The sequence below is a fragment of the Arthrobacter halodurans genome, from assembly GCF_041877255.1.
Lineage (GTDB): Bacteria > Actinomycetota > Actinomycetes > Actinomycetales > Micrococcaceae > Arthrobacter_N > Arthrobacter_N halodurans.
In genome coordinates this window covers 1-110632 of record NZ_JBHDLJ010000005.1, presented here as the reverse complement: position 1 = coordinate 110632, position 110632 = coordinate 1, and the positions used below count along the sequence as shown (strand labels likewise).

General features: G+C 71.1%; 115 protein-coding genes and 4 riboswitches (1 of these 119 cut by a window edge). Of the genes, 56 read left to right on the top strand and 59 right to left on the bottom strand.

What is annotated here, in order from left to right:
• Positions 1-990 carry the 3' portion of a thiamine pyrophosphate-binding protein gene (locus ACETWP_RS08215; RefSeq protein ID WP_373971745.1) on the top strand. Its footprint begins 705 nt before the window's first position, so 990 of the gene's 1695 nt are visible here — the last part of the coding sequence; its start codon lies beyond the left edge, outside the window; it ends in the stop codon at positions 988-990.
• A gap of 222 nt (positions 991-1212) precedes the next feature.
• A complete protein-coding gene (locus ACETWP_RS08210) occupies positions 1213-2328 on the top strand; it encodes an FUSC family protein (RefSeq protein ID WP_373971744.1) in 1116 nt (371 codons plus the stop codon).
• Between the two features lie 158 nt (positions 2329-2486).
• Here the strand turns inward: ACETWP_RS08210 and ACETWP_RS08205 are convergent, their stop codons facing one another.
• Both ACETWP_RS08205 and ACETWP_RS08200 read right to left on the bottom strand, forming a co-directional pair.
• Complete coding sequence (locus ACETWP_RS08205) at positions 2487-2669, bottom strand: hypothetical protein (protein WP_373971743.1); 183 nt, start codon at positions 2667-2669, stop codon at positions 2487-2489.
• A gap of 178 nt (positions 2670-2847) precedes the next feature.
• Entirely contained in the window at positions 2848-3966 is a 1119-nt protein-coding gene (locus ACETWP_RS08200) for a hypothetical protein (protein ID WP_373971742.1), read from the bottom strand.
• Between the two features lie 514 nt (positions 3967-4480).
• Here ACETWP_RS08200 and glnT point away from each other — a divergent pair.
• The 9 genes from glnT (at position 4481) to ACETWP_RS08155 (ending at position 14026) form a co-directional block, all read left to right on the top strand.
• Positions 4481-5908, top strand: a complete 1428-nt coding sequence (gene glnT, locus ACETWP_RS08195) for a type III glutamate--ammonia ligase (RefSeq protein ID WP_373971741.1) — start codon at positions 4481-4483, stop codon at positions 5906-5908.
• Between the two features lie 59 nt (positions 5909-5967).
• Positions 5968-6876, top strand: a complete 909-nt coding sequence (locus ACETWP_RS08190; protein WP_373971740.1) for a class II glutamine amidotransferase domain-containing protein — start codon at positions 5968-5970, stop codon at positions 6874-6876.
• A gap of 81 nt (positions 6877-6957) precedes the next feature.
• The gene (locus tag ACETWP_RS08185; protein ID WP_373971739.1) at positions 6958-7677 is read left to right on the top strand and encodes a GltB/FmdC/FwdC-like GXGXG domain-containing protein; all 720 of its coding nucleotides are present in this window, start codon (positions 6958-6960) and stop codon (positions 7675-7677) included.
• Between the two features lie 49 nt (positions 7678-7726).
• Positions 7727-9094 carry an FMN-binding glutamate synthase family protein gene (locus ACETWP_RS08180; RefSeq protein WP_373971738.1) on the top strand — a complete coding sequence of 456 codons (1368 nt, stop codon included), beginning with the start codon at positions 7727-7729 and terminating at the stop codon, positions 9092-9094.
• A 2-nt stretch (positions 9095-9096) separates the two neighbouring features.
• On the top strand, positions 9097-10248 hold the full coding sequence (locus tag ACETWP_RS08175) for an FAD-dependent oxidoreductase (RefSeq protein ID WP_373971737.1): 1152 nt from the start codon (positions 9097-9099) through the stop codon (positions 10246-10248).
• Positions 10245-11510: an allantoate amidohydrolase gene (locus tag ACETWP_RS08170; RefSeq protein ID WP_373971736.1), complete on the top strand. Its 1266-nt coding sequence runs from the start codon at positions 10245-10247 to the stop codon at positions 11508-11510. Before ACETWP_RS08175 ends, ACETWP_RS08170 begins: the two co-directional genes overlap by 4 nt.
• A gap of 48 nt (positions 11511-11558) precedes the next feature.
• On the top strand, positions 11559-12212 hold the full coding sequence (locus ACETWP_RS08165; RefSeq protein ID WP_373971735.1) for a helix-turn-helix domain-containing protein: 654 nt from the start codon (positions 11559-11561) through the stop codon (positions 12210-12212).
• Between the two features lie 159 nt (positions 12213-12371).
• A complete protein-coding gene (locus tag ACETWP_RS08160; protein ID WP_373971734.1) occupies positions 12372-13691 on the top strand; it encodes an ammonium transporter in 1320 nt (439 codons plus the stop codon).
• A complete protein-coding gene (locus ACETWP_RS08155; RefSeq protein ID WP_373971733.1) occupies positions 13688-14026 on the top strand; it encodes a P-II family nitrogen regulator in 339 nt (112 codons plus the stop codon). Before ACETWP_RS08160 ends, ACETWP_RS08155 begins: the two co-directional genes overlap by 4 nt.
• 53 nt (positions 14027-14079) lie before the next feature.
• Here ACETWP_RS08155 and ACETWP_RS08150 read toward each other — a convergent pair whose 3' ends face one another.
• Genes ACETWP_RS08150 through ACETWP_RS08115 form a run of 8 tightly spaced genes read right to left on the bottom strand, consistent with a single transcriptional unit; the run spans position 14080 to position 19689 of the window.
• Positions 14080-15147, bottom strand: coding sequence for an LLM class flavin-dependent oxidoreductase (locus ACETWP_RS08150; protein WP_373971732.1), 1068 nt, complete (start codon positions 15145-15147; stop codon positions 14080-14082).
• On the bottom strand, positions 15147-15404 hold the full coding sequence (locus ACETWP_RS08145; RefSeq protein WP_373971731.1) for a tautomerase family protein: 258 nt from the start codon (positions 15402-15404) through the stop codon (positions 15147-15149). The genes ACETWP_RS08150 and ACETWP_RS08145 overlap by 1 nt, the downstream gene beginning before the upstream one ends.
• A 10-nt stretch (positions 15405-15414) precedes the next feature.
• Positions 15415-16896: an aldehyde dehydrogenase gene (locus ACETWP_RS08140; RefSeq protein WP_373971730.1), complete on the bottom strand. Its 1482-nt coding sequence runs from the start codon at positions 16894-16896 to the stop codon at positions 15415-15417.
• Entirely contained in the window at positions 16889-17641 is a 753-nt protein-coding gene (locus tag ACETWP_RS08135) for an alpha/beta fold hydrolase (RefSeq protein ID WP_373971729.1), read from the bottom strand. Before ACETWP_RS08135 ends, ACETWP_RS08140 begins: the two co-directional genes overlap by 8 nt.
• 2 nt (positions 17642-17643) lie before the next feature.
• Positions 17644-18195, bottom strand: a complete 552-nt coding sequence (locus ACETWP_RS08130; RefSeq protein WP_373971728.1) for an amino acid synthesis family protein — start codon at positions 18193-18195, stop codon at positions 17644-17646.
• Entirely contained in the window at positions 18192-18803 is a 612-nt protein-coding gene (locus ACETWP_RS08125; protein ID WP_373971727.1) for an amino acid synthesis family protein, read from the bottom strand. Before ACETWP_RS08125 ends, ACETWP_RS08130 begins: the two co-directional genes overlap by 4 nt.
• Positions 18800-18964 (bottom strand): hypothetical protein, encoded by a 165-nt coding sequence (locus ACETWP_RS08120; protein WP_373971726.1) that lies wholly within the window; start codon positions 18962-18964, stop codon positions 18800-18802. The genes ACETWP_RS08125 and ACETWP_RS08120 overlap by 4 nt, the downstream gene beginning before the upstream one ends.
• 41 nt (positions 18965-19005) lie before the next feature.
• Positions 19006-19689 carry a GntR family transcriptional regulator gene (locus tag ACETWP_RS08115; RefSeq protein ID WP_373971725.1) on the bottom strand — a complete coding sequence of 228 codons (684 nt, stop codon included), beginning with the start codon at positions 19687-19689 and terminating at the stop codon, positions 19006-19008.
• Positions 19690-19842: 153 nt separating this feature from the next.
• Between ACETWP_RS08115 and ACETWP_RS08110 the strand changes: the two genes are divergently transcribed.
• The 5 genes from ACETWP_RS08110 to ACETWP_RS08090 all read left to right on the top strand — a co-directional run bounded on the left by ACETWP_RS08110 (position 19843) and on the right by ACETWP_RS08090 (position 24615).
• On the top strand, positions 19843-20784 hold the full coding sequence (locus tag ACETWP_RS08110; RefSeq protein WP_373971724.1) for a flavin reductase: 942 nt from the start codon (positions 19843-19845) through the stop codon (positions 20782-20784).
• Positions 20785-20831: 47 nt separating this feature from the next.
• Positions 20832-22448 (top strand): BCCT family transporter, encoded by a 1617-nt coding sequence (locus tag ACETWP_RS08105; protein ID WP_373971723.1) that lies wholly within the window; start codon positions 20832-20834, stop codon positions 22446-22448.
• A 614-nt stretch (positions 22449-23062) separates the two neighbouring features.
• Complete coding sequence (locus ACETWP_RS08100; protein WP_373971722.1) at positions 23063-23314, top strand: hypothetical protein; 252 nt, start codon at positions 23063-23065, stop codon at positions 23312-23314.
• 205 nt (positions 23315-23519) lie between these two features.
• A complete protein-coding gene (locus ACETWP_RS08095; protein ID WP_373971721.1) occupies positions 23520-24263 on the top strand; it encodes an ANTAR domain-containing protein in 744 nt (247 codons plus the stop codon).
• A 124-nt stretch (positions 24264-24387) separates the two neighbouring features.
• Positions 24388-24615, top strand: a complete 228-nt coding sequence (locus tag ACETWP_RS08090) for a DUF2630 family protein (RefSeq protein ID WP_373971720.1) — start codon at positions 24388-24390, stop codon at positions 24613-24615.
• Between the two features lie 57 nt (positions 24616-24672).
• On the opposite strand, the gene ACETWP_RS08085 is transcribed toward ACETWP_RS08090, so the two are convergent.
• From ACETWP_RS08085 to ACETWP_RS08060, 6 genes are all read right to left on the bottom strand, one after another.
• Positions 24673-25728 carry a sulfite exporter TauE/SafE family protein gene (locus ACETWP_RS08085; RefSeq protein ID WP_373971719.1) on the bottom strand — a complete coding sequence of 352 codons (1056 nt, stop codon included), beginning with the start codon at positions 25726-25728 and terminating at the stop codon, positions 24673-24675.
• The gene (locus ACETWP_RS08080; protein ID WP_373971718.1) at positions 25725-26102 is read right to left on the bottom strand and encodes a PadR family transcriptional regulator; all 378 of its coding nucleotides are present in this window, start codon (positions 26100-26102) and stop codon (positions 25725-25727) included. Before ACETWP_RS08080 ends, ACETWP_RS08085 begins: the two co-directional genes overlap by 4 nt.
• 123 nt (positions 26103-26225) lie before the next feature.
• A complete protein-coding gene (locus ACETWP_RS08075; protein WP_373971717.1) occupies positions 26226-26765 on the bottom strand; it encodes a DUF2231 domain-containing protein in 540 nt (179 codons plus the stop codon).
• A gap of 176 nt (positions 26766-26941) precedes the next feature.
• Complete coding sequence (locus ACETWP_RS08070) at positions 26942-28111, bottom strand: YihY/virulence factor BrkB family protein (RefSeq protein WP_373971716.1); 1170 nt, start codon at positions 28109-28111, stop codon at positions 26942-26944.
• A gap of 112 nt (positions 28112-28223) precedes the next feature.
• Positions 28224-28922, bottom strand: coding sequence for a TetR/AcrR family transcriptional regulator (locus tag ACETWP_RS08065; RefSeq protein ID WP_373971715.1), 699 nt, complete (start codon positions 28920-28922; stop codon positions 28224-28226).
• On the bottom strand, positions 28915-30375 hold the full coding sequence (locus ACETWP_RS08060) for a DUF1990 family protein (protein ID WP_373971714.1): 1461 nt from the start codon (positions 30373-30375) through the stop codon (positions 28915-28917). The genes ACETWP_RS08065 and ACETWP_RS08060 overlap by 8 nt, the downstream gene beginning before the upstream one ends.
• A gap of 91 nt (positions 30376-30466) precedes the next feature.
• Between ACETWP_RS08060 and ACETWP_RS08055 the strand changes: the two genes are divergently transcribed.
• Positions 30467-31525: a hypothetical protein gene (locus ACETWP_RS08055; protein ID WP_373971713.1), complete on the top strand. Its 1059-nt coding sequence runs from the start codon at positions 30467-30469 to the stop codon at positions 31523-31525.
• On the opposite strand, the gene ACETWP_RS08050 is transcribed toward ACETWP_RS08055, so the two are convergent.
• Together ACETWP_RS08050 and ACETWP_RS08045 are read right to left on the bottom strand one after the other, a co-directional pair.
• Positions 31522-31857, bottom strand: coding sequence for a putative quinol monooxygenase (locus ACETWP_RS08050; protein WP_373971712.1), 336 nt, complete (start codon positions 31855-31857; stop codon positions 31522-31524). The two genes, ACETWP_RS08055 and ACETWP_RS08050, sit on opposite strands and share 4 nt — an antisense overlap.
• Before the next feature lie 23 nt (positions 31858-31880).
• Positions 31881-32273, bottom strand: coding sequence for an MmcQ/YjbR family DNA-binding protein (locus tag ACETWP_RS08045; RefSeq protein ID WP_373971711.1), 393 nt, complete (start codon positions 32271-32273; stop codon positions 31881-31883).
• A 23-nt stretch (positions 32274-32296) separates the two neighbouring features.
• Between ACETWP_RS08045 and ACETWP_RS08040 the strand changes: the two genes are divergently transcribed.
• Entirely contained in the window at positions 32297-33100 is an 804-nt protein-coding gene (locus tag ACETWP_RS08040) for a DUF1206 domain-containing protein (protein ID WP_373971710.1), read from the top strand.
• 4 nt (positions 33101-33104) lie between these two features.
• Here the strand turns inward: ACETWP_RS08040 and ACETWP_RS08035 are convergent, their stop codons facing one another.
• The 8 genes from ACETWP_RS08035 to ACETWP_RS08000 all read right to left on the bottom strand — a co-directional run bounded on the left by ACETWP_RS08035 (position 33105) and on the right by ACETWP_RS08000 (position 41645).
• Entirely contained in the window at positions 33105-33515 is a 411-nt protein-coding gene (locus tag ACETWP_RS08035; protein WP_373971854.1) for a CoA-binding protein, read from the bottom strand.
• 190 nt (positions 33516-33705) lie between these two features.
• Positions 33706-34578: a MetQ/NlpA family ABC transporter substrate-binding protein gene (locus ACETWP_RS08030; RefSeq protein WP_373971709.1), complete on the bottom strand. Its 873-nt coding sequence runs from the start codon at positions 34576-34578 to the stop codon at positions 33706-33708.
• Positions 34579-34643: 65 nt separating this feature from the next.
• Positions 34644-35996, bottom strand: a complete 1353-nt coding sequence (locus ACETWP_RS08025) for an acyl-CoA dehydrogenase family protein (protein ID WP_373971708.1) — start codon at positions 35994-35996, stop codon at positions 34644-34646.
• A 92-nt stretch (positions 35997-36088) separates the two neighbouring features.
• Positions 36089-37003, bottom strand: a complete 915-nt coding sequence (locus ACETWP_RS08020; RefSeq protein ID WP_373971707.1) for a MetQ/NlpA family ABC transporter substrate-binding protein — start codon at positions 37001-37003, stop codon at positions 36089-36091.
• Positions 37000-38433: an NtaA/DmoA family FMN-dependent monooxygenase gene (locus ACETWP_RS08015; RefSeq protein ID WP_373971706.1), complete on the bottom strand. Its 1434-nt coding sequence runs from the start codon at positions 38431-38433 to the stop codon at positions 37000-37002. The genes ACETWP_RS08020 and ACETWP_RS08015 overlap by 4 nt, the downstream gene beginning before the upstream one ends.
• A 57-nt stretch (positions 38434-38490) precedes the next feature.
• Entirely contained in the window at positions 38491-39195 is a 705-nt protein-coding gene (locus ACETWP_RS08010) for a methionine ABC transporter permease (RefSeq protein ID WP_373971705.1), read from the bottom strand.
• The gene (locus ACETWP_RS08005) at positions 39188-39979 is read right to left on the bottom strand and encodes a methionine ABC transporter ATP-binding protein (protein ID WP_373971704.1); all 792 of its coding nucleotides are present in this window, start codon (positions 39977-39979) and stop codon (positions 39188-39190) included. The genes ACETWP_RS08010 and ACETWP_RS08005 overlap by 8 nt, the downstream gene beginning before the upstream one ends.
• A gap of 110 nt (positions 39980-40089) precedes the next feature.
• Positions 40090-40178: riboswitch (SAM riboswitch) on the bottom strand.
• Positions 40179-40274: 96 nt separating this feature from the next.
• Positions 40275-41645 carry an acyl-CoA dehydrogenase family protein gene (locus ACETWP_RS08000; protein WP_373971703.1) on the bottom strand — a complete coding sequence of 457 codons (1371 nt, stop codon included), beginning with the start codon at positions 41643-41645 and terminating at the stop codon, positions 40275-40277.
• A gap of 6 nt (positions 41646-41651) precedes the next feature.
• Positions 41652-41748, bottom strand: a riboswitch (SAM riboswitch).
• A 193-nt stretch (positions 41749-41941) separates the two neighbouring features.
• Here ACETWP_RS08000 and ACETWP_RS07995 point away from each other — a divergent pair.
• From ACETWP_RS07995 to acs, 15 genes are all read left to right on the top strand, one after another.
• On the top strand, positions 41942-42562 hold the full coding sequence (locus ACETWP_RS07995) for an AmiS/UreI family transporter (RefSeq protein ID WP_373971702.1): 621 nt from the start codon (positions 41942-41944) through the stop codon (positions 42560-42562).
• A 28-nt stretch (positions 42563-42590) separates the two neighbouring features.
• Positions 42591-42878: an FmdB family zinc ribbon protein gene (locus tag ACETWP_RS07990; protein ID WP_373971701.1), complete on the top strand. Its 288-nt coding sequence runs from the start codon at positions 42591-42593 to the stop codon at positions 42876-42878.
• Between the two features lie 52 nt (positions 42879-42930).
• Positions 42931-44187, top strand: a complete 1257-nt coding sequence (gene fmdA / locus ACETWP_RS07985; protein WP_373971700.1) for a formamidase — start codon at positions 42931-42933, stop codon at positions 44185-44187.
• A gap of 509 nt (positions 44188-44696) precedes the next feature.
• A complete protein-coding gene (gene sbnA / locus ACETWP_RS07980) occupies positions 44697-45770 on the top strand; it encodes a 2,3-diaminopropionate biosynthesis protein SbnA (protein WP_373971699.1) in 1074 nt (357 codons plus the stop codon).
• 98 nt (positions 45771-45868) lie between these two features.
• Positions 45869-49174 carry a Pls/PosA family non-ribosomal peptide synthetase gene (locus ACETWP_RS07975; RefSeq protein ID WP_373971698.1) on the top strand — a complete coding sequence of 1102 codons (3306 nt, stop codon included), beginning with the start codon at positions 45869-45871 and terminating at the stop codon, positions 49172-49174.
• 22 nt (positions 49175-49196) lie between these two features.
• Entirely contained in the window at positions 49197-51791 is a 2595-nt protein-coding gene (locus tag ACETWP_RS07970; protein WP_373971697.1) for a non-ribosomal peptide synthetase, read from the top strand.
• 16 nt (positions 51792-51807) lie between these two features.
• The gene (locus ACETWP_RS07965; RefSeq protein ID WP_373971696.1) at positions 51808-52815 is read left to right on the top strand and encodes a TauD/TfdA family dioxygenase; all 1008 of its coding nucleotides are present in this window, start codon (positions 51808-51810) and stop codon (positions 52813-52815) included.
• Complete coding sequence (sbnB, locus tag ACETWP_RS07960; RefSeq protein WP_373971695.1) at positions 52812-53876, top strand: 2,3-diaminopropionate biosynthesis protein SbnB; 1065 nt, start codon at positions 52812-52814, stop codon at positions 53874-53876. Before ACETWP_RS07965 ends, sbnB begins: the two co-directional genes overlap by 4 nt.
• Positions 53877-53915: 39 nt before the next feature.
• The gene (locus ACETWP_RS07955) at positions 53916-55079 is read left to right on the top strand and encodes a threonine synthase (protein ID WP_373971694.1); all 1164 of its coding nucleotides are present in this window, start codon (positions 53916-53918) and stop codon (positions 55077-55079) included.
• A 219-nt stretch (positions 55080-55298) separates the two neighbouring features.
• The gene (locus ACETWP_RS07950) at positions 55299-55427 is read left to right on the top strand and encodes a hypothetical protein (protein WP_373971693.1); all 129 of its coding nucleotides are present in this window, start codon (positions 55299-55301) and stop codon (positions 55425-55427) included.
• 34 nt (positions 55428-55461) lie between these two features.
• Positions 55462-56742, top strand: a complete 1281-nt coding sequence (locus tag ACETWP_RS07945; RefSeq protein WP_373971692.1) for a LuxE/PaaK family acyltransferase — start codon at positions 55462-55464, stop codon at positions 56740-56742.
• Positions 56743-56984: 242 nt separating this feature from the next.
• Positions 56985-57075, top strand: a riboswitch (SAM riboswitch).
• A gap of 5 nt (positions 57076-57080) precedes the next feature.
• A complete protein-coding gene (locus ACETWP_RS07940; RefSeq protein WP_373971691.1) occupies positions 57081-57947 on the top strand; it encodes an ABC transporter ATP-binding protein in 867 nt (288 codons plus the stop codon).
• 113 nt (positions 57948-58060) lie between these two features.
• Complete coding sequence (locus ACETWP_RS07935) at positions 58061-59110, top strand: aliphatic sulfonate ABC transporter substrate-binding protein (protein ID WP_373971690.1); 1050 nt, start codon at positions 58061-58063, stop codon at positions 59108-59110.
• Positions 59110-59949 carry an ABC transporter permease gene (locus tag ACETWP_RS07930; protein WP_373971689.1) on the top strand — a complete coding sequence of 280 codons (840 nt, stop codon included), beginning with the start codon at positions 59110-59112 and terminating at the stop codon, positions 59947-59949. The genes ACETWP_RS07935 and ACETWP_RS07930 overlap by 1 nt, the downstream gene beginning before the upstream one ends.
• Positions 59946-61913: an acetate--CoA ligase gene (gene acs, locus ACETWP_RS07925; RefSeq protein WP_373971688.1), complete on the top strand. Its 1968-nt coding sequence runs from the start codon at positions 59946-59948 to the stop codon at positions 61911-61913. The genes ACETWP_RS07930 and acs overlap by 4 nt, the downstream gene beginning before the upstream one ends.
• 1 nt (position 61914) lies before the next feature.
• Here the strand turns inward: acs and ACETWP_RS07920 are convergent, their stop codons facing one another.
• Positions 61915-62172, bottom strand: a complete 258-nt coding sequence (locus ACETWP_RS07920) for a hypothetical protein (protein WP_373971687.1) — start codon at positions 62170-62172, stop codon at positions 61915-61917.
• 118 nt (positions 62173-62290) lie between these two features.
• Entirely contained in the window at positions 62291-62611 is a 321-nt protein-coding gene (locus ACETWP_RS07915) for a GYD domain-containing protein (RefSeq protein WP_373971686.1), read from the bottom strand.
• A 216-nt stretch (positions 62612-62827) separates the two neighbouring features.
• Between ACETWP_RS07915 and ACETWP_RS07910 the strand changes: the two genes are divergently transcribed.
• The 4 genes from ACETWP_RS07910 (at position 62828) to ACETWP_RS07895 (ending at position 65263) form a co-directional block, all read left to right on the top strand.
• Complete coding sequence (locus tag ACETWP_RS07910; RefSeq protein WP_373971685.1) at positions 62828-63226, top strand: hypothetical protein; 399 nt, start codon at positions 62828-62830, stop codon at positions 63224-63226.
• Between the two features lie 119 nt (positions 63227-63345).
• Positions 63346-63936 carry a rhodanese-like domain-containing protein gene (locus ACETWP_RS07905; RefSeq protein WP_373971684.1) on the top strand — a complete coding sequence of 197 codons (591 nt, stop codon included), beginning with the start codon at positions 63346-63348 and terminating at the stop codon, positions 63934-63936.
• Between the two features lie 89 nt (positions 63937-64025).
• Complete coding sequence (locus tag ACETWP_RS07900) at positions 64026-64322, top strand: rhodanese-like domain-containing protein (RefSeq protein WP_373971683.1); 297 nt, start codon at positions 64026-64028, stop codon at positions 64320-64322.
• 62 nt (positions 64323-64384) lie between these two features.
• Positions 64385-65263: a sulfite exporter TauE/SafE family protein gene (locus ACETWP_RS07895; protein ID WP_373971682.1), complete on the top strand. Its 879-nt coding sequence runs from the start codon at positions 64385-64387 to the stop codon at positions 65261-65263.
• 47 nt (positions 65264-65310) lie between these two features.
• Here the strand turns inward: ACETWP_RS07895 and ACETWP_RS07890 are convergent, their stop codons facing one another.
• The 5 genes from ACETWP_RS07890 to ACETWP_RS07870 form a co-directional block, all read right to left on the bottom strand.
• Positions 65311-65931, bottom strand: coding sequence for an Asp23/Gls24 family envelope stress response protein (locus ACETWP_RS07890; protein WP_373971681.1), 621 nt, complete (start codon positions 65929-65931; stop codon positions 65311-65313).
• An 81-nt stretch (positions 65932-66012) separates the two neighbouring features.
• Positions 66013-66582, bottom strand: a complete 570-nt coding sequence (locus tag ACETWP_RS07885; RefSeq protein ID WP_373971680.1) for a DUF6286 domain-containing protein — start codon at positions 66580-66582, stop codon at positions 66013-66015.
• Complete coding sequence (locus ACETWP_RS07880) at positions 66579-67013, bottom strand: Asp23/Gls24 family envelope stress response protein (protein WP_373971679.1); 435 nt, start codon at positions 67011-67013, stop codon at positions 66579-66581. The genes ACETWP_RS07885 and ACETWP_RS07880 overlap by 4 nt, the downstream gene beginning before the upstream one ends.
• On the bottom strand, positions 67010-67192 hold the full coding sequence (locus tag ACETWP_RS07875; RefSeq protein ID WP_373971678.1) for a hypothetical protein: 183 nt from the start codon (positions 67190-67192) through the stop codon (positions 67010-67012). The genes ACETWP_RS07880 and ACETWP_RS07875 overlap by 4 nt, the downstream gene beginning before the upstream one ends.
• Positions 67193-67284: 92 nt before the next feature.
• Positions 67285-67806 carry an Asp23/Gls24 family envelope stress response protein gene (locus tag ACETWP_RS07870; protein WP_373971677.1) on the bottom strand — a complete coding sequence of 174 codons (522 nt, stop codon included), beginning with the start codon at positions 67804-67806 and terminating at the stop codon, positions 67285-67287.
• Positions 67807-68144: 338 nt separating this feature from the next.
• Between ACETWP_RS07870 and ACETWP_RS07865 the strand changes: the two genes are divergently transcribed.
• Genes ACETWP_RS07865 through ACETWP_RS07855 form a run of 3 tightly spaced genes read left to right on the top strand, consistent with a single transcriptional unit; the run spans position 68145 to position 69791 of the window.
• Positions 68145-68777, top strand: coding sequence for an RNA polymerase sigma factor (locus ACETWP_RS07865; protein WP_373971676.1), 633 nt, complete (start codon positions 68145-68147; stop codon positions 68775-68777).
• Entirely contained in the window at positions 68768-69379 is a 612-nt protein-coding gene (locus ACETWP_RS07860; RefSeq protein ID WP_373971675.1) for an Asp23/Gls24 family envelope stress response protein, read from the top strand. Before ACETWP_RS07865 ends, ACETWP_RS07860 begins: the two co-directional genes overlap by 10 nt.
• Positions 69369-69791, top strand: a complete 423-nt coding sequence (locus tag ACETWP_RS07855) for a hypothetical protein (protein ID WP_373971674.1) — start codon at positions 69369-69371, stop codon at positions 69789-69791. Before ACETWP_RS07860 ends, ACETWP_RS07855 begins: the two co-directional genes overlap by 11 nt.
• A 26-nt stretch (positions 69792-69817) precedes the next feature.
• Here the strand turns inward: ACETWP_RS07855 and ACETWP_RS07850 are convergent, their stop codons facing one another.
• Positions 69818-70564 carry a response regulator transcription factor gene (locus ACETWP_RS07850; protein WP_373971853.1) on the bottom strand — a complete coding sequence of 249 codons (747 nt, stop codon included), beginning with the start codon at positions 70562-70564 and terminating at the stop codon, positions 69818-69820.
• Positions 70565-70732: 168 nt separating this feature from the next.
• On the opposite strand from ACETWP_RS07850, the gene ACETWP_RS07845 reads away from it, so the two are divergent.
• Positions 70733-72295, top strand: a complete 1563-nt coding sequence (locus ACETWP_RS07845; protein WP_373971673.1) for a sensor histidine kinase — start codon at positions 70733-70735, stop codon at positions 72293-72295.
• Positions 72296-72395: 100 nt separating this feature from the next.
• Positions 72396-72689, top strand: coding sequence for a hypothetical protein (locus ACETWP_RS07840; protein ID WP_373971672.1), 294 nt, complete (start codon positions 72396-72398; stop codon positions 72687-72689).
• Between the two features lie 30 nt (positions 72690-72719).
• On the opposite strand, the gene ACETWP_RS07835 is transcribed toward ACETWP_RS07840, so the two are convergent.
• From ACETWP_RS07835 to ACETWP_RS07795, 9 genes are all read right to left on the bottom strand, one after another.
• Complete coding sequence (locus tag ACETWP_RS07835) at positions 72720-72905, bottom strand: hypothetical protein (protein WP_373971671.1); 186 nt, start codon at positions 72903-72905, stop codon at positions 72720-72722.
• 139 nt (positions 72906-73044) lie between these two features.
• Positions 73045-74508, bottom strand: a complete 1464-nt coding sequence (locus tag ACETWP_RS07830; protein ID WP_373971670.1) for a protein adenylyltransferase SelO — start codon at positions 74506-74508, stop codon at positions 73045-73047.
• 66 nt (positions 74509-74574) lie between these two features.
• Entirely contained in the window at positions 74575-76176 is a 1602-nt protein-coding gene (locus ACETWP_RS07825; RefSeq protein ID WP_373971669.1) for an MFS transporter, read from the bottom strand.
• Positions 76177-76552: 376 nt separating this feature from the next.
• Positions 76553-76891, bottom strand: a complete 339-nt coding sequence (locus ACETWP_RS07820; RefSeq protein ID WP_373971668.1) for a hypothetical protein — start codon at positions 76889-76891, stop codon at positions 76553-76555.
• A gap of 76 nt (positions 76892-76967) precedes the next feature.
• Entirely contained in the window at positions 76968-77693 is a 726-nt protein-coding gene (locus tag ACETWP_RS07815) for an SDR family NAD(P)-dependent oxidoreductase (protein WP_373971667.1), read from the bottom strand.
• Positions 77694-77710: 17 nt separating this feature from the next.
• The gene (locus tag ACETWP_RS07810; protein WP_373971666.1) at positions 77711-78478 is read right to left on the bottom strand and encodes an SDR family NAD(P)-dependent oxidoreductase; all 768 of its coding nucleotides are present in this window, start codon (positions 78476-78478) and stop codon (positions 77711-77713) included.
• A complete protein-coding gene (locus ACETWP_RS07805; protein ID WP_373971665.1) occupies positions 78468-79853 on the bottom strand; it encodes an MFS transporter in 1386 nt (461 codons plus the stop codon). The genes ACETWP_RS07810 and ACETWP_RS07805 overlap by 11 nt, the downstream gene beginning before the upstream one ends.
• Positions 79853-80740 carry a polysaccharide deacetylase family protein gene (locus ACETWP_RS07800; protein WP_373971664.1) on the bottom strand — a complete coding sequence of 296 codons (888 nt, stop codon included), beginning with the start codon at positions 80738-80740 and terminating at the stop codon, positions 79853-79855. Before ACETWP_RS07800 ends, ACETWP_RS07805 begins: the two co-directional genes overlap by 1 nt.
• Positions 80741-80751: 11 nt before the next feature.
• Positions 80752-81804, bottom strand: coding sequence for an asparaginase (locus tag ACETWP_RS07795; RefSeq protein ID WP_373971663.1), 1053 nt, complete (start codon positions 81802-81804; stop codon positions 80752-80754).
• 285 nt (positions 81805-82089) lie between these two features.
• Between ACETWP_RS07795 and ACETWP_RS07790 the strand changes: the two genes are divergently transcribed.
• The 3 genes from ACETWP_RS07790 to ACETWP_RS07780 all read left to right on the top strand — a co-directional run bounded on the left by ACETWP_RS07790 (position 82090) and on the right by ACETWP_RS07780 (position 84753).
• The gene (locus tag ACETWP_RS07790) at positions 82090-83085 is read left to right on the top strand and encodes a LacI family DNA-binding transcriptional regulator (RefSeq protein ID WP_373971662.1); all 996 of its coding nucleotides are present in this window, start codon (positions 82090-82092) and stop codon (positions 83083-83085) included.
• Between the two features lie 73 nt (positions 83086-83158).
• Positions 83159-84148, top strand: a complete 990-nt coding sequence (locus ACETWP_RS07785) for a hypothetical protein (RefSeq protein WP_373971661.1) — start codon at positions 83159-83161, stop codon at positions 84146-84148.
• Between the two features lie 119 nt (positions 84149-84267).
• A complete protein-coding gene (locus ACETWP_RS07780; protein WP_373971660.1) occupies positions 84268-84753 on the top strand; it encodes a LapA family protein in 486 nt (161 codons plus the stop codon).
• A gap of 31 nt (positions 84754-84784) precedes the next feature.
• Here the strand turns inward: ACETWP_RS07780 and ACETWP_RS07775 are convergent, their stop codons facing one another.
• Complete coding sequence (locus tag ACETWP_RS07775; protein WP_373971659.1) at positions 84785-85348, bottom strand: histidine phosphatase family protein; 564 nt, start codon at positions 85346-85348, stop codon at positions 84785-84787.
• 110 nt (positions 85349-85458) lie between these two features.
• Positions 85459-85551: riboswitch (SAM riboswitch) on the top strand.
• Positions 85552-85621: 70 nt separating this feature from the next.
• Between ACETWP_RS07775 and sfnG the strand changes: the two genes are divergently transcribed.
• Genes sfnG through ACETWP_RS07760 form a run of 3 tightly spaced genes read left to right on the top strand, consistent with a single transcriptional unit; the run spans position 85622 to position 88724 of the window.
• Positions 85622-86821, top strand: a complete 1200-nt coding sequence (gene sfnG, locus ACETWP_RS07770; RefSeq protein WP_373971658.1) for a dimethylsulfone monooxygenase SfnG — start codon at positions 85622-85624, stop codon at positions 86819-86821.
• On the top strand, positions 86818-88212 hold the full coding sequence (locus tag ACETWP_RS07765; protein ID WP_373971657.1) for an O-acetylhomoserine aminocarboxypropyltransferase/cysteine synthase family protein: 1395 nt from the start codon (positions 86818-86820) through the stop codon (positions 88210-88212). The genes sfnG and ACETWP_RS07765 overlap by 4 nt, the downstream gene beginning before the upstream one ends.
• On the top strand, positions 88209-88724 hold the full coding sequence (locus ACETWP_RS07760) for a CoA-binding protein (RefSeq protein ID WP_373971656.1): 516 nt from the start codon (positions 88209-88211) through the stop codon (positions 88722-88724). Before ACETWP_RS07765 ends, ACETWP_RS07760 begins: the two co-directional genes overlap by 4 nt.
• A 9-nt stretch (positions 88725-88733) precedes the next feature.
• Here the strand turns inward: ACETWP_RS07760 and ACETWP_RS07755 are convergent, their stop codons facing one another.
• Positions 88734-89363, bottom strand: coding sequence for a helix-turn-helix domain-containing protein (locus ACETWP_RS07755; RefSeq protein WP_373971655.1), 630 nt, complete (start codon positions 89361-89363; stop codon positions 88734-88736).
• Positions 89364-89488: 125 nt separating this feature from the next.
• Between ACETWP_RS07755 and ACETWP_RS07750 the strand changes: the two genes are divergently transcribed.
• The gene (locus ACETWP_RS07750; RefSeq protein ID WP_373971654.1) at positions 89489-90883 is read left to right on the top strand and encodes an MFS transporter; all 1395 of its coding nucleotides are present in this window, start codon (positions 89489-89491) and stop codon (positions 90881-90883) included.
• Here ACETWP_RS07750 and ACETWP_RS07745 read toward each other — a convergent pair.
• The 4 genes from ACETWP_RS07745 to ACETWP_RS07730 are packed head-to-tail and all read right to left on the bottom strand — an operon-like array spanning position 90880 to position 94115.
• Complete coding sequence (locus tag ACETWP_RS07745) at positions 90880-92145, bottom strand: MFS transporter (protein WP_373971653.1); 1266 nt, start codon at positions 92143-92145, stop codon at positions 90880-90882. The genes ACETWP_RS07750 and ACETWP_RS07745 overlap by 4 nt on opposite strands.
• Positions 92142-92705: a TetR/AcrR family transcriptional regulator gene (locus ACETWP_RS07740; protein ID WP_373971652.1), complete on the bottom strand. Its 564-nt coding sequence runs from the start codon at positions 92703-92705 to the stop codon at positions 92142-92144. Before ACETWP_RS07740 ends, ACETWP_RS07745 begins: the two co-directional genes overlap by 4 nt.
• Positions 92702-93280 (bottom strand): sugar O-acetyltransferase, encoded by a 579-nt coding sequence (locus ACETWP_RS07735; RefSeq protein WP_373971651.1) that lies wholly within the window; start codon positions 93278-93280, stop codon positions 92702-92704. The genes ACETWP_RS07740 and ACETWP_RS07735 overlap by 4 nt, the downstream gene beginning before the upstream one ends.
• Before the next feature lie 49 nt (positions 93281-93329).
• Positions 93330-94115 carry a carbon-nitrogen hydrolase family protein gene (locus ACETWP_RS07730; RefSeq protein ID WP_373971650.1) on the bottom strand — a complete coding sequence of 262 codons (786 nt, stop codon included), beginning with the start codon at positions 94113-94115 and terminating at the stop codon, positions 93330-93332.
• A 72-nt stretch (positions 94116-94187) separates the two neighbouring features.
• Between ACETWP_RS07730 and ACETWP_RS07725 the strand changes: the two genes are divergently transcribed.
• Positions 94188-95819, top strand: coding sequence for an FAD-dependent monooxygenase (locus tag ACETWP_RS07725; protein ID WP_373971649.1), 1632 nt, complete (start codon positions 94188-94190; stop codon positions 95817-95819).
• On the opposite strand, the gene ACETWP_RS07720 is transcribed toward ACETWP_RS07725, so the two are convergent.
• Together ACETWP_RS07720 and ACETWP_RS07715 are read right to left on the bottom strand one after the other, a co-directional pair.
• Positions 95816-98323: an excinuclease ABC subunit UvrA gene (locus ACETWP_RS07720; protein WP_373971648.1), complete on the bottom strand. Its 2508-nt coding sequence runs from the start codon at positions 98321-98323 to the stop codon at positions 95816-95818. The genes ACETWP_RS07725 and ACETWP_RS07720 overlap by 4 nt on opposite strands.
• Before the next feature lie 26 nt (positions 98324-98349).
• Positions 98350-99639 (bottom strand): adenylosuccinate synthase, encoded by a 1290-nt coding sequence (locus ACETWP_RS07715; RefSeq protein ID WP_373971647.1) that lies wholly within the window; start codon positions 99637-99639, stop codon positions 98350-98352.
• A 172-nt stretch (positions 99640-99811) separates the two neighbouring features.
• Here ACETWP_RS07715 and ACETWP_RS07710 point away from each other — a divergent pair, with 172 nt between their 5' ends.
• Positions 99812-100405, top strand: coding sequence for a TetR family transcriptional regulator (locus ACETWP_RS07710; protein ID WP_373971646.1), 594 nt, complete (start codon positions 99812-99814; stop codon positions 100403-100405).
• Here ACETWP_RS07710 and ACETWP_RS07705 read toward each other — a convergent pair.
• Both ACETWP_RS07705 and ACETWP_RS07700 read right to left on the bottom strand, forming a co-directional pair.
• Positions 100377-100805: an SRPBCC family protein gene (locus tag ACETWP_RS07705; protein WP_373971645.1), complete on the bottom strand. Its 429-nt coding sequence runs from the start codon at positions 100803-100805 to the stop codon at positions 100377-100379. The two genes, ACETWP_RS07710 and ACETWP_RS07705, sit on opposite strands and share 29 nt — an antisense overlap.
• Positions 100806-100837: 32 nt before the next feature.
• A complete protein-coding gene (locus ACETWP_RS07700) occupies positions 100838-101461 on the bottom strand; it encodes a thymidine kinase (protein WP_373971644.1) in 624 nt (207 codons plus the stop codon).
• Between the two features lie 110 nt (positions 101462-101571).
• Between ACETWP_RS07700 and ACETWP_RS07695 the strand changes: the two genes are divergently transcribed.
• Positions 101572-102228: a hypothetical protein gene (locus ACETWP_RS07695; protein WP_373971643.1), complete on the top strand. Its 657-nt coding sequence runs from the start codon at positions 101572-101574 to the stop codon at positions 102226-102228.
• Here the strand turns inward: ACETWP_RS07695 and ACETWP_RS07690 are convergent.
• Together ACETWP_RS07690 and fbaA are read right to left on the bottom strand one after the other, a co-directional pair.
• Positions 102225-102653: a DUF3151 domain-containing protein gene (locus ACETWP_RS07690; protein WP_373971642.1), complete on the bottom strand. Its 429-nt coding sequence runs from the start codon at positions 102651-102653 to the stop codon at positions 102225-102227. The two genes, ACETWP_RS07695 and ACETWP_RS07690, sit on opposite strands and share 4 nt — an antisense overlap.
• 5 nt (positions 102654-102658) lie before the next feature.
• Positions 102659-103681 (bottom strand): class II fructose-bisphosphate aldolase, encoded by a 1023-nt coding sequence (fbaA, locus tag ACETWP_RS07685; protein ID WP_373971641.1) that lies wholly within the window; start codon positions 103679-103681, stop codon positions 102659-102661.
• Positions 103682-103962: 281 nt separating this feature from the next.
• Between fbaA and ACETWP_RS07680 the strand changes: the two genes are divergently transcribed.
• A complete protein-coding gene (locus tag ACETWP_RS07680; RefSeq protein WP_373971640.1) occupies positions 103963-105156 on the top strand; it encodes a TerC family protein in 1194 nt (397 codons plus the stop codon).
• A 7-nt stretch (positions 105157-105163) separates the two neighbouring features.
• On the opposite strand, the gene ACETWP_RS07675 is transcribed toward ACETWP_RS07680, so the two are convergent.
• Entirely contained in the window at positions 105164-105850 is a 687-nt protein-coding gene (locus ACETWP_RS07675) for a TrmH family RNA methyltransferase (protein ID WP_373971639.1), read from the bottom strand.
• A 57-nt stretch (positions 105851-105907) separates the two neighbouring features.
• On the opposite strand from ACETWP_RS07675, the gene ACETWP_RS07670 reads away from it, so the two are divergent.
• The 3 genes from ACETWP_RS07670 to ACETWP_RS07660 are packed head-to-tail and all read left to right on the top strand — an operon-like array spanning position 105908 to position 108538.
• Positions 105908-106948, top strand: coding sequence for a magnesium and cobalt transport protein CorA (locus tag ACETWP_RS07670; RefSeq protein ID WP_373971638.1), 1041 nt, complete (start codon positions 105908-105910; stop codon positions 106946-106948).
• Complete coding sequence (locus ACETWP_RS07665) at positions 106939-107706, top strand: tyrosine-protein phosphatase (RefSeq protein WP_373971637.1); 768 nt, start codon at positions 106939-106941, stop codon at positions 107704-107706. The genes ACETWP_RS07670 and ACETWP_RS07665 overlap by 10 nt, the downstream gene beginning before the upstream one ends.
• A 40-nt stretch (positions 107707-107746) precedes the next feature.
• Positions 107747-108538, top strand: a complete 792-nt coding sequence (locus tag ACETWP_RS07660; RefSeq protein WP_373971636.1) for an HAD-IIA family hydrolase — start codon at positions 107747-107749, stop codon at positions 108536-108538.
• On the opposite strand, the gene ACETWP_RS07655 is transcribed toward ACETWP_RS07660, so the two are convergent.
• From ACETWP_RS07655 to ACETWP_RS07645, 3 genes are all read right to left on the bottom strand, one after another.
• On the bottom strand, positions 108521-109840 hold the full coding sequence (locus tag ACETWP_RS07655; protein WP_373971635.1) for an MFS transporter: 1320 nt from the start codon (positions 109838-109840) through the stop codon (positions 108521-108523). The genes ACETWP_RS07660 and ACETWP_RS07655 overlap by 18 nt on opposite strands.
• The gene (pyrE, locus tag ACETWP_RS07650; protein ID WP_373971634.1) at positions 109830-110396 is read right to left on the bottom strand and encodes an orotate phosphoribosyltransferase; all 567 of its coding nucleotides are present in this window, start codon (positions 110394-110396) and stop codon (positions 109830-109832) included. The genes ACETWP_RS07655 and pyrE overlap by 11 nt, the downstream gene beginning before the upstream one ends.
• Positions 110397-110406: 10 nt before the next feature.
• Positions 110407-110632, bottom strand: a 226-nt coding sequence (locus tag ACETWP_RS07645) for a hypothetical protein (protein ID WP_373971633.1), incomplete at its 5' end; no start/stop codon positions are given.

Below are 110632 nucleotides of genomic sequence, written 5' to 3'. Positions count from 1 at the left end.
CTCGGCGCGATGTTCATGACCTCGGTCATGGCGGCGAACCTCTTCGACAGCGAATGGGACCTCGGCGTCGCCGGCGGATTCACCCGGACGCACCGTCTGGAACCCGCCCGGACCGCCGACGTCGTCCTCGTCGCCGGCGCCAGCCTCAACGCGTTCCAGACGCGCTACGGGACCCTGTTCTCCCCCGGCACGCGCATCATCCGGATCGACAACGAACCGGCGACCGAGCACCCGCTGGTCACCGACTACATCCGCGCCGACCTGCCCGCGTTCCTGGCCGAACTGCTGGAGAAGGTCCCCGGAGCCGACTCCGCGGACACGTGGCGCGCGCGGGTGCCCGAGGTCGCCGGACCCGACTTCCGGTCCGCGGCGCCGAACGAGGATCCCGCCGAGTTCGGCGCCGACGGACGCCTGAACCCGCGCGCCGTCGTCTCCGTCCTGGACCGCATCCTGCCGCGCGAGCGCTCCGTGGTCATGGACGGCGGGCACTTCATCGGCTGGGCGCCGATGTACCTGTCCGTCCCCGACCCGCGCGCCATGGTGCTGGTCGGCACGGCGTTCCAGTCGATCGGGCTCGGCTTCGGCTCGGCCGCCGGGGTCTCCGCGGCCCGGCCGGACCGCACCACCGTGCTGTTCTCCGGCGACGGCGGGGGGCTCATGGGCCTGGCCGATTTCGAGACGTTCCTGCGCGCCACGCGGCGCGGCGTCGTCGTCGTGCTGAACGACTCCGCGTACGGCGCCGAGCTGCACCAGTACGCGTCCAAGGGCCTCCACGACCAGGCCATGCTCATCGACGAGGTCGACTTCTCCGCCATCGGGCGCGCGCTCGGGGCCGACGGCGCCAAGGCCACGTCCCTGGCGGACCTCGCCGTGCTCGAAGACTGGCTCGCAACTCACGACGACGGCGTGTTCGTCCTCGACGTCGCCATCTCGCAGAAGATCGTCGCGGAATTCATGTCCGCGTCCCTGGATGCCGGCAAGCGCCTCTGACCGCCCGGGCGGGCAGCCGGTTCCCACGCCGCGCACAGGCTCCGCACAGGCCCGCCCCGTAGGTTGGAAACACCTCTCAAGGTGCGAGTGATGAAGAAGGCCCCGGTCCCCCGACCGGGGCCTTCGCCGTGTGCGGGGCGCACGGGAACCCTGCGGTAGGGCGCGGCGCCGGAACAGACCCGCGGGTGTGTTCCGCGCGCCGCCCCTGTGATGATGGGAACCATGGCAAAGCTACGAACCGTCCGGGGCCTCCCGCGCCGCGTCGCCGCCGCGGCCGGGTCGGCCGTGGCCGCGCCCCGCGTCCTGCTCGCGGTCAAGGCCGCCCTGGCGGCGGCGCTGGCCTACCTCCTCGCCCCCCTCATGCCCGGAGTCACCGACGAATACCCCTACTATGCTCCGCTGGGCGCCCTGATCAGCATGTATCCCACCCTGATGGGCTCCGCGCGGGCCGGACTGCAGACCCTTTCCGGTTTGGCCATCGGGATCTTCCTGGCCTGGCTGGTGACGATGCTGGGCGTCCCCCCGCTGCCCGGGGTCGCCCTCGTCGTCCTGGCCGGGGTCCTCGTCGCCGGGCACCGCTGGCTCGGCGCCGGAAGGGACTACGTCCCCATGGCCGCCATGTTCGTGCTCGTCATCGGCGGGCCCGACGCCGACGCGTTCTCTCTCGGATACATCACGCAGATGGGGTTGGGCGTCGCCGTCGGCCTGGCCGTCAACCTGCTGGTCTTCCCGCCCCTGCGGCTGGGGGCGGCAGCCGTGGAGCTCGCGGACCTGCGCAAGACCCTTTCCCGGCAGCTGGACGACATCGGCCAGGCCCTGACGGAGGACTGGCCGCCGGCGCACGAGGACTGGGCCAGCCGGACCGCGCCGCTGGAGGAGGCCGCCGCCTCGGTGCGCCTGGCCGTGGTCGACGCGGACCGCAGCAGCCGGGGCAACCCGCGCACCCGGTTCCACCGCCACGACCTCCCGGCCGACTACGCCGACCTCCGCACCCTGGAAAGCATCACGTTCCAGGTTCGCGACCTCGGCGAGGAACTCACCGCCGCCGTCTGGGGAACGCCTTTCCCGGTGAGCCTTCCGCCGGCGCTCCGCCCGCCGCTGAGCCGGGCCATGCACCGCGTCGCCCGTCTGCTCGCCGCCTGGGAACCGGGGAAGGACCCCGCGGCCGACCTCGCCGACGCCGATGCCGCGCTGCGGGACCTCCTCGAGGCGATGGACCGCGAACTCCTGCAGGGCGCCGCGGCACTGGTCCCCGCGGCGTCCGTGGCTATGTCCCTGCAACGCATCGTCGACGGGATCCGGCTGCGGACCGGATGGGACCCGGCGGACACGCCCTGACCGCCGGGCGGGACGTCAAACCCACCGTCCGATCGGCCTCCCGCACCGCAACGGCACCGGTCGCAGCCCCGCGATCATTCGGCGTTCCGGCGTCGATATCCGAAATTCCAAGATCTTCTTGCGGCGTTGCCGACGCGGGCCCCGGGCCAGCCTCGGTGCTAGTCCTCCCGCTCGTTTTCCTTGCCGCACTCCTGGCACTTCCACCACAGCGGTGTCCTGCCGGTCTCGTGCCCGTCCCTCTGCGCATGGACTTCCCACATGACGGTGTGCAGACGCTCCTGCCGGCAGGCTTCCCCGCTGCAGTAGTACTTCCGCTCCCCCGTGACTTCCCGCACCTCCATGGCCGGCCCCTTTCCCGTCGATGGCCGCCAGCCTGCCACAGTCTCCGCGCAAGGGGAACGCCTCGGCCGCGTGCCGGATCCGGATCCGCGGCCGCCGAAGGGCACGACATGGGCATGGCGACGAAACAGCGCCGCGCGGGAGCCTCCGCCGCGGCCTGCGGGGACCGGTTGCCAGGCCTCAGCGGGCGCCGGGGTCCGGCAGCCAGCTACGGACGACCCCGCCGTAGTTGCCGGGCTCCGGCTGCTCGATCACCCGCTCGCGCACCCCCAGCACCGCGGTCCAGGCCTTGTGGATCAGGTCGTAGTCGTCGACGTCCTCGTCCGTCTGGCCCGGCTCGCGGTACGCCATCCAGCGATCGCCGCCCGAGTGGAAGACATCGAGCATGTAGCGGGTCCCGTCGCGGACCTGGAGATCGTTCTCGGCCGTGCAGCCGTATTGGCGGAGGGAGTCCACGAACTCGGCCACCAGGTCGAGTTCCCCCATCTCCAGGACGGCGTAGAAGTTCTCACGGTGGAAGTCGTACACGTTGGGTGCGTCCTCAACGTAGATCGGGAACCGGTGGTTGCCGGTGGGGATGTAGGCGATGTGCGTAGCCAGGTACGCCGTCTCGATGAACTCGTCGTCGTCGGCTCCGTCGGGGAACTGCGCGGCCCCCGGAAGCGGATACTCCCGGAAGAAGCGCCACAGCTCGGCCGGGAATTCGCGGGCTTCCGAGGGCAGCTCCATCCCGGGGACAACCTGAGCCTCAATGAGCAGGAGGCCCCAGATCATCAGGTCGAAGGCGTCCTCCAGAGAGGCCTCGCCGGCGGCGAACAGGGGTTCGTAGTCGATTTCCATGGCCTCCGAAAGCGACCGGCACTGGGCGAAGGCGGAGTTGGCGAAGTCGACCATGTGTCCCACACGATGGTCGTTCTCCTGGTACTGGTTGTGCGCGTAGAGCGCCAGCGGCAGGACGGAGCCGTAGTCGGCGCACCGGGCCTCCCCGGGATCCCTGTCCTGATACGGCTGGATCAGGATCGTCAGGTTGTTCCGCGCGGCGTCGCGTGCCAACTCGTCCACCGCGGCGGTGTTGGCGCTTCCGTACGTGACCTCGATCAGGGAGGCGACGGAGTCTTCCCAGAGGTCCGCGACCGCGGCGGGGCGACGCCCATAGAGCTCGGCCATTTCCTCGACGCCCTTCCGGACGGTGAAGGCCGCCTCCTCGGATTCACTCGCGGTCCAAGGCCCGGTGGCCAGTCCTTCTTGCACCTGCCCGGCGGGTCGCCAGCTCTCGGGCATCTCGTCCGCGGCCAGCACGCAGGGCGATTCCTGGGGGGGCCGAGCACGACGCCAGCAGCAGAAGGGACGCGAGTAGCCCACAGACCCGTCGCGCGGAGCGGCACACCAGCCGGTCCATCCTGGCGGGCCGGCCAGCGTCCGGCGCTGGACCGGGGGCGCGGGCTGCTGGGCCCGCACAGGCGCGGGCAGTCCTCGAGGTGTACACGCCTCCCAAGGTGCACGCGCCGTTGTTATCGCCGCGTTATCGCCCCCGTGGGTGCGGCCGACAACTCCGGTCGGCGACGCCCGGCGCGACGGCGGTCCGCCACCGTCCCCGCGGTGGAGCGCGTCCGAAGCCCCCGCGCGGACCGCCGGCACGCCCTCCTCGGGGAGGCCGGGCGCCAACGCCGAGGTCCGATCCGCCGCACCGGGGCGACGCACAGGCGCTCGTAACACCGTATTTACGTCCGGGCACTCTCCATGCAACACGCAAATGGGTAACTATATTCAACGAAGTTTCCTCACAGGTAACCCCGATCGATTGGACAGAGTCATGACAGCCATCGCCGACGAGCAGACCCGGGCCCTCGCCCAGCACATGTTCGACGCCTCCCCGGACACCGCGGACGGCGCGGCGCGGCCGGCCTCCAGCGCCGAGGAACGCGCAACCGCGCTGACCGAACTCTCCGGCCGGCACGGAACGAAGTTCATCCTGGCCACGTTCGTGGACCTGAACGGAAAGCCCTGCGCCAAGCTGGTGCCGGTGGAGGCCATCGCCGAGCTCGCCGACGGGGCACTCGGCTTCGCCGGCTACGCCGCGGGACTGATCGGGCAGAAGCCCCAGGACGGCGACCTCTGCGCCGTGCCGGACGTCTCCTCCTTCACACCCCTGGGGTTCATCAAGCCGGGCCTGGCCATGGTCCACTGCGATCCCCACGTCGGCGGCGAGCCCTGGGCCTACGCCCCCCGCGTCATCCTCAAGAACGCGCTCGCCCGGCTCGCCGCGGCCGGCATGACGGCGAAGGTGGGCGCGGAGGTCGAGTACTTCCTCGTCGCGAAGGACGACGCCGGCGCGCTCAGCACCGCGGACGCCCGCGACGACTCGCCCCACCCCTGCTACGACGCCCGCGGCGTGACCCGCATGTACGAGCACCTGACCCACGTCTCGGAGGCCATGAACTCCCTCGGCTGGGGCAACTACGCCAACGACCACGAGGACGGCGCCGGCCAGTTCGAGCAGAACTTCAACTACGACGAGGCCCTCGTCACGGCCGACCGCGTGGTCACCCTGCGCTACATCCTCAACGTGCTGGCCGAGCAACGGGGCATGACCGCCACCTTCATGCCCAAACCCTTCACGGACCGCACCGGCAACGGCCTGCACTTCCACCTCTCGCTGTGGGGCGCCGGGGACACCCCGCTGTTCCCCGACGAGTCCGACCCCCGCGAGCTCGGGATCTCCCGGGACGCATACTCCTTCATCGCCGGCATCCTGGAACACGCCCCCGCGCTGCAGGCCTTCCTCGCCCCGACCGTCAACTCATACAAGCGCACGGGCGCCACCACCACCGAGTCCGGTGCCACGTGGTCCACCAACCGCGCCTCCTACGGCGGCAACGACCGCACCCACATGATCCGGGTGCCGGACGCCAACCGCCTGGAACTGCGATCCGGCGACGGCGCCGCCAACCCGTACCTGGCCATCGCGGCCACCATCGCCGCCGGCCTCGACGGGATCGAGAAGGCCATGGACCCCGGAACGCCCTGCGGTCCGGGCGAGCGCAAACCGCACGCGCACGCGCTGCCCGCCACCCTGCTGCACGCCGTCGAGGCGCTGCGCAGCGACGACGTGATGCTCGCCGCCCTCAGCGGCGACGCGGCGATCGGCCGCTACTTCGCCGACGCGAAGGAACAGGAGTTCATCGCCTGGCACGGGCAGGTCAGCGACTGGGAGATCACCCACTACCTGACGGCCGTCTAGCGCCACCCGTCCCCACCCCCAGAGACCACCACCGCTCGAAAGACAAGGAACCAATCGACATGTGCGGAATCGCCGCCCTCCAGGTCCGCAACACCGCGTTGCGCCCCCAGATGGGCTCCCTGCTCACGGGGATGCTCTGCCAGATCATCGAACGCGGCCCGGACTCCGCCGGCATGGCCGTGTACAACAACCCGGACCTCGTCGCCGAGGGCTTCGCCACCCTGAGCCTGTTGGGCATCGACCTCGGCATCTCAGCCCGCGATCTCGAGCGCGTCCTCGGCTCCTCGCTGCCCGTCGGCGGCGGGACCAAGGTGCGCGAGCTCGGCGACACCACGCTGCTGAGCGCCGAGGTCGACGCCGAGACGCTCGCCGGCGCCGTCGGCGCCAGCTACCCGGGCGTCGTCGTCGCGGGCCGCGGCGAGCACGTCACGGTGATGAAGAGCGTCGGCAACCCGAAGGACGTGGCCGAGCGCCACGGGCTGGCGGGCATGTCCGGCACCCAGGGGCTGAGCCACACCCGGATGGCCACCGAGTCCGCCGTCACCGCGTCCGGCTCGCACCCGTTCGCCGTCGCCGACGACCTGTGCCTGGTGCACAACGGCTCGTTCTCCAACCACGCGTCCGTCCGCCGCGAACTGCAGCGCCTGGGCGTCGCGTTCGATTCTGAGAACGACACCGAGGTCGGCGCCCGCTACGTCGCCCACCGCCTGTCCGCCGGCGACGACCTCGAGACCGCACTGACCAATCTGGGCAAGGTGCTCGACGGCTTCTACACCCTGGTGGTCACCACCGCGGACTCGATGGCGGTCGTCCGCGACCCGATCGCCTGCAAGCCGGCCATCATCGCCGAGACCGAGGACTACGTGGCGATCGCCAGCGAGTTCCGCGCCCTGGCGCACCTCCCCGGCATCGAGTCCGCCCGGATTTTCGAACCAGAGCCCGGCCGCGTCTACACCTGGAACCTCTAGCCGCCGGGAAGCCCGGCACCGCGCCGTTCGGCCCGAACCCGCCGGCACCTCCACATCCGCACCACAGCAAAGGGAACACCCATGACCATCATCGACCTCGTGGAGGCCGCGACCCCCGCGGCCGGCACCTCCTCCTTCGACCTGGACGCCGACACCGTCCGCGACCTGAACCGGACGCTGCACCGGGCTGCCGACGGCGAGCGCTTCACCGTGGGCAACCCGGGAGGACGCCACTCGATCGGCGCCGGCATCAGCGCCGAGCTCGCGCTCGACGTCGAGGGGCACGTCGGCTACTACGCCGCCGGCATGAACCAGGGCGGGACCGTCACCATCCGCGGCAACGCCGGGGTCGGCGTTGCCGAGAACATGATGTCCGGGACCGTCCGGGTCGCCGGGGACGCCTCGCAGTCGGCCGGGGCCACGGCCCACGGCGGACTGCTGGTCATCGAGGGCAACGCCGCGGCCCGCTGCGGCATCTCCCTGAAGGGGGCGGACATCGTCGTCGGCGGGAACATCGGCCACATGTCGGCCTTCATGGCCCAGGCCGGGCGCATGGTGGTCTGCGGCGACGCCGGAGAGGCCCTGGGCGACTCCATCTACGAGACGCGGATCTACGTCAAGGGCACGGTCGCCTCGCTCGGCGCCGACTGCGTCGCCAAGGAGATGCGCGACGAGCACCGCGCCGAGCTCGCCGAACTGCTGGCCGCCGCCGGGCTCGAGCACAACCCCGCGGACTTCACCCGCTACGGCTCCGCCCGCACGCTCTACCACTTCAACGTCGACAACTCGAGCGCCTACTAGCGCCCGCCCTTCCGCCCTCGACCACCTCCGCGCCCACCAGGAGCCCACCATGACCCTCACCGCCTCCACCTCCATCTCCGGCACCGCGCCGTCCCCCGCCGAACTCGGACTGCGCGAGTCCGCGACCTTCGACCGCGCCACGATCTCCGACATCCGCCGCGCCGCCGAAACCGGCATCTACGACATCCGCGGCTGGGGCGCCAAGCGCGCGCTCCCCCACTTCGACGACCTCCTCTTCCTCGGCGCCTCGATGTCCCGGTACCCGCTGGAGGGCTACCGGGAGAAGTGCGGCACCGACGTCGTCCTCGGCGACCGCTACGCGTCCCGGCCGCTGCGCCTGGACATCCCCGTCACCATCGCCGGCATGAGCTTCGGCGCCCTGTCCGCCAACGCCAAGGAGGCGCTGGGCCGCGGGGCCTCGGCGGCGGGCACCTCGACCACCACGGGCGACGGCGGCATGACGCCGGAGGAGCGCGGCCAGTCCCGGAACCTGGTGTACCAGTACCTCCCCTCCCGCTACGGCATGAACCCGGACGACCTGCGCAAGGCGGACGCCATTGAGATCGTCCTGGGACAGGGCGCCAAGCCGGGCGGCGGCGGCATGCTGCTGGGCCAGAAGATCACCGAGCGAGTCGCCGGCATGCGCACCCTGCCCGTGGGCATCGACCAGCGCTCCGCCTCGCGCCACCCCGACTGGACCGGACCGGACGACCTCGAGATCAAGATCGCCGAACTGCGGGAGATCACAGACTGGGAGAAGCCGATCTACGTGAAGATCGGCGCCTCGCGCCCCTACTACGACACGGCGCTGGCCGTGAAGGCGGGTGCCGACGTCGTGGTCTTGGACGGCATGCAGGGCGGAACCGCCGCCACGCAACAGGTGTTCATCGAGCACGTGGGCATCCCGACGCTCGCGGCGATCCCGCAGGCCGTGCAGGCACTCCAGGAGCTCGGAATGCACCGCAAGGTCCAGCTGATCGTCTCCGGCGGCATCCGCAACGGCGCCGACGTCGCCAAGGCCATGGCCCTGGGCGCGGACGCGGTCGCCATCGGCACCGCCGCGCTGATCGCCCTGGGCGACAACGACCCGGCCTACGCCGACGAGTACGCCAAGCTCGGCTCCGCCGCCGGCTTCTACGACGACTTCCAGGACGGCAGGGACCCGGCGGGCATCTCCACGCAGGACCCGGAGCTCTCGGCCCGGCTGGACCCGGTCGCCGCCGGACGGCGGTTGGCCAACTACCTGCGCGTGCTGACGATGGAGGCCCAGACCATCGCCCGCGCCTGCGGCAAGGCCCACCTGCACCACCTGGAGCCCGAGGACCTGGTGGCGCTGACCGTCGAGTCCTCGGCCATGGCCCGCGTGCCGCTCGCGGGCACCCAGTGGATCCCCGGCGCCGGCGGAACGGGATACTGACCGTGGCCACGACCGACACCTTCGACTACGCGGTGGTCGGGGCGGGGCTCGCCGGCGCCGCCACGGCCTGGAGGCTCGCGCAGCGCGGGCACCACGTGGCCATCGTGGAACGCGATGAACCGGCCAACGACGCCGGCAGTTCCCACGGTTCCGCCCGCATCTTCCGCTATGTCTACGAGGACCCGTTCTACACGCGCATGGTCCAGGACTCGTTCGCCGGATGGCGCGAGTTGGAGGCCGCGCACGGCGGACCGCTGGTCACCCCCACGGGGTGCCTGGACCACGGGGAGGTCCGCGGGCCGCGGCGGCTCGCCACCGTCCTGGACCGGGCCGGCCTGTCCCACGAGTTGCTCTCACCCGACGAGGCGGCCGGGCGCTGGCCGCAGTTCACCTTCACCACGGAGGTTCTGTGGCACCCCGGTGCCGGGGTCATCGACGCCCAGGAGTCGGTGCACGCGATGGTGGCGGCCGCCGTCGGGCACTCGGCCACGCTCCTGACGGGCTGGCCCGTGGCGTCGGTCGCGAAGTCCGGCGCCGGGTACACGTTGACCAGCTCCGATGGGCGCTCGATCGCGGCCCGCGGCGTGGTGGTCGCGGCCGGCGGCTGGCTACCGGGCCTGCTCGGCGGGCTGGATCTGCCGGACGGCTTTCTGGCATCGCTGCCGCGGTTCGAAGTCAGGCAGGAGACGGCGTTCCACTTCCCCTACCGCGAAGAGCCCGCGGCAGACGCGGGCTGGCCCACCTTCATCCACAAGGCCCACTGGATCCAGGTCTACGGGCTTGCCGGTGGCCGGGACGCCGGCCACCGGGGCCAGAAGGTCGCGGAGTACAACGGCGGCCGCGTGCTGCCGGACGCCTCGGCGCAGGACGGCCTGATCGACCCCGCCCACCGCGCACGGATGGTCGGCTACGTGCGGCGCCACCTGCCCGGACTGGTTCCCGAGCCGTACGCCGAGACCACCTGCCTGTTCACCAACACCCCGAACGACGACTTCGTGATCGACCGCGCGGACGGCATCACCGTCCTCTCCCCGTGCTCCGGGCACGGCGCCAAGTTCGCGCCGCTGCTGGGCGAGCTGGCCGCAGGCCTGGCCAGCGGCGCGGGCACCGTGCCGGATCGCTTCCGGACCTCGCTGAAGGTGGCCGCGCGATGACCACGACGGCGGAGCACTCCGCATCCGCGGCCGGGGCGCCGCCGGCGACCGTGGCCGGGCTGATGGCCGGGATCGCGGGCACGGGCACCGACCCCGCGCGCGGCGGCTACACCCGCCCGGTGTTCTCCACCGCCGAACAGGACCTGCGGGCGTGGTTCACGGAACAGTCGGAACTCCGTGGGCTCGCCGTGGAGACGGACGCGAACGGCATCGTCTGGGCGTGGTGGGACGTCCCCGGCGCCAGCGGGCCGCGGGCGCGGGACAACGCCGTCGTCACCGGCAGCCATCTGGACTCCGTGCCCGGTGGAGGGGCCTTCGACGGTCCGCTCGGCGTCGCCTCGGCCCTGGTGGCCATCGACATCCTGCGCGCCCGTGGGCACGCGCCCGTCCGGCCGCTGGCCATCGCGGTGTTCCCCGAGGAGGAGGGCTCCCGCTTTGGGGTGGCCTGCCTCGGCTCCCGGCTGCTGGCCGGAGCCATCGACCCCGACCGGGCGCGCCGCTTGCGGGACCCGGACGGCAACACGTTCGCCGACGTGTCGGCCGCCCACGGACTGGACCCGAACCGGCTGGGTCCGGATACCGCGGCCCTCGCGCGCATCGGCCAGTTCGTCGAGCTCCACGTCGAACAGGGCCGCGGGCTGATCGACCTGAATCGGCCGGTGGCCCTCGGCTCCTCCATCCTGGGCCACGGCCGTTGGCGACTCCGCCTGACCGGGCAGGGAAACCACGCCGGAACCACGCTGACCGAGGACCGCCGGGATCCGATGGTCGCCGCCGCCGCCTGCATCTCGGCGGTCCGCGCGGTGGCGTTGCGGCGCCGGAACGTGCGCGCCACCGTGGGCCGCATCGTGCCGGTGCCGGGGGGCACCAACGTGATCGCCTCCGCCGTCGACCTCTGGATCGACGTTCGTCACCCAGACGACGCGGTGACCGCCGCCGCCGTGGCGGACATCGGCCACGAGGCCCGGATGGCCGCGGCAGGCGAGGGGTGCGGCATGGAACTGATCGAGGAATCGCTCAGTCCCACCACGCACTTCGACACCGGGCTGCGGGACGCGCTGGCGGCGTTGCTGCCCGGGGCCCCGGTGCTGGACACCGGCGCCGGGCACGACGCCGGCGTGCTGGCCGCGCGTGTGCCGACGGCGATGCTGTTCGTCCGGAACCCCACGGGCGTCTCGCATTCGCCGGAGGAGCATGTGGAGGACGACGACGCCGAAGCCGGGGCCCTGGCGCTGGCGGACGTGCTCGCGGGACTCGGTTAGGCGCGCATGGGCGGGGTTCGCGACGACCGATCCGCCTATGATGGGCCCATGCCCACCCCGCCGCCCCCCACCGCGCCCCCGGCGCCCGCCGCCACCCCGGACGATGCGCCGGGACCGGACGGTCCGGCGGGTGCCGCCGCCGCGGGCTCGCTGGAGCGGGTGATCGCCGTGCAGGTCAAGAACCACCGCCTGTCCCAGGGCATGTCCGCCGCCGAGCTGGCCGTCCGCACGGGACTGTCGAAGGCCATGGTCTCCAAGATCGAGTCCGCGTCCACGTCCTCGTCGCTGACCACGCTGCAGCGGCTGGCCGACGGCCTGGACCTGCCGGTGACGGCGCTCTTCCAGGGTGCGGACACCGAACGCGAGGCCGCATTCACCAAGGCCGGCCAGGGCAGCGTGACGGTGCGCAGCGGCACCCGGCACGGGCACGAGTACCGTCTCCTGGGCGACCTCAAGCGCCACGCGACGCCGATCGAGCCGACCCTGGTCACCCTGACCAGCGCATCCGACGTCTTCCCGCAGTTCCAGCATCCCGGCACCGAGTTCATCTACATGCTGGAAGGGCGCATGGTCTACGGGCACGGCTCCTACGAGTACGAGCTGGCCCCGGGCGACTCGTTGGTCTTCGAGGGCGAGGGACCGCACGGCCCGCTTCGCCTCATCGAGTTGCCGATCCGTTTCCTCGCGGTCACCGCGCACTAGCGAACCGGCCGCCGGCCCATTCTCGGCCGCGGGCCGGTGGCTGGGTTAAACAACGAGTTTACGGTGCCGAAACCCGCGGTAGTTCATTCCCAGTGAAACTGGTTTCACGCCAGGCAATCGACGTGTCCGGCGTCCGCCCGTTCACGAGGAGACCAGACCATGCCACCAGCCGACCTCGCGTGGATGTTCGCAGCATTCGCGCTCGTCCTCCTGATGTTCCCGGGCATCGCCCTCTTCTACGGGGGCATGCTCAACGGACGCAACGTCCTGAACATGTTCATGATGGTCATGGGTTCCATGGCCGTCACCACGGTTGTCTACGTCCTGTTCGTCCACGGCATCGTCACCGGCAACTCGGTCGGCGGCGCCGGCATCATCGGCAATCCCGTGGAATTCCTCGGCTTCGAGTCCTTCACCGCCGACGACGGCTCCGACGGCGCCTACTGGGGCGCCTTCTTCATCCTCTTCGCGGCCATCAGCATCGCGATCGTCGCCTCGGGCGCCGCGGGCCGCATGAAGTTCGGCTCCTGGCTGGTCTTCTCCGGCCTGTGGATCGCACTGGTCTACGGGCCGCTCGGCCACTGGGTGTTCACGTTCTCCGACGAGGAGTCCGGGTACGTCGGCGGCTGGATGCGCAACGTCCTGGGCCTGCACGACTACGCGGGCGGGACCGCGGTGCACATGAACGCCGGCGCCTCGGCGCTCGCGCTCGCCCTGGTCCTGGGTCGCCGCCGCAACACCACCAACCGCCCGCACAACCTGCCCCTGGTGCTGCTGGGGGCCGGCCTGCTGTTCGTCGGCTGGATCGGCTTCAACGGCGGCACCGCGGCGGGAGCGAACTTCCTGGCCGGGTACGTCATCCTGACCACCCTGCTCGCGGCGATGTCCGGCATCCTCGGCTTCCTGCTGGTGGAGCGCTACCGCGACGGCCAGCCCACCACCCTGGGCATGGCCACGGGCCTGATCGCGGGCCTCGTGGGCATCACCCCGGCGGCCGACGCCGTCACGCCCGTCGGCGCCCTGCTGGTCGGCTTCGTGTCCGCGGCCGCCGTCGCCTGGGCCATCACCTGGAAGAAGCGGCACAAGATCGACGACTCGCTGGACGCCTTCGCCGTGCACGGCATCGGCGGCATCGCCGGAGCGCTGTTCGTGGTCCTGTTCGGCGCCGCGGCCGCGCCCGCCGGCGTCGCCGGGATCTTCTTCGGCGGCGACGCGAACCTCCTGTGGCGCGAGACCGTGGCCATCGTGGCCACGCTGGCCTACTCCTTCGGGGCCACCTACGCGATCGCCTGGACCATGAACAAAATCAGTCCCCTCCGGGTCCCCAACGAGGTGGAGGACACCGGTCTGGACCAGGGCCTGCACGCCGAGTCCGCCTACGAGATCGGCGCCGAACTGGGCCGCCCCTCCCATTCCGGCAAGTTCGTCGCCACCCGTCCCGCCCCCAACCACACCGCGAAGGAAGTGCCGAACCAGTGAAACTCGTGACCGCCATCATCCAGCCCGCCAAGGTCGACGACGTCAAGGACGCCCTCAGCTCCGCCGGTTTCCGCGGCATGACCATCACCCGGGTCGAGGGCCACGGCCAGCAGGCCGGCCGCAGCGAGTTCTACCGCGGGTCCGAGGTCCGCGTGGACTTCGTCTCCAAGGTCCGCGTCGAGGTGATCGTTCCGGACGAGGAGGCCGACACCGCGATCGACGCGCTCGTCGCGGCGGCCCGCACCGGCAACATCGGGGACGGCAAGGTCTGGGCCTCCGACGTCAGCCACCTGGTGCGCGTCCGGACCGGGGAACGCGGCCCCGACGCCGTCTAGCCCCGGCGGAAACGGCCCCCGGACACCACGTGCGGGGGCCGTTTCCGCGGACATCACCGTGCCGTTGTCGCGGGCTGCTCCTGGAAGGCCGGAACGACATGCTCGATGAAGAGTTCGAGGGAGCGCTTCTTCTCCTCATGGGTCAAGCCGTTGTCGGACCAGAGGCTGAACTCGCTGACGCCGAGTGCCTCATAGTGGCGCAGGCGGTCGATGATTTCGGCAGGCGTTCCGATCATCGCGGTCTTGTGGAGCGACTCCGGCGCGAACTCGGGCCGCCCCTCGAACTTCTCGACCGGGCTGGGCTCGAGGAAGCCGTTCCGCGGCGTGCTCTTGTTGCCGAACCAGGCATCGAACGTCCTGTAGAACTTCTGGATGCTCTCCGCCGGGCGGCGCCATCCCTCGGGTTCGTCCGCGGGGTGGACGTGAGTGTGGCGGAGCACCATGAGGTCCGGCCGGGGGACGCCGGGGTTGTTCGCAACCGCCGTGTCGAATTTGCGCCCGAGGTCCTCGACCTCCTCGTCGCCCTTCATGAGCGGCGTCACCATCACGTTGCAGCCGTTGGCGACGGCGAACTCGTGCGAGGAGATGTCGCGGGCGGCGATCCACAGGGGCGGGGCCGGCTTCTGGACGGGCTTGGGGACGCTGGTCGAGGTGGGGAACTGCCAGACTTCGCCGTCGTGCGCGTAGTCGCCCTCCCAGAGCGCGCGGACCGCCGGGACCATCTCGCGCAGGTGCTTGCCGCCGTCGACCGCGGGCAGGCCGCCCAGGAGGCGGTCGAACTCGAATTGGTAGGCGCCGCGCGCCAGCCCCACCTCCGCCCGGCCGTTGCTGATGACGTCCAGGAGCGCGGTCTCGCCGGCCACGCGGAGCGGGTTCCAGAAGGGGGCGATGATCGTTCCGGCGCCCAGGCGGATGGTCGACGTTCGCGCCGCCAGGTACGCGAGCTGGGGCATGGGGCTGGGGGAGATGGTGTACTCCATCGAGTGGTGTTCGCCGATCCAGACGGTGCTGAAGCCTCCCGCCTCCGCGATGAGTGCCAGCTCCGTCAGGTTCTCGAAGCATTCTCGATGGGAGACGCTCTCGTCCCAGCGCTCCATGTGGACAAAGAGGGAAAAGCGCATTAGTGGCTCCTAGGTTCTGTGGTGGTCGTGACCGACGCTTCGTGGGTGGACGCGGACGCCCGGGCCGCGGCCTGGCGTTCGGCGATGGTCTGGTCCGCCTTGGACCAGTGGGTGGCCGGCACCTCGCGGATGATGACCGTGGTGTTCTCCGGGACCGCGCCGACGGTGTCCTCGGCGGCGCGGTGGATGGCGGAGACGAGTGCCCGCAGCTGCTCGGGGCTGCGGCCCTCGGCGATGGAGATGTCGATGAGTGGCACGGCGCCGTCCTTAGCTTCGCATGATGAAGGGGTCGGCAACCGGCCCTTCGTCGGTGTTGATCCACACGCTCTTGAGGCGCGTGTACTCGTACATGGATTCGATGCCGTGCTCGATGCCGACGCCGCTGCTCTTGAAACCCTGGCGCGGGGACATCGGGGACATGGCGCGGTAGGTGTTGACCCAGACGGTGCCCGCCTCCAGCCGCCGGGCCATGCGGTGGGCGCGGGCGAGGTTCTGCGTCCACACACCGGCGGCGAGGCCGTACTGCGTGTCGTTGGCGAGCGAGAGGACCTCGTCCTCCGTCTCGAAGGGCATGACGGCGGCGACGGGCCCGAAGATCTCCTCGCGGGTGACCCGCATCTGGTTGTTGACGTCGGTCAGCACGGTGGGCGCGTAGAAGTAGCCGGGGAGATCGACATCGGGGCGGCGGCCGCCCGTGAGCACGGTGGCGCCCTCGGAGACGCCGAGTTCGACGTACGAGTCGACCTTCTGCCGCTGCGCGTCGAACGCCAGCGGGCCGAGTTCCGTGGCCTCGAGCATCGGGTCGCCGATGACGATGCCGCGCGCCCGGTTGGCGACCTTTTCCAGCAGCTCGTCGTAGACGGAGCGGTGGGCGAAGACGCGGCTGCCGGCGATGCAGGTCTGTCCGGCTGCGGCGAAGATGCCCGCGATGACGCCCATGGCGGCGTTGTCCACGTTGGCGTCCTCGAAGACGATGTTCGGGCTCTTGCCGCCGAGTTCCAGGGTGCACCCGATGAAGCGTGCCGCCGCCGAGGACGCGATGGACGCGCCCGTGGCGGTGGATCCGGTGAAGGAGATCTTGGCCAGGCGCGGGTGGTCGACCAGGGGCGCTCCGGCTTCGGCGCCGTAGCCCGTGACGACGTTGACGACGCCGTCGGGGAACCCGGCTTCGGAGGCGAGTTCGGCCACGCGCAGGATGGTGCGGGAGGTGTATTCGGAGGGTTTGATCACCAGCGTGTTGCCGGCGGCGAGCGCCGGGGCGAGCTTGGAGGTCGTCAGCGTGAGGGGGCTGTTCCACGGGGTGATGGCCCCGACGACGCCGAGGGGCTCGCGCTGGGTGTAGTTGAGGATCTGGACGGAACTGGTGGGGATCTGGCTGCCCTGGATCTTGTCGGCGAGTCCGGCGTAGTAGTAGAGGTACTCCGGCAGGGTGGCCAGCTGGCCGCGCATCTCGCGCAGGAGCTTGCCGTTGTCCTGCGTCTCCATGACGGCCAGTTCCTCGGCGTGCTCCCCCACCAGCTCCGCGAGGCGGCGCAGCAGGTGTCCGCGTTTGGTGGGCGAGAGGTCGCGCCACAGGGGGTTCTCGAAGGCCTCGCCGGCGGCGGCGACGGCGGCATCGACGTCGTCCCGGGTCCCGCGGGCGGCCTCGTAGAGGACCTCCAGCGTGGCCGGGTTGGTGCTCTCGAAGTACGCGCCGCCGATCGGGGCTGCGGGGCGTCCGTTGATGTAGTGCTCGTAGCGCTCAGTCATGGCTTTCTCGGCTCGATTCCTCGATGAAGCGGTGGATGATCAGGGCGAGCTCCCGGGGTTGTTCCACGGGCAGCATGTGGCGTGCGCCGGGGACGACGACGGTTCTGCCGCGCGGGATGGCTTGCCCGAGCCGGCGCGACATCTCCGGGGTGGACCCCGGATCGAGTTCGCCGGTGACGGCCAGGGACGGCAGCGCGATCTTGCCGAGCTCGGGGCCGATCTCCGCGTCGGCGGTGGCGAAGACCTCGTAGGCGTGCAGGTAGGACTCCTGGGAGTTGGCCAGCAGGGTGGCCCTGGTTCCGGACACCGTCGTGGCGTCGACACCCGATCCTGCCGGGTACCAGCGCACGACGGATGCCTCGACGCTTCCCGCGAAGTCGCTGCGTGCGTTGTCCAGCCTGTTCCGCACGGACGCGGCCTCTTGCGGAGTGCGCGCGCAGACGGAACTGACACTGGTCAGGGAGGCGACAAGATCGGGCCGGTGCCGGGCGAGGTGCTGGGCCACGAGGGCTCCGAGCGAGAAGCCCACCAGGTGCGCCCGGCCCGGCAGGCGTTCGGCGACGTCCGCCGCGAGCCCGGCCAGGGTCGCCGGGCCGGTCAGCGGAGGCTGCCCGCCGTGCCCGGGCAGGTCCAGAGCGAGCGCGGGGCGGTCGGTGAGCCCTGCGATCTCCGCCCGCAGGGGCTCCCACATGGTGTGGTCCAGCCCCACGCCGTGGAGCAGGACGATCGGCAGGGGCTGGACCATGCTCACTGCTCGGTGCTCAGCGGGGCCAGGCGCTGCTGGGGGCGCCCCTGTGCCGCGGCTGCGAGCGCGATGACGATCTCGCCCGGATGCGGGGCGTCGGCGAGCCGGACCTCTATGCTCTGGTGGTGCGACCGGATGGTGGCGTCGGTGATGTGCTTGAGCGGGATGTCGAAGACGATCCCGGCGGGACCACGCTTCTCCACGGCCGGGAGCAGGGTGGTGGCGTAGGCGGCCTTGCGGAAGTGATCGCCGAACTTCAGGGTGTGGATCAGCGCCGAACCGTGCTCGATCTCCCCCTCCAGCCCCACGATGGCCGCCTTGCCGTAGGCTTCGACGGTCCCACCCAGCGCCTCGACCACGCGGGGGGCGAGGAGCTCGCCGATGCGGGACGCGGTCTCCTCGATGCCGGGGTTCAGGTCCTCGACGAACCCCTGCCCGTGCCAGGGGTTGGGAATGACGGCCGCGACGACGGCGACGCGGGCCACGGGCTCGACCGGGCGGCCTCCCTCGGTCAGGGTTTCTTCGACGATGGTGTAGATCTTGCGCGGGTTCATGCGGTTGCTCCTTCGAGGACGGCGGACGTCACGGCTGGGTCGGTGCTGCGGTCACCGATCCGCGGGTGCGGACGCGGCCCGGTGGACGCGGCCGCTGCGACGACGATCTCGTCGGCACGGGGTCCGTCGCCGACGCGGATGGTGATGGTTTGGTAGTGGCTACGGGTGGAGGCGGCGTTCTTGTGCCACATCGGGATGACGATCGGCTGGCCGGCGTCGGCGCGGTCGTCGGCGAAGCAGAGGATCGAGGTGCCGTCGAGGAATTCCCGGACCAGGTTGCCGAAGTACGGGGTGTGGATGAGTGCCGCTCCGTGCTCGATTTCGCCGGCGGTGCCGACGATCGCGGCCTTGCCGAAGGCCTCGACGCGGTCCGCGCCGCCGAGGCGTTCCGTGAGGCGGCTGCTCAGCTCGCGGGCGAGCTGGGGCGCGATCCGCTCGGATGCGCGGCCGAGGTCGGTCGACGGATCCGTTGCCGCCCAGGGGTTGGGCAGCACGGCTGCGACTGCGGCCCGTACGGACGGCGTGGCCGGCTCCTGCCCGTTCTCCAGGAAGGTCTCCTCCTGGTAGTAGACGATTTTGCGGATCCCGGGCGTGCTGGAGACGGTCATGCCCCACTCACCAGATGCGTCGTGCCGGTGCCGTTCGCCGCGGTCTTCTCCGGGAAGGGACGCAGGCCGCGCAACCCGTGCCCGCGGGCGTCCTGCAGTTGCCGGTTGTGGTGGGCGCGGTCTCCGGCGGCGTCGGGGCCGTGGAGGATCGAGAAGCGCATGGCGTGTTCCTTTCGTGTCGGCATGGGGCCGGCCGTGGTGTCTACGGGTGAGGGGCGTCGGTGGCGGTCCGGGAGTCGGCGAGGACTTCCCGGGCGGAGGCGTAGACGTGGTTGCGCATGGCCGCCTCGGCCCCGAAGTGGTCCTTGGCCTTGATCATGTCCAGGACGGCACGGTGCTCGCCGGTGGAGGTCTTGATGCGGCCGGGGTGCTCCGCGGTGCGCAGCACGAGCCGGTGGTACGCCAGCTGGTTCATCAACCGGTCGTACTGCTCGATCAGCTTTCGGTTGTCCGCGCCGGTGATGATGGTGCGGTGGAACTCGTTGACCAGTTCCGCGTAGCGGGCGGCGTCCTGGTCCAGCGACGCCTGGTCGGAAGCCTCGACGTTGCGCTCGAGCACGCGGAGCTCCGGGACGTCACCGCGGCGGGCCAGGAGGCCGGCGGCCAGTCCCTCGAGCCCCTCCTTGAGCTGGAAGAGTTCGACGATTTCCCGGCGGGTGGGTTCGCGGACGAACGTCCCGACCTTGGGGCGGATCTCCACCAGGCCCTCGTGCTGCAGCTGCTTGAGCGTTTCCCGGATGGGGGTGCGGCTGACGTCGAACTGTTGCGCGAGGACCGCCTCCGAGAGCGGGCTCCCCGGCGGGAACTCCCCGCCGAGAACCAGGCGCCGCACCCGGTCCAGCAGGGTGGCTTCGCCGGAGTCGTCGACCTGGTCAACCTCTTGCATCGTCTGTTGCATGCAACAAACGGTAGATGCCACTCCACGAGACGTCAAGGAGTAGGTCATTTTTTCCCCGAAAACACCGCGATACATAGAATTTACCTGAGATACGCCTCAGGGGATTGACGCGATGATGTGATCGGGATTACGTTCATTGCCATGCAACAAGAACTCAAATCAACCCTCACCACCGTCTGGCGCCAGGCATGGGACCTCGGCGACGTCGACGCCCTGCAGACCGTGGTCACTCCCGACTACGTCCGCGTGAGCCGGGCCAGCGGCAAGGCGTCCACCCTCGAGCAGCTCCAGGCGGACATCCTCGCGGTCCGCGCCGGCTTCCCGGACCTGACCACGACCATCGACGCCATCGTGACCGAAGGAAGCTCCGCCGCGATCTTCTGGACCACCAGCGGCACGCACACCGAGCCCTTCCTCGGCGTCCCCCCGACGCACCAGAAGGTGCAAACCAGGGGATGCAACCACGTGACCCTGGTGGACGGGCGCATCGACCGCGAGGAGGTCACCTGGGACGGTTCCGAACTGCTCGACAGCCTCGGGGTGCGCCACCTCCGCGACGCGCGGAAGCCCGACGACGTCGTCCTCGACGACCTCTCGGGGGATCCGGACCCCGACGTCATGAAGACGTTCAACCGGCAGTTCATCACCGGCGTCACCGTGGTGACGACCCAGGAGAACGGCGTGCCGAAGGGCCTGGCCGTCAATTCCTACGCCTCGGTGTCCCTGGACCCGGCGTTGGTGATGGTCTGCATCCAGAAGACGTCCTCCACCTACCCGGCGCTGCACGCGGCGACCCACCTGGGGATCAACATCCTGGGCACGGAGCAGCGGTCAACCGTCGCAACGTTCGCGTCCAAGTCCACGGACAAGTTCGCCGACGTCGACTGGCACGCGGGCCCGCACGGAAGCCCCCTCATCGACGGATCACCGGCGTCGCTCGAGGCGGAGATCCGCGAACGCTTCCAGGCAACGACCCACACCGTGTTCATCTGCCGCGTCCGCCACGCGGAAGTCACCGAGGCAAGCCCCATCGTCTACAAGGCCGGCCGCTTCTACGACAGCGACGACCTCACCCAACTTTGAGCCGCAGGGCCCGCGGGCCCTCCGATCGAGCAAAAAAGGAGAAACCCGTGGTGCAACAACTCGACCCCTCGGCCCTGCCCCGGACCCGGACACCGCGCCGGACAACGGACGGGAAGCCGGGAGCGGTCTTCCTGCTCTCCGTCGGATTCATCACCGTCTTCGTAATCTGGGCCGCGGCGTCCCCCGAGAACCTCGGATCCGTCATGACGTCCAGCATGAACTGGGTGGCGGCTTCGGTCGGCTGGAGCTACCTCGCGGTCCCGCTGCTGTGCATCGGGCTGCTCCTGTACATGGCCTTCAGCCGCTACGGAACCATCCGGCTCGGCTCCAGCACCAGCAGGCCGGAGCACAGCACCTGGGCCTGGCTGGCCATGATCCTCTCCGCCGTGATGGGCATCGGACTCATCAGCTACGGCGTGGCCGAACCCATATCCCACTTCATGGCACCGCCCCATGCCCTCGCCGACCCCGAGACCATGGACGCGGCCGTCCGGGCCATGCAGTTCAGCTTCTTCCATTGGGGACCACACGCGTGGGCCATCTTCGGGGTCTTCGGACTGGCCATCGGCTACTCCACCCACCGCAAGGGGCGCCCCGGCCTGGTCTCGCCCATGCTCCGGCCCGTCCTGGGCAAACTCGTCGATGGATGGTTCGGCAAGGCGATCGACATCTTCGCCATCATCGCCACCCTCTTCGGCACCACGACCTCCTTGGGCCTGGGCGCTTCGCAGATCGCCGAGGGACTTAACCGGATCCTGGGACTCCCCACAACCCTGCCCATCCAGATCGGCATCATTGCCATCATCACCGTCCTGTTCACGCTCTCCGCGCTCTCGGGCGTCAACCGCGGCATCAAGTACATCAGCCAGGTCACGATGGGACTCTCCGTTGCCCTCGCGATCTACGTCCTCATCGCGGGCCCCACCAACTTCGTCACCAACCTGTTCTTCCGTTCCGTCGGGCAGTACTCCAGCGACTTCTTTGCCACGAGCCTGTACACGCCCTCCACGGCCGACGACCTGCAGTGGATGCAGTGGTGGACCTACTTCATGATGGCCTGGTGGCTCAGTTGGGGTGCATTCGTCGGCGTCTTCCTCGCGAAGATCTCGAAGGGCCGCACGGTTCGGCAGTTCGTCGCAGGCGTCCTCGGCGTGCCCAGCTTCGTGTTCTTCGCCTGGTTCACGATTTTCGGCGGAACCGCCATCAAGATGGACATGGACGGCGCCGGGATCGGCGAAGCCACGACGGAGAACATCAATTCAGCGTTCTTCTCCATGCTCGAGCAGCTCCCCGTGCCCGAACTCACCGCCGTCGTCACGGTCGTCCTCGTGGCCTTGTTCTTCATCTCCGGCGCCGATGCGAACACCTTTGTCCTCAGCATGCTCTCCTCCAAGGGCAGCCTGAGCCCGACCAAGCCGGTCCTCACGTTGTGGGGCGTCCTCACCGGCGCGTGCGCCGTCCTGCTCCTGGTGGTGGGGGGCCTCACGGCCCTGCAGCAGGCCGCGATGCTCTCCGCACTCCCCTTCACGATCATCGTCGGCCTGCTCGGGGTCTCCCTGATCCTGGAGACCCGTGCGGACCCCGAGTTCCAACTCCACCGGGCCGTGCGACTCGGCGAACTCCGTTCGGGAGGACTAGGCACGGAGGACCCCCCGGTCCGATAGGGCAGCGGGTCGACGCCTTTGCCGCAACCTGCGGGATCGCCCTTGTCCGGATGCCGGGCAGGGGCGGTCCCGCGTTCGAGGACGCGTTTCACGGACAGGCTGTGGCACTACCCGGAGGAAGCGGGCCGGCACACGCACCGCCTAGGCCGATGCCCCTGCCCGGGTCCCCGCCCGGTGGGCCACAGCAAAGGGGGTTCCCCGCGTGGCTAGCGCGCGCTACGCTAAAACCGGTCGAGCCCAGGCCTTCCACCAGACGCGTGCGAGGAGCGCTCCATGGCCCACCGACTCCACCTGCTGCTCCGCGTCGATCCCCACGGGTCCGGCAGTGAACTCCTCGTCCGCGGCTGCCTCACCCCGACGGGGTGCGCGGTCTCCTCCCGGTCATGCTGCGCGGCCTGCGTCTCGCCGGGGACCATCGGCTGCTCATCGACCTCACCCGGGCCCGACACATCGAGCCCGACGCGTCGGCGCTCCTGCATGGAATCGCCCCCAACCTCGGGGCCGACGGACCATCCAGGACCGGCGGCGCCGCCCTTCGCGCCTCCCCGCCCCGACGGAGCGCCATCCGGCCGTCTGGGCACGGAGCATCCCTTCCACGCAAGGAGAACCGCACCATGTCCTCGCCCCACACCGTGACCGTCACCGCCACCAGCCCGCACCCCAGGGACTGGGGCCGCGCCCTCGCCGAGGCGGTCACACAACTCTCTGGCCTCCATGGAGGCACCGAAGACGAGGCGGCCAGCGCGCTCTTCGACCGCGGCGTCCATCTGAGCGTGCGCGAATCCGGAACCGAGGTCGAAGTCACGGTCACCCTCGGCCCGGCGTCCGCCGCCGGTGACACGTCCTCGGACACGCCGGTCGCCTGAACCCAACGTTCGGCCCGGCCCCGGCCGCCGCTGCCGGCCGTCCGGGACCGCGCCGGTCCGACGCCGGACGCGTCACCGCGGGCGCGATGGGTCGGCTCCCATCTGGTGAGCCGGGCCGCCCGGGCGTTTAATGGTGGGAAAGAACGCGCCCGCCCCGTGGCCACACCCCGCGGCCCGCCGGCCATGACGCGGCAAGGAACCCGTCATGACCGAAATCGCCGACGCCCGCCCCGACACTCCGGTCGCGGCGGCCCTGCAGGACCTCGTCCTCGCCAGCGCCGACGTCGACGGGTTCCTGCACCAGCTCGCCGCCCACGCCGCCGAGACCCTCTCCACCGGCCCCGCGACCGTGCACTGCGGCGCCACGCTGCTGCGGGACAAGAAAATGGCCACAGTCGCCAGCAGCGACCGCCAGGCGCTCGAGCTGGACGAGCTCCAATACGACCACGGCGACGGCCCCTGCCTCAGCGCCGCCCGCACCGGCACCCTGGTCTCGGTGCCCGACGTGCGCCTCGAGCGGCGCTGGCGCCCCTACCTCGACGCCATCGCCCCACGCGGCATCGGATCCATCCTCGGCGTGCCGCTGGACCTCGGCGACCACGCGTCCGGGGCCCTGAACTTCTACGCCACCGCCCCGCACGCCTTCGGGGAGCAGACCCTCGCCGACGCCCAGGGCTACGCCCGGCAAGCCGCCGCGTCGCTGCTCCTGGCCGTGCGGATCGGCCGGCTCGCCGACAGCCGGGACCACCTCAAGACCGCCCTGGCCTCGCGCACCCCGATCGACCTGGCCACCGGCATCCTCATGGCCCAGAACCGGTGCGGCCAGAAGGAGGCGTTCGAGATGCTCCGCGCGGCGTCCTCCCACCGCAACACCAAGATCCGGGACCTCGCCGAGCACATCGTCCGGTCCGTCGGCGGCGAACCGTCCGAGGCGTACTTCAAGGACTAACGACGCCGCCGCCACAGCGCCGACCGGCCGCCATGCCCCGTGGCCCCTCCCCCGGCGGCGCGTACGGGGATAGCATGATGCTGGAACTGGAAAAGCAAATCGGTCTTACCAAGGAGCGAAAGCAATGGACAACCCCGACCCCGACGCCCTCGACGTGGTCGCGGACTTGGTCAGCGAAGAACAGTGGCTCGGCAGCCAGGCCGCCCGCGACGCCACCACGGCCGCACCTGCGGAGGACGCTCACCGAGAAGACCGTCTGCAGAACGTGGAACAGGAACTGGACCGGTGTTCGGACCTGCTGCTTCCCCGCCGCGACGGACGAACCGTCGGGGGCACGGACGGCAGGGGCTAGACGCCGGAAAAGCCGCGACGCCGGGACCCGTCGCAGCGTGCTCCGCGCGACCCGGGGCTACGGCCGGACGGCCCGCGCGCTGCGCGTCCTCGAGCGCGACACGTGCCCCCGCCAGGCCCCGGCGGCCAGCGCGGCGAACACGAGCAGGGCGGCGCCCCGCCACACAACTCCCCACACGTCCTCGGACTCGATCGCGGAGGAGGCGACGTTGAAGCCCCAAAACGCGGCCATGACGGTGTAGAACCACGCGGTGCCGAGCCCACGCCCGCGCTCGGGTTCGGAGGAGCCGTCGAGGAGTTCGAGGGCATACACCTCCGGCGGGCCGAACTCGTCCTGCGGATGAGACGCTCCGCTGTCCCGCCAGTGGCCCCTCGCGTCGGCGACGTGGCGCCGCACGCTCTCCCGCGGCAGGTAGTAGCGGCCGCGGAGCAGACCGCCGAGATGTCCGAACCATGCGTCCGGAGACAGCGTCCGGGAGGCGTCCCCGACGGGAACGGGCCGCGGTTTCCGCCGTGCGCCGAGGACCACGAGAGCGATCGACAACAGCAGCAGTGCCACGACGGGGAACTCGAACAACGGGTCTCGGCCCTTGAGCAACACCGCTCCCGTGGAGGCGGCGGCGATTCCCGCCACGGAACCGACCCACCATTGCCATCCCCGTCGCAGCCGTCCGGCCCTGCGCTCAAGCATCCCCCAGTGGGCCCCGATCCACGCCGCCAGGACCCCGCTGAACAGCACCGCGTGGGCGGGACCCACCTCGGCGGTCCATCCCGAGCCGAAGAAGAGCATGACGCTCAGGATCCCGAGGGACGATCCCGCGGTGAGCAGGAGGAGCATCCACCGGTCCCGGGGCGTGCCGCCCTCCAGGTCGACGCCGGCGCGCTCCTCGACGGGGACGCGGTCACGGGCGACTTCGCGGGCGTAGGCGTCCGCGTCGCCGAAGAGCTCGGCGGCCGCGCGCTCCGTCTCGCGGCAGGCCTCCCGCGCCTCGCCGACCGCTTCGGCGGCGACCGCCGCCGGCACGGAGTGCGTCATGGTCAGGCTGAACAGCAACCTGTCGCCCCAGTCCCGGTCCTTCGGACTCGGCCAGGTATCGGACCTCCGAAGCGTCATGGCGTTTCCCCTTCCGCGGCCGGTGCGGAAGCGGCCGGTGCCGGTGGGGCATCGAGGAGCCCCCCGACCGAACGACTGAAGGGGCCCCAACCGTCGCGGAGGGCCTCGAGGTGGTCGCGGCCCCGCGCGGTGACGGTGAAGACCTTCCGGCCCGGCCCGCCCTCGCCCTCACGCCACTCGGCGGTCACGGCCCCGTCCCGCTCGAGCCGATTCAGCACGGGGTACAGCGCGCCGCCCTTGATGGGGCCGATCCCGGCCGACTGCAGCCGCTGCACCACCGCGTAGCCGTGCGCGCTGCCGCCGGCCAGCACCGCGAGGGCGCACGTGCCCAACAACCCGCGCAGCCACTCGGCGGTGAGGTCCATGTCGTCCATACACTAACCATCACATGAACTACTCTGATCAGCAACTAGTGAATCCGTTCCTGCCCGCTCTTGCTACCGCGCCCCATGGTCTCGATCGGTCTCGCGGATCGCGCCCCGCCGGGCGAAGGGCCCTCAGACGGGCGGCGGGCCCCGGCGCGCGGTTCCGTGGCTGAGAGCCAGGTGCCCACCCAGGAATCCCGCTCCCGCCGCGACCGCGTTCCCCGCGAGGGCGAGGCCCGTGCCGAGGGCGTGGCGGCCGCACTGCCGGGCGATCAGCGAGCCGAGGAAAAGGAAGACCGCGGTGTCGGTGCCCAGCGCGTGCACCGCCCCGATCCGACGCTCGGCGCCCTTCGTCTCCGCCCAGTCGCCGGCGCCCGCAAAGGCCGTCGGGACGGCCGCCCCGAGCCCCACCGCGACGAGGAGCGTGGCGCCCCGGCGGGACTGGGGCCCTCCCGCCAGATCGAGGATGGAAGCGCCGACCCAGGCCCCGAGCGTCAGGTCGGTGAGCGGGGGATGCACGGAGTGTCCCAGGACCGCGGTGTGGAACGGGCTGCGCCGGGCCCATTCGAGTACCGGCCTGTAGACGAGCTCCTGGGCGGCAGCCACCCGCTCCGAGACGGGGCTCTCGCCCACGGCCCGGGCCAGCCGCTGCGGCCATGGAAGAGTGTTCACGCCGTCAGGGTACGACGGGGCGGGGCAACTGCATAGGCCTCGCGGTGTTGCACCGGCCCGATGGACAAGGAGGCGTCCGAAACCACGGGCCGGTGCAATTTACCACTCGCACCTTGAGAGGTGTTTCCACCCTAGGTTCCGTTTCTGGGTGGATCCTGTGTGCCGCCGGGAACGGGTCAGCTGCGCCCGCGCTCGCCGGCCTCGGGGGCAGTGCCGGCCTCGCGTCGCCCGCGGTCCGCGGCGCCGTCGCCGTCCTCCGTGTCCGCGGCCTCTTCGCGCAGCTCGCGGCCCCGGTCGATGTCCTGCCGCCGCTTCTCGAGCTTCTTCTCGCTCGCCGCGGTGTCCCTGGGCGGCAACTGGATGGAGTCCTCCGCCTCGATGCCGCCCTGCAGCTGGCGCCCGCGCTCCAGCTCGGCGTCGAACTCGGCGCCGAAGAGCAGGGAGAGATTGGCGATCCAAATCCAGAGCAGCAGGACGATCACGCCGCCGATCGCGCCGTAGGTCTTGTTGTAGTTCCCGAAGTTGGAGACGTAGAAGAAGAACCCGAGCGAGGCAAGGGCCAGCACCAGCAGGGCGATGAGCGAGCCGATGCTCATCCACTTGAACTTGGGCTGCTTCACGTTCGGGGTGGCGTAATACAGGACCGCGATCAGCAGGACCGCGAACGCCACCAGAAGCGGCCACTTGGCGATGTTCCAGATGGCGACGGCAGCCTCGCCGAGCCCGACGACGTCGCCGATGGTCCGTGCCAGCGGGCCGGAGACCACCAGCAGGATGCCCATGACCACGGTCAGCAGGAGCATGACCAGCGTGGTCAACAGCATCACGGGACGCAACTTCCAGAAGGGGCGGCCCTCGTCGATCTCGTAGATCCGGTTCATGGCCCGGCCGAACGCTCCCACGTAGCCCGAGGCCGACCAGATGGCGCCGGCGAGGCCGGCGATCAGCGCGAGCCCCGCGGCGGGCGCCGACGTCAGTTGCTCGATGGGCTGCCGGAGGGTCTCGACCACCGAGGGGTCGGCGACGCCCTCGATCACGGAGAGGAGCGTCTGCGTGGTCTGCTCGGCCTGTCCCACGACGCCGAGAAGCGACACCAGCGCCAGCAGGGCCGGGAAGATCGAGAGGACGCCGTAGTAGGTGAGCGCGGCCGCGAGGTCGGTGCACTCGTCGCGGGAAAATTCCCGGAGGGTGCGCTTGAGGGCGTAGCCCCACGCCGGCTTCCCCACGTCCGTGGGGCTGTCCGGTTTCCTGTCGTCCTCCGCCGCGGGGGCTCGGGCGGCCTTGGCCGCGCTGTCGTCGCGGGCGGCGGACGCGCCGTCCCCTGCCGATCGGGATATGCCTGGCATGGAGCCCTCCAGTATTTTTTCGCTGCCGCGCCGGGGAGCCCCGGTACGCATTTACACCGTAAGCGGATCACAATGGCGCGGCGGACGCAAGGCCGGGCGCGTCCCGGCGGACTCAGAGCAGCGTGGCCAGCCGCTCCAGGAGGTTCTCCAGCGACTCCTCGAACTCCTGCGCCGAGCGGTCCTCCGAGAGCTGCTCCTGCAGGCGTTCGACGTGCGGGTATTCGCTGAGGTCGGTGGAGGTTTCCGACGAGGGTTCGGACGTGGACACCGGGCTGATCTCCGCACCCATGGCCTCGACCTCGAGGAGCAGGTGGCCCAGCAGGAAGCTGCTGAAGGCGCGGTACGCCGCGACGGCTGCCTCGTCCCCGAAGCCGGAGCCCTTGAGGGCCGCCAGGAAGGAGTCGATCCAGCGCAGGCTGCGCAGCGGTGGGCGGATCCACGGGGCCTCGGGCGGCCTCGTCGCCACCAGGGGGAAGACCAGCGGATGCGCCAGCGCGATGCGGCGGAGCCCGTGCGCCAGCCGGACCAGATAGTCCTGCCAGCCGTCGGTCGGCACGCGGTGCACGTCCGGGTCGTCGGAGAGCTCGTCCAGCACCACCTCGACGATGCCGTCGAGCAGGTCCTCCCGCGAGGGGACGTAGCGGTAGAGGGACATCGCCTCCACGCCCAGCTGCGCCCCGAGCTGCCGCATGGACAGCTGGCGCAGGCCGTGTTCGTCGATGAAGGCCGCGCCGGCATCCAGGATCATGCGTCGCTCCAGGCGTCTCCTGCCCTGGGGCCGGGTCTCGACCGCGGATTCGGAATCACTCACGAGATGCTCCTTCCGTCGTGGCTGGGCTTCCAGCGTACGCCCGCGCGGCCCGCAGGTATCCCCGGGTGACGATCCGCTGGCAGGCCGAGGCCACGGGATTCCCCAGCCGGTAGAGCCAGGACGACGGGCGGCTGAACGCGAACAGCTCGAAGTAGACCCCGCCGTCGGGCTCCAGGACCGCCAGGAAGGACTCCTCGCCCGACTCCGGATGGCCCGGCAGCGTGCCGTACCCGAACCCCGCGCGTCCGGGCTCCTCGACGCACCAGACCACGCGGCACGGCGCCGGCAGGCGCAGCGGCCCCGCTCCGAAACCGCTCACCACGCGGCTTCCCGGCCTCGCGCGTTCGGTGTCCGCCCGGACCCGCAGACCCGCGCCGCGGTGCAGGTCCCATTCCATGATGGCGTCCGACAGGCGGCGGAAGGCCTCGGGTCCCTCCCCCACGCGGATCCGCTCCCGGGCCACGCGGTAGCCGGCGGGCGCCTGGTGCGTCAGCGTCAGGCCGTGCTCCGGGTAGGTCAGGTCGGCGGGCCGGCCGAGCCGCGCGAGGCGGCGGCGCGCCGCCTGCTCGCTGGGACTGTGCCGCTCGAGGGCCGCACCCACGACGCGCAGCGCCACGCGTCCGCCCAGCCGTGTGGGCAGCGGAATGCTGGCGCCGCGGGGCAGCGGGATCCCGGACTTGCGCAGCCCGAGCAGCGCCCGCTGGCGGTCCGAGAGGGTGTCCACGACCGCGGCGAAGAGGAGGCGGTAGCCGGGCATCAGCATCGGGTCCAGGGGCGGTTCCCGCAGGAACCGGACCACCTCCTCCACCCGCGGCCCGCCCGCGAGCAGCCCCGCGTCCTCATACTCCTGGAGACGGCTGCGCAGCTCGGCGTCGCTGCGCGGCGGGTTCGGCACGCCCATCAGCTCGCCGGCGACCGCCCACTCGCGCACGTAGGCGTCTGCGCCACCCACGGCGGACGGCACCGGCCCGCGGAAATGCTCGTAGCTGCGCAGGAACGCGTCCGTGAACGCGATGTGCACCCATTCCGCGAGGGACGGGTCGTTCGCCGAGTAGCGGCGGTCGGCGCCCCGGCCGTCGACGTAGGTTCCGGTCACCGGCGCGTGGCGTCGGCGGACGTGCTCGCAGGCGGCCCGCGCCGCGGCGGTGTCCCCGTAGGTCACGGTGAAGATCCAGCGGATCGTGCCCGCCAGGCGGGCCAGCGGATCGGCCCGGTAGTCGGAGTGCTCGGCGACGCCGGCGAGCGCCCCGGGGTGCAGCGCCTGCAACAGCAGGGCGCGGATGCCGGCGGCGATGGGGGTCATGCCCCCGTTGACGGTCCACACCGCCGAGCCGGGGACGAAGAATCCCCCGTCGTCGCCGCGCTCGAGCTCCGTCTCCCACGCCGGCACGCCCTCGGCCTGACCAGCGAAGGTCAGGCGCAGGCGGTTTCGCAGCGGCCCCAGGACATCCATGGCACGAGCCTATCCGGTCGCGCCCGGCCCGCACTGTTGCGATCCGGCATCGAAGCGCCGCCGGGCGCATCGCCCTCGCTACTCTGGTGGCATGAGAAGCGACGGAAACGGGTGTGGCGCGGCCCGCGGAACGACGGCGGTGCGCGCGGGCCGCGCGCTGGCGGCCTGCCTGGCGGTGGGTCTCGCCCTGTCCGGCTGCGGCGTGGCCCGGGACGTCTTCCCCAAGGCGTTCCCCAGCGAGGCCGCGCCGGCGTCCGCCTCCCCCTCCGTCCGGGCCACCGCGGCACCCGCCGACGAGTGGAAGACCGCCACCACCCGCGCGGGCGACGTGTCGCTGAAGATCCGCGCGGAGTGGACCATGGAGCCCGTCCCGGCCTCGGAGGGGACGTCGAGCACCGGCATCACCGCCTACCGCGTGCTCAACGCCGACGGCACGGAGCTCGCGACCCTGCAGCAGAACCCCGGGGACGCGACGTCGCAGGCCCTGCCCGGGTCGACGTTCACGCCCCTCGACTCCGTGCCGGCCCCGGGGGTGCCGCTCCTCGTGGATTCCGCCAAGGCGCGGATCGTGTTCGACCTGACCACCCACCCGAACGCCGAGTCCGAGGCCGTCTATGGCCTGACCGCCGGCGTCCCGGTGACCGCGAAGACCGCGCCCGGCGGCGCGGTGCCGCTGGGCGGAGGCATCCAGGGTTCGCCCAAGCTCGCGGGTCCGCTGCTCTTCCAGGGCGTCCTGGCGCTGGACCCCGACGCACGCCGCCCCACCCAGCAGGACGCGGCGCTGGCGGCGGCGAAGGAGTACGTCTACACCCAGGAGTACGCGGACCTCCTGGCCATGTTCCGCTCGCTGGACTACCACCCGGACCGGGCCACCGGCGCCAACTGCGACGGCGCCACGTTCAGCTACAAGACCATCAACATCGACTGCGACACCGTGCTGGAGATCTACCACACCGCGCGGATCGCGGAGCTCTACGACGAGCGCCGCGGCGCCACGGTCCGCGTGCTCGGCGACTACCTGTGCACGCTCAAGGACCTCGGCGCGACCGACCTCGACAACCAGCGGCGCGGCGAGGGGATCGACGGCGTCTGCAAGCGCGACGGCGGCTACGGCTCCTTCACGGCCCGCTGGAAGACCGCGCCGGGCTAGGCAGAGGGCTGGTCGTCGATCCGCAGTTCGCCCATCCGCTCCCAACCCTCGCCGTCGACCTGGCGGCTGACGATCCGCGGCGTCTCGGCGAGGGCCGGGCGCATGGCCTCCAGCCCGGCAGCGAAGTGCTCGCTGGTGACGTGGGCCTCCGCGGCGCCGTCCCGGAACGCCTCCACCAGCACGAACTCGGCCGGATCCTCGACGCTGCGCGACCACTCGAACCAGAGGTTGCCCTTCTCGGCCCGGGTCGCCAGCGTGAACGGGCCCACCAGGTCCAGGAACCTCTCGGTGTACTCGGGCGTGGTCTTGAACTTCACGACGATGAAAATCATGTCCCCAGCCTACCGAGCCCCGGTCAGCGCGCCATCCCGCGCCAGCCGAGGGCCTCGCGGTCGGCGCGCGGCAGGCGCTCCACCACCAGGTCGTAGGAGTCCTCGATGAGGTCGCGGATCGTGGACTCGTCCAAGGCCCCGGAGCAGTCGACCGTGTTCCAGTGCCGCTTGCTCATGTGGTACCCCGGTGTGATCTCCGGGTGGGCCGCGCGCAGCCGCGCCGCCAGCTCCGGCTCGCACTTCAGGTTCACCCGTGCCGACCCCTCCGCGGGGCCCTCCCAGAGCAGGGCGAAGAGGCGCGCGGGGCCGTCGGCGCGGCCGCGCACCCTGAAGACGGCGGTGTCCGCCCCGAAGGGGAAATCCTCGAAGGTTCCGGGCAGCGACAGGCACGCCTCGCGGGCATCGTGATACTTCACGCGGTGAATCCTATGCTTAGCGCATGAGCAAATCCGAAGAGGCCGCGGACGCGGTCCAGAACGCCACCAACAGCCCCTGGTTCGAACGGGTCGCCCGGTTCGGCTACGTCGGCAACGCCGTCCTGCACGGACTCATCGGTGGCATCGCGATCAGCATGGCGTTCGGCGGATCCGGCGAGGCCGACCAGGGCGGCGCGCTGGACACCCTGGCCCGGCAGCCGCTCGGGGGCGCCCTGTTGTGGGTGTGCTTCGTCGGCTGCATCGTCCTCGGCATCTGGAGCATCTCCCAAGCCGTGTTCGAGGGGACCGACAAGGCGACGCGCCGGCTCAAGGACGCCGGCACCGGCGTCGTCTTCCTGGCCATCGGCGCCACGTTCGGCACCTACGCCATGGGCGGCCGGGAGGATTCCGGGGAGAAGACCAGCGGCATCAGCGCGGAGCTCATGTCCAACCCTGTCGGCAACTTCGCGCTGCTGGCCGCGGGCGCCGGGCTCATCGGCATGGCGGCCTACTACGTCTACAAGGGCGTCAGCCAGCGCTTCAAGCGGGACCTGTCCGTGCCCGGGGACCCGCGCCAGGCCAAGATCATCACCGTCACGGGTGTCGTCGGCTACGTCGCCAAGGGCCTGGTGCTCGCGGCCCTCGGGCTGCTGTTCATCGTGGCGACCCTCCAACACGACCCCGAGGACTCGACCGGCATCGACGGCGCGCTCCGGGCCGTCCGCGACCAGCCCTTCGGCGTCCCGGCCCTCGCGGCGATCGGGATCGGGCTGATCGCCTACGGCGTCTACCTGCTGTTCCGGGCGCGCTACGACAAGATGGACTAGCCGGCTACACCAGGTGGGCGGCCTCGATCATGGGGCACGCGTCCATGACGACGTCGAGGCCCGCTGCCTTGGCGCGCGCGGCGGCGGCCTCGTCGACGACGCCGACCTGCAGCCAGACGGCGCGCGCGCCGATCTCGATGGCCTGGTCGACCACCGCGCCCACCTTGCGCGAGTTCACGAAGCAGTCGACGACGTCGACGCCGCCCGGGATGTCCGCGAGGCGCGTGTAGCCGCGCTCCCCGTGGACGTCGTCGCCCTTGAGCGACACCGGGACGATCGTCATCCCCAGCTCGTCGCGGATGAAGCGGGACACGCCCACGGCCGCGCGCCGCGGATTGTTGGACAGCCCCACCACGGCCCAGCGCGCCGGCGTCGTGAGCAGGCGCCGGATCAGCTCGCGGTCGTTCACGTGCAGGGCGGACAGCTCCGGCTCGGCGAGCCGCGGCTCCTCCAGCGTCGGTTCGGCGATCGTCGGTTCGGCGATGGAAGGCTCGGGGCGGGACGGCTCGGGGCGGGGCGGTGGCAGCTCGGTCATGCCCCCACGCTACCCCGCGCACCGGCCGCTCTTCGGGGGACGGCCGCTCTTCGGGAGACGTCCGCGCCGGCTACGCGCTCCACTCCTTGAGGTCCGCCGCGGGATCGCGGTCCCACGGGGTCGGCAGCACCCCGCCGAGGTACCCGGCGAACCATTCCTTGACCTCGTCCGAATGGTAGGCGGCCTCGAGCGCCCTACCCTTCTCCGTCTCCGCGAAGCCGGGCTTCGCGGCCACGACGCAGACGTACGGCAGCGAGTCGGCGTCTTCCTCGAACGCCAGGGCGTCGTCCGGAGTCAGCCCGATCTCGGCACCGAGCCGCACGAACAGGAAACCGGCGTCGACGTCCGGGAGCGTCTTGGAGAGGGACTGCTGGTCCACCTCGACGAACTCGAACCCGCGGGGGTTGTCGACGATGTCCTTCTGCGACAGGTGGATCACGCTCTTGTCGCCGGCCAGCTCCAGCAGACCGGCCTTGGCCAGCAGCGCCAGCGCGCGGCCGTTGTTGGACGGGTCCACCGGCAGCGCGATCTTCGCGCCGTCCGGGAGGTCCTCCAGGGACGCGTGGCGGTTGGAGTAGATGCCGCCCGGGGAGCCGTACTCGTAGAACGCGGCCTCGAGGTCCAGGTCGTTGTCCTGGATGAACTGCTGCAGGTACGCGCCGTGCTGGAAGTAGTTCGCGTCGAACTCGCCGTTGGCCACCGCGATGTTGGGCTGGACGATGTCCGTGACGTACTTCGCCTCCACCGTCCACCCCTGGCCCTCGAGGATCCTCTGGGCGATCTTGGTGGGCTCCTGGTACGGCGCGGACTCGGTGACGATCAGCCGGATGGTCTTGTCGTCCGCGGCGCCGGCGGAACCGACCAGCCCGCAGCCGGTGAGGGCTCCGAGCCCGGCGAGGGCGCCGAGGCCGAGGGCCCCGTTGAGGAAGGTGCGGCGTTCCATGGTGTTTCTCCTGTGCTCGGGTTTCGGTGGGGCGGATGCGGCGGAGCGGGCTCCGTGAGACCGGCTCAGGGACCGGCCGGGGCCGCGGTCGGGGCCGCGCCCCCGGGGGACGTCGCGGGGGCCTCGCCGATGGCGTTGAGGCCCTCGGGAAGCGTCCCGTTGACGAAATAGTCGCCGACGGAGCGGGCGCGGAAGGCGATCGGGTTGTGGGTCGCGACCGTCTGGGCGTTGCGCCAGTGCCGGTCCAGTCCCTTGGCGCTCGAGGTGGCGGAGGCCCCGACGGTTTCGAAGAGCTGCTGGGCCGCGCCCAGGGCCAGCTCGGGGACGATCACCTGGGCCTGCTCGACCTCGAGCTCGGCGAGATGGGCCTCCGGCGGCGCCTCGCCGGGCCGGTCCGGCGAGGCGGCCAGCGCGCGGTCCAGGCTGCGCGCGGCGGCCAGCACGGTCGCCTCGGCGGCGTAGGCCTTCGACGCGATGCGCCCGACGAGCTGCTGGATCAGCGGGTCCTCGCGGAACGGCAGGCCGCTGCCGGTGTTGAAGGTGCGCGTGCGGGTGGCCACGGTGGCCGCGGCGTCGTCCCGGGCCGCCCGGGCGATCCCCGCGAGCACGGCGAGGAGGACGAGCTGGAAGAAGGCGGCCTCGTGGACGGCCTCCGCCGTGCCGGAGACCCGGTCGAAGACGTCGGCGTCCTCGACCCGGACGCCGCTGAAGGTCGCGGTTCCGGTGCCGGTCAGCCGCTGCCCGAAGCCGTCCCAGTCGTCGGAGACCCCCACGCCGTCCGCCGCGGTCGGCACCACGACGAACACGCGTCCCGCCTCGCCGGGGACGGCGGCGCTGACCCGCGTGTGCGTGGCGAAGATGGTGCCGGTGGCGTAGTACTTCGCCCCGTCGAGCACCCAGCCGTCCGCGTCGCGGGACAGCGTGGTGTTCAGCGTACCCAGCGCGTTTCCGCCGCGTTCGGTGGAGGCGTTGCCCACGGTCTGCCCGGAGAGGATGCGGGCGTACCAGTCGCGGCGGACGCCGTCGGCCTGCCACCGCAAGGACTCGCAGAAGCCGAAGTGGGAGCGGTACAGGTGCGCGACGTTGGAGTCCGCCGCGGCCAGGTCGATCAGGAGCCGGGCGAACGTCTCCACGCTCGCGCCCGCTCCCCCGTGCTCCGCGGGGACGCGCAGCGCGCCGAACCCGGCGTCGTCGAGCCGCGCCACCGCCTCGAAGGGGAGCTGCCGGTGGAGGTCGCGCTCCAGCGCCCCCTCGGCGATCCCGGCGAAGACCGGCGCGAAGCGGCGGTGGAGTTCCGCATAGCCGGCCGGGCCGGCGCGGTGGATGTCGTGGCTCGCGCCGGATGCTTCCGTCCGGTTGGATCCGCGTCCCGCGGCGGATTCGCGCGTCGGGCGTGCTGCGTGCGTGGCGTGGGTCATTGGTTCCTGTCCCCTGGGGTGTCGCGTCGGGATGAAGTCTCGGGAGGTCGTGTCGGGGGCGTGCCGGGGCGGGCGTGGGCGCCCCGGGCGGGCTACTCCCCGCCGGCCCACTTCGGAAGGTCCTCCGCGGGCGTGCTGTCCCACGGGGTCGTCAGGGCGCCCCCGATGTAGCCCTCGAACCACTCCCTGACCTCGTCGGACTGGAGCGCCGACCGCAGGGCCTCGCCCTTCTCGCTGTCCTTGAAGCCGGGCTTGCCGGACACGACGACGCGGTACGGCAACTGCTCGTCGTCTTCCTCGAACAGCAGTGCCTGCTCGGTGGTGAGCCCGAGCTCCCCGGCGAGCCGGGTGAAAAGGAATCCCGCGTCGACGTCGGGCAGCGTCGTGGCGAGCGACTGCTGGTCGACCTCGACGAACGTGTAGCCGTGCGGGTTGTCGAGGATGTCCTTTTGGGAAATGTGGGTGACCGGCTTGCCCTCGGCGACCTCGAGCTTGCCCGCGCGGTCCAGCAGCTTCAGCGCGCGGCCGTTGTTCGCCGGGTCCACCGGCAGCGCGATCTTCGCCCCGTCCGGCAGGTCGTCGATGTCGTCGTGGGTGGCCGAGTAGATGCCGGCCGGGGAGCCGTAGACGTAGAAGGAGGCCTCGTTGTCCAGGTTGTTGTCCTCGTTGAACTGCTTGAGGTAGGCGACGTGCTGGAAGAAGCTCGCGTCGAATTCGCCGTTGGCCACGGCGATATTGGGCTGGACGATGTCCGTCACGAACTTCGTCTCCAGCGTCCAGCCGTCCTCGGCCAGGGACTCCGCGGCGATACGCAGGGGCTCCTGGAAGGGGGCCGACTCGGTGGCGATGAGCGTGATGGTCTTGTCCCCGCCCGCCTCGGCGCCGGCGGAACCGCCGACGAGGCCGCAGCCCGCGAGCTGCGTGGCTGCCAGGGCGGCGGCCGCGACGGCGGCGAGGCGGGCCGTGCCGGATCGGCGCGCGGCGGATCGGGGGGCGGTGGTCTTCATCGGGTGGCTCCTGTGGCGAGTGGCGCGGCCTGGTCTGCCGCGGCGGAAAGGTGGGTGAACGCCCCGCGGTGGCGGGCGGCGGGATGGGTGGGTTCAAGCAGCGGGCCCCGGCCGAAGACCTTCTCGCGGAGGGTCCCGGGCGCGTACTCGGTCTGGGCGAGGCCGCGGCGCCGCAGTTCCGGCACGACGCCCTCGATGAAGTCGGTGTAGGACCCAGGGAGGATCTGGTTGATGATGTTGATCCCGTCCACCCCCGCGTCCTGCCAGCGCTCCAGCTCGTCGACGATGCGCTCCGGCGTGCCGGCGACCTGCATCGACTCGGCCCGGTAGCGGGCCAGGTCGGCGATGGTCGGGTTGCCGCCGGGCACCGAGGCCCGGGCAGCCTCGAGCACGCCCCGCCCGCCCTCCGTCTCGACGTCGCCCAGCGGGGTGTCCAGCGGGATCCCGCCCAGGTCGATCCCGAGTCCGCCGCCGATGTGGGCGACGAGCGCGTCGAGGTCCAGGTACTCGTTGTACTCGTCCCGCTTGCGGCGCACCTCGTCCTCGGTTCCGCCGACCACGAAGGACAGGCCGGCGAAGACGGTCACGTCGCCCGCCGCCCGCCCGGCCCGCACCGCGGCGGCGCGCACGGCGGCCGCCTTGCCCGCGGCGTGGGCGGGGTTGGGCGCGAAGAGGAACGTCGCCTCCGCGTTGGCCGCCGCGAAGCGGCTTCCCCGCGGCGAGCTGCCGGCCTGGAACAGGAACGGGGTGCGCTGCGGGCTCGGCGCCACCAGGTGCGGGCCGTCGATCGAGTAGCGCGCGCCGCGGTGGTTGATCTTGTTGACCCGCGCGGGGTCGGCGTGGATCCCGCGCTCCTTGTCGGCCAGCACCGCGCCGTCGTCCCACGATCCCTCCCACAGCTTGTACGCCGCGTCGACGTACTCGTCGGCCCAGTCGTACCGGTCGGCATGGGCCGTGAGCCCGTCGGCCCCGAAGTTGCGGTGGGCGTTGTCCAGGACGCTGGTGACGATGTTCCACGCCACCCGGCCGCCGGAGAGGTGGTCCAGCGTCGACAACTGCCGGGCGAGCTGGAACGGGTCGGACTGGATGACCGAGCTGGTCAGCGCCAACCCGATGTCGCTGGTCACGGCGGCCAGGGCGGAGGCGAGCACCAGGGGGTCGTTGGCCGGCACCTGCAGGCCCCGGCGGACGTGGGAGGCCCAGCCTCCGTCGTGGTCGCCGTAGAGCCCCACGACGTCGGCGAAGAACAGGGCGTCGAACTTGGCGTCCTCGAGCTGGCGGGCCAGGTCGGTCCACAGCGACAGTTCGTTGAAGCGGTGCTGCTGCGCCTCGGGATGGCGCCACTGGCCACCCAGGATGTGGCTGGGGGTGTTCATCAGGAACGCGCTGAGCAGCAGGCGCGGACGCCCGGAGGATCCGGTGGAAGGCATGGTTCTCCTAGGGAGGGGTGGGGTGGGGGCGCGGGACGGCGGGATGTGGACCGCGGGTCAGTGGCGCTTGTCGAGCGTCCGGGCCAGGCGGGTCCCGCCGATCTGGACGGCCTGGACCAGGACAATCATCAGGACGATCGCGAAGAACATCACGGCGGTCTCGTACCGGTAGTAGCCGTACCGGATCGCGAAGTCACCGATTCCGCCGCCGCCAACCAGTCCGGCCATGGCCGAGTAGCTGATGAAGCTCACGGTCATGATGGTGATGGAGCCGATGAGCGCCGGCTTCGCCTCGACCAGCAGCACGTCGCGCACGATCTGCCCACGCGTGGCGCCCATGGCGCGGGCGGCCTCGACGACCCCCGAGCCGAGCTGCGTGAGGTTCTGCTCGACGAAACGGGCGAAGTAGGGGATCGCGTTGATGGTCAACGGGACGATCACCGCGGCCGTGCCGATGGTGGTGCCGACGATGAAGCGGGTGACCGGGATGATCGCGATCAGCAGGATCAGGAACGGGAACGAGCGCATGGTGTTCACCAGCGAGTCGACCACCCGGTGCAGGCGCGGCCGCGGCTTGAGTCCGTGCGGGGACATCGAATAGAGCCAGATGCCCAGCGGCGTCCCGGCGAGCACGGCCAGCGGGATCGCGACGATCAGCATGGCGAACGTCTGCCCCATGGCCAGCACGATCTCCGGCCAGAGCTCGGCGACGCGGTTCAGGTCCAGCGCGGTGGTGTTGGCGGGAAGGATCGGGCTAGGCATGGGAGAGCTCCTTCGTGGCGCGCGCCGCGCGGTCCAGCGTGATGTCGTCGGAGATCAGGTAGCGGCCGATCTCCGTCGCGGGGCGGAATCCGGGCCGGTCGAGCTCGGCGAGGTCGAAGCGCTCCACGAGCCGCCCCTCCTCGAGGATCGCGACGTTGTCCGCGATGGCCTTCACGACGTTCATCTCGTGGGTCACGATCACGGTGGTGATGCCCAGCTGGGCGTTGATGTCGGAGATGTACTGGAGCACGGAGGCGGTGGTGCGGGGGTCCACCGCGGACGTCGGCTCGTCGCACAGCAGCACCTTGGGCTCGGTGGCCAGCGCGCGGGCGATCGCCACGCGCTGCTTCTGGCCGCCGGAGAGGCGGGCCGGGTAGGAATCGGCCTTGTCCGCGATGTCCACGATCGCCAGGGCCTCCTTGGCCCGACGCCGGCGCTCCTTCTTCTCGACGCCGGCGAACTTCAGGCTCAGCTCGACGTTCTGCTGCGCCGTGCGGTTGTTCAGCAGGTTGAAGTGCTGGAAGATCATGCCGATCTGGTGCCGGGCGCGGCGCAGCTCCTCGTCCCCCAGCGCGGTGAGGTCGGTCCCGTCGACCGACACCCGCCCGGAGGTGGGCCGCTCCAGCAGGTTGATGTTGCGCAACAGCGTGGACTTGCCCGCCCCGGAAAAGCCGATGATCCCCTGGATGGATCCCCGTGGGATCTCCAGGGACACGTGGTCCACGGCCGTGAAGTCGGTCCCGGCGGTCGTGAAGACCGTCGAGACGTCCCGGATGCTGATCATGTCATGCTCCTCAGGTCGTCCCGAGAAGAGAATCCGCCGCGCGGCGGCCGGGCGGCGCGTGCCCCGGGCAGGGGTGCGCGTCCGAGCGGACCGAACGTGGTGGAAAGAATTCTCCATCGGTCCTGGCATGAGCACCGGCCCCGAAGGGTGGTTGCTGCGGCGTCAATGAGCCAGGTCTCTCGGCCGCTCTGGATGGTGTGCGACGGCGGAGCGTGCCCCGCCGTCGATTCCATGGAATCGCACTTTCTTCGATCCACCAACTCGTCACGCCATGCCGACGAAATATTTCGTCGTCTTACGGCGTATTCTTCGCCGTTCGGGGCGTCCTCGGGTGGCGGTGGTCCGGCGGCACGACGTCGCCGACGGCGTCGAACGGCAGCGGCGCGTTGCCGTTGACCTCGTAGTCCCCGACGATCCGCGCCTTGTAGATCGCCGGGTTGTGGGTGGCCACGGTCCGCGCATTGCGCCAGTGGCGGTCCAGGTTGCAGGCCCGCGCGGTCGACGACGCGCCGAGACCGTCGAAGAGCCGCGAGGCCGCCGCCAGCACGAGCGGCTGGATCGCGGTCTGCGCCCGGTTCGCGGCGAGCTCGCAGACCGCGTACCGCTCCGCGGCGCTGAGTCCCGCCCCGGTCCCGCACACCGACTCCAGCTCGGCCACGGCCGCGAGCACCACCGCGTCGACCGCGAACGCGCTCGCCGAGATCTCCCCGACGATCTGCAGGACCTGCGGGTCGTCGGCCACGGGCACGCCGGTTCCGGTGCTGAAGGACCTCGTGCGGGCCTGCACGGCGGCGCGGGCGTCGCCGAGCACGGCCCGGCAGATCCCCGCCTGCACCGCGAGCAGGACCAGCTGGAACACGGCGGACTCCGGGTGCGCCGCAAGGTCGGCGGGCCGCAGCACGGTGTCCACGGGGACCGCGGCGAACGACGTCGATCCCGTGCCCGTGAGCTGCTGCCCGAAGCCGTCCCAGTCGTCGAAGATGCGGACCCCGGAATGCTGCGTGGACACGACGGCGATGTCCCGGCCGGGCCGCCCCGGCCGGGCCGCGGCAACCGCCACCCAGTCGGCGAAGATCGTCCCGGTGCAGTAGTACTTCTCCCCCGTGAGCCTCCAGCCGCCGTCGTGCTCCTCGAGGACGGTGTTCAGCGTGCCGAGCGCGTTGCCCCCGCGTTCGGTGTAGGCGTTGCCGACCAGCTGTCCGGCGGCGAAACGCGCGAACCAGCGCCCGCGCAGCGCCGCGTCCCCGTGCGCCAGGATCGACTCCACGAAGCCGACGTGCGAGCGCAGCAGGTGGGCGACCTGCGAGTCGGCCTCCGCGAGCTCGATCAGCAGGCGGAAGGTGTCGGCGAGGGTGGCGCCGTGGCCGCCGTCGGACACGGGGACGCGCAGGGCGCCGAAGCGCTCCTTGTTGAGCCAGCCGACCTGCTCGAAGGGCAGCACCCGGTCGGCGTCGCGCGCCGCCGCCCCCTCGGCGATGCGCGCGAACACCGGCCGGAAGACGGCGGCCAGCTCGTCGTAGCGGCCGTCCGGGGGAACCCCCGGGGTCAGCTTGATCAGGTGCCGCGCGGGGGTCGGTGGCGGCAGCTCGTCCAGGGCGACGGCCACGCGGGCGTCGAAGCCGGGGTCGGCGGGCGGCGGAGCGTGCGGGGAAACGGGCGGAACCATGGGATCACTCCATCGGTCCTGGCGTGAGCACCTTCCTCCCGCGGACGGGAAGGGGTTGCTGCGGCGTCGTCGAGCCAGATCTCTCAGCCGCTCTGGATGGTTGGTGAGTCCTTTGTACAGGGCCAGCGGCGCCAGCGGCAAATGCGTCGCCGGACCGGTTGGCGTTTGCCGGCAACAACCGTTGACCTTCCCGGGGGCCGGGGCTAGCTTGTCAAATACCGGTGAAGCATTCCGGATCCGTCGCGAGATCCGGCCCACAACCCGTAACCCAACGACGCGTTTCGGAGGGCATTCACTTGAGTAACGTCGGTCTTCTGTACGTCGGCGCCGTCCTGTTCATCAACGGCCTGATGCTGATTGGCAAGGTGCCCGGCAAGTCCGCGGCCATCATCAATTTCTTCGTCGGTGCCATGCAGGTCGTGTTCCCGACCATCATCATCGCCCAGTCGAACGGCGACCCCGCCGTCATCCTCGGGGCTTCCGGACTCTACCTGTTCGGCTTCACCTACCTGTACGTCGCGCTGAACCAGACCTTCGGGCTTCCCGGCGAGGGCCTGGGCTGGTTCTCCCTGTTCGTCGCGTTCTGCGCCGTCGGCTACGGGATCCTGAACTTCACGCAAGCCAACGACCCCGTGTTCGGGGTCATCTGGTGGATTTGGGCCGTCCTGTGGTTCCTCTTCTTCCTCTTGCTGGGCCTCGGCAAGGACTCGCTGACCCTGTTCACCGGGTGGTTCACCATCATCGTGGCCCACCTCACGGCAACGATCCCCGCGCTCCTGCTGTTGTCGGGGTCCTTCGAGGCCACCACCACCAACGCCATCTGGATGGCCGCGGGCGGCTTCCTCGCGCTGGCGGCCGCCTGGTTCCTGGGCAAGCGCACCGCGGTGTCCCGGGCTTCCGCCACCGCGCCGGCCTAGTCGTCCCCACCACCGCGAGGAGATCCGCATGCCACTGTACGAGTTCCGCTGCCCGGAAGGCACGACGTTCGAGGCCTCTTTCCCCATGGGCCAGGCGCCCGCGGAGCTGGCGTGCGCGCAATGCGGCGAGCCGGCGGGCCGCCGGATCTCGGCGCCCCGCCTGTCCGTCGCCGGGAGCGCCGCCTTCGGGCTGATCGACTCCACGCTCCGCAGCGCCCACGAGCCGGAGGTCGTCACGGGCCTGCCCGGCCGAAGCCGCCGCCCCGCCACCCGCTATACGACACATCCGCTCCACCAGAAGCTTCCGCGGGACTGACCGCGGAACCGAAGGAAACCAGTTTCACGAGATCGCCGAGGAGACAAGCACCATGCCTGACGTCATTTTCCCGCTCGATTCCAGCAAGAAGTTCGAGGACCAAGAGAAGGTCGGACACAACCGGTGGCACCCGGAGATCCCCCCGGTCGCCACCGTCAAGCCGGGGGACACCTTCCGGGTGGACTGCCGCGAGTGGTTCGACGGCGCGATCGTCAACGACGACTCCGCCGACGACGTGCTCAACGCCCCGCTGTTGACCGTGCACAAGCTCAGCGGCCCGTTCGCCGTCGAGGGCGCCAAGCCGGGCGACCTCCTGGTCGTGGACATCCTCGATGTCGGGCCCATCCCGCAGGAGGACAAGGGCGCGCTGGCCGGCCAAGGCTGGGGCTACACCGGCATCTTCTCGAGGAACAACGGCGGCGGCTTCCTGGTGGACCAGTTCCCCGACGCGTACAAGGCCATCTGGGACTTCACGGGACAGGTCGCGACGTCGCGGCACGTCCCCGAGGTCTCCTTCGAGGGCCTGATCCACCCCGGGCTGATGGGCACGGCGCCGTCGGCCGAGCTCCTCGCGAGGTGGAACAAGCGCGAGGGCGCCCTCATCGCCACCGACCCGAACCGCGTCCCGCCGCTGGCGCTGCCGCCCGAGGGGGAACACGCCGTCCTCGGCCACCTCCCCCGGGACCAATGGGAGCGGGTGGGTGGCGAGGCCGCGCGCACGGCCCCGCCACGCGAGAACGGCGGAAACCAGGACATCAAGAACTTCTCGAAGGGCACGCGGGTGTTCTATCCGGTGTTCGTCGACGGGGCCAACCTCTCCATGGGTGACCTGCACTTCTCCCAAGGCGACGGCGAGATCACATTCTGCGGCGCCATCGAGATGGGCGGGTTCCTGGACCTGCGCGTGGACCTCATCAAGGGCGGCATGGAGACCTACGGGGTCAGCGAGAACGCGATCTTCATGCCCGGTCGCGTGGATCCCCGGTTCAGCGAGTGGCTGGCGTTCTCGGGAACGTCGGTGACCCTCGATGGCGAGCAGAAGTACCTGGACTCCCACCTGTCCTACCAGCGGGCCTGCCTGCACGCCATCGACTACCTCACCAAGTTCGGCTACAGCCCGGAACAGGCCTACCTGCTGCTCGGCGCCGCGCCGATCGAGGGTCGGCTCTCGGGCGTCGTGGACATCCCGAACTCCTGCTCCACCGTCTATCTCCCCACGGCGATGTTCCACTTCGACGTCCGGCCGTCGTCCGCGGGGCCCCACCAGGTCGATCCGGGGATTGGAGCGCCGCGTTCGGCCAACGCCTAGATCATGTCTCCCATCGGTTCGACGGTCACCCTGAAACCCTGTGCGGCCGGCAGGGGCGCTGATCCCGGTCCGGCGCGGAATGCGCCGGACCGGGGAGGCGCCGATGGTGGCCTCGTCGCGACAGGTGGCAGGGGCCTTGCCGCTGACCGCTGGGGAGACACGTTCCAGACAAGCACCGGACACGTGGGGGGAGGCTGGCCGCCTGATCGCGCGCGAAGGGCCACACGTCCCGCATCGCGCGCCCGAGGCGGCGAGCCTGCACCCGGTCTCCGCGAGAAAGGCCGCCGGAGGCGGTGCGTGGGCACGGGCGGCCCGCGTACGACATGGACAGTACGAGGCCTACGGCGGTTGAGGTACTCCCTAAATACCGTAGCTGGAGGATTCCTTGTGATGTCTTCGCGTCCATCCTTGAGTGACACAAGGCAAGGCCGGTTAGTGGCACGGATCCGAACAGCCGTCCCCGGGCGGCCCCCATGGTCCGAGCCCATGGCAAGAGAATGAGGAAAAGCATGACCATCATCAGAAATCCGCACCTGTTCAACGAGCCGAGCCTGTTTGCCGACCTGGAGGGCGTGCTGGGCCTCCGCCTCTACCTGAAGATCGAAGGGGTCAACTTCGCCGGCTCGATCAAGCTCAAGCCCGCCAGGGAGATGGTCGAGCGGGCCGAGCGCGAAGGGATGATCGGTCCCGGCACCGTGCTCGTGGAGTCCTCCTCGGGGAACCTCGGCGTCGCACTCAGCATGATCGCCGCCAGCAAGGGTTACCAATTCGTCTGCGTGATCGATCCGCGCTGCAACCCCGCGACCCGGCAGCTCATGGAGTCTCTCGGGGCGCAGGTGGACCTGGTCACCGAGCCGGATCCCGTCGACGGATTCCTCGGCGCCCGGCTCAACCACGTCCGGGAACTGTGCGAGTCCGACGAACGGTACGTCTGGCTCAACCAGTACACCAATCCCGGCAACTGGGGAGCGCACTACCGCTGGACCGCGCCCGAGATCGCCGCCCAGTTCCCCGACCTCGAGGTGCTGTTCGTGGGAGCGGGGACGACGGGCACCCTGATGGGTTGCGCGCGGTATTTCCGTGAGCACCGGCCTGGCGTCCGGATCGTGGCGGTCGACGCCGCCGGCTCGGTCACCTTCGGCGGTCAGCCGGCCACCCGTCTCATCCCAGGGCTCGGCATGAGCGTGCGCCCGCCCCAGCTCGACGAGTCCTTCATCGACGACGTGGTGGTCGTCGAGGAGCTGGACACGGTGCGCACCTGCCACCGCCTGGCCGGGAGCGGGTTCCTGTTCGGCGGCTCCACCGGGACCGTGGTCCACGGCGCCATGACCTGGCTCGCGGACCACCACGCTCAGGACGTCACCGCGGTGGCCATCTCTCCCGACCTGGGCCGCCCGTACCTGGACACCATCTACCAGCCCGACTGGGTGCTCGACCACTTCGGGGCCGACGCGCTCGCCGGTGCCGACTCGACGGCTGCTCCCAGTCCACGGTCCGACTCCGTGCCGGTGCCCCGGCAGCCGGCAGCCACTCCGGGGAACGCTTCCGTGGCCGCGTCGGCACCCAGGAGTTTCTCGCAGTGAAGAAGCTCCTCGACACCCTGCCGACGTCTTCAGTCCCCGCGATTTCCACGGGGCGCGTTCATCCCACCACACCGGCAAGCGGGGCGGCCGGCACGGACATGCCACTTGAGCGTCGGCTGGCGGATCTTCTCGCCTCCGTGGTGAAGAAGGACAACGTCCCCGCGGACGCCAATTTCTTCAAGGACCTGGGCGCGGACTCGCTGGTGATGGCGCAGTTCTGCGCCCGGGTGCGCAAGCAGCCCGGTCTGCCGACCATCTCGATCAAGGACGTCTACCAGCACCCGACGATCACGGCGCTGGCCGGGGCCCTGGCACCGGCGGAGCCGGTGTCGGTGCAGGTCCGGCTGGCCGAGGTGCTGTCCGGTGTGCTGGGCGGTGGTCCGGTGCCGGTGGACGCCAACTTCTTCGACGACCTGGGCGCGGATTCGCTGGTGATGGCACAGTTCTGCGCCCGGGTGCGCAAGCAGCCCGGTCTGCCGACCATCTCGATCAAGGACGTCTACCAGCACCCGACGATCACGACCTTGGCCGGGGCCCTGGCACCGGCGGAGCCGGTGTCGGTGCAGGTCCGGCTGGCCGAGGTGCTGTCCGGTGTGCTGGGCGGTGGTCCGGTGCCGGTGGACGCCAACTTCTTCGACGACCTGGGCGCGGATTCGCTGGTGATGGCACAGTTCTGCGCCCGGGTGCGCAAGCAGCCCGGTCTGCCGACCATCTCGATCAAGGACGTCTACCAACACCCGACGATCACGACCTTGGCCGGGGCCCTGGCGCCGCCGGAGCCGGTCTCGGTGCAGGCGTCGGTGCAGGTCCGGCTTGCCGAGGTGCTGTCCGGTGTGCTGGGCGGTGGGCCGGTGCCGGTGGACGCCAACTTCTTCGACGACCTCGGCGCGGACTCGCTGGTGATGGCGCAGTTCTGCGCCCGGGTGCGCAAGCAGCCCGATCTGCCGGCCGTGTCGATCAAGGACGTCTACCAGCACCCGACGATCACGACCTTGGCCGGGGCCCTGGCGCCGCCCGAGCCGGCGCCGAGCCGTGCTGTGGCTGCCGACACGCACACCGCACCCGCGGCAGGACCGGGAACGCCATCCGCGCTCGCACCCACGGCGTCCTCTACGAGGGGGGCGCGCGGCGGGCGCCACCGGCTTCCCCCGGCCGGAGGATCAGCGGCCACCCCGGTCGAGTACGTGGTGTGCGGCGCGCTGCAAGTGCTCATCTTCCTTGCCTACACCTATCTGTTCGCAGTGATCTTCGAGAGGGGCCTGCAGTGGATCTGGGCCGGCGGGAACTTGCTCGATGACTACGTGAGGAGTGTCGGCTTCGGTGCCGTGACCTTCGTGGCCATGTGCACATTTCCCATCCTGGTTAAGTGGGTTCTCATCGGCCGCTGGAGGCCTCAGGAAATCCGCATCTGGAGCCTGGGCTACGTGCGGTTCTGGTTCGTCAAGACGGTCGTGTCAGCCAACCCGCTGGTCCTCTTTGCCGGCTCACCGCTGTACCTGCTCTACCTGCGGGCCCTGGGAGCCAAGGTCGGGAGGGGCGCGGTCGTCTTCACCCGGAGCATGCCCGTCTGCACCGACATGCTCACCATCGGCGAGCACACCGTCATCGACAAGGACACTTTCCTCAGCGGCTACCGCGCCATCAACGGCGTGATCCAGACGGGTCCGGTGTCCATCGGCAAGAACGTCTTCATCGGCGAGAAAGCGGTGCTCGACATCGGCACCTCACTGGGTGACGGTGCCCAGCTGGGCCACGCCTCCGCACTGCACGCCGGTCAGGCCGTGCCCGCCGGCGAGCATTGGCACGGGTCCCCGGGGCAGCGGACGGAGTCGGACTACCGTGCCGTCGCCTCGGCCGACTGCGGTACCTGGAGAAGGACCAGATACGGCGTTCTCCAACTGGCGCTCCTCCTGGGCGTGACGCTCCCGGTGGCGGTCGGCGGGATGGCCATGCTCCTCGTCGAGGTGCCTTGGCTGGCGGACCTGCTCACGTCACCGGAGCCATCCTTCACGAGTGCGCCGTTCTACGGCTTCGTGCTGGTGACCTCCGTCCTCCTCTTCTTCGGGGGCATCCTCCTCGGCCTCCTTCTCGTCATGACCGTCCCTCGCCTGCTCAACCTCGCCATCACACCGGACCGGGTCTATCCGCTGTACGGTTTCCGCTTCGCGTGCCATCGGACGATCGAGGGAATGACGAATCGGCGATTGTTCCACGACATCTTCGGTGACAGCTCCTACATCGTCCACTACCTGCAGCGCCTCGGGTACAAGCTCGCACCTGTCGTGCAGACCGGGTCGAATTTCGGCACCGAAATCAAGCACGACAACCCGTACCTCAACTCCGTCGGCACCGGAACGGTGGTCGCCAGCGGGATCTCGATCGTCAATGCGAACTATTCCAGCACCTCGTTCAGCGTCTCGCGCACGTCGATCGCGGCCAATAGCTTTTTCGGGAACGAGATCCTGTACCCTCCGCAGGCCAAGACGGGCGAAGGCTGCCTCATCGCCACGAAGGCGCTGGTGCCCATCGACGGACCGGTCCGCGAGGGGGTGGGACTACTCGGATCCCCCGCCTTCGAAATCCCCCGCACGGTCCAGCGGGACAGCGAATTCATCCTCATGGCCCACGACGAGGCGCTCCCCCGTCGTCTCGCCGCCAAGAACAAGCACAACCTCGTCACCATCGGGTTGTTCTTGCTGACACGATGGTTCCAGGCTTTCGTGACCACCCTGCTCGCGTTCTTGGCGGTGGACCTCTACGCAACGTTCGGAGAGGCATCGCTCATGCTGCTCACGGTCCCCTCCCTCCTGTTCCGCGTGTTCTACGGTGCGCTGATTGAGCGTGCCTCCACGGGGTTCAAACCCCTCAAGCCGAAGCACTGCTCCATCTACGACATCGACTTCTGGCGGACCGAGCGCTTCTACAAGCTCGAAGCGGAGGTGAGTCCGCTCTTCAATGGCACCCCCTTCAAGGGCGCGATCCTGCGGCTGTTGGGTGTGCGGGTCGGCAAGCGGCTCTTCGACGACGGCGCCCAGATCGCCGAGAAGAACCTCGTGACCCTCGGCGACGACGTCGCGCTCAACGCCGGGGCGTGGGTTCAGTGCCATTCCCAAGAGGACTACGCCTTCAAGTCCGACGCCATCACGATCGGTTCCGGCTGCACCGTCGGAGTGTCCGCGATGATCCTCTACAGCGCGAGGATGGGTGACGGCGCCGTGCTCGCCCCCGACTCCTTCCTCATGAAGGGCGAGGAGATCCCCGCCGACGAGCGGTGGGGAGGCAATCCCGCCGAAGCCCTGACCCACTCGACGTCCGGCTGGCAGCCGCGGGGACATGTCGCTGCCTCATGGGCCAACGCGCCAGTGCCGGAAAACGACGCCGCATATGCGGTCGCGACCGACTGATCCAGGAGAGCAAGAAATGAACATGCTGACTGACGCAGACCGCGACTTCTGGCGGGGCATGCTCGCCGGAGGCGGGCTGACGGCGATCCCACGGTGGACCCTGGACCCCCGTCCAGGCCTCGCCGAACACCTGGAGAACATCCCCGACGACACGGTGAGGACGTTGCGCCGGCTGGCCGACGGCTTGGGGACGTCCTTCGACGCGGTTCTGCTGACCGCCCACGCCAAGGTGCTCGCCGTGTTGGCCGGCGAGCGGGAGGTCGTGACCGGGTATGCCGCAACGGGTGGCCGCGAACCGCTGCCGTTCCGGCTGACGACCGAGCCGGCCTCCTGGCGCGCGCTCCTGGTGTCCGCGGGCCGTCTGGAGCGGGACCTGCGGTGGCACCTGGTGAACGCAGAGCACGAGATTCCCGTCGAGGGAATCCGGCGAGAGCTGGGCTTGAGCGGACCGGTCTTCGAGACCGTGCTCGACCCGTGGGATACCGCGGGAGATCCGGCCGAGAACACGATCCTGCAGCTGGCGGTGTCGTACGACGCGAGCGGAGCCAGCTTGCGGCTGCGGTATCGCACCGACGCGCTCGACGCTCCCGCCGCCGCCCGCATCGCCGGATACCACGTGACCGCATTGAAGGCGATCGCCGCGGACCCCGACGCCGAGCATGCCCGCATGTGCCTGCTCGCCCCCGAAGAGCTGCGCCTCCAGCTGGAGGGGCTCGCGGGCCCCAGACGTGACCTGCCGGACCTCCGCGTACACGAGGTGTTCGAGCAGCGGGCGGCGTCCGATCCGGAAGCGGTCGCTGCCATTCACGGCGACATGCGCCTGACCTACCGCGAGCTGAACGCCCGGGCGAATCGGCTGGGCCGAGCCCTGCTGGCCCGGGGACCCGACCGCGAAGCCGTCGTCACCGTGGTGATGGAGCGCAACCTGGACTGGATGGCGACCGTGCTGGCCATCTGGAAGGCCGGCCTGGCCTACCTGCCGCTCGAGCCGCACTTCCCGCCCGGGCGCATGGCCACGGCGATCTCGCGGGCGGAATCGCCCCTGGTCGTCACCGAACGCGCCAGTACCGCCACGCTCGACCAGGCACTGGCCATCCTGCCCGGCGTGGAGGAGCTCTTCGTCGACGACCTCGCCGCCGAGGACCACCCCGACGGGAACCTCGGCGTGGACGTCGCCCCGGACCAGCTCGCCTACCTGCTGTTCACGTCCGGCTCCACCGGGCAGCCGAAGGGCGTGATGTGCGAACACGCCGGGATGCTCAACCACATTCTCGCCAAGATCGACGACCTCGGCGTGCGCGAGGGCGAAGTGATCCCCCAGACCGGTCCACAGTGCTTCGACATCTCGGTGTGGCAGCTGGTGGCCGCCCTGCTGGTCGGTGGGCGCACCCTGTTCGTCGACCAGGACGCGATTCTCGACGTCGAGCGGTTCGTCGACACGATCGTGGACGGGCGAGCCGGGGTGATCCAGGTCGTGCCGTCATACCTCGACGTGATCGTGTCGTACCTCGAACAACACCCACGGGAGCTGCCGGACCTGCACTGCGTGTGCCCCACCGGCGACTTCCTGAAGAAGGAGCTCGTCCAGCGCTGGTTCGCGCTCCACCCCGACGTCCCCGTGGTCAACACCTATGGGCTCACCGAGACGTCGGACGACGCCGTGCACGAGATCATGGACCGGCCTCCGGCCGGTCCACGGGTGCCCCTCGGCCGGCCGATCAACAACACCCACGTCGATGTCGTCGACGAGTTCGGCAACCCGGTCCCGCTCGGCGCACCGGGATTGATCGTGTTCTCCGGCGTGTGCGTGGGCCGTGGGTACGTCAACGACGCAGAGCGAACCGCCGCGATGTTCGGAGCCGATCCACACCGTGACGGCGAGCGCATCTGCCGGACCGGTGACTACGGGCGGTGGCAACCGGACGGGAAGCTCGACTTCCTGGGACGGCGCGACAACCAGGTGAAGATCCGGGGCTTCCGCATCGAGATCGGCGAGATCGAGAATGCCCTGTTGCGATTGCCGGGCGTGCGCGACGGCGCCGTCGTCGTCGGCGAGGGCACCGACCAGTCCAAATTCCTCGTGGCGTTCTACTCCGGCAACCGCCCGCTCGATGTCGACGAGATCCGCCGCCAGATGGCATCGCGGGTTCCGGACTACATGGTCCCGTCGGCGTACCGATGGCAGGAGAGTCTGCCTCTGACCGGCAACGGGAAGATCGACCGGACGACCTTGAGCCGCATGGCGCAGGAGGTCGCGCCGGAGACCGACACCCCCACGGAGCCGCTCACGGCCGCCGAGCGGCGGCTTGCCGAGGCATGGGCAGCGGTCCTCGGCATACCGGCGGATCGGATCAGCGGGCAGGACTCCTTCTTCGGACTGGGCGGCACCTCCCTCTCCGCGGTGAAGCTCGTTGTCCTGCTCCAGCGCGCGGTGTCGCTCAAGGACGTCATGCGGACGCCGGTCCTGGCGGACCTGGCGACCCTGCTCGACGCGTCGTCCCACGGAGGCGGCGCCACCCCGCCCGCGCCGCAGCCGGCAGCAACCGCCATGGAGCCCGTCTCCCACCCCCGGACACCGGTCAGGGAACCGGTTGACCACTCCACCCGCTACCTGTGACACGAAAGGACTCCTGATGTCGTCGTCTTCAGCCAGTATCCAGCTCGACGTGGAACGCCAACCCGGCCGGCCGCCGATGCTCACCATCGCGGAAGGCCACGACCCCAGAGAGTGGGCCGAACAGCACCGTGACGCCCTGCGGGCGGCGGTAGCCGAGCATGGCGCCGTCCTGGTCCGTGGGCTCGGCCTCCACGATGCGGCCGAGGTGGCCGCCGTCTTCCGCCGGCTGGTTCCGGGCGGGCTCATGCCAGACCGGGAGGCCTTCGCCACCCGGCAGCGCTACTCCGACGGCGTGTACTCGTCGGTCAAGTGGCCCGCGAACCAGCCCATGTGCATGCATCACGAGCTCAGCTACGCGCTCGAGTTCCCCGGCCTGATGCTGTTCGCCTGCCTCGAGGCGCCCAGCGCCGGCGGGGTGACCGGCGTGGCGGACGCCCGCGCCGTGCTGGACGCCCTCCCCGCGGACATCCTCCAGAGGTTCGAGGACGAGGGGTGGCTGCTCACCCGCAGCTACAACGAGGACATCGGAGCCACCTACGAGGAGGCGTTCGGGGTCGCCGACCGCGCTGCCGTCGAGAGCTACTGCCAAGCCCACGCGATCGAGTTCGAATGGCAGGCCGACGGGGAGCTCCGCACCCGGCAACGGCGCCCTGCCGTGGTTCGGCACCCGGTGACCGGCCAACGCTGCTGGTTCAACCAGATCGCGTTCCTGAACGAGTGGACGATCGCCCCCGAGGTGCGGGAGTACCTGGTGGACGTCTACGGTCCCGACGGGCTGCCGTTCAACACGCGCTTCGGCAACGGCGAGCCGATCGGTGAGGACATCATCGCCCGGTTGAACGAGGTCTACGAGCTCCACACCCTGAGAACGCCGTGGGAAGCCGGGGACCTCATGCTGGTCGACAACGTGCGCATGGCCCATAGCCGTGAGGCGTACGAGGGGCCTCGGGAGATACTCGTCGGCATGGCCGAGCCGCGCTGTGTGTTCGATCTCGCTACCCACCCCCAGGACGGTGCCTCATGACGGATTCCGCCAATTCCCCGGTCGCCGCCTCCGAGCCGAAGACCGTTCCTCCGTTCGCGGTCGTTCCCGGGGCCCAGGTGCAGCAGGTGCTTGAGGGTCGGGAGAAGCAGGTCGTCGAGCTGGTCGAGCAGACCTACCGGGTGCACGGAGCCGGTGACTCGGTGAACCCCCCGTCCTACTTCCTGCGCTTCCCGGACCGACCCGCCTCGCGCATCATCGCCCTGCCCGCCTCGGTCGGAGGAGACGTGGGAGTCGACGGCATCAAGTGGGTCTCCAGCTTTCCGGACAACGTGGCGTCGGGGATACCCCGGGCCTCCGCGGTGCTGATACTCAACGACCGGGCGACCGGGTACCCCTTCGCCTGCATGGAGGGCTCCGTCATCAGCGCCTCCAGGACGGCAGCCTCTGCCGCCTCGGCCGCGGACTGGCTCAGCCGAGGACGGGGACGTCCGCGGCGCATCGGGTTCTTCGGTGTGGGCCTCATCGCACGGTACATCCACGCCTTCCTCGACGCGACCGGCTGGTCCTTCGACGAGATCGGGGTGTACGACTCCTGGAGCGAGAACGCGGAGGGATTCAAGGGCTATCTCGAACGCAGCGGCACCGCCGCGAACGTGACCGTGCACGATAGCCCCGAGCAGCTGATCCGGAGCAGCGACCTCGTCGTGTTCGCCACCGTCGCCGCCCAGCCGCACGTGCACGACGTGACGTGGTTCGCGCACAACCCGCTGGTGTTGCACGTGTCGCTGCGCGATCTGGCCCCGGAGATCCTGTTGGCGTCCACCAACATCCTGGACGACGTCGACCACTGTCTGAAGGCCGGAACGTCTGCCCACCTCGTGGAGCAGATGGTCGGTCACCGGGACTTCGTCGACGGTACCCTGGCCGACGTCATGGCAGGCAAGGTCTCGCTGCCGGACGACCGCCCGGTGGTGTTCTCGCCGTTCGGCCTGGGCGTGCTCGACCTGGCGGTGGGCAAGTACGTCTACGACGAAGTCGCCCGCAGCGGCCAGCTCCGGGTGGTCGAGGACTTCTTCTCGGAGTTGAAGCGGTATGGCTGACGCGGCGCGCACTGGCACACGGGAGGAGGTGCACTCGACATGGGCAGGGTGACCGGCTCGGTACGCACCGCCGGGTGCGAGTGGCTGGAGTACGACTATGGTCCCGGCCTGGTCCCGGAGGAGGGGCCGGGAACGTTCACGATGTGGCGATACCGCTCCCTCCTGCCCTTGTCCGAGGGGCCGGTGCGCTACCCCTTGCCCATCGGTGGCACGCCGCTTCTGTCGGTCCCCGCCCTGAGGGGCGCGTTGGGGACCCCGTCCCTCTGGGTCAAGGACGAGACCCGCGGCCCGACGGCGTCGAACAAGGACCGGGCCACGGCGTTGGTGATCGAGGACGGGCTGCGGCGCGGTCTGGACACCATCACGACGGCCTCGACGGGCAACGCCGCCGTAGCGACGGCGTTCGGGGCGGCCGCTGCCGGGATGCGCGCCGTCATCTTCGTGTCGGTCGACTGTCAGGAGGACAAGCTCGCGCTCATGACCCAAGCCGGGGCATGGGTGTTCCAGGTTCCTGATGGCTATGCGGCCGCCGTCGACCTGTCGCGCGCGGCGGTCGAGGAGTTCGGCTGGGTGGATCGGAACACCGGCGTGAACCCCCTGACGACCGAGGCCAAGAAGACCGTCGCGCTGGAGGTTTGGGAGCAGCTTGGCCGCCGGATGCCGGACGTGATGGTCGCCCCCGTGGGTGACGGGCCCACCCTCGTGGCGCTCGAGAAGGGCTTCGCCGAGCTGGTGGCCTGTGGCGTTGCCGACCGTAAGCCCCGCCTGGTCGGTGTGCAGGCCCAGGCGTGCCAACCGCTGGTGCACGCCTGGCTGGGGACCACCCCGGGACCCGACGAACTGGACGCGGCGTCGACGGTCGCCGATGGGATCGCCGTGCTGCGGCCGGCCATCGGCGACGCCGTGCTCCAAGCCGTGCGTTCCGGTGACGGCGCCATGGTGGCGGTGAGCGACACGGAACTCATGGAGGCCGTCGGTTTGCTGGCCTCGACGGCCGGCGTCGGCGCGGAGCCAGCCGGCGCCGCGTCCGTGGCGGGCTTGCGGAGCGCCCTGCGCCAGGGCCTGGTGGACCCCGAGGAGACGACCGTCGTGCTCGTCACCGGGCGCGAGATCAAGGCGGCCGGCTCCCCAACCCTGGGCAGGGTGTCCGTGGCCGACCGGCTGGATGACGTGCGGCAGGCACTCGGGATGGTTCACCCATGACGGGGGCCCGCATGGTCGAGCCGCCCGAGCGGCGCCCGGGCGGATCCACGCGGCCCGCGTACGGCATGAACAGTACGGGGCCTACGGCGGCGTCGGTACTCCGAAAATACCGCAGGGGAAGGACTCTTTCCGGTGTCTTCGCATCCATCCTTGAGTGACACAAGGCAAAGCCGGATCCCTTGGGGGGAGCCGGACGACGAGGAAGAAGAGGTCAAGGAGATGAGGAGCAGTCCCATCCCGGCAGGCCGCCCGACCACCCACTGCTACGCCGAGGGCGCGCGGGTGCTGCCTGCCCGGTCCAACCACTTCGTGCCCGTTGGGGCGACCACCGAGGAAGCCGAGGCGTAACGCGATGCTCTCATTGGCGCAGATGCTGGGAGACGTGTCCACGGCACACGTTCAGTCCCCGGACGACTGGGCGCGGTCGGTCACCAACGCCCTGCGGGATGCCGCGATCCATCACCAGGCCGAAAACGGCTTCTACCGGGCCCAGTGCGACGCGTTGGGGGTCGATCCCGCCGCGATCAACGACATCGGCGACCTTCAGGACCTACCCCTGTTGCCGGTCCGCCTGTTCAAGCGTCCCGATGCCCACATCCTGCTCACCTGCTCCCTGGCCGACGTCGAAATCGAGTCACGCTCGACCGGAACCGGCGGCGTCCCGTCGATCGCCCGCCGCAACCGGGAGACCGTGACCCGCGCGCTGATAGGACTGACCGGGACCTACCGGGAGTTCTTCCACCTGTCCCGCGGTGCGGGCCTTTTCCTGAGCCCGCCGACCGATGGAACCTCCGAGATAGGCATGATCAAGGACTTCAACATCCTGAACGGCGTCTTCGACCACCACGCGGACCTGGTGGACGACGAGTCGTATGACCCCAAGGAGGCCTCGGAATACCTGCGACAGTGGAAAGGCCGCATGACCCGCCACATCGTTGGCCCCCCGTTCCTCGTCGGCCGGTTCCTCCGGTTCCTGGAGCACGAAGGGATCAACGCGCGCTTGGACCCGTACAGCATGGTCATCACACTCGGCGGTTGGAAGCGGCACACGGGCGAATCCATCTCCCCCGAAGACTTTCGGGACCGGTGCCATGACGTGCTCGGCGTCCGCCCGGACAACGTCCGTGACATGTACGGCATGATCGAGTCGAACATGCTCGCGGTCGAATGCCACCTGCATCGCAAGCACGTCCCGCCGTGGTGCTACGTGTCCATCCGAGACGGTCACGACGTCAGCAAGGAGCTCGCACCCGGGAGTACCGGCATCATCGCCATCCTGGACGCCCTCAACACCAGCTACCCCGGTTTCCTCCTCACCGACGACGTGGGCGACGTCGAGACCGGCACCTGCGAATGCGGGAGGACCGGGCAGGTCATCACGTTCCGCCGCCGAAGGCAGGGCGCCGAACTCGGCGGCTGCGCCGTCAGCATCGAGCAGTACCTTGATTCGGGCAAGATCACCGCCGGCTCGGGAGCACCGGGCGTGGTGAAGGACAGACCCCCGGCAGAACACCCGGAAGGGACCGGGCCGGAGCGGCGAGCACCATCCTTGCCGGCCGGTCCCAGACCCGCCACGCGAAAGGCCCACGGCCTGCCTCCCAGTGGCCCAACGCTCACCCTGAAACCCCGAGAGCGTGTCGCGAACAGAACCGTCGACCGCTGAGCAGCGGGCGCCGACCGAGCGTCGTCGTGCGCGCCATCACCCTCCGGCGCGGAGCACGGGGGACGCGGGGGCCCGCACCCGTGGCGACAGGGGGGCCGCCGGCGGAATCGAACAAACACGTCGCTTCGTTGGCTTTTCCGCAGATCGTTCGATCCCGCGGCTCGCGCAAGTGTTACGTCGAATATGTCGCCGCCGCACCGCCGGGCTTGCCTCCGGCGCCGCGCATGCCCTTTAGTGGAAGCACACCATCCCGAGCGGCCGAGAGATCTGGCTCTTTGACGCCGCAGCAACCACCCCCTCGGGGGCCGGTGCTACCGCCAGGACCGATGGAGCCAACCATGACCACCACCCTGTTGCCCACGCACCACGCCAGCACCGCGACCGCCGGCGTCGCGCTGCCCGTGTCGTTCCGCAACCTCGGCCGCGCGTTCGGGAAGGGACCGGACCGGCGCGCCGTGCTCTCCGGCATCGACTTCGAGGTCGCCGCCGGCGAAGTCCTCGCCATCCTCGGCCCCAGCGGCTGTGGCAAGTCCACGCTGCTGCGCGCGGTCGCCGGGCTGGACCGCCCGAGCGAGGGCGAGGTCGCCATCGGCGGCACGGCCGTGGACGGGATCGACGACCGCTCCGCCGTCGCCTTCCAGGAGCCGCGACTCCTGCCGTGGCAGACGGTCCGCCGCAACGTCGCCCTCGGGCTGCCGCGCGGAACGCCGAAGGCCGAGGCCGCCGTGCGGGTTCAGGAGCTGCTGGAGCTCGTGGAGCTCTCCCGGCACGCCGACCACCGGCCGCGCGAGATCTCCGGCGGGATGGCCCAGCGCGCCTCGCTCGCGCGGGCGCTCGCCCGCCGCCCCGGCGTCCTGCTGCTGGACGAGCCCTTCGGCGCGCTGGACGCCCTGACCCGGCTCAAGATGCAGGACCTGCTCCTGGACATCCACCGGGCGCACCCGTCCACGGTCCTGCTCGTGACCCACGACGTCGACGAGGCGCTGCAGCTGGCGGACCGGATCCTGGTGCTCGGCGCCGTGCCGGACACCGGCGGTTCGCCGGCCGACGATGCGCCCGCCGTCGGTTCGGGCTCCGCGGGCGCCGGCATTGCGCAGGTCCTCGACGTGCCCGGCAGCCGTCCGCGCGACCGCGCGTCGGCCGAGCTGGCCCGTCTCCGCTCCGCCCTGTTGGAGAGTCTCGGCGTGGACTCGCACCGCCACTAGCCGGTCCCGGCCCGCCGTCCGCCGACCCGTTCCCCCGCTTCTGCCGCTTCTGCCGCTTCTCCCCGCCCGACCGGGCCTTCCGGCCCGCACACCGCCCCCCCGAAGGAACCGCCATGACCCGCCACACCCTCTCCCCCATCACCCGCCGACGCCTCCTCGGCCTGGGCGCCGCCGGCGCCGCGACCGCCCTGCTGGCGGCGTGCGCCGGCGAGGGATCGGGCTCGCCAGCCGCCGCGGGCGCCGACGGCGGAGCCTCGACGCTGAACATCGACTTCGCCACCTACAACCCGCTGAGCCTGGTCATCAAGGAAAAGGGATGGCTCGAGGCGACGCTCCGGGACCAGGGGGTAACCGTCAACTGGATCCAGTCCGCCGGCTCCAACAAGGCCAACGAGGCCCTGCGGGCGAACGCCGTCGACGTCGGCTCCACCGCGGGGTCCGCCGCGCTGCTGGCCCGGGCCAACGGATCGCCCATCAAGGCCATCAGCCTCTACTCGCAGCCGGAGTGGGCCGCCCTGGTCGTCGCCAAGGACTCGCCCATCACGTCGGTCGCCGACCTCAAGGGCAAGCAGGTGGCCGCGACCAAGGGCACCGACCCCTACTTCTTCCTGCTGCAGGCCCTCGAGGCGGAGGGCCTGACCCCCGAGGACGTCACGGTGCAGAACCTGCAGCACGCCGACGGCTGGGCGGCGCTGCAAAACGGCTCGGTCGACGCGTGGAGCGGACTGGACCCGATCATGGCCGGCGCCGAGCAGGCCGGGGCCACGCTCCTCTACCGCCAGCTGGACTTCAATACCTTCGGCTTCCTCAACGCCACCGAGTCCTTCCTCGAACGGTCCCCGGAACTCGCCCAGACCGTCGTGAACGCCTACGAGAAGGCGCGCGCGTGGGCCGGCGAGAACCCGGAGGAGACCGCCACGATCCTCGCCGGCGTCGCCGGGCTGGACCAGGCCGTCGCCGACAAGGTCATCCTCGAGCGTTCCAACCTCGACGTCGATCCCGCGCCGGGACCCAGGCAGCGCGAGGTCCTGGAGGTCGTCGGACCGATCTTCGTCTCCACCGGGGACGTCGCCGACCAGGGGCAGGTCGACGCGGCCCTGGACTCGCTGCTCGACGACTCCTTCGTCGCCCAGGCCGACCCCGCGGCGATCAAGGAGGCGTGATGTCGGTGACCGGCCCGCACACCACCACCGCCGGCGAGGAGGCGATCGCCACCCGCGACCTCACCCGGGCCGCGGCCGGCCGCCGCGCCGGTGCGAACCGGCGGATCCTGTTGGGGCTGCTGGTCCCGGCGGTCCTGCTGGCGCTGTGGCAGGCCACGACCGCCGCCGGGCTCTTCTCCCCGGTCCAGCTGCCGGCGCCCTCGGCGGTCCTGGCGGCCGGCGTCGACCTGGCGCAGCGCGGCACGCTCTGGACCCACATCGGCATCTCCACGCAGCGTGTGCTGCTGGGCTTCGGCATCGGCGCGGCGCTGGGGCTGGCGGTCGGCGCGCTCGTGGGGCTCTCCCGGGCGGCCGACGCGCTGCTCGGGCCGACCATCGGCGCGGTCCGCGCCGTCCCGTCCCTCGCGTGGGTCCCGCTGCTGATCCTGTGGCTGAAGATCGGCGAGGACTCGAAGGTGGTGCTCATCGCCATCGGCGCGTTCTTCCCGATCTTCACCACCGTCTACCTGGCGCTGCGCCACGTGGACAAGAACCTGGTCGAGGCGGCGCGCGCGTTCGGACTCAACGGGCTGCGCCTGCTGACGACCGTGCAGCTGCCCGCCGTCGTCCCCGCCATCTTCTCCGGCCTGCGGCTTGCGCTGGCGCAGGCGTGGCTGTTCCTGGTCGCCGCGGAACTCATCGCCTCCTCGATGGGGCTCGGGTTCCTGCTCACCGACTCGCAGAACAACGGCCGCACGGACCGCCTGTTCCTGGCGATCATCCTGCTGGCCGTGATCGGCAAGACCACCGACGCCCTGCTGGGCATCGCCGAACGGAAGGCGGTGGCGCGTTGGGCGTGAGCGCACCCGACACCGCCCGGACCGCCGCCGAGGCGGCGGAGCGTGACTGGACCGAGGAGGAGCGGCTGGCCTTCTGGGACGCCGCGGCCCGCCGGCTCGAGTGGGCGCGGCCGTGGCACACCGTCCACTCCTCCACCGGCGTCGACCCGGCACGCCGCCGCGGTCCGGAGCTGCGCTGGTTCGACGGGGGCACACTCAACGCCGCCGTGAACTGCGCGGACCGGCACGTCGCCGCCGGCCGCGGCGAGAAGGTCGCGCTGCACTTCGAGGGCGAACCCGGGGACCGGCGCACCGTCACCTACCGCGAGCTCGCCGAGCAGGTCGCGCAGGCCGCGCACGCGCTGACCTCCCTGGGCATCGGGAAGGGCGACCGCGTTGTCGTCTACCTTCCGGTGCTCGTCGAGACCGTGGTGGTCGCCCTGGCCTGCGCCCGCATCGGCGCGGTGCACTCGCTGGTCTTCGGCGGCTTCTCCGCGGAGGCGTTGCGCTTCCGCGTCGAGGACACCGGTGCGCGGCTCCTGGTCACGACGGACGGCCAGTTCCGCCGCGGCCGCGCCGTGCCCGTCAAGGACAGCGCGGACGCCGCCGTGGCCGGCGTGAACGGCATCGAGCACGTGCTGGTGATCCGGCGCACCGGATCCGACATCGCGTGGACCCCGGGCCGCGACGTCTGGTGGCACGACGTCGTCGATCCGCAGCCCCGCACCCACGAGGCCGAGGCGTTCGACGCCGAGACGCCGTTGTTCATCATGTACACCTCCGGCACCACGGGCCAGCCCAAGGGACTGGTCCACACCACGGGCGGCTACCTGACGCAGGCCTCGTGGAGCCACGAGTTCCTGTTCTCCCACCCGGACCCGGAGCGGCGCGGCGACGACGTCCACTGGTGCACCGCCGACCTCGCCTGGGTCACCGCGCACACCTACGAGATCTACGGGCCGCTGTCCAACGGCGCCACGCAGGTGATCTACGAGGGCGTGCCCAACGCCCCGCACCCGGGACGGCACTTCGAGATCATCCAGCGCTACGGCGTCACCAGCTACTACACGGCCCCGACGCTGGTGCGCTCGCTCATGGGGTGGTTCCCCGACGGCGTCCCCGAGAGCTACGACCTGTCCTCGATCCGCCTGGCGGGCACGGTCGGCGAGGCGGTCAACCCCGAGGCGTGGCGGTGGTTGCGCGGCCAGGTGGGCCGGGACAGCGCCGCGCTGCCGATGGTGGACACCTGGTGGCAGTCGGAGACCGGGGCGACCGTGCTCTCGCCGCGGCCGGACGACCCGGCGTTCAAGCCCGGTTGCGGGACGCGGGCGCTCCCGGGCGTCGCGACGGCGATCGTGGACGACGCCGGGACGCCGGTTCCGCCGCACGTGCAGGGGAACATCGTGCTCACCCGGACGGGGCCGGCGATGGCGCGCACCGTCTGGGGGAACCCCGAGCGCTACTACTCCTCCTACTGGCGGAAGTACGCGGCCCAGGGCTGGTTCCTGGCCGGCGACGGCGCCCGGTACGACGACGACGGCGACACCTGGATCCTCGGCCGGACCGACGACGTCATCAACATCTCCGGGCACCGGCTCTCGACCATCGAGATCGAATCGGCGCTCGTCTCCCACCCCGCGGTGGTCGAGGCGGGGGTCTGCCCCACCTTCGACGCCCAGACCGGCCACGCCGCGACGGCGTTCGTGGTGCCGCGGGACGCGTCGCTGATCGGCGGCGGGGAGGCCGCCGCGGCCGCCGCGGCCGGCGTCGCCGCGGACCTGCGCGCCCACGTGGCGGCGCAGATCGGGCCGATCGCGAAGCCGCGGGACGTGGTCTTCGTGCCGGATGTGCCGAAGACCCGTTCGGGGAAGATCATGCGCCGGCTGCTGACCCAGCTCTTCGAGGGCAGCGCGCTCGGGGACACCACGAGCCTGCAGAACGAGCCGTGCATCGCGGAGATCGAGGCGATCTGCGCGGCGCGCTAGCCTAGCGGCGCCCGCCGCCCTGGGCGTAGAACATCTGCCGGGCGTCCTCGCGGACCTGCTCGAGCCGGGAGTCCAGGACGGCGCCGGCGTTCCAGGATGCGCGGACGCGGCGCCACGCCGCCGACGCCCCGGAGGACGTCCGGCGGAGGCCCCGGACGAGGAAGGAGTCCGGCACGGGGCGGCGGAGGATCGCGGTGGGGTTCGGACGGATGGTGGACCGGGTGCCGAGGACCTCTTCGGCCATGCTGTGGGTTGTCATGCACCCAGATTCCTCCGGTCTCCGGCGCGCCTCCACGATTCGGCGCAGGCCGAATCCGGGAATATCCCGGCACCGGACGGCAGCGGGCCCGACCCGCGCCGGGCACCGACCCGGCCCGCTACTGACCCGGGGGCCGGTACGCGGGCGTCTTCTGCGCCGCGGCGTCGATGTCCTCCGGTTCCATGAGCGGCCGCAGGCGCACGCGCACGGTCCCGGTCGAGTTGATCATCAGCGCCAGGGCGGCGGCGTCGGACTGCTCGGGGACCTCGAAGACACCCAGGACGTCGGTGTCCCCGAAGGCGTAGTAGAAACTCTCGAGCGACCCCCCGACGGACTCCAGCGCCTTGACCAGCGCGTCGCGGCGGCGGGTGCCGCCCTCCCGCATGAGGCCCTTGATGCCCTCGCCCACGTACGTCGCTTCGAAAAGGTACTTGGTCATCGTCTTTCCCGTCCGTGATCTCCAGGACGGGGTCCTCCGCAGGGACGATCAACACCCGTGCGGCGCGGTCCCGGAGCTGGTCCCAATCTGGGCTTGCGGAAACAGTAGGCCTCCCCGGCCGCGCAGACAACGGTTGTTCGACGCTCCGTGCGGGCTCCCCGTGTTTCACCCGTGCGGGGTGATCCCGCGGGACGGGCCGTGTTCTACCCTCGGCAGATGAGGCCCCTTTCTTCCGCAACAGCAACCGCCCTCCTCGCGCTGGCGTTGGCCGGATGTGCGGGCTCCGGCGGGGACGCCGAGGCGCCGGACACCGTGACCGTCACCGCCAGCCCGTCCGCCGGTCCCGATCTCCTCAGCGGATTCGTCTGCGGCCCCGGCGAGAACGACGTGTGGAGGGGCAAGGCCCTGCTGACCAACGTCGGCGCCGCCCAGAACACCTACGTCGTCCGGTTCTCCGTGGTCCGCGGCCCGGAGGCCGACGTCCTGGGCATGCAGGAGGACACCTTCACCCTGTCTCCGGGGGAGGCGACGGACGTGGCGTTCGCCGAGATCTACACGGGCGCGGGCGACGGGCTGCGGTGCGTCCCGCGGGTGACCGCGCAACCGTCGGGCTAGCAAACCGTCGGCGCCGAGGGAGCCGCGCTGCGCAGGCCCGCCCGATGATGTTTGGATACCCTAGGGGGTATGTGTCAGACTAGAGGAGAACCAACCGCTCCGATAGGAAGAGACACCCCTTGGCCTCCGAGACCACCACCTTGACCGCCCTCGAGCCGCAGACCCTGCGCGAGTGGATCACCGAGCACGAGGACCTCGTCGTCATCGACGTCCGTTCCGCCGCGGAGTTCGAGACCATGCATATCCGTGGCTCGTACAACGTGCCCCTGCCCCTGCTGTCCGAGCACGCGGACGCCCTCGCCGAGCGCCTCGGCCAGCGCGTGGTGCTGGTCTGCCAGTCCGGCGTCCGCGCCGAACAGGCCCGCCAGCGCCTCGGCTCTTCCGGCATCGGCACCGCGCTGGTGCTGACCGGCGGCGTGCCGGGCTTCGCGGCCGCCGGCGGTGACGTGGTGCGCGGCGCCCAGCGCTGGGACCTGGAGCGCCAGGTCCGGATGGTCGCCGGCTCGCTCGTCGTCGTCGGCCTGATCGCCGGCAAGTTCGTGTCCCCGAAGCTGCGCGTGCTCGCGGGCGCGATCGGCACCGGCCTGACCTTCTCGGCCGCGACGAACACCTGCGCCATGGGCCAGGCGCTGTCGAAGATGCCTTGGAACAAGGTCGCCGACGAGCCGTCCGCCGAGACGGCCATCAACCGGATCCCCGCCGCGGCCTGACCACCGCTTCCGGTTCCCCGCGCCGGCACCACGCCCCCGCGGGGAACCACCCCCACCGCACCACACCGCACCGCACCGAAGGAGAAACCATGCCCGAAATCACCATCGCCGACGCCGACCGCCGCCGCGCCTCGGACCAGATCCTCGACGTCCGTGAGGACTTCGAGGTCGCCGAGGGCATGATTCCCGGGGCCCTGCACATCCCCATGGGCGAGCTGGACACCCGACTCGGGGAACTCGTGAAGGACCGACCGATCATCGTGGTCTGCCGCAGCGGAAACCGCAGCGCGCGCGTCGCCGACGCCCTGAACGCCGCCGGCTACACGGCCGACACCATGGGCGGCGGCATGATCGCCTGGCAGCGCGCCGGCCTGCCCGCCGCGTAGCGCCCGCCCGCCACCCGAACCACAGCCGCCGCCGACCCGCCCCAAACGACAAGGACCCAACCATGACCGTCGCGCTCGCAGTGACCCTCTTGCTCTCGGTGGTGATCGGGCTCTCGCTCGGCCTGCTCGGCGGCGGGGGGTCCATCCTCACCGTCCCGATCCTGACCTACGTCGCGGGACTGCAGCCCAAGGAGGCCATCGCCGCGTCGCTCTTCGTCGTCGGCGCCACCTCCGCCTTCAGCGCCGTCTCCCACGCCCGCAAGGGGCGCGTGAAGTGGCGCACGGGCCTCATCTTCGGCGCGGCGGGCATGGTCGGGGCCTTCGGCGGCGGCCTGCTCGGCGGCCGCATCCCCGGCACCATCCTCATGATCGCGTTCGCCCTCATGATGGTCGCGACATCCCTGGCCATGATCCGGGGACGCAAGAACACCGCCGCGAAGGCGCACGACGGCGAACTTCCCGTCGGCAAGGTCGTCCTCGAGGGCCTCGTCGTCGGGCTGGTCACCGGCCTCGTCGGCGCGGGGGGCGGATTCCTGGTCGTGCCCGCACTGGCCCTCCTGGGGGGACTCTCCATGCCGGTGGCCGTCGGCACCTCCCTGGTCGTCATCGCCATGAAGTCCTTCGCGGGGCTCGGCGGCTACCTGACGAGCGTGAGTCTGGACTGGGCGCTGGTCGGAGGCGTGACCGCCGCCGCGATCCTCGGATCGCTGGTCGGCACCCGACTCGCGGGACGCATCCCCGAGGCTGCGCTGCGCAAGGGTTTCGGCGTCTTCGTCCTGGTCATGGGCGTCTTCGTCCTGGTCCAGGAACTGCCGGGGGCCGCGGGGCTGGTCGTCGGAGTCACCGCCGCGGCGCTGGCGGTGGCGGCGGCCGTGTGCTGGTTCGCCGTCCCGAAGTGTCCGCTCCGCCGCGAGCCAGCGCCTGCGGGCGCCGTGGGCTGAGGCGCTGGCGGCTCCGCGGAAAGGCGGCCGGCCGGCACCGGCCGGGCCTACAGGACCGCCGACCTCTCGCTGGCCCGGTGGGCAGAGACATTAAAGAGCACACCGATCTTGCGCAGGGGGGCCTCCAGCGCCGACTCGAGGTTCGGGGCGACGTCTTCGTGGATGCGCCGCAGGATGTCCTGGAGGTCAGCGCGGTCGTCGACCCTCAAGTCGAGGGTCACCTCGGGCTGCGTCGAGCTCCCCCGGAGCAGCACGGAGGCGGAGTTGACGCCGGGAATGGCCTCGGCTTCCGCCTCCACCGCACCGGCGACCACCTGGGGCCCGCACCGGGTGTACCCGTCGAGACCGTCGTCCCGGTGCAGGCGGAACGCGCGGGCCTGGTGGCGCCGGGGAACCTGCGCCAGGAGCCACAACAGGGCCAGGATTCCCACGACCACCGCCGCGGTCGCCATGATGACGGCCGCGATGTCGGATGCGAAGACGTCCTGGACGCCGGGGGGAAGCACACGGTCGCCCGGGGCGGCCGGTTGGATCCCCGGGGCGGCGGACCGCGCGAGGGACTGTGCGTGGCCGCTCGCCAAGAGGATCGCGACGGCACCGAGCACCACAGCCACGAGTCCCAGCACGGCCAGACACGTGCGGTTGAGCCTGCCTGCCGTTTCCCTCATGTTTGCTTCCTTTCGAACAGGCGACGGGCGCCGGTGGGCGCCGCCGGGACGGGCCGCCAGCCGGCGGGCCGTGACGGGGGATCAGTCGTTGCTCGTGCGGACCCGCACCACCACCTTCGGGACCGGTTCGAGGCCCAGGCTTCGCAGCTTCCGCGCGAGGGAGTCCCGGAGGCCCCCGGGGAGTTCTCCCGCATCGCGCAGCGGGGTCTTGACGAGGACCTCGACCTTCTTGGCCGAGGCCCGGATCGAGCTGGAATCGACCCCGTCGGTCTGGTCGACATGCGCGGCGGAGATCCTCGCCAGACCGCGGCGGCTGATGACCGCCTCCGAGGACCGCGCGTCGCCTCCACCGGGGCCCACCAGGCGCGCGGTGGTGTGCCGTCCCGGCAGGATCGCCGCCAGCAAGAGAGCCAACCCGAGCAGCACGAGCAGGATCGCGGCCGCCCAGACGGCGGGACTGTCCCACGCAAGCGGGGAGACGGCCTCGCGCGCGGCGTCCGTGAACGCGGGCCACGTTCCCGTCACGAGTCGGCTGATGGCGGCCCAGGCCACCGTCGTCGCGCCGGCCAGAAGCACCAGCGCGGCGATGGTGGCCGGGCCGGAGCGGCTCGGGCGGCGGCGCAGCCCCTGTGAAACCGGTCGGGGACTCATTGCAGCTCCCTGCGGCCGGTGGAACGCGCCGAGGCGACGAGGGTCTCGATGTCGATGTCCACCTGACGGACGTCGACGCCGCACCGGCTGCCGACCTTTTCCCGGATCTCCCGGCGGAGAAGCTCCGTGGTCGACCGCAGGGGTGCCGGGTAGCGCACGCCGGCACTCACATGGATCGAGGCAACCGCGCCGCTGAGCCAAACCCTCACCTTCGGCCGCGCGTCTTCGTCGCTGCGCGTGCCGATGCCCAGGAATCCTCCGGCCGAGCCGCTGATGCCCGGCACTTCGGCGGCAATCTGGCCCGCGATCTTTTCGATGGCCCTCTCGGCGACGGTCAGGCGACCACGCACGGCGGGATCCGCCGTCCGCTGCGTTTCGGGGCGGTCTCGGTGGGCTGGTTCGGGGTCCGGCCGCCCGGCTTCCGGGCTCATCGACGCGTGCTCGAGCGTCCGGTCAGGGCGCCCAGATCAAGCTTGCCCTCGATGACGCGGGCGACCAGCAGGCCGATCGCCCCGAACACGGCGACGATCAGGAACTGCGGGAAGCCGCCGAAGGCCGCCGCCCATCCCAGTACGAGGCCGGTCAGGAGGCCCATGGATGTGGTGCTCATGTTCTGCGCCTTTCCTACTGCACGAGAGTCAACATCTGACGGGGCACGCCGCGTGGGGTTGCGTGGCGCGCGTGGCGGTCCGGGGCCCGCGGCTACTCGAGTGCGGCGTGGCCGGAGACGCTGGCGTCCTTGTGGTCGTCCTCGGGCAGGTGCACGTCGGTGACGTCGATGTTGACCTCGATGACCTCGAGCCCGGTGGCGTCCTCCACGGCGGCGATGACGTTGCGGCGGATCATCTGGCTGACTTCCACGATCGAGACGTCGTATTCGACGACGATCGTGAGGTCGATCGCGGTCTGGCGCTCGCCCTTTTCCACGGCCACGCCGCCGCTGACATTGATCTGGGAACCGGGGATGCGCTCGGAGAGGCTGCTGAAGACGCGACGCCCGGCGCTACCCATCGCGTAGACGCCGGGGACCTCGCGCGCCGCGATACCCGCGATCTTCTGGACGACGGTTTCCGCGATGGTGGTGTTGCCGCGATCCGTTTGCAGCGGCCCAGCCTTCCGGACCTTTTCGACTGCCGTGGTCTCCCGCTCCGTCTGGAGGCCCTGCTCCCCCCCGGTGGCGGAAACCACGGGGCGGCGTGCGGCTGAGCTCTGATCGTCTGCCATCTGAATCGCATCTCCTCGGTGAAAAATTCCTGCGGTACACACGTAAAGACGCCGCCCCCGGCGAATCCTCACGCCGGATCCGGGATTGGCCCAAGAGCAGCGTTTTTGCCCCGGTGCATCTCTGGACAACCACGGTGATTCGCGGGAGCTTTGACTTATGCCGCGCCACGCCGCCACCGGGTGCGGCAGGTGGTTGGCGCGCCCGGGTCCGACGCGCCGCCGAGTTCACCCCACGGACCCGTGGTCGACGCCGCGAGGGAAGGGTTCCGATGGAACGGGGCGACGCGCCAGGGATTCCCCGGCATTCATCGCACGGGGCTCCGCGGCCGGAAGCCGGGATGGCCCCACCCGCCGAGGAGTCCCCGCCGGTCGGCCCGGCGGTGGCGTCTCCCGAAGCGCTCGACGAGCCCACGATCGTCTCGCGCGCCCAGGACGGGGACGCGAAGGCCTTCGAGTGGTTGGTGTCTGCACATCAGGGCGGTGTTTACCGGTTGTGCTACAGGATGCTCAACGACCGCAGCGCGGCCGAGGACGTGGTGCAGGAGACGTTCATCTCCATCTGGCGGGGCCTGCCGCATCTCGCCTCCCCGCAGACCTTCGTTCCCTGGCTCTACCGGTCGGCGACGAACAAGTGCCTGGATGCCCTCCGCAGCCGCAAGCGGCACCCCTCGGATCCGATGGCCCTGGAGGACCTGGAGGACGCACCACCGGTCCACGGCGGGGATGTGATGGCCGGTGGCGCCGCCGGGGACCCCGCGCGGGAGTGCGAGATCCAGGCGCAGATGCGCGCGTTGGCGGTGTTGCTCCGGGCCGTCCCGCCCGGCCCCCGCGCGTGCTGGCTCTTGCGGGAAGTGCACGAGTTCTCCTACTGCGAGATCGCGAGGATCGCGCAGGTGTCCGAGAGCACCGTGCGTGGACGCATCGCCCGGGCGAAGCGGTTTCTGGCGGAAGGAATGGCGTCATGGCGCTGACCAACGACCGGCCCCCGGGACCTCCCCGACCCGACCGCGCACGGCTGGGCTGCGGCCGCGATCTGGACGGGCTGTGGGCGTCGATCGACCGGCCGCCGACCGCCCACGAGCGGTCGTGCGAGGAGTGCCGCAGGGCGCGCGACTCGCTGCACCATCTCGCCGCGGTCACGGCGTCCCTGCGTGCCCGCGACCGGGAGGACCACGACCTGCATCCGAGCTCCCGGGTCAAGGAGGCGATCATGATGGTCGCCCGCGCCGAGGTTCGACGCGGCCGACGGGCCCGGCTGGCCACCACCGCGCTGGGAACGATCGACATCAGCGAGCATGCGCTCAACGGTCTGGTCCGGTTCGCGGCATCGACATTGCCCGGGGTCCGCGCCCGCCGTTGCGGCATCGGCTCGAACACCGACGGTCATTCGCCCACGGGCCCCGTGGACGTGAACGATCTCCGCGTCACCCTGGTCGTGGCCCTGTCCGCGACCGTGGCGATCCACGACACCATGATCCTGCTGCGCGAACGGATCGGGGCGGTTGTCCTGGCGCAGACGTCCATCGCCATGCGGCAGATCGACGTCGTCGTCGAGGATCTCTATGACGTCTGACCGGCCTTTCGAAGCCGACATCGTCGATCTCGAAACGGTGGCGGACATGCTCGCGACGGCGCTCGCGGGCGAGCCCGGGCTGCGTCGCCTGGAGCCGACGGTGCGTAGCGTCCTCAAGCGTGTGAAGATCGCCTCCATGAACAGCCTGCACGAGACGCTGCGGCACTCAAGCGCCGACCCGGCCGTGGCCACCCGCGACGGCCTGATCCTGTCGATGGCCGACGGCGCACTCAACGTGCACATCGACATCGCCACCGACATGGGTCACCCGGCATTGGGCGTGGCGGGGCGCATCCAGGCCGCGGCGGCGGGGACCGTCCAGCGCGCCGGATTCCCCGTCGGCCGCATCGATGTCACGATCCTGGCCATCGAAGACGCACCGTTCGACGGCGGATCCGCATCCATGCCCTAGGATTCCGCGAGACGCGCCGTGGGGTGTCAGCCGTCTGCGGGCTTGATCACGTAACCGACGCCGCGGACCGTGTGGATCATCGGCGGCCTGCTGGCGTCGATTTTCTTGCGCAGGTAGGAGATGTACAGCTCGACCACGTTGTTCTGTCCGCCGAAATCGTAGTTCCAGACGTGGTCGAGGATCTGCGCCTTGCTCACCACGGTCTTGGCGTTGGCCATGAGGTAGCGCAGCAGTTCGAATTGGGTCGCGCTGAGGCCGATCTCGGTTCCCCCGCGGGAAACCTCGCGCGTGTCCGTGTTCAGGACCAGGTTCCCGACCACCAGTTCGGACTGGCGTGCGGCCGCCGCGCCGGAACGCACCAGCAGCCGATGGAGGCGCAGAATCAGCTCCTCCATACTGAACGGCTTGGTCACGTAGTCGTCGCCGCCCGCCGCCAGTCCCCGGATCCGGTGCTCGACGGCGTCCTTGGCGGTCAGGAAGACCGCGGGCACCGCGGGGGCGAAGGCCCGGATGCGGCGCAGCGACTCGACGCCGTCGAGGCCTGGCATCATGACGTCCAGCACCAACACGTCCGGGACGAACTCGCGGGCCATCCGCACCGCCGACGACCCGTCGTGGGCCACGGCGACTCTCCAGCCGGCCATTTGCAGACCCATCCGCACGAGGTCCGACAGTTGTGGCTCGTCGTCGACCACCAAAGCACGGATCGGGGTCCCGTCGGACCTGCGCAGCCTGGGCAGATCGACCGTGAAGCGGGTGAAGTCCTCGGCCATCATGCGCTCGCGCCCCTCCGTTCCGATCGGATCGGTCCTGCGCCCAGAATAGTCCCCTCCAGGCACGGCCGCCCCGTCTGCCGTCGTCCGCGGTCTCTGGGCTACAGTGGCGACCAAAATCGGGGGCCTTCCGGCCCGGCCGGAACGGCGACGAGTAAGGTGCCACGCATGCCCGAACATACCGCCATCACCAACCCCCCGCCCCCGGCCGGGACGCGGCGCCGCGTCGGCGCGTTCACCCACTGGCCGTTGCGGAGCAAGCTCGTCGCGATCACCTTGGCCCTCCTGGCCGTCATCTGCCTCGCGATCGGGGTCTCCGTCCATCGCGCCATGGACCAGTTCCTGTCGACGAAACTCGACGAGCAACTGGAGCGCGCCGCCGGCGGCGCCCTGCGTTCCCAGCGCCAGTTCCGGGTCTACGAGGACACGGCGCTGGTGGAACGCGGGCACGGGCCTCCGACCCTGAACGCCCGGATCCGCCCCGAGGGCATGGACCGCGCCGGGGTCTTCACCCCCGATGGCCGGGTGGAGGACCTCACGCCCGCCGACGAGGAGATCCTGGAGGGCCTCGTGGCCGAGGGAACCGCAGCGGACCGGGAGCTCTCGGTGGGCAACTACCGGCTCGTGGCCCAGTCCCGCGAGCGGGACGGGGAGGTGATCGTGACGGGCCTGCCCCTGGCGGACGCCGAGGCCACCCTGTCCTCGCTCACGGGAACCATGTCCATCGCCTCGGCGTCCGGTCTCGCCGCGGCCGCGGTGATCGGCACGGTGGTCATCCGCCGCACGCTCCGACCGCTCGAGGAGTTGTCCGGAATCGCCACGCGGGTCGCGGGCTTGTCGTTGAACGAGGGCGAGGTCGCCACGGTGGAACGGGTCCCCGACGGCATCGCGGGGGCGAGGACCGAGGTGGGGCGCCTCGGGCACGCGTTCAACCGCATGCTCGACAACATCGACGGCGCGTTCAGCGCCCGGCACTCGAGCGAACTGCGGCTGCGTCGATTCATCGCCGACGCCAGCCACGAACTCCGGACCCCGCTCACCTCGATCCGCGGCTACGCGGACATGATCCGCCTCGCCGAGGACCTGGGCCCGGACGGCCGGGCCTCCCTCTCCCGGGTGGATGCGGAAGCCCGGCGCATGACGTCCCTCGTCGACGACCTGCTCTTCCTCGCCCGCCTGGACGAGAACAACCCCGCCGCCAGGGAAGACGTCGACCTGACCGAGCTGGTCGTCGAGTCCGTCGACGACGTCCGCGTCGCCGCACCGAACCACCGGTGGATCCTCGAGGTTCCGGACCATCCCCTGACTGTCCGCGCCGACCCCGGCCAGCTGCGCCAGGTCCTCATCAATCTCCTGTCCAACGCGCACCGGCACACCGGGCCGGGCACCACGGTGACCACGTCGGTGCGCGCGGCACCCGATGGCGACACGCTGCTCAGCGTGGCAGACGACGGCCCGGGCATCCCTGAGGACTTCATCGAGCTCGTGTTTTCACGCTTCGCCCTGGCCGACGCCTCGCGGTCCGACCGCAGCGGCACCCACGGGCTGGGCCTGGCCATCGCCAAGGGGATCGTGGAGTCCCACGGGGGACGGATTTCCGTGCGGAGCACGGCGGACGGAACCACGTTCACCGTCCGGCTGCCCGGCCGGGGTGACGGACCGGCGGCCGACCCCGACGCCGCGCCCGGCGGCTCACAGGAGAAGCACAGGTCCGATATAGGGACGGTCTAAGGGGCGGACAGACCATGGGGCATGAGCCACGCAGACCACCGAAACCCCGCCGGTCCCCGCCCGCGGCCGGCAACGGCCCCGGTACGGAAAGCCGAATGACGTGCCGGTGTGGAGCTGGCCGCTGATCGCCCTCGCCGTCTTTGCCGCCCTGCTGGCGTGGCGGGTCGTGGCCACGCGGCGGAACGGCCGCGTTGCCGTGGGCCATGGGGCCGTGGGTCCCGCGTCCGTGGGCCCCGGCGCCGCGGCGGCCGAGGCGCCGGGGCAAGACATCGGATGGCAGGCGTGGGGCCTCGTCGCTGCGGTCGGTGCGGGGCTGTCCCTCTCCGGTTTTCTGTTGAGCGTCGTCTACGCCGAGCAGTTGGCGGAACTCCTCGAGCTGGTCACCCGGCGCTAGGCGCCGGGCCCCGACCCGCCCAGCATGGGCTCAGCTGTTTTCCGGCTCCACCGGGCTGTCTTCCTCCACCTCGAGCTCCGGCAGGTCGGCCGGGTCGCCCTTCTCGGGGGTCTCCACCTTCCGGCCGCCGGTCCATTCCGCCGACTCGCGGTCGGCCTTGCCCGCCCCGGACCCCTCGGCCGGCGTCGTGGTCTCGTCGTGTGTCTGGTCGTCCATGTGCTCGCTCCTGTGGTGTGGATTCGCCGCGCCGTCAAGGCGGCTGGTCGTGGAAGGCGGGACCTGGGGCACGCCCCTGTCCACCGTAGCCCCCGCGGCCCGCGTTCGTCGTCGTTCGCCCCGACTTCCTCCCGCCGGCTCAGGTGCCGCAGAACGTCCGGTAGTCGCCGAAGTCCGACGGCGCGGGCCGCGCGTAGCGTTCCCACCCGGGCCGTTCGTCATAGGGGCGCGTGACCGCCTCCAGCAGCCGCCCGAACGGATCCATGTCCCCCTCCGTCGCGGCGGCGAGGGCCTCCTCGACGAGGTGGTTGCGGGGGATGTAGACCGGGTTGACGCGGTCCATCGCGTCGGGGTCCGGGTCCAGGGCGCTCCAGCGCGTCGTCCAGTCGTCGAACGCGGCCGGGTCGGGGAACATCGCGCGAGCGGCATCGGCCCGGCCCCGTCCGGCCTCGGCCAGGTTCCTGAAGAAGGACGTGTGGTCGACGCGGTTCTCCTGCAGCAGGGCGACCAGCTCGTCGGCCAGGGGCGCGGCGGCGTCGTCGTCGGCGTCCCGTGGGAGGCCGAGCTTGGACCGCATCCCGGCCGACCACGCGGCGCCGTAGAGTTCGCGGAAGGCCCCGAGGGACTCCTCGGCGAGCGCGACCGCCCGCTCCGGGTCCTCGTGCAACAGGGGCAGCAGCGACTCGGCGAGCCGGGCCAGGTTCCATTCCGCGGCGAGTGGCTGGTTGCCGTAGGCGTAGCGCCCGCCCTCGTCGATCGAGCTGTAGACCGCGGAACGGTCGAACGCCTCCATGAAGGCGCACGGACCGTAGTCGATGGTCTCGCCCGAGATGGTCATGTTGTCGGTGTTCATGACCCCGTGCACGAAGCCCACGAGCATCCACCGCGCCACGAGCCGCGCCTGCGCCGCGACCACGGCCCGGAACAGAGCGAGGTAGGGGTTCGCGTCCGCCGCGGCACCGCCGTGGTGGCGCGCGATCGCGTGGTCGGCCAGGCGGCGCAGGAGTCCGATGTCCCCCGCGGCGTGCGCGTACTGGAAGCTGCCCACGCGCAGGTGGCTGTCGGCGACGCGCGTCAGCACGGCCCCCGGCATCAGGCGCTCGCGGAGGGCCGGGCGCCCCGTCGCCACGACGGCGAGGGAGCGTGTCGTGGGGATGCCCAGCGCGTGCATCGCCTCGCTGACGACGTACTCCCGCAGCATGGGCCCGACCACGGCCTGGCCGTCGCCGCCGCGGGCGAAGGGGGTGCGGCCGGATCCCTTGAGGTGGATGTCGCGGAGGCGGCCGTGGGCGTCGACGATCTCGCCGAGCAGGAGCGCGCGCCCGTCACCCAGCCGGGGCGAGTATCCGCCGAACTGGTGGCCGGCGTAGGCCTGCGCCACCGGCGTGGCACCGGGCGGGACGCGGTTGCCGATCAGCAGCCGCACGCCCTCCGGTCCGCGCAGTGCCGCGGGATCCAGGCCCAGCTCGGCGGCGAGCGGCTCGTTGAGCACGAGAAGACGCGGATCGGGGGCCTCCTCGGCCTGCCAGGGGAGGGCCATCTCCGCGACTTCCCGGGCGAAGCGCCCCTCGAGGGAGACGGCGGGCTCGGCTGCGGTACTCATCCCTCGAGACTACTCCGGCGTCGGGGTGGCGCGTCCGGCGATCTCCCGGAAACGCGGCGGTGGGCCTCAGCCGAGGACCATGCCGTCGCCGGAGCCCGACCTCCTGGCTTCGGGCATCGGTGCCATGCGGAACGAGATGACCAGGCCGGAAAGGCCCGCGAGGATGGGGATGAGCAGCGCGATCTGCAGGGCGATCGGCCGCGCGGCGGTGTTGATCCCGACGATCTCCTCGCGGATCTCCTCGGGCTGTCCCGCGAGAAGCTCCTCGAGATGGGTGTTGCTCAGGATCTGGGCGTCTTCCTCCAGCACCTGCGCGACCTGCTGCTGGTCCTCGGGCGGCAGCACCGTGCTCGACGTCGCCAGGGCCGTGAACACCAGCGACAGGGACGCCAGCATGATCGCACCGGCGAACGCGAGGCCGAACGAGAGGCCGAACGAGCCCGCGGCCGAGTTCACCCCCGCGGCCTCGCTGATCCTCTCGTCGGAGATGGGCGAGAGCGTGTAGTTGTTCAGCTGCGACACCAGCAGCCCGAGCCCGCAGCCCGCGACGACCAGCGGCAGCAAGAGCCACCAGCCGGAGTCCGCGCGCGGGACCACGGGAACGATCGCCAGCAGACCGACCGACAGGAGCCCGAAGCCCCATCGGATGAGGACGACCGGGCCTCTCCCGCCCTTCCCCGCCCTCTTCCCGGCCAGCATGGCGATCGCGAACATCGTCAGGGACAAGGGCGCGATCGACAGCCCGGCCTGCATCGCGTTGTATTCGAGCACCATCTGCAGGTAGATCGGCAGGACGATCATCGTGCCCCCCAGCGCGATCTGCTGGAGCATCTGCTGCGTGGCGCCGAACCGGAAGGGCTTGGAGCGGAACAGATTCGGATCCAGCAGCATCGCCCGCTCCAGGCGCTCCCGGCGCACAAGCCAGTAGAAGAGCCCGGCCAGTCCCGCCGCGCCGATCACCAGGAGCGCCCCCACGTACTCGCCGCCCTCCTGCCACATCAGGATCCCGAGCACGATTCCGCCCATGCCCACGATGGAGAGGCCTGCCCCGACGACGTCGAGCGTCCGGGGTCCCGTGTAGGGCACGTCGCGCACCAGCCCGATGCCCAGAAGCACGACGGCGATGATGAGGGCCTCGAGGGCGAAGGCGACGCGCCAGGAGAGGAACGTGGTGATGAAGCCGCCGAGCAATGGCCCGACGGCCGCGGCGATCGCGGCCGAGGCGCCCACCAGCGCGTACACCCGCGCCTGCGACTTCCCCTCGAAGTTTCCGTGGATCAGGGACTGCATGGACGGGAGGAGGAGCGAGGCGCCGAGCCCGCCCAGCAGGGACCAGAAGATGATGATCGGCACCAGGCTCTGGGCCAGCGTCATCGCGACGGCGCCCGCGGCGTAGCCCAGAAGCCCCAGCACGTACGCTCGCTTGCGTCCGATCAGGTCGCCGATCTTGCTGCCGATCAGGATGAACGCCGCCGAGACCAGCGCCTCGAGCGCGATCGCCGACTGCAGGCCGCTGACCGTGGCGCCGATGTCCCGCACCACGGCGGAGATCGAGACGTTCATGATGGACGTGTCGACGACGAGCACGAACATGGCCATCGCCAAGAGCAGGGCGAGCCTGCCGTTGAACGGTTCCGCCGGATCGGCGTCGTCCCGTGGGGCGGCCATCACGGGCCGCCGGCCCGGTCCGCCGTGTCCGGATGAGACCCGCTCATTCCGCCTCCTTCGGGTTTGCCCCCCGGGGGCCCGCCGACGCGCACGCACCCACTACGCCCATGAAAGCACGGCGGCGGTCCATGCGACAGGGCGGCGGGACAGGCGATTTGCAATTAAACTACCAGCCAGTAAGATCTATTTTCGGTCCAGCGCTTCCCCCAAAGTGCGCTGGGCCTGCCGTTCCCGCCAACCCCAAGTGGCGGGCACGGATTCCATGTTCCCGCCAACCCCCAAGTGGCAGGAACGCGTGCGCAGCCTCAGGCCGCACGAGAAAGCGCCCCTGCCGACGAGACCGGCCGGGGCGTTTTCGTGCGCCCGGCGCAGGCGGTCACCCGTTGCGCTCCAGTTCGCCTCCGTCGGGCGTCAGCCGCCGCCGGATGCTTTCCACCCCCGATCTCGCGGCGCGCGCGGGCAACCCCTCGTTCGCCGGGTCCGCGGCGTGCCGTCGCAGGCGCTCGGCCAGAAGCTCGAGCCGGGACACGTCTCCCGCGCGGCCCACGACGGCGGTCCACAACGCATCGACCGTCGGGCACAGCACCCCGGCCCCCGAGGGGCCCGTCAAGAGCCAGCCGTCGCTCAACGCGGTGGCCTTCGGGGCCCCGGGGAGACCGCGGCACACGGAGTTGACCGTGTGCGCGACGATCAGGTGCTGGCGCAGGGTCCGCACCGCGCCCAGTGTCCGATCGGGCCGTATCTGACGGCCGCAGGCTCCGCACACGGTCAGCCCTCCTCGTGGTCCGGCGTCATGGCATGACGTCGCCGGAGTTCGGGCCGAGGGTCTGCCCGAGGAACAGGTTGCCGCCGGGATCGCTGGCCAGCAACAGCGCGATCGGCGCGACCTCGGCGGGGGTCCCGAAGCGCCCCAGCGGCAGTTCGGCGCGTTTGGCGGCCTTCCAGCTCTCCGAGATCCCGTCGACCAGCGGCGTCTCGATGGGGCCCGGGGCGATGCAGTTGACGAGCACGTTCTCCGGGCCGAGTTCCAGCGCGAGCGACTTCGACAGCCCCACCACCCCGGCCTTCGCGGCGCTGTAGTGGCTGAGACCCACGCCGCCCTTGAGGGCGAGCTGCGAGGAGATGTTGATGATCCGGCCCCACCTGCGTCCGCGCATGGGGCCGACGACCTCCCGGCAGCAGAGGAAGATGCCGGTCAGGTCCACGGCGATGGTCTCGTTCCACTGCGCCAGCGACATGTCCTCCAGCCGCGACTCCGTGAGGAGACCGGCGCTGTTGACCAGGACGTCGATGGGTCCCAGCCGCTCCCGCGCCGTGGCGAAGGCCGCCCGCACGCTGGCCTCGTCGGCCACGTCGACGGGGATCGAGCCGTTCCCTTCCGCGCGGTCCAGGACCGCGACCCGATCCCCGTTGTCCCGGAAGGCGTCCGCGATCGCCCGGCCGATGCCGCTGGCTCCGCCGGTGACCACCACCGCGCGGCCGGATTCCCGCCGGGTTGCCTCTGTCTCGGTGTCCACGTTGGTCCTTCCCGTGCCTAGGCGCGCATCTTGACGGTGAGCCCGCCGTCGACGATGAGCGATTGACCAGTGATGTAGCTCGAGCCGTCGGACGTCAGGAAGCCGATGACGTCGGCAACCTCCTCCGGGGTGCCCACGCGGCCCCAGGGGATGTCCCGGCCGGCGCGCGCCAGGCCCTCGGGTCCGAGGGAGTTCACGGGGTCCAGGGACTGCGGGGTCTCGATCAGTCCGGGGATCACGGCGTTGGCCCGGATGTGCCGCGGCCCCAATTCGACGGCGACGCTGCGGACGAGGCCGAGGACCCCGGCCTTGGCGGCCGCGTAGTGCGCGTGCTCGTCCCATCCGTACACGCCGCCGGCGATGGACGAGACGGCCACGAGGGCGCCGGGCCCCTCCATCCTGCCGGCGGCCGCGCGGAGCGTGCGCAGGACCCCGGTGAGGTCCACGTTGAGCATGTCGTCCCAGCGCTCGTCCGACATCTCGGCGAGCGGCGAGTTCCTCAGGACGCCCGCGTTGGCCACCGCGTAGTCGAGCCGTCCGTAGGCCTCCAGCGCCCGCTGCGCGAAGGCGTCGACGGAGGCGGTGCTGCGCACATCGACCTCCTGGACCACGCCCTCGCCCCCGGCCTCCCGGACCCGGCGCAGCGTCTCCTCGGGGTCGTGCGGGTCACCGGGGAAGGTTCCGATGACCGTGCGCACGCGGTGTCGGGCGTAGTGGGCCGCGAGGGCGCGGCCGATGCCGCTGGCCGCGCCGGTGACGATGGCGACCTTCGCCTCAGACTCCATGGGGCTCCTCCAGCCGGGCCTCGAGCGGCGGCTTGGCCGCGATCATGAGCACGCCCGAGACGAGGGTGCCGAGGGCGCCGACCCAGAGGGCCGCCGTCGCCGTGCCGGAACCCGCGGCCACGAGGGTGAAGAGCGCGCCTCCGATGATCGTCCCCGGCTGGCTCATGGCCCCGATGAACGCCGTTCCCGTGGCACGGCAGCTGACCGGGTAGCACTCGGCCATGAAGTACTGGATGGCCGCGTAGGGGCCGACCAGGAAGAAGAGGCCCGCGCCGTAGGTGGCGATGATCGCCGTGGGCGACGTGATGATCGGGCTCAGCATCAGGGCGAACGAAATGCCGGACAGGATCCAGCCCCCGATGATGGTCCGTTTCCGGCCGATCTTGTCGCCGATCCAGCCGTGGAACACGTAGCCGAAGTAGGCCAGCAGGTTGATGACGATCAGCATCCAGAACGCGTCGGACAGCTCCACACCCTTGGCGTTCTTGAGGATGGAGGTGCCCAGCACGCTGAAGATCAGGATGCCGAAGAAGTTGAAGATCCATGCGAAGGACAGCACCACGGTGTTGCGGCGAAGGTGCGGCTCCCAGATGCGCTTGAGCGGGGCGGTGGAGGAGTGCTCGACGCCGTAGGCGCCGGCCAGCGCGTGCGCCTGCTCGGTCTGCCCGCTCTTCTCCAGCCGGGTCAGCTCGTGGTGCAGTTCGAACTGCGGGGTCTCCTTGAGCTTCTTGGCGATGACCCACACGATGATCGCCGCCGGGATGGCCGCCATGACGTAGAGCGCGCGCCAGCCCAGGGAGGGCAGGAAGACCAGCGCCAGCGCGCTGGCGAGCAGGAAGCCCAGCGGCCATCCGCCCTGGATGAACGCGTAGTGGAAGCCCGGCCTCTTCCGCTTGTCCTCGACTTCGGTGACCTGGTAGACCTCGTTCATGTAGGTCGCGTTGACGGCCTGCTCGGAGAAGCCGAGCCCGCCGAACGACCGGATCAGGACCAGCAACCCGTTGCTGAGGTACGGGATGCCCGTCGGGATGAGCGCGGTCAGGCCGGACACGATGGCCGTGCCGCCGATCGTGACCATCATTCCCTTGCGGCGGCCGAGACGGTCGATGACCGGTCCGATGCCGAAGCACACGATCGCGGTGCCCACGGCGATCCACGTGGTGAGGGCGTAGGCCTGGGACTCGGTCCATCCGAACTCTTCCTGCATGGCCGGCAGCAGGGTGCCGAAGAGGCCGAAGTCGAAGACCGCGATGGTCCACGCCAGGAGGGCCAGCCCCGTGGCCATGCTGGTGTCGCGCTTGGAGAAGACCGGGAAGCGGCGCTTCTCCCCCGCGGCGGGGGGTGTCAGGTCAACGGCGAGCTGTTCGGTGCGCATTAGAGGGTGTCCTTTCGCGGGTTGCGTGCCAGGAAGGAGTCGGCGATCTGGTCGAACGTCAGCCACCTGACGCCCTCGTGGCCGTTGATGTGTTCGATGAGGCGCTCGAGCATCAGGAGGACCTGCGGGCGGCCCGAGACGTCCGGGTGGATGGTCATCGTGAAGGACGCCTGGTCCATTTCGCGGTAGACCCAGTCGAACTGGTCGCGCCAGAGCTGCTCGACGTCGCGCGGGCTCACGAAGCCGTGCGAGTTGGGCGCCGCCTTGATGAACATCATGGGAGGCAGGTCGTCCAGGTACCAGTTCGCGGGGATCTCCACCAGGTCCGTCTCCTGTCCGCGCACGAGCGGCTCCATCCAGGTCCCGGCGTCCTTCGTGTAGTCGATTTTCTTCCAGCTGTCGCCGACGCGGACGTAGTACGGCTCGAAGTCCCGGTGCATGAGCGAGTGGTCGTATTTGATCCCCCGCTCGAGGAGGATCTCGTTGGTGACCGGGGAGAATTCCCACCAGGGGGCCACGTAGCCGGTGGGGCGGCGGCCGGAGACCTTTTCGATGAGCTCGATGGAGCGGTCCAGGATGGCCGTCTCCTGCTCGCGCGTCATGGCGATCGGGTTCTCGTGCGAGTACCCGTGGACACCGATCTCGTGCCCGGCGTCGACGATCATCCGGGTGAGGTCCGGGAACGTCTCGAGCGAGTGGCCCGGCACGAACCAGGTCGAGGGGAGGCCGTACTTCTCGAACAGCCGGATGAGGCGCGGTCCTCCGACCTCGCCGCTGAACATCCCCCGGGAGATGTCGCACGGCGAGTCCTCGCCGCCGTAGGAGCCAAGCATGCCCGCGACGGCATCCACGTCGACTCCGAATGCAACCTGAATGTCTTTTGCCATGGTTCGGCCTTTCATCGTGATGGTTGGGTTGGTGTGGTGGAAAGTTCGGGGGGCGGCGCGCCGTGCAGGCGGAACGCCCGCGCCTGGTCGTCCCGGCTGGCCCCCAGGCGCAGCAGCAGCCGCAGCAGGACCAGCGCCTGGGAGGGCCGGAGGATCCCGGACGGTATGGCGCCGGCGTCCAACAGGTCCCGCCCGCCGCCGTTGCCGTAGACGGCGGCCACCGGACCGGCGGCGACCCGGGTGCTGGTCACCACGGTCACGCCGGCCGCCGAGGCCCTGGCCACCGCGGCGCAGACCTCGGTGTTGGCGTTGCCGCTGCCCAGGGCCTGCAGGACGATGCCGGCGGCCCCCGCGCCGATCGCGGCCCGCAGGAGGGTGTCGTCGGTGCCCGGATACACCGCCACCAGGTCCGCCCGAGCGGCGTTTCCCGCGACGGGCAGCGGCAGCGCGGGGAGCCGCGGGTGGACCGCACCGAGGGACACGACGCCCGCCTCGTCCACCGTCCCGGCCGCCCCGACGTCGGGGTTTCCGAAGGCCTGGTCCCTCAGGGTTTCCACCTTCCGGACGCCCCGCGCGGGGAAGACCTGCCCGGCGAAGCTCACGAGTGCGCCCCGTCCGCGGGACTGCGGCGCCCCCGCCACGGCGATGGCCCGCGCCAGGTTTCCGGGGCCGTCCGGCAGGGGGGAGTCGGCCGGCCGCTGGGCGCCGGTGAACACGACGGGACGGTCCTCGGCATGGGTCAGGTCCGCCAGGAAGGCCGTCTCCTCCATCGTGTCAGTGCCGTGTGTGACGACCACGCCCAGCACCTGCGGGTCGGCGAACGCCTCGGCAACCGCGACGCAGATCGCGACCATCTCGTCGAAGGTCAGCGAATAGGATCCGCGCCGGAACACGTCCACGACGCGGACCGGGTGGCGGGAGGGGCCGACGACGCTGCCCAGCACCTGGCCGCCGGCATCGGCCGCCACGGCACCGCGCTGCCCGCCCGTCCGGTGCCGGGAGGAGATGGTGCCTCCCGTGGCAAGCAGGACCACGTGGGGCCCGGGGGGTTGTTCGGCTGTCATGTGATTCCGCACTTCCTGCGCAAACGATTGGGCACGCAAACGATTGGGCACAACGCTAGGTCTCGAATGTTTCCGCGGGTCGTAGGTTGTGTTGAGGGCTTGTTACCGGATTCCGGCGATTTCCTGGCACGATGCCCAAACGATTGGGCAGTTCGACGATGCCGACTCTAGAATGTGACCCAGAGCACGTCAAGGGCTTCCCGCCCCGGCGTGCGAATGAGGAAGAATACTTCCTGACGGTGAAACGGGGCGGATGTGGCACAAGAGAACGCTGGCAGTCAGGCAGTGACCCTCAAGGTGTTGGCGAGCCAGCTGGGAGTGCATCCCTCGACGGTCTCGCGGGTGCTCCACGCGGGTCCCCGCGGCGCGCGCGGAGCGGCGTCGTCCGAGACCGCGCAGCGGATCCGCGACATGGCCCGGCAACTCGGCTACACGCCGGATCCGCAGGCCAGCAGCCTCCGGACCCGACGCACGCACCTTCTGGGCGTCATCGTGCCGCGGCTGTCGGACCTGGTTCTGGCGCTCATGTACGAGGGCATCGAGGAGGCGGCCGCGCTGAGCGGGCATTCCACGTTCGTCATGAACTCCCACGACGACGAGCGCGAACAGCGCCGCAAGACGGAGGTCATGCTCGCGCGCCGCGTGGATGGCCTCATCTTCGGCGACGCCCATCTGGACGGAAGGCTGCTGCCCGAGCTGGCGGGCCGCGGCGTCCCGTTCGTGCTCATGAACCGGAGGGTCCCCGGCTTTCCGTCGGCGACCTGCGACGACGTGCGGGGCGGGGAGCTCGTCGCCGACCACCTGTGGGCCGCCGGGCACCGCGACGTGGCCGTGATCGCGGGTGAGCCGTTCGCCAGCACGGCGGTGGACCGGACGTCGGGATTCACCGCGCGCTGGCGCGAGCTGGGCGGGCACATCCCGGCGGACGGCGTCGTGTGGTCCGGTTTCGACACGGCGGGGGGCCGGGAGGCCGCCGAGAAGATCCTCCAGACCAACGCCACGCGCCCCACCGCCCTGTTCGCCGTCAACGACTTCGCCGCCATCGGGGCCATGGGGACCCTGCGTTCCCACGGCCTCGGCGTGGGGCAGGACATGGCCGTCGTGGGGTTCAACGACACGTCCCTGGCGGCCGAGCTCCCCATCCCGCTCTCGTCCGTCCGCTCCCCCCTGCAGGAGATCGGACGGACGGCGGTGCACATGCTCCGCGAGGTCCTCGACGGGCAGGACGTGGAGTCGGTGCGGCTCGAACCGACGCTGTTCGTCCGCGAGAGCAGCGCCTGACGCGCGGGGCACGCCACGATTCGGCCCTGACCGAATCCTCGCGCCGGGCGGCGCCCGCGCCTACCCTGATCCCATGCACATCACGCTCACGAGCGAGGACCTCACCAAGGTCCGCTTTGAGGCCTCCCCGATGTGGGAAACGGTGACCAGCCTCCGGGCGCTGCAGCTGGGCACGCCCCTCCATCGGCCGTGGATCGAGTCCACCAGGCGCCGCTTCGCCGAATCGACGGATCCCCGCAAGTCGGCGCACCTGCGCGTGCTCGCCACCGTGGTGCGGCCCCGCGGATTCATCGCGGATTCCCTCACCCCCACCCCGCAGCACCAGGACACGTTCGCCCGGACCCTGGCCGCGGTCGCCGCCGTGCCGCCGGAGCTCTGGCTGCGCGACCTGCGCTTCCTCGACGCCCAGCGCCCGGAGGGCCCCGTCCGCGAGACCCTCGACGCGCTGCTCGCGGACATCGACGGCGGAATCGGGCGCATCACGGAGGCGCTCGCGTGGTACTGGGAGACCGCCGTCGAACCGTGGTGGCCGCGCCTGCGCTCCCTGCTGCTGGCCGACATCGACTCCCGGCTCGCGCAGATGGCGCGCAGCGGCATCGAGGAGGTCTTCAAGTCCCTCCACCCCAGCGTGGTCCCCACGCCCGACGGCCTGGACATCGTGCGCGGTTGCGAGCAGGTGGACCTCCCCGCCCCCGGCGGCGGGCTGATCCTGGTGCCCAACGCGTTCGTGTGGCCGAACACCCTGGTGCTCAACGTGCGGCCTTTCGTCCCGACGATCACCTACGCGCCGCGCGGCGTCGGCCGGCTGTGGGAGTCCAGCCGCGAGGCGGAGTCCAGCCCGGTCGCCCAGTTGCTGGGGCGAACCCGCGCGCAGATCCTCGCCCAGCTCGACGTCCCGATGACCACGAAGCAGCTGGCCTGCGCGCTCGACCTGGCGGCCGGGACGGTCAACGGGCACCTGAAGATCATGGCCGCGGGCGGGCTGGCGTCCTCGATGCGCGCCGGCCGCGAGGTGTTCTACCAGCGCGCCGAGGTCGGCGAGGCCCTGATCGCGCGCGTGTAGCCGAACCGGATCGCCGCCGGGCCCGCGGCCGGCGACCCGGGATCCACGGATCCGTGCAAGAGTTGACCCAACAACAGGCCGCCGGCGCACGCCGACCGCGGCAGAAGAAAGAGGTCCCCATGAGCAGCGATCCCCTCGCACCCCGGAACGGCGCTTCCGACGTCCCGCCCGTCCCCTCCGAGGCTCCCGCGGCCGGAGCCGACGCCACGGAGTCGAACGATATCGTCGCCACGCGCGACGCCCCCGGCACCGCCGTCGACCGCGGCACTGCCGTCGACCGCGAGGCGACGGCCGTGCCGCCCGGCGGCGCCGGGTCGCCGGCGTCGGCCGAGGACGACGACGACCGCCGCGTCACCCGCACGGGCATGGTCTGGGCGGCGACGATCGCGGCGCTCGTGGCCCTGGTCCTGCTGATCATCTTCATCGCGCAGAACCAGACAAGCGTCCAGCTGCGCTACTTCCAGCTCGAGGGCACCGTGAACCTCGGGTTGGCCCTGCTCGTCGCGGCCGTGGCCGGCGGGTTCCTGGTGGCCAGCGCCGGCGCGGCGCGCATCATCCAGCTCCGGACCCAGGCCCACCGGCGGCGCGCGCGCAACAAGCGCTGATCCGCGGCTGGCGGGCCCGCTCCCGCGCCGGTCAGCCGGTCCGGCTCAGCAGCAGCGCGGCGTCCAGCTCGACGACCTGGCCGTTGAGCAGCCGCGGGTGGCGCTCGCCGAGGATGGCCTCCAGCGTCAGGCGCAGGAGCGTCCCGTGGGCCACGACAACGATGTTGCTCTCGGGGTGCTCCCGCACCAGGCCGGCGAGCGCGCGGACGCCGCGCTCCGCGACGTCCCGCTCCGGCTCCGCCGTGAGCAGCAGGCGGTCCAGGTCGTGCCGCGGCAGGCCCACGACCACGCGTCCCTCGCCGTCGCCGTAGTGGCGCTCCATCAGGTCCGCCACCGGGCGCCGCGCGGCCAGGCCCAGGACGCCGCCGATGTGCGACGCCGTCTGCGCGGCCCGCGCGAGGGGCGAGGAGACGAGCACGTCCCAGCGCGCCGGGCCGCCGGCGCCGGACCCGGCGGGGCCGGACAGCTCGTGCCCCGCCGCCCGCGCCTGTCCCCGACCGACCGCGTTCAGCGGGATGTCGGTCTGCCCCTGCAGCCGGCCCTCGGCGTTCCAGTCGGTCTCGCCGTGCCGCACCAACGCCAGTCTCGAAGCCATCCCTCCAGCGTACCGGCCGCCCGGCGTCGCAGATTGTTCGGCCGTGGGGGCACAGGCCGCAACCCGGCTCAACATTGTTTGACGAATCCCCGCTTCTTGGCACAATGGGGTGACCATCCCGAGCGGCCGAGAGATCTGGCTTGACGACGCCGCAGCAACCATCCGCACTGCCGGAAAGGTGCTACCGCCAGAAGCGATGGAGAGTGCGCAAGCAATCTTTGCCCCGGGATCCCCCGACCACGCGCCGCGGCGCCCGCACCAAGGACCACACCGATGAGCAACAGCATCCCCGTCAGCCCCGTGGCCGACCTCGAGACCCCGCTCAAGTTCGCCTACTGGGTTCCCAACGTCTCTGGCGGCCTGGTGGTCTCGACCATCGAGCAGCGCACCAGCTGGGACTTCGACTACAACAAGAAGCTCGCGCGCATCGCCGAGGATTCCGGCTTCGAGTACGCGCTGACGCAGACCCGCTACGCCGCCAGCTACGGCGCCGACAAGCAGCACGAGGCCACCAGCTTCTCGCTGGCCCTCCTCGGCGCCACCGAACGCCTCAAGGTCATCTCGGCCGTCCACCCGGGCATGTGGCACCCCGGCGTGCTGGCCAAGTTCATCATCACCGCCGACCACATCTCCGGCGGCCGTTCCGCCGTCAACATCGTCTCCGGCTGGCTGAAGGACGAGTTCGTGAACTTCGGCCTGGACTGGCTGGAACACGACGAGCGCTACGTCCGCACCGAGGAGTTCATCGGCGTGCTGCGCGGCCTGTGGACCGAGCAGAGCTACAGCCAGTCCGGCAAGTACTACAACATCACGGACTTCACCCTGAACCCGCCGCCGCTGGACGTCCCGGGCCGGGCCCACCCGGAGATCTTCTTCGGCGGGAACTCCACGGCCGCCCAGGCGGCCGCCGGGCGCGCCGCCGACTGGTACTTCTCCAACGGACGCTCGCTCGAGGGCTTCCGGGACAACATCTCCGGCGTCGTCCGCGCCGCGGAATCCGGCGCCCGCACCGCCCCCGCGAAGCCGCGGTTCGGACTTAACGGCTTCGTGATCGCCCGCGACACCGAGCGCGAGGCGACCGAGACGCTGCGCGAGATCATCGCCAAGGCCCACCGCCCCGCCGTCGAGGGCTTCGCGGCGGCCGTCAAGGAGGCCGGGCAGTCCACCTCGGACGGCAAGGGCATGTGGGAGGACTCGACGTTCGAGGACATGGTCCAGTACAACGACGGCTTCCGCTCCCGCCTGATCGGCACCCCCGAGCAGATCGCGGAACGGATCGTCGACTTCAAGAAGATCGGCGTCAACCTGCTCCTGACCTGCTACCTCCACTTCCAGGAGGAGGTGTCCGCGTTCGGCCGGGACGTCCTGCCGATCGTGCGCGAGCTCGAGGCCGACCTCGCGCGCAAGAACGGCACCGAACTCAACACCGGGCTGCTGCCCACCACCGACCTCGAAGGAGCCCACACCCGATGACCGACCACCAGTTCGGCTTCCGCACGCGCGCCCTGCACGCCGGCGGCACGCCCGACGCCGAGCACGGCGCGCGCGCCGTGCCCATCTACCAGACGACGTCGTTCGTCTTCAAGGACACCGACGACGCCGCGAACCTGTTCGCGCTGCAGAAGTACGGCAACATCTACTCGCGGATCGGCAACCCGACCGTCGCCGCGTTCGAGGAGCGCATCGCCTCGCTCGAGGGCGGCATCGGCGCGGTGGCCACGTCCTCGGGGATGGCCGCGGAGTTCATCACCTTCGCCGCCCTGACCCAGGCGGGCGACCACATCGTCGCGTCCTCCAAGCTCTACGGGGGCACCATCACGCAGCTGGACGTGACGCTGCGGCGCTTCGGCGTCGAGACGACCTTCGTGGACAGCAACGACGCCGAGGACTTCGCGGCCGCCATCCGGGAGAACACCAAGGCCGTCTACACGGAGGTCGTCGCCAACCCCTCCGGCGACATCGCGGACCTGGCGGGCCTGGCCCGCGTGGCCCACGCGGCCGGGGTGCCCCTGATCGTCGACTCCACGCTCACCCCGCCGTACATCCTGCGTCCGATCGAGCACGGCGCGGACATCGTCATCCACTCCGCCACCAAGTTCCTCGGCGGGCACGGCACCACGCTCGGCGGCGTCGTCGTCGAGTCCGGGACGTTCGACTGGGGCAACGGCCGGTTCCCGACCATGACCGAGCCGGTGCCCAGCTACGGGAACGTCTCCTGGTGGGGGAACTTCGGCGAATACGGCTTCCTGACCAAGCTGCGCTCGGAGCAGCTGCGCGACATCGGCCCCTCGCTGCCCGCGCAGTCGGCCTTCCAGCTGCTGCAGGGGGTCGAGACGCTGCCGCAGCGCATGGACGCCCACCTGTCCAACGCGCTCGAGGTCGCGCGGTGGCTCGAGGCCGACCCGCGGGTCGGCTACGTGAACTTCGCCGGGCTCCCGTCGCATCCGCAGCACGCCCGGGCGAAGGAGCTCCTGCCGCTCGGCGTCGGCTCGGTCTTCAGCTTCGGGGTCCGGGGCGGGCGCGCCGCCGGCGGGCGGTTCATCGAGGCGCTGCAGTTGGCCAGCCACCTGGCCAACGTCGGCGACGCGCGGACCCTGGTGCTGCACCCGGCCTCGACCACCCACCAGCAGCTCAGCGCCGACCAGCTCGCCGCCGGCGGCGTTCCGGAGGACCTGATCCGTCTCAGCGTGGGGTTGGAGGACGTCGAGGACATCATCTGGGACCTGGACCAGGCCCTGGAGGCCTCCCAGCGGGAGGCGCCGCACGGCGCCCACGCCGCAGCGCAGTACGACGCCGCAGCGTGCGTCGTCCCCCCGGCCCGCCCGGGCCCCGGGGAACCCCTCGAGATCGGAGCGTCCCAGTGAGCGCGGAAACGACGACCCCGGCGGGGACCGGCCGGGCGTGGACCGGCCCCTCCGCCCCCGAGCGGCTGGACATCCTGCGCGGCACGCGCTCCATCGCGATCGTCGGGGCCTCCAACAAGCCCTCGCGCGCCTCGTACTTCGTCTCGACGTACCTGCTGTCCTCGTCGAAGTACACGGTGTACTTCGTGAACCCGGTGCTCGACGAGATCCTCGGCCAGCCCGTCTACAAGTCCCTCGCGGACCTGCCGGAGGCCCCGGACCTCGTGGACGTCTTCCGCCGCCACGACGACCTGCCGGGAGTGCTCGACGAGGCCATCGCCGTCGGGGCGAAGACCCTGTGGCTGCAGCTGGGTTCCTGGCACGAGGACGTCGCCGCGGCGGCCGAGTCCGCGGGGCTGGACGTGGTGATGGACCGCTGCGTCAAGATCGAGCACGCCCGCTTCCACGGCGGCCTCCACCTGGCCGGCTTCAACACCGGGGTGGTCAGCTCCAAGCGGCAGGTCCTCGCCTGAGCACTGGGGCTACAGGTCCTCCCGCGCCGCCATGACCGTGAAGTCCCACGCCCAGACCCGGGCGTCCGGGGCCGCATCCGCGCCGTCCTCCGGCCCCGGGCCCTCCCCCGGCCCGGGGCCGGCCGGCGCGCCCGCGCCGTGGAGCTCGCGCGCCCGCTCCAGCACCTCCTGCATCTCGCGGAAGACCTCGCGCGCCTGTCCGGGCGTCAGGCGTAGCGTTCCCGTGCTGAGGTTGCCCTTGACGTCCGCGTCGCGCCCGGTGGCGTAGGCGGGCGCCCACTCCAGGATCCGGGCCACCATGCGCTGCTGGTCCAGGGCCATCTGGCTGAGGAATCCCGTCAGCGGCAGCTCGTTCTCCGGGGCGATCGGCTCCTCGGGGGACCCGACCTGGAACGCGACGTGGGCCAGCTTCCACACCCGGTCCCTCCGGTCGCGCGCGTGCTCCGGGGCCTCGAGGATCAACCCCGCGTCCGCGAGGCTGCGCAGGTGGAAGCTCAGCGTGTTCGCGGGGACACCCAGCTGCTCGGCCAGGTCCGCGGCGCGCGCGAAGTCCTGCGCTCCCATCACGGACATGATCCGGCGCCGGATCGGATGCGCCAGTGCCTTGAGCATCAGCGACGTCATGACCTGCGGTTCCACGCGGTCCTCCGCTCGGTGTGGTGACGGGGCCGGCCGGTGTGGCGGCGAGACCAGTCTACCCAACACGCGAAAATCATTGCGCAACTACTCTTGCGCAACTCTCTTTGCGTAATTACGCTGAGCCCATGTCCCCACGACCCGCCCCCGCGGCTCCGGCCGCCGATCCTTCCGCGGCCGCACGCCCGCTCCTGCGCCAGCCCGCCTACCTCTGGTGGCTTGCGAGCGACACCTCCTCCGCCTTCGGCCTGGCCCTGCAGTCCTTCGCCGTCCCGCTGCTGGCGCTGTACCTGACCGACAGCCCCGCGCAGGCCGGCCTCATCGCCGCCATCGGGCAGGTCGGCCGCGTCCTCGCGATCGTTCCCGGCGGCGTACTGGCCGACCGCCACGACCGGCGGCGCCTGATGGTCGTCGGCGGGATCCTCGGGGCGCTGCTCGCCGGCGCCGTCGCCGGCTTCCACGCTGCGGGGCTGCTGGGCTTCTGGCTGCTCACCGCCCTGAACCTGCTGATCAACATGCGGCAGGGCCTGCTCGGCGCGGCGGGGAACGCCGCCCTGAAGAACGTGGTCGACGAGGCGCGGCTCGGATCCGCCCTCGCCGCGAACCAGGGGCGCGACGCCGCCATAGCCCTCTCCGGCGGCCCTGCGGGCGGACTGCTCATGGCCCTGGGGCAGGCCTTCCCGTTCGCCGCGTCGGCGCTCGCCCACCTGACGTCGGCCCTGGCCGCGCTCTGCATCCGCGCCGACCTGCGGCCGCGCACCGACGACGCCGGCGCGGGACCGGGACGCGATCCCGCGGCGGCGCTGCCCGGGACCGGCGTCGTCCGCGCCTACCTCCACGAGGCCCGTCAGGGCTTCGTGTGGCTGCTGCGCCGCGGGGACCTGCGCGGCGTCGCGATCGTCTCGACCGTCATTAACCTGGGATTCAACGCAGGCATCACGACGATCGTCTTCGGGCTGCAGCAGGGCGGGCGCTCCCCGGCGACCATCGGCTGGGTTTCGGCGGCCATCGGCGTCGGCATGCTCACCGGCGCGGTGGCGGCCCCGGCGCTGGTCCGGCGCTTCCGGACGGGCCGCCTCGCCGCGGCGGGCCTGGTCCTCGCCTCCCTGTCCATCGCCGCGACCCCGTTCGCCGTGACGCTGCCCGAGCCGGCGTCCGTCCCCGTGCTCCTCGGCGTGCTCGCCGCAGGGACGTTCGGCATCCCGGCGGTCAACGCGGGGCTCCTGGGCTACTTCATGGCCGCCGTGCCGTCCTCCCTGATGGGCCGCGCGAGCAGCGCGCTGGACCTCATGGCGATGGGGGCGATCCCGTTCGCACCGCTGATCGCCGGCTTCGGCTACGCCGCCCTCGGGTGGTCCGGGGCGCTGCTGGTCTCCGCGGGGATCTGCGCGGCGGCGGCGCTCATGGCGCTCGGCAACCGCGGACTGCGCTCGCTGCCGGGGCCGGCGCGCTGGGGCGAGCACGCGGCGGCCATGTCCGCCGGTTCCGCCCCCGCCGGCTCCGCCCCCGCCGGGCGGCCCTAGGAACCCGCGCGGCGGATCCGGGCGGGCAACACGGGTGAGAGCGCCAGCACCGCGATCCCCGCCAGCGGCACCACGAGCAGGCCCGTCGCCAGGCTGGTGGCGTCGGCGACCGCCCCGACGACGGGCGGCGACAGGAGGAAACCGACCCGCATGAGCCAGCTGACGATCGTCAGACCGGACCCCGGGCGCAGGCCCGGCAGCTCGTCGGCGGCGTGCATGGCCGCGGGAACCAGCGTGGCGACCCCGAGGCCCGCGGCGCCGAACCCCACGATCGTCCCCGGGACGGAGGGCAACAGCAGTGCCGCGCCCATGCCCGCGGCGACGGTCGCGCCGCCGGCCCGGGCGACGGCGCGCTGCCCGAACCTGTCGACGAGGCGGTCCCCGGCGAGGCGGCCGACGAACTGCGCGCCCGTGAGGGCGACGAAGCCGAGCGCCGCGATGGACGCGGGCGCGCCCAGGGCGTCGTGCAGGTAGATGGCCGACCAGGAACCCCCGGCGTCCTCCACGACCGACCCCGAGGCCGCGATGAGCACCAGTGCCGCCAGGATCCCGTAGCGCGCGACCGGCCGCCGCGCGGCGGCGGATCCGGCTCCGGCGGACAGGTCCGCCCCCGTGGGGACGTCCGCCGGACCGCCCGCCGAGACGCCCGGCTCCGGCCCGGGCAGAAGCCGCCCAAGGAACGCCAGCGTCAGGGTTCCGAAGACCAGGAGCGAGACCGCCAGATGGGCACCGCGGGGGATCCCGAGTCCGGCGGCCGCGGCGCCCATCAGGCCGCCGAGCACGGCCCCGATGCTCCACACCGCGTGGAACGAATTCAGGATCGACCGTCCGTAGAGCCGCTGGACGCGCAGGCCGTGCGAGTTCTGGGCGACGTCGGTCACCGCGTCCATGGCCCCGGCCAGCAGCAAGGCGCCGGCCAGGGTCCCCCAGGAGGGGGCGATCCCCGCCAGGAGGATGCCGGCACCCGTGAGGATGATGCCGGCCACGGCCACCCGGGAGGACCGGAAGCGCCGGATGAGCACGCCGGCGGCGAGCCCGGCCACGAGCGCCCCCAGGGGAAAGGCGGCCACGGCCGCACCGAACGCCGCGTTGCTCAGCTGCAGGTCCTCCTTGAGGGCCGGATACCGCGGGAGAAGATTGGCGAAGAGCGCCCCGTTGGCCAGGAAGAGGACCGCGACGGCGAGGCGCGCGCGTCGCGCGCCGCGGTCCGCCAGCGGGGGGCGTGCCCCCGCGGGCGCGGCGGCCGGTGCCCCCGCGTTCATCGCGTGCCCACGATCCGCCGGACCGCCTCCCGGACGGCCGCCTCCGGGAGGGGGGTGAGGGCCAAGGCACGGTGGATGGAAAGCCCCTCGATGAGCGCGTCGAGCATGACGGCGGTGTCGGGGTCGAAGTGCCGTTCGAGGGCGTGGCGGCTGCGGGCCATCCACGCGTCGGTGACCCGGCGCAGGGCCGGATTCCGTGCCGCGAGGGCGTACAGCTCGTAGGACAGCAGGGCGTTGCGGCGGGAGGACAGGACCTCCCCGGTGATCAGGCCGACCACCGCCTCCACCGCGTCCGCGCGTCCGTCCGCCGCCGCGAGGGCGTGTTCGAAGCCGTCCGCCGTGGTGTCCGCCAGCCGCGTGAACGCCGCCGTGAGCAGGTCGTCGATCCCCGTGAAGTGGTACGTCATGGATCCCAGCGGCACGTCGGCCGCGGCCGCGACCTTGCGGTGGGTGGTTCCGGCGACGCCGTGCCGGGCGATCACGTCGAGGGTCGCCTCGACGATGCGTTCGCGTCGCGCCGGGTCGTGCCGGCGCGGACGGGGTCCGCCCTCGGCGCTCACAGGGTGCGGATGACGCGCGCGGGGTTGCCCACGGCGACCACGTTGGCGGGCACGTCACGGGTGACCACCGAGCCCGCGCCGATCACGGCGTTGTCGCCGATCGTGACGCCCGGCAGGACGATCGCGCCGCCACCGATCCACACGTTGTCCCCGATGGCGATCGGCAGCGCGGCCTCGAGCTTGGCGCGGCGGGGCCCCGGCTCGACCGGGTGGGTCGGCGTCAGCAGCTGGACGTTCGGCCCGATCTGCGTGTCGTCGCCGATGGTGATCGCCGCGACGTCGAGGGCGGTGAGGTTGTAGTTGATGAACGTCCGCGCGCCCACGCTGAGGTGCCGCCCGTAGTCGACCAGCAGGGGCGGCCTGATCTCCGAGTCCGCCCCGAGCCCCCCGAGCAGGTCCCGCAGGATCCCCGCCGCCGCCTCGCGGTCGGTGGGCCACGTGCGCCCGTAGGCGTCGGCCAGGGCGATCGCCCGGGCGCTGTCGGCGGCCAGCTCCGGGTCGTCGGCGAGGTACAGGTCCCCGGCGAGCATGCGCTCCTTCATGGAACGGCCGTCGTCGGCAAGAGTGTCATCCATGCGTACAAGCGTACGCATAGAGTTGCCGGCACTCAACCGGAGCGTGGGCTCAGACGCCGAGGCGGCGGTTCTCCAGCACGGGCAGGAACTCCCGGACCTCGTCGATGCGCCGGCGGGTGACGTCGACCGTGACCAACCCCTCGCGCTCCTCGCCCAGATGCCGCACGGGCAGGCCCATGGGATCCAGGATCGCCGAGTGCCCGACCGTGTTGGTGGAGCTGGTGCCCGCCGCGGCCACCCACACGGTGTTCTCCACCGCACGCGCCTTCAGCAGCGTCTCCCAGTGGTCCACCTTGTGGTCCCCCTTGAACCAGGCGGCGGCCACCAGCAGGACGTCGGCCCCGTCGACCGCGAGCTTCCGGGCCAGCTCCGGGAACCGGATGTCGTAGCAGGTCATGACGCCGACGTTGAGGTCGCCGATCCTGAAGGTGGTGATGGCGGCGGGGTCGCCGGCCTTGATCCGCCGCGACTCCCGGTAGGAGAACGCGTCGTAGAGGTGCACCTTGCGGTAGGTCCCCACGATCCGGCCCGTCTCGTCCACCACGACCAGCGTGTTGTAGGGCCGCTCCTCGCCACTGGCCTCGTAGCCTCCGGCCACGATCGCGATGCCGTGCTCCGCGGCGACGAAGGAGATCTGCTGGACGAAGGACGTCCATTCCCGTTCGACGGCGGCGGCCAGGTCGCCCTCGACCTTGCGGACGGTGAACATCGTCTCCTCGGGGAGGAGCAGCAGGCCCGCGCCCTCCGCCTTCGCCCGCGCGGCGAGCCGGCGGACCACCTCCAGGTTTTCGGGCACGGTGCCTGCCGGCGAGAACTGTCCAACGCTGATCTTCATGGTCGCTGCCTTCCGGGGGTGGGCGTCCCGTCCAGCGTACCCAGACTGCGCCGCCGGGCGTAGCCTGAGCCCATGGGCAGCGCAACGCTCCGCACCGACGTCCTGGTCGTCGGCGCCGGACCCACCGGACTCATGGCGGCCAACTGGCTCGAGCGCCTCGGCGTCGACGCCCTGGCCATCGACGCCAAGCCCGGCCCGACGCGCGAGTCCCGCGCGCTCGGCGTGCAGGCGCGCACCATGGAGATCTACCGCCAACTCGGGGTCGTGGACGCCGTGAGGGAGCGCGTGGTCCTCGCGACCGAGCTGCGCCCGGGAGTGGGCCGCCGCGCGCTGGGGAGCGTGCCGTTGGGCCGCCTGGGATACGCGCTCACGCCGTTCCCGGGGCTCCACATCCTCGAGCAGAGCGCGAACGAGGAGATCCTCGCCGGCCGGCTCGCCGAGCGCGGCCGTCCCGTCCTGTGGGACCATGCCTTCGCGTCGCTGTCCCGGACGGGGCCGGGAGACGCGCCGGTGGAAGGACCGGGGGTGCGCGTGACTGTGCGGGGGCCCGACGGCCCGGTGGCGATCCTGGCGCGCTACGTCGTCGCCGCCGACGGCGCGTCCTCGCCGGTCCGCGAGTCGCTCGGCATCGGCTTCCGCGGCCGGACGAACGCCCACGTCTTCTACGTCCTGGACGCGAACGGCGTCACGGGCGGCGGGAGCGGCATCAACCTGCGCGTCTCCGCCGAGGACTTCATGCTCGCGTTCCCGATGGGCCCGGACGGCCGCGGCGGGCGCCGGTACCGGCTCCTCGGGATCGTCCGGGACGACGGCGGCGCCAACGCCGCACGCCCCGCGGGCCTCCCGGCCGCCGGCACCGGCGACACCACAGTGGACGAGGCCCGGGCCCGCGCGTCGCTCGCGGAGGAGTTCGGCTTCCGGTACACGGATGCGCAGTGGTTCGCCACCTACCGGGTGCACCACCGGGTGGCGGACGTGTTCCGCGCCGGCGGCGTCTTCCTGGCCGGGGACGCGGCCCACATCCACTCCCCCGTCGGCGCCCAGGGCATGAACACGGGGCTGCAGGACGCGCACAACCTGGCCTGCAAGCTCGCCGACGTCCTGGCAGGGCGGATGCCGGAGGCCTATCTGGACCGCTACGAGGCCGAGCGGCGCCCCGTGGCGCTGCGGCTCGTCGGCACGACCGACCGCGCGTTCTCGGTCATCACGTCCCCGGGCCGCCTGGCGCGCCTGGTCCGCACCGTCGTCCTCCCGGCCCTCTGGCCCGTGGGCCTCCGCGTGGTCCCCCGCTCCCCCGCGGGCGGACGGGTGTTCGGCTACCTGTCGCAGATCCGGATCCACTACTGGATGACCGAGGGCGAGCGGCGCCGCGCGGACGCCGCGCGCGGACCCGCCCGGTGGACGCGGCGCGGCAAGGTCCTGGGCCGCCGGCTGCCGTGGGTCTCGGCCGGGGAGCACGGCGGCGCCGACAACCACGCGGCGCTGGGCGACGCGGCCTGGCAGGTGCATGCCTACGGGACCCGCGCCGCCGCGAAGGGTGCCGAGGTGGCGGCGCGGCACGGGCTCCCGCTGCGCCGGTTCGACGCCGCGCCGGCGCGGAACCTGCCCGACGGGACCGTCGTCGTCGTCCGCCCGGACATGTTCGTGGCCGAGCTGCACCCCCCGGAACCGGCGGGCCGGCACCGACGGCGACGCCGGGGCTAGGCCCGGGGCGGTAGCCGCCGCGCCAGGTACGGCGCGGTGGCGCTGTCCGGCGCGGCCGCCACCTCGGCGGGGGTCCCGGCGGCCATGACGCGGCCGCCCTGGTCCCCGCCGGCCGGACCCATGTCGATCACCCAGTCGGCCGCCGCGACGACGTCCATCTCGTGCTCCACGAGCACCACCGTGTTGCCGGCGTCGACGAGCCGGTTCAGCTGCGCCATCAGCCGCACGACGTCGGCGGGGTGCAGCCCCGTCGTCGGCTCGTCGAGGACGTACAGCGTGTGGCCGCGCTGGATCCGCTGCATCTCCGTGGCCAGCTTGATGCGCTGGGCCTCGCCGCCGGAGAGCTCCGTGGCGGGCTGGCCCAGCCGCAGGTACCCGAGGCCGACCTCGCGCAGCGTGTCGAGGCTGCGCGCCGCGGCCGGCACGTCCGCGAGGAACTCCGCGGCGGCGTCGACCGTCATCCCCAGCACCTCGGCGACGTTCCGCCCCCGGTAGTTCACCTCGAGCGTCTCCGCGTTGTACCGGGCCCCGTGGCACGCGGGGCACGGCCCGTAGCTCCCGGGAAGGAACAGCAGCTCGACGGCGACGAACCCCTCGCCCTGGCAGGTCTCACAGCGCCCCTGCGCGACGTTGAAGGAGAACCGGCCGGCCCCGAACCCGCGCTCGCGCGCCCCGTCGGTCGCGGCGAAGGCCTTGCGCACGGCGTCGAAGAGCCCCGTGTACGTGGCCAGGTTCGACCGCGGGGTGCGGCCGATCGGCTTCTGGTCGACCCGGACGAGCCGGTCGATGGACTCCAGCCCCGCCGTCCCCCCGACGGAGACCTCCGCCTCCGCCTCCGGCGCCTGGCCGTCCTCGGCGTCCGGCGTGGCCTCGCGCGCCGCGTCGGGCCGCACGTGCCGGCCCACGGTGTCGGCCAGGACCCGGCTGACGAGCGAGGATTTCCCGGACCCGGACACGCCGGTCACGGCGGTCAGCACGCCCACCGGGAACTCGGCGTCCAGCGCGCGCAGGTTGTGGAGGTCGATGCCCTCGAGCCGGATCCAGCCGGTCGGCTCGCGCAGTCCGCGTTCGGCGGCGGCGCCCGCGCGCTCCGGCCCGCCGCCCTCCGAAGGGCCGAATAGGAAGTCGCGGGTGACGGACGCCCCGACGTCGGCCAACCCGGCCACCGGCCCGCTGTAGAGCACCTCGCCGCCGCCCTCTCCGGCGTGCGGCCCGACGTCGACGATCCAGTCCGCGCGCCGGACGACGTCCATGTTGTGCTCCACCACGAACACGGAGTTGCCCGAGTCCTTGAGCTGCTCCAGCACGGCCAGCAGCGGCTCGGCGTCCGCGGGGTGCAGCCCGGCGGACGGCTCGTCCAGGACGTAGACGACGCCGAACAGGCCGGAGCGCAGCTGGGTGGCGATCCGCAGGCGCTGCGTCTCCCCCGGCGAGAGCGTCGGCGTGGTCCGGCCCAGCGCCAGGTACCCCAGCCCGAGTCCGAGCAGGACGTCGATGCGCTGCACCAGGTCCCGCGTGATGGCCTCGGCAACGTCCGCGGCGCCCGCACCCGCGGCGGTGGCCGGGTCGGCGGCGCGCAGCCGGTCGGCGAGCGCGGCCATGGGCAGCGCGTTGAACTCGGCGATGGTGCCGCCCGCGTAGGTCACGGCGAGCGCCTCGGGCCGCAGCCCGCTGCCGCCGCATTCCGGGCACGGGCCCGACTCCATGTAGCGCAACACGCGGTCCCGCATGGTCTGGCTCTTCGAGTCCGCAAGGGTGTGCAGCACGTAGCTCCGGGCACTCCAGAAGCGGCCCTTGTAGGGCTTGGCGACGCGGTCCCGCTGCGGGTTCACCTCGACGACGGGCTGCTCCTCGGTGAACAGGATCCAGTCGCGGTCCTTGCGCTTCAGGGACCGCCACGGCACGTCGACGTCGTAGCCGAGGACGGTGAGGATGTCGCGGAGGTTCTTGGCCTGCCAGGCCCCCGGCCACGCGGCGACGGCCCCCTCCCGGATGGTCAGCGACGGGTCGGGCACCAGCGACGCCTCGCTCACCGTGTGCGCGGTGCCCAGCCCGTGGCAGACCGGGCAGGCACCGGCCGCCGTGTTCGGGGAGAACGCGTCCGAGTCGAGGCGCGCCGCGCCGTCGGGGTAGCTGCCGGCCCGCGAGAGCAGCATGCGCAGCGAGTTGGAGAGCGTGGTGATCGTCCCCACCGTGGAGCGGGAGCTCGCGGTGCCGCGGCGCTGCTGGAGCGCCACGGCCGGGGGCAGCCCCGTGATCTCCTCCACCTGCGGGTTGTGGCCCTGCTGCAGGAGCCTCCGGGCGTACGGCGCCACGGACTCGAAGTAGCGGCGCTGCGCCTCGGCGTAGATCGTGCCGAACGCCAGCGAGGACTTCCCGGAGCCGGACACCCCCGTGAACGCGACGACGGAGTCGCGCGGCACGTCGACGTCCACGTCGCGCAGGTTGTTCTCGCGGGCGCCGCGCACGCTGACGAAACCGGATGTGGGGGAGGTGTTGGCCATCCCCCGACTCTAGCCCCCTGCGGGAGTCAGTCGCCGATCAGCTCGTTGCGGACGATCGTCTGCTCGCGGTCCGGACCAACGCCGATCGCGGAGAAGCGCGTGCCGGACATCGCCTCGAGCGCCAGCACGTAGCGGCGGGCGTTCTCGGGCAGGTCCTCCAGCGTGCGGGCCTCGGTGATGTCCTCGTCCCAGCCCTCGAAGTACTCGAAGACCGGTCGCGCGTGGTGGAAGTCCGTCTGCGTCATCGGCATCTCGTCGTGGCGCACGCCGTCCACGTCGTACGCGACGCACACCGGGATGCTCTCGATGCCCGTGAGCACGTCCAGCTTGGTGACGAAGTAGTCGGTGAAGCCGTTGACCCGCGAGGAGTAGCGGGCCAGGACGGCGTCGTACCAGCCGCAGCGTCGCGGGCGGCCGGTGTTGACGCCGAACTCGCCGCCGGTCTTCTGCAGGTATTCGCCCATCTCGTCGAAGAGCTCGGTCGGGAACGGCCCCGCCCCCACGCGCGTCGTGTAGGCCTTGATGATGCCGATCGACCGCGTGATGCGGGTGGGGCCGATGCCCGAGCCCACGGACGCGCCGCCCGCCGTCGGGTTGGACGAGGTCACGAACGGGTAGGTGCCGTGGTCGACGTCGAGCAGGGTCGCCTGCCCGCCCTCCATGAGCACGACCTTGCCCGCGTCCAGGGCGTTGTTCAGCTCCAGCGTCGCGTCGATGACCAGCGGGCGCAGGCGCTCGGCGAAGCCGAGGAAGTACTCGACGATCTCCTCCACCTCCACGGAACGCCGGTTGTAGATCTTGACCAGCAGCTCGTTCTTCTGCCGCAGGGCGCCCTCCACCTTCTGGCGGAGGATGGACTCGTCGAAGACGTCCTGGACGCGGATGCCGAGGCGGCCGATCTTGTCCATGTATGCCGGGCCGATGCCGCGGCCGGTGGTCCCGATGGCGCGCTTGCCGAGGAAACGCTCGCTCACCTTGTCCATGGTCTGGTGGTAGGGGGCCACCAGGTGGGCGTTGGCGGACACGCGCAGCTTCGACGTGTCGGCGCCGCGGGCCTCGAGCCCGTCGATCTCCTCGAACAGCGCCTCGAGGTTCACCACGCAGCCGTTGCCGATGATCGGGATGGCGTGGGGCGAAAGGATGCCGGCCGGAAGGAGCTTCAGCTCGTACTTCTCGCCGCCGACGACCACGGTGTGCCCGGCGTTGTTGCCGCCGTTGGGCTTGACGACGTAGTCGACGCGGCCGCCGAGGAGATCGGTGGCCTTGCCTTTGCCCTCGTCGCCCCATTGGGCTCCGACGATCACGATTGCTGGCATGGGATCCTCCCCCTTCGCACAAGAACGCCCCCGGACTCTCGAGTGCCCCGGGTGGGGCGCGAGTAAGAGTGCAGGGGCTCTTACCCGCCGAGTTTACCGGAGCGTCCCGGCGGGCGCGACTTCCGTCCACGCCGCGGCCGAGCCCGGGGACCCTGCCCCTAGACTGGCAGGCATGGCGCTGACACGCGAACAGGTGGTGGGGACCGCCGTCGGCATCCTGTCCGACTTCGGGCTCGCCGACCTGTCCATGCGCCGCCTCGCCCGCGAACTCGATGTCCAGGTGGGCGCCCTCTACTGGCACGTCAAGAACAAGCAGGAGCTCCTCGTCGACGTCGCGGCCCGTCTTCTCGGCGGCATCGACGCCGGCGTGATGCATCCCGGCGCACCCGCGGACCCGGGGGCGGCCCGCGCCGCCGTCGAGCGCCTGGCCCGGGCGGTGCGCGCCGCCCTGGTGCCGGTCCCGGACAGCGCGGAGGTGGTCCAGCTCGCCCAGACCATGCAGCCGGCGGCGCTCCGGCCGCTGACCCGGCTGCGCGACCTGCTCGAGGAGGCCGGGGTCCCGCCGGCCCGCTCCGCGTGGGCGCAGCACCTGCTCCTGAACCACATCCTGGGCTCGGTGGCCGCGCAGCAGGACCGGGCGGTCCTCGAGGAGGCGGGGACCGAGCGCGGCGGGCCCGACCTCGGCGAGGAGGCGTTCGCGTGGGGCGTCGACGTGATCCTGGCCGGGGTCCTCGGCGTCAGGGAGCCTTCTCCGCGAACCGCTTGAAGCTGGCGAGCTGCCCCCGGTCCGCCGCCGCGATGGTCTCCCGGATCTCGCCGGCCAGACCCTCCAGCGCGTCGCTCACCGCGACCTCGGCCGTGAGCGTCAGGCGCGTGTCCCCGCCGTCGGGCTCCAGGACGTAGCGGTAGTCGGCCCGGACGTCGCCCTGGCTGGAGGTGATGGTGATGCTGCGGCCCGGCTCGAGTTCGGTCACGGTGGCTGAGCGGTCGTGGCCGTTGGAGTGGAAATCGATCGTCAGGCCGAGCGCCGTCGGCCCCTCCGCGTGCATCTCCCGGACCCCGGGCATCCATGCCGGGGCCGCGACCCAATCCGTGAGCAGGTCCCAGACGCGCCGCGGCGGGACGTAGACGAGTTCGGTGGCGGTGAAGGCCGTGTTCGCACCCATGCCTGCATCATGCCGCGCCCGCGCGCCCGGGGCTAGCCCAGCCGGCCGCCGGAGGCCTCGAGGTAGCAGGACCCGCACAGCGACTCGTACCAGACGTCCTGTCCGTCGATGGCGACCTGGTCGCCATCGAACACGATCCCGTCCCCCACACGGCGGGTGTTGAAGATCGCCTTGCGCCCGCAGCGGCAGATGGTCTTGAGCTCCTCGACCGTGTGGGCGATCTCCAGCAGCCGCAGGGAGCCCGGGAACGCGTGCGTCCTGAAGTCCGTCCGGATGCCGTAGGCCAGGACGGGCACGTCGTCGAGCACCGCGATGCGGAACAGGTCCTCCACCTGCGCGGGCTCGAGGAACTGCGCCTCGTCGACCAGCAGGCAGGCGACCGGCGGGCTGTCCACGTGCTCGAGCAGGGCGTCCGGGTCGTCGCCCGAGGCGTGCGCGGCGAACAGCTCGCGCACCGCGGCACCGCGGGGGATGAGGAAGTCCACGGCCCGCGTCATGCCCAGCCGGGACACGACGTCGGAGTCCCCCTTGGTGTCGACGTCGGGCTTGGCGAGCAGCACGCGCTGCCCGCGTTCCTCGTAGTTGAACGCCGCCTGCAGCAGGCCGGTCGACTTGCCGGAGTTCATCGCGCCGTAGCGGAAGTAGAGCTTGGCCAAGGGGATCCTTTCGGGAGCGACTATCGATTCTATGCCCGGCGACTCCGTTCCGCGGGCGGGGGGCGCCCGCCGGGCCGGCGGTGCCGGGGCCGGCGTGTAGCGTGGCGGGCATGGACCGCTTCACGGGATACATCACCGGCTTCGGGACGGCCTCGGGCACCCGGTGCGTGGTCGGCCACTGGCTGGACTCGCCGTTCGGGCCCTTCACGGATGTCATGGTCGAGCACCGCGACGGCGGGCGCACGTTGCTGGCCCCGAACCGGACGGTCGCCGACTACGTCTCCGCGACCTACCGCTTCGACCGCGTGGTGACCGCCCCCATCGAGGCGGCGCTCGATTCAGGAGGCTCCGGCGTCTCAGGCGTCTCAGGCGCCTCCGGCGGCCTGCGGCTGCGGCTGGCCGGCGGGCCGCTGGACCTGACGGCCGAGCTCGGCGCCGTCACGCCGCTGGGGCGCCTGCTGGAGCTGGTGCCGGCGCGGCTCGCCGTCCACCCCCGCTGGCTCGCCGCCATCAACCCCGTGGCGGGGCTGCTGGTGCGCGGCGTCGCAACCGCGGGTTCCGCCGGGGGCGGCCGCCGCGAGTTCTACGGCGTGCGTTCGATCCGGACGGTCGAGCGGGTCGAGGCGTCGTGGGCGGGACGGAGCCTCGGGCCGCTCGCGCCCGTGGAACCCCCGGTGCGCTTCGGCTTCAGCTCCGTCCCGCGCCGGCCGCAGGCGGTCGCGGTCACCACCACGATCCTGCCCGCGCCGGACCGCGCGGGAGGCTAGGACTCGCCGCGCTCGATCGCTTCGCGCGCGGACGGGTCGGAGTCGTCGAGGAACTTCCCGATCCGCTCGACCTCCTCGGCCTCGCCGATCGCCGCGGCCGCCCGACGCAGCGCGTAAAGCGCGCGCAGGAAGCCGCGGTTCGGCGCGTGCCGCCACGGGACGGGACCCTGTCCGCGCCACCCGGCGCGGCGCAGCGCGTCGAGCCCGCGGTGGTAGCCGACGCGGGCATACGCGTAGGACTCGACAGCTCGGCCCTCCGCGTCGGCCTCATCGGCGAGCAGCGCCCAGGCGAGGGACGACGCCGGGTGCTTCGCCGCGACGTCGACCGGTTCGTCGCCGGCCGCCAGCAGCGCGTCGACCTCGGTGTCCGCCGGCAGCAGCGTTTCGGGGATCCCGAGCAGGTTGCGGCCCAGTTCGTCGCTCACGGCCCCTACTTCAGCGACTTGCCGGCGGAGCCGAGCTGGCGGGCGGCCTCGACGACGCGCGCCGCCATGGACGCCTCGGCGGCGGCACCCCACACGCGGGGGTCGTACAGCTTCTTGTTGCCGACCTCGCCGTCGACCTTCAGGACGCCGTCGTAGTTGGCGAACATGTGGCCGGCGATGGGCCGGGTGAACGCGTACTGGGTGTCCGTGTCGATGTTCATCTTGATCACGCCGTAGGAGACGGCGTCGGCGATCTCCTGCTCGGAGGATCCGGACCCGCCGTGGAAGACCAGGTCGAACGGCTTGTCCCGGCCGAGCTTCGCGCCGACCTGCTGCTGGATGTCCTGGAGGATCTCCGGGCGCAGCTTCACGCCGCCGGGCTTGTACACGCCGTGCACGTTGCCGAACGTCAGCGCGGTGATGTAGCGGCCGTTCTCGCCGGCGCCGAGCGCCTCGATGGTCGCCAGCGCGTCCTCGACCGTGGTGTACAGCTTGTCGTTGATGGCGTTCTCGACGCCGTCCTCCTCGCCGCCGACGGTGCCGATCTCCACCTCGAGGATCTGCCGGGCGGCGGCCGTGCGGGGCAGCAGCTCGCGCGCGATGCGGAGGTTCTCCTCAAGCGTCTCGGCGGAGCCGTCCCACATGTGCGAGTTGAAGAACGGGTCGCGGCCGGCCTTGACCTCCGCCTCGGAGGCTGCGAGCAGCGGCAGCACGAAGCCGTCCAGCTTGTCCTTGGGGCAGTGGTCGGTGTGCAGCGCGATGTTGACGCCGTAGGACGCGGCCACCTGCCGGGCGAACGCGGCAAACGCGAGCGAGCCGACGACCATGTCCTTCACGGAGGCGCCGGACCAGTAGGCCGCGCCGCCGGTGGAGACCTGGATGATGCCGTCGGACTCGGCCTCCGCGAAGCCGCGGATCGCGGCGTTCAGCGTCTGCGAGGACGTGACGTTCACGGCGGGGAAGGCGTAGCCGCCGGCCTTGGCGGCATCGATCATGGCGTTGTACTTGTCCGGGGAAGCGATCGGCATGCTGACTCCTGGGTAGTCGACTGGGAGTAGACCTCGTGGGCTGATCCCATCCTAGCGACACGTGGCCCAGGCCACGCCGACGTGACGCCCGCGGTGACCGCGCGGGGCGGGGCGGGGCGTGCTGCGGATATAGTGGAGACAACGTGAGGGAGTATCCCCCCGCGCCGAGGCCGTCAACACGTAGGGCACCGTTGCCCCGCCGGCCAAGGCGGACGGCCGGCCGAGAGGCGGCCGGCGGAGAGACTCGCGGTGAATTCACGTACCCCGCGAAAGGACACCTCGTGACCGTCCCCCTCTGGATCTGGCTGACGACGATCGTCGCCATCCTCGGCCTCCTGGCCTTCGACTACTTCTTCCACATCCGCAAGGCCCACGTGCCCACGCTCAAGGAGGCCACCTTCTGGTCGGCGCTCTACGTGGGCATCGCGGTCGCGTTCGGCATCCTGGTCCTGATCTTCGGCGGAGGACAGATGGGCGGCGAATACTTCGCCGGCTACATCACCGAGAAGGCCTTGTCCGTCGACAACCTGTTCGTCTTCCTGGTCATCATGGCCAGCTTCCGGGTGCCCCGCGAGGACCAGCAGAAGGTCCTGCTGTTCGGCATCGTCTTCGCCCTGATCGCGCGCACCGTGTTCATCTTCATCGGCGCCGCGCTGATCAACACCTACGCGTGGGTCTTCTACCTCTTCGGCCTGATCCTGCTCCTCACCGCGGGCAACCTGCTCAGGCCCGAGAAGCACGGCGACGACGAGGCCAACAACTTCATCATCCGGCTGGCCAAGCGCTTCCTGCCCACCACCGACCACTACGACGGCGACAAGCTGTTCACCGTGGAGAACGGCAAGCGGGTCCTCACCCCCATGCTGCTGGTCATGGTGGCCATCGGCGGAACGGACATCCTCTTCGCGCTGGACTCGATCCCCGCGATCTACGGCCTGACGCAGAACGTGTACATCGTCTTCACGGCCACCGCGTTCTCGCTCATGGGGCTGCGCCAGCTCTACTTCCTGCTCGATGGCTTGCTGGACCGGCTCATCTACCTCTCCTACGGCCTGGCCACGATCCTCGGATTCATCGGCATCAAGCTCATCCTCCACGCGCTGCACGAGAACAACCTGCCGTTCATCAACAACGGCGAGCCGGTGGAAGTCATCGAGATCACGACGGGCCTGTCGCTGGCCGTGATCATCGGCGTCCTCATCGTCACGGTCATCGCCTCGCTGGTCAGCAAGGCCGGCAAGGCCCAGACCGCCATCAACAACGCGCGCCGGCACGCCGAGGCCTACCTCGACCTCGGGTACACGGCGGACCTCGGCGAGCGCGAGCGCATCTACACCCGGCTGGTCGAGGAGGAGCGGAACATCCTCACCATGGAGCAGAAGTACCGCGAGAAGGCCAAGGACATCGACGCCATCCGCGAAAAGGTCGCCCTGGCCCACGCCCGCCACGAGGAGATCACGGCCGGCCAGGCCTGATCCTGCGCTAGCGGACCGCCTGGCCGAACGCGTGCCGCCTGACCCAGGCGTGCATCGCTATCGCGGCGGCCGAGGCCGCGTTGATGGAGCGGGTCGAGCCGTACTGCTCGATGCTCAGCGTGGCCTCGGCCGCGGCGTGGACCTCCTCGGTCAGCCCCGGCCCCTCCTGGCCGAACACCAGGACGCAATTCCGCGGCAAGTCGTAGGTCTCGAGGGGGACCGAGTCGGGGAAGATGTCGATCCCGATGACCGCCAGGCCCTCGGACCTTGCCCAGCCGACGAAGTCCTCGACGGTCGGGTGGTGCCGCACGTGCTGGTAGCGGTCGGTGACCATCGCCCCGCGCCGGTTCCACCGGCGTCGTCCGATGATGTGGACCTCCTTGGCCAGGAACGCGTTGGCGGTCCGGACCACGGTCCCGATGTTGAGGTCGTGCTGCCAGTTCTCGATGGCGATGTGGAAGTCGTGGCGGCGCGTGTCCAGGTCCGCCACGATCGCGTCGTGCAGCCAGTACCGGTAGCGGTCGGCGACGTTGCGCCGGTCGCCCCCGCGGAGCAGGTCCGGGTCCCAGTGCCCGCCCTCGGGCCACGGCCCGTCCCAGGGCCCGACGCCGACGGGCGGCCGCTCGTCCTGCCCGGCATCGGCGGGATCGGCGGAATCGGCGGTCGCCGCGGCGGATTCGGGAAGATTCGTCACCGTATCAGCGTAGTTGGTGGGAGACTTTCCCTAACCGCTTCGCCCAGGAGGACCCACGTGCCCATCGTTGACAACGCCATCTACGTCGACGGGAAGAGGACCGAGGCGCCGGCGGAGTTCTCCGAGACCCTGGAGCAGATGAAGGCGGTCGGGGGCATGTGCTGGCTGGGCCTCTACCGACCCGACCACGCCGAGCTGAGCGCCGTCGCCGACGAGCTCGGCCTGCACGAGCTCGCGATCGAGGACACGCTCTCCGGCCACCAGCGCGCCAAGATGGACCACTACGGGGAGCACACGTTCGTGGTGCTGCGCCCCGCGCGCTACCTGGACGACGTGGAGAAGGTCGAGTTCGGCGAGATCCACGTCTACACCGGACCCGACTTCGTGGTCACCGTGCGGCAAGTCGAGGTCCCCAACCTCTCCCCCGTGCGGCAACGGCTGGAGGAGGACCCGCGCCTGCTCGCCATGGGCCCCAACGCCGTGCTCTACGCCATCCTGGACCAGGTCGTCGACGAGTACGTGCCCGTCGCCGAGGGATTGGACAACGACATCGAGGAGATCGAGACCGAGCTGTTCGTCGGCAACACGTCGGTTTCGCGGCGCATCTACGAGCTTTCGCGCGAGCTCGTCGAGTTCCAGCGCGCCGCAGCCCCCCTAGAGCGCGTCGTCACGGTCCTGCGCCGCGGCCTGGCGGACGACGACGCCGATCCGCAGGGCTCCGCCGTCGTCCGCGCCGGGGCGGACCCGGACGCCCAGGAGCTGGACCGCCTGCTGGCCGACGTCCAGGACCACATCATCCGGATCACGGACCGGATCACGGCGATGCGGCAGGTGCTCACCAACGCCCTCACGTTGTCCTCGACGCTGATCTCGCAACGGGCGGCCGAGGCGAGCGTCGAACAGAACGAGCAGATGAAGAAGATTTCCTCGTGGGCGGCGATCCTGTTCGCGCCGAGCCTCATCGGCAGCATCTACGGCATGAACTTCCACAACATGCCCGAGCTGGCCGTCGCCTACGGCTACCCTGCGGCCCTCGGCCTGATGGTGGCACTGAGTCTGGGCCTCTACATGGTCTTCAAGCGGAACGGATGGCTGTGAGGGCCGCCGGGGACGCCGGGGAGGTGACGGGGCCCGCCCCGGGCGTGCTGAACATGCGCCCCGTCATCGAGGGCGTGGCCTACCGCTCAAGCGCCCCGTTCGGCTGGGACGCAACGCGGGTCCTGCGCTTCCTGGCCGAGCACGGCATCGACGCCGTCGTGGACCTGCGGTCCCCGACGGAGAGCGCGCTGGTGCCGTGGCTCCTGGACCACGGCGGGCGCGCCGGCCTGCCGGAACTGGTGTCCGCACCCCTGGACCCCACCGAGGGGCGGCCCTCCGGCACCCGCCCGCTGGAGACGCCGTCGGACCTCGCGGACCTCTACCTGTGGTGGACCCGCGAGCGGCCGGACGCCGTGGTCCGGGCCGTGACGCCGATTGCGGACGGCCGCACGACGTTGCTGCACTGTGCCGCGGGCAAGGACCGCACCGGCGTGCTCTCCGCCGTCGTGCACCTGGCCGCGGGCACGCCGCGGGAAGAGATCGTTCGGGACTACGCGCACACCACCGTCGAGCTCCCCTCGGTGCTGCTCGCGCTGCGTGACGTCTACCTGCGTTCGCACCCCGAGGAGGCCCGGCGCGCGTTCGCCGCCCCGAACCCGCCCGTCATCCTGACCGCCCCGGCCGCGGCGATGGAGGCCTTCCTCGAGCGGTTCCTGCAGCGCCACGGGTCCGCGGAGGCCTACCTGCGGGCGGCGGGCATGGCGGGCGCGTCCGTCGAGCGCCTCGCCGAGAGGCTGCGCGCGGGGGCCCGGCAGTGACAGACTGGGACGGCACGGACCGATCGACCTAAGGAACCGCATGCCGCAAGATCAGCGCACCCCGGCCGACATCGAATGCTGGCTGACCGACATGGACGGCGTGCTGGTGCACGAGAACAAGCCGCTCCCGGGCGCCGCCGACCTCATCCGCACGTGGGTGGACACGTCCAAGCGGTTCCTGGTCTTGACCAACAACTCCATCTACACGCCCCGGGACCTGCAGGCGCGGCTCTCGGCCTCCGGCCTCGAGATCCCGGAGGAGAACATCTGGACGTCGGCGATGGCCACGGCGGAGTTCCTTAAGCGCCAATTGCCCGGCGGGCGGGCCTACGTCATCGGCGAGGCCGGGCTCACGACCGCGCTGCACGACGCCGGCTTCATCCTCACCGATCAGAACCCCGACTACGTGGTGCTGGGCGAGACCCGGACCTACTCCTTCGAGGCGATCACGCGCGCGATCCGGCTGATCGACGCCGGCGCGCGGTTCATCTCCACGAACCCCGACGCGACCGGTCCCTCCGCGGAGGGGGCGCTTCCCGCGACGGGCGCCGTGGCGGCCCTCATCACGACCGCCACCAACCGCACGCCCTACGTCGTCGGCAAGCCGAACCCGATGATGTTCCGCTCGGCCCTGAACCGCATCGAGGCCCACTCGGAGACGACGGCCATGATCGGGGACCGCATGGACACGGACATCATCGCCGGGATGGAGGCGGGGCTGTATACGGTCCTCGTGCACACCGGCATCACGCAGCCCGAGGACATCGCGCGCTTCCCGTTCCGGCCCGACGCCATCTATCCCTCGGTGGTCGAGCTACTCGCGGAGCTCTGACGCGGGCGGGTCATCGTGGTCCCCGGCGCGGGCGACGTGCCGGATGGGCTTCCAGACCAGCAGCAGAATGAGCAGCGAGCCGGCGAACCCGAACCAGAACGGCGCCTGGAAGCCCCACAGCTGGCCCATGACGCCGCCCAGCAGGGATCCCAGGGCCATGCCGCCGACGCCTCCGATGAGGTAGACGCTGTTCACCCTGCCGCGGAGCGGATCGGGCACCGCGCGCTGACGCACGGTGGAGGACACTGATCCCCACGTGAGCGCGTGGATGCCGAAGACGAAGAGCACAAGCACCGCCACCCATGCGGTGTGGGTCAGCACGAGGGCGAGGTGGGTGAGGGTCTCGAGGACCAGGCCCACGCGCATCAGCGTCGCATAGCTGACGTGGCGTTCGAGCCACGGGAAGATCAGCGCCCCGACGATCCCTCCGACCGCGCTGGCGCTGAGCAGCAGGCCGTACCCGATCTCCTCCAGTCCGAGCTGCTCGGTGGCGTAGAGAACCAGCATGGCGAGCGTGGCGCCGAACGTGATGTTGAAGCTCGTGATGAGCAGTGCGAGGGTCCGGATGGCGAAGTGGCGCCTCAGCCAGCCGATCCCCTCCCGGACCTCCCGCAGCAGGGATGCCGGCCGTGGCGCCGGGCCCTCCGGCGGGAACGCGGCCGCCGGCAGCGGCACGCGGATCCGCGCGTACAGGATGGCCGCGACGGCGAGCAGCGCCGCGTAGCCGGCATACGGCAGGGCGATTCCGACGCCGAACAGCAGCGCGCCGAGCGGCGGCCCGGCGAGCTGGTTGGTGACCGTGATCGTGCCGAAGAGGCGCGAGTTGGCCTTGCCGAGTTGCCGCTTCGGCACGAGGTTCGGGATGAGCGAGGACGCGGCGTTGTCGGCGAACGTCTCCGCCGTGCCGAGGAGGAACATCCCGACGTACAGGATCGGCAGGGTGACGGTGCCCGTGACGATGACGACAGCGACTCCGGCCATGACGACGCACCGCAGCAGGTTGACGATCACCATCAGCCGACGGCGGTCGACCCGGTCCACGACGGCACCGGCCAGCAGCCCGAAGATCACCCACGGAAGCTGCTGCGCGAACGGAGCGAGCGCCACGGCGAGAGGCTCACGGGACAGCGAGGCGACCATGAGCGGACCCGCCGCCAGCAGCATGCCGTCGCCGAGGTTGCTGGCGCTCGCGCCGGCCCAGAGCCAGCGGAACGGTACGGGCAGGGGCCCTTGGGGCGGCGGCTTCTTCGCGACGGGAACCGGAGCCGGTGCGTCCTCCGGTGGGCCGTCGTCAGTCGTCAAGGCCCAACTCGTCCTTACCGAACGCGAAGAGGTAGGGCACGCCGGTTTCGTTCTCGATGCGTTCCTTGGCCCCCGTGTCGCGGTCCACGATGACGGCGACGGCCTTGACGTTGCCGCCAGCCCGGCGCACGGCCTCGACGGCGGTCAGGGCGCTGCCACCGGTCGTCGACGTGTCCTCGAGGACGACGACATCGCGTCCCTCGACGCCCGGCCCCTCCACTTGCCTGCCCATGCCGTAGGACTTCTGGGCCTTACGGACCACAAAGGCGTCGATTTCGCGTCCCGCGTCGCCGGCGGCGTGCATCAGGGCGGTCCCCACCGGGTCCGCGCCCATGGTGAGACCGCCCGCGGTGGCGAACTCGATGCCCGCCCCATCCAGCAGCTCCAACATGACCTGCCCGACCAACCGCGAGGCCTCGTGGTGGAGGGTGATCCGGCGCAGGTCGACGTAGTAGTCAGCCTCCTTGCCGGAGGACAAGGTCACCTTGCCGCGGACGACGGCGAGTTCCATGATCAGGTCGAGCAGGCGGGCGCGGGCATCGCTGTTGGAGGTCATGGTGCCGATTCTAGTTGGAGCCCGCGGGACCGGGGTCGTCGGCGCCGCGCCCCGTCTTGAGGTGTTGGAGGAGCATGGTGTGCGCGAAGGAGCCGTGGACGAGGAGTTCCCCGGTGGGCGTCCCGGCCTCCGGGGTGCCCGGGAGCGGGGGTGCGGTGCCGGTGTAGGCGTGTCCGGTCGGGGTCGTGTACTCGATGGTGTGCCGGGGGCCCGGCGCGGTCCGCGCGGCCCAGCCG

What these genes read in the sequence shown, in the direction of transcription:
- ACETWP_RS08185 (WP_373971739.1), top strand. Translation starts at nt 6,958, where the DNA reads ATGACCATCATCGACCTCGTGGAGGCCGCGACCCCCGCGGCCGGCACC.
- ACETWP_RS07900 (WP_373971683.1), top strand. Translation starts at nt 64,026, where the DNA reads ATGCCCGAAATCACCATCGCCGACGCCGACCGCCGCCGCGCCTCGGAC.
- ACETWP_RS08070 (WP_373971716.1), bottom strand. Translation starts at nt 28,111, where the DNA reads ATGCCAGGCATATCCCGATCGGCAGGGGACGGCGCGTCCGCCGCCCGC.
- ACETWP_RS08030 (WP_373971709.1), bottom strand. Translation starts at nt 34,578, where the DNA reads ATGGAACGCCGCACCTTCCTCAACGGGGCCCTCGGCCTCGGCGCCCTC.
- ACETWP_RS07935 (WP_373971690.1), top strand. Translation starts at nt 58,061, where the DNA reads ATGACCCGCCACACCCTCTCCCCCATCACCCGCCGACGCCTCCTCGGC.
- ACETWP_RS08050 (WP_373971712.1), bottom strand. Translation starts at nt 31,857, where the DNA reads ATGATTTTCATCGTCGTGAAGTTCAAGACCACGCCCGAGTACACCGAG.
- ACETWP_RS07745 (WP_373971653.1), bottom strand. Translation starts at nt 92,145, where the DNA reads ATGAACGCGGGGGCACCGGCCGCCGCGCCCGCGGGGGCACGCCCCCCG.
- ACETWP_RS08090 (WP_373971720.1), top strand. Translation starts at nt 24,388, where the DNA reads ATGGACAACCCCGACCCCGACGCCCTCGACGTGGTCGCGGACTTGGTC.
- ACETWP_RS07705 (WP_373971645.1), bottom strand. Translation starts at nt 100,805, where the DNA reads ATGGGTGCGAACACGGCCTTCACCGCCACCGAACTCGTCTACGTCCCG.
- ACETWP_RS08055 (WP_373971713.1), top strand. Translation starts at nt 30,467, where the DNA reads ATGAGAAGCGACGGAAACGGGTGTGGCGCGGCCCGCGGAACGACGGCG.
- ACETWP_RS07665 (WP_373971637.1), top strand. Translation starts at nt 106,939, where the DNA reads ATGGCTGTGAGGGCCGCCGGGGACGCCGGGGAGGTGACGGGGCCCGCC.
- ACETWP_RS07865 (WP_373971676.1), top strand. Translation starts at nt 68,145, where the DNA reads ATGGCCCCACCCGCCGAGGAGTCCCCGCCGGTCGGCCCGGCGGTGGCG.
- ACETWP_RS08100 (WP_373971722.1), top strand. Translation starts at nt 23,063, where the DNA reads ATGTCCTCGCCCCACACCGTGACCGTCACCGCCACCAGCCCGCACCCC.
- ACETWP_RS07930 (WP_373971689.1), top strand. Translation starts at nt 59,110, where the DNA reads ATGTCGGTGACCGGCCCGCACACCACCACCGCCGGCGAGGAGGCGATC.
- ACETWP_RS07875 (WP_373971678.1), bottom strand. Translation starts at nt 67,192, where the DNA reads ATGAGCACCACATCCATGGGCCTCCTGACCGGCCTCGTACTGGGATGG.
- ACETWP_RS07805 (WP_373971665.1), bottom strand. Translation starts at nt 79,853, where the DNA reads ATGCGCACCGAACAGCTCGCCGTTGACCTGACACCCCCCGCCGCGGGG.
- ACETWP_RS08140 (WP_373971730.1), bottom strand. Translation starts at nt 16,896, where the DNA reads ATGACTGAGCGCTACGAGCACTACATCAACGGACGCCCCGCAGCCCCG.
- ACETWP_RS07880 (WP_373971679.1), bottom strand. Translation starts at nt 67,013, where the DNA reads ATGAGCCCGGAAGCCGGGCGGCCGGACCCCGAACCAGCCCACCGAGAC.
- ACETWP_RS07860 (WP_373971675.1), top strand. Translation starts at nt 68,768, where the DNA reads ATGGCGCTGACCAACGACCGGCCCCCGGGACCTCCCCGACCCGACCGC.
- ACETWP_RS08160 (WP_373971734.1), top strand. Translation starts at nt 12,372, where the DNA reads ATGCCACCAGCCGACCTCGCGTGGATGTTCGCAGCATTCGCGCTCGTC.
- ACETWP_RS07890 (WP_373971681.1), bottom strand. Translation starts at nt 65,931, where the DNA reads ATGAGGGAAACGGCAGGCAGGCTCAACCGCACGTGTCTGGCCGTGCTG.
- ACETWP_RS07785 (WP_373971661.1), top strand. Translation starts at nt 83,159, where the DNA reads ATGCACATCACGCTCACGAGCGAGGACCTCACCAAGGTCCGCTTTGAG.
- pyrE (WP_373971634.1), bottom strand. Translation starts at nt 110,396, where the DNA reads ATGACCTCCAACAGCGATGCCCGCGCCCGCCTGCTCGACCTGATCATG.
- ACETWP_RS08005 (WP_373971704.1), bottom strand. Translation starts at nt 39,979, where the DNA reads ATGATCAGCATCCGGGACGTCTCGACGGTCTTCACGACCGCCGGGACC.
- ACETWP_RS07720 (WP_373971648.1), bottom strand. Translation starts at nt 98,323, where the DNA reads ATGGCCAACACCTCCCCCACATCCGGTTTCGTCAGCGTGCGCGGCGCC.
- ACETWP_RS07715 (WP_373971647.1), bottom strand. Translation starts at nt 99,639, where the DNA reads ATGCCAGCAATCGTGATCGTCGGAGCCCAATGGGGCGACGAGGGCAAA.
- ACETWP_RS07695 (WP_373971643.1), top strand. Translation starts at nt 101,572, where the DNA reads ATGGACCGCTTCACGGGATACATCACCGGCTTCGGGACGGCCTCGGGC.
- ACETWP_RS07970 (WP_373971697.1), top strand. Translation starts at nt 49,197, where the DNA reads ATGCTGACTGACGCAGACCGCGACTTCTGGCGGGGCATGCTCGCCGGA.
- ACETWP_RS08040 (WP_373971710.1), top strand. Translation starts at nt 32,297, where the DNA reads ATGAGCAAATCCGAAGAGGCCGCGGACGCGGTCCAGAACGCCACCAAC.
- ACETWP_RS07940 (WP_373971691.1), top strand. Translation starts at nt 57,081, where the DNA reads ATGACCACCACCCTGTTGCCCACGCACCACGCCAGCACCGCGACCGCC.
- ACETWP_RS08190 (WP_373971740.1), top strand. Translation starts at nt 5,968, where the DNA reads ATGTGCGGAATCGCCGCCCTCCAGGTCCGCAACACCGCGTTGCGCCCC.
- ACETWP_RS07850 (WP_373971853.1), bottom strand. Translation starts at nt 70,564, where the DNA reads ATGGCCGAGGACTTCACCCGCTTCACGGTCGATCTGCCCAGGCTGCGC.
- ACETWP_RS07895 (WP_373971682.1), top strand. Translation starts at nt 64,385, where the DNA reads ATGACCGTCGCGCTCGCAGTGACCCTCTTGCTCTCGGTGGTGATCGGG.
- ACETWP_RS07725 (WP_373971649.1), top strand. Translation starts at nt 94,188, where the DNA reads ATGGGCAGCGCAACGCTCCGCACCGACGTCCTGGTCGTCGGCGCCGGA.
- ACETWP_RS07950 (WP_373971693.1), top strand. Translation starts at nt 55,299, where the DNA reads ATGAGGAGCAGTCCCATCCCGGCAGGCCGCCCGACCACCCACTGCTAC.
- ACETWP_RS07855 (WP_373971674.1), top strand. Translation starts at nt 69,369, where the DNA reads ATGACGTCTGACCGGCCTTTCGAAGCCGACATCGTCGATCTCGAAACG.
- ACETWP_RS08085 (WP_373971719.1), bottom strand. Translation starts at nt 25,728, where the DNA reads ATGACGCTTCGGAGGTCCGATACCTGGCCGAGTCCGAAGGACCGGGAC.
- ACETWP_RS08165 (WP_373971735.1), top strand. Translation starts at nt 11,559, where the DNA reads ATGCCCACCCCGCCGCCCCCCACCGCGCCCCCGGCGCCCGCCGCCACC.
- ACETWP_RS08110 (WP_373971724.1), top strand. Translation starts at nt 19,843, where the DNA reads ATGCAACAAGAACTCAAATCAACCCTCACCACCGTCTGGCGCCAGGCA.
- ACETWP_RS07885 (WP_373971680.1), bottom strand. Translation starts at nt 66,582, where the DNA reads ATGAGTCCCCGACCGGTTTCACAGGGGCTGCGCCGCCGCCCGAGCCGC.
- ACETWP_RS08060 (WP_373971714.1), bottom strand. Translation starts at nt 30,375, where the DNA reads ATGGATGTCCTGGGGCCGCTGCGAAACCGCCTGCGCCTGACCTTCGCT.
- ACETWP_RS07765 (WP_373971657.1), top strand. Translation starts at nt 86,818, where the DNA reads ATGACCGACCACCAGTTCGGCTTCCGCACGCGCGCCCTGCACGCCGGC.
- ACETWP_RS07830 (WP_373971670.1), bottom strand. Translation starts at nt 74,508, where the DNA reads ATGAGTACCGCAGCCGAGCCCGCCGTCTCCCTCGAGGGGCGCTTCGCC.
- ACETWP_RS07845 (WP_373971673.1), top strand. Translation starts at nt 70,733, where the DNA reads ATGCCCGAACATACCGCCATCACCAACCCCCCGCCCCCGGCCGGGACG.
- ACETWP_RS07975 (WP_373971698.1), top strand. Translation starts at nt 45,869, where the DNA reads ATGCCACTTGAGCGTCGGCTGGCGGATCTTCTCGCCTCCGTGGTGAAG.
- ACETWP_RS07825 (WP_373971669.1), bottom strand. Translation starts at nt 76,176, where the DNA reads ATGGCCGCCCCACGGGACGACGCCGATCCGGCGGAACCGTTCAACGGC.
- ACETWP_RS07990 (WP_373971701.1), top strand. Translation starts at nt 42,591, where the DNA reads ATGCCACTGTACGAGTTCCGCTGCCCGGAAGGCACGACGTTCGAGGCC.
- ACETWP_RS08170 (WP_373971736.1), top strand. Translation starts at nt 10,245, where the DNA reads ATGACCACGACGGCGGAGCACTCCGCATCCGCGGCCGGGGCGCCGCCG.
- ACETWP_RS07735 (WP_373971651.1), bottom strand. Translation starts at nt 93,280, where the DNA reads ATGGATGACACTCTTGCCGACGACGGCCGTTCCATGAAGGAGCGCATG.
- sfnG (WP_373971658.1), top strand. Translation starts at nt 85,622, where the DNA reads ATGAGCAACAGCATCCCCGTCAGCCCCGTGGCCGACCTCGAGACCCCG.
- ACETWP_RS07800 (WP_373971664.1), bottom strand. Translation starts at nt 80,740, where the DNA reads ATGGCAAAAGACATTCAGGTTGCATTCGGAGTCGACGTGGATGCCGTC.
- ACETWP_RS07965 (WP_373971696.1), top strand. Translation starts at nt 51,808, where the DNA reads ATGTCGTCGTCTTCAGCCAGTATCCAGCTCGACGTGGAACGCCAACCC.
- ACETWP_RS07730 (WP_373971650.1), bottom strand. Translation starts at nt 94,115, where the DNA reads ATGAAGATCAGCGTTGGACAGTTCTCGCCGGCAGGCACCGTGCCCGAA.
- ACETWP_RS08025 (WP_373971708.1), bottom strand. Translation starts at nt 35,996, where the DNA reads ATGACCCACGCCACGCACGCAGCACGCCCGACGCGCGAATCCGCCGCG.
- ACETWP_RS08150 (WP_373971732.1), bottom strand. Translation starts at nt 15,147, where the DNA reads ATGCGCTTTTCCCTCTTTGTCCACATGGAGCGCTGGGACGAGAGCGTC.
- glnT (WP_373971741.1), top strand. Translation starts at nt 4,481, where the DNA reads ATGACAGCCATCGCCGACGAGCAGACCCGGGCCCTCGCCCAGCACATG.
- ACETWP_RS08095 (WP_373971721.1), top strand. Translation starts at nt 23,520, where the DNA reads ATGACCGAAATCGCCGACGCCCGCCCCGACACTCCGGTCGCGGCGGCC.
- ACETWP_RS07810 (WP_373971666.1), bottom strand. Translation starts at nt 78,478, where the DNA reads ATGGAGTCTGAGGCGAAGGTCGCCATCGTCACCGGCGCGGCCAGCGGC.
- ACETWP_RS07710 (WP_373971646.1), top strand. Translation starts at nt 99,812, where the DNA reads ATGGCGCTGACACGCGAACAGGTGGTGGGGACCGCCGTCGGCATCCTG.
- ACETWP_RS07780 (WP_373971660.1), top strand. Translation starts at nt 84,268, where the DNA reads ATGAGCAGCGATCCCCTCGCACCCCGGAACGGCGCTTCCGACGTCCCG.
- fmdA (WP_373971700.1), top strand. Translation starts at nt 42,931, where the DNA reads ATGCCTGACGTCATTTTCCCGCTCGATTCCAGCAAGAAGTTCGAGGAC.
- ACETWP_RS08120 (WP_373971726.1), bottom strand. Translation starts at nt 18,964, where the DNA reads ATGCGCTTCTCGATCCTCCACGGCCCCGACGCCGCCGGAGACCGCGCC.
- ACETWP_RS08205 (WP_373971743.1), bottom strand. Translation starts at nt 2,669, where the DNA reads ATGGAGGTGCGGGAAGTCACGGGGGAGCGGAAGTACTACTGCAGCGGG.
- ACETWP_RS07750 (WP_373971654.1), top strand. Translation starts at nt 89,489, where the DNA reads ATGTCCCCACGACCCGCCCCCGCGGCTCCGGCCGCCGATCCTTCCGCG.
- ACETWP_RS07870 (WP_373971677.1), bottom strand. Translation starts at nt 67,806, where the DNA reads ATGGCAGACGATCAGAGCTCAGCCGCACGCCGCCCCGTGGTTTCCGCC.
- ACETWP_RS08135 (WP_373971729.1), bottom strand. Translation starts at nt 17,641, where the DNA reads ATGGTCCAGCCCCTGCCGATCGTCCTGCTCCACGGCGTGGGGCTGGAC.
- ACETWP_RS08015 (WP_373971706.1), bottom strand. Translation starts at nt 38,433, where the DNA reads ATGCCTTCCACCGGATCCTCCGGGCGTCCGCGCCTGCTGCTCAGCGCG.
- ACETWP_RS07955 (WP_373971694.1), top strand. Translation starts at nt 53,916, where the DNA reads ATGGGCAGGGTGACCGGCTCGGTACGCACCGCCGGGTGCGAGTGGCTG.
- ACETWP_RS08000 (WP_373971703.1), bottom strand. Translation starts at nt 41,645, where the DNA reads ATGGTTCCGCCCGTTTCCCCGCACGCTCCGCCGCCCGCCGACCCCGGC.
- sbnA (WP_373971699.1), top strand. Translation starts at nt 44,697, where the DNA reads ATGACCATCATCAGAAATCCGCACCTGTTCAACGAGCCGAGCCTGTTT.
- ACETWP_RS08180 (WP_373971738.1), top strand. Translation starts at nt 7,727, where the DNA reads ATGACCCTCACCGCCTCCACCTCCATCTCCGGCACCGCGCCGTCCCCC.
- ACETWP_RS08125 (WP_373971727.1), bottom strand. Translation starts at nt 18,803, where the DNA reads ATGACCGTCTCCAGCACGCCCGGGATCCGCAAAATCGTCTACTACCAG.
- ACETWP_RS07835 (WP_373971671.1), bottom strand. Translation starts at nt 72,905, where the DNA reads ATGGACGACCAGACACACGACGAGACCACGACGCCGGCCGAGGGGTCC.
- ACETWP_RS08010 (WP_373971705.1), bottom strand. Translation starts at nt 39,195, where the DNA reads ATGCCTAGCCCGATCCTTCCCGCCAACACCACCGCGCTGGACCTGAAC.
- ACETWP_RS07920 (WP_373971687.1), bottom strand. Translation starts at nt 62,172, where the DNA reads ATGACAACCCACAGCATGGCCGAAGAGGTCCTCGGCACCCGGTCCACC.
- ACETWP_RS08020 (WP_373971707.1), bottom strand. Translation starts at nt 37,003, where the DNA reads ATGAAGACCACCGCCCCCCGATCCGCCGCGCGCCGATCCGGCACGGCC.
- ACETWP_RS07910 (WP_373971685.1), top strand. Translation starts at nt 62,828, where the DNA reads ATGAGGCCCCTTTCTTCCGCAACAGCAACCGCCCTCCTCGCGCTGGCG.
- ACETWP_RS07660 (WP_373971636.1), top strand. Translation starts at nt 107,747, where the DNA reads ATGCCGCAAGATCAGCGCACCCCGGCCGACATCGAATGCTGGCTGACC.
- ACETWP_RS08080 (WP_373971718.1), bottom strand. Translation starts at nt 26,102, where the DNA reads ATGGACGACATGGACCTCACCGCCGAGTGGCTGCGCGGGTTGTTGGGC.
- ACETWP_RS07795 (WP_373971663.1), bottom strand. Translation starts at nt 81,804, where the DNA reads ATGACAGCCGAACAACCCCCCGGGCCCCACGTGGTCCTGCTTGCCACG.
- fbaA (WP_373971641.1), bottom strand. Translation starts at nt 103,681, where the DNA reads ATGCCGATCGCTTCCCCGGACAAGTACAACGCCATGATCGATGCCGCC.
- ACETWP_RS07915 (WP_373971686.1), bottom strand. Translation starts at nt 62,611, where the DNA reads ATGACCAAGTACCTTTTCGAAGCGACGTACGTGGGCGAGGGCATCAAG.
- sbnB (WP_373971695.1), top strand. Translation starts at nt 52,812, where the DNA reads ATGACGGATTCCGCCAATTCCCCGGTCGCCGCCTCCGAGCCGAAGACC.
- ACETWP_RS08130 (WP_373971728.1), bottom strand. Translation starts at nt 18,195, where the DNA reads ATGAACCCGCGCAAGATCTACACCATCGTCGAAGAAACCCTGACCGAG.
- ACETWP_RS08115 (WP_373971725.1), bottom strand. Translation starts at nt 19,689, where the DNA reads ATGCAAGAGGTTGACCAGGTCGACGACTCCGGCGAAGCCACCCTGCTG.
- ACETWP_RS08210 (WP_373971744.1), top strand. Translation starts at nt 1,213, where the DNA reads ATGGCAAAGCTACGAACCGTCCGGGGCCTCCCGCGCCGCGTCGCCGCC.
- ACETWP_RS07775 (WP_373971659.1), bottom strand. Translation starts at nt 85,348, where the DNA reads ATGGCTTCGAGACTGGCGTTGGTGCGGCACGGCGAGACCGACTGGAAC.